Origin of the sequence: Streptomyces achromogenes subsp. achromogenes (assembly GCF_000720835.1) — a bacterium.
GTDB classification, from domain to species: domain Bacteria; phylum Actinomycetota; class Actinomycetes; order Streptomycetales; family Streptomycetaceae; genus Streptomyces; species Streptomyces achromogenes.
This window is the reverse complement of the sequence record NZ_JODT01000018.1, coordinates 1-115,343: the sequence shown is the minus strand read 5'-3', so window position 1 is coordinate 115,343 and position 115,343 is coordinate 1. Positions and strand designations below refer to the sequence as shown.

Annotated in this window: 88 protein-coding genes (1 of these 88 running past the window's edge); 51 read left to right on the top strand and 37 right to left on the bottom strand. The window is 73.0% G+C overall.

Annotation, left to right across the window (positions count from 1 at the left end):
* Window positions 1-548, top strand: partial view of an RNA polymerase sigma factor gene (locus tag IH25_RS0119690; RefSeq protein WP_209445339.1) — the 3' portion only. It extends 91 nt beyond the left edge of the window; 548 of the gene's 639 nt are visible here — the last part of the coding sequence; the start codon falls outside the window, past its left edge; it ends in the stop codon at window positions 546-548.
* A gap of 14 nt (window positions 549-562) precedes the next feature.
* Window positions 563-1,015, top strand: a complete 453-nt coding sequence (locus tag IH25_RS0119685) for a hypothetical protein (protein ID WP_245172834.1) — start codon at window positions 563-565, stop codon at window positions 1,013-1,015.
* A 55-nt stretch (window positions 1,016-1,070) separates the two neighbouring features.
* On the opposite strand, the gene IH25_RS0119680 is transcribed toward IH25_RS0119685, so the two are convergent.
* The 6 genes from IH25_RS0119680 to IH25_RS0119655 all read right to left on the bottom strand — a co-directional run bounded on the left by IH25_RS0119680 (window position 1,071) and on the right by IH25_RS0119655 (window position 9,446).
* On the bottom strand, window positions 1,071-1,850 hold the full coding sequence (locus IH25_RS0119680; protein WP_245172833.1) for an N-formylglutamate amidohydrolase: 780 nt from the start codon (window positions 1,848-1,850) through the stop codon (window positions 1,071-1,073).
* 170 nt (window positions 1,851-2,020) lie between these two features.
* The gene (locus IH25_RS0119675; RefSeq protein WP_030611795.1) at window positions 2,021-4,240 is read right to left on the bottom strand and encodes an NADP-dependent isocitrate dehydrogenase; all 2,220 of its coding nucleotides are present in this window, start codon (window positions 4,238-4,240) and stop codon (window positions 2,021-2,023) included.
* Window positions 4,241-4,277: 37 nt separating this feature from the next.
* Window positions 4,278-4,709 (bottom strand): DUF4186 domain-containing protein, encoded by a 432-nt coding sequence (locus IH25_RS0119670; RefSeq protein ID WP_030611791.1) that lies wholly within the window; start codon window positions 4,707-4,709, stop codon window positions 4,278-4,280.
* An 872-nt stretch (window positions 4,710-5,581) separates the two neighbouring features.
* Window positions 5,582-6,673 carry a mechanosensitive ion channel family protein gene (locus tag IH25_RS0119665; RefSeq protein WP_030611789.1) on the bottom strand — a complete coding sequence of 364 codons (1,092 nt, stop codon included), beginning with the start codon at window positions 6,671-6,673 and terminating at the stop codon, window positions 5,582-5,584.
* Between the two features lie 188 nt (window positions 6,674-6,861).
* Window positions 6,862-8,397: an amino acid permease gene (locus tag IH25_RS0119660; RefSeq protein WP_051754046.1), complete on the bottom strand. Its 1,536-nt coding sequence runs from the start codon at window positions 8,395-8,397 to the stop codon at window positions 6,862-6,864.
* A 62-nt stretch (window positions 8,398-8,459) separates the two neighbouring features.
* The gene (locus IH25_RS0119655; RefSeq protein ID WP_030611786.1) at window positions 8,460-9,446 is read right to left on the bottom strand and encodes a hypothetical protein; all 987 of its coding nucleotides are present in this window, start codon (window positions 9,444-9,446) and stop codon (window positions 8,460-8,462) included.
* Window positions 9,447-9,739: 293 nt separating this feature from the next.
* Between IH25_RS0119655 and IH25_RS0119650 the strand changes: the two genes are divergently transcribed.
* The 14 genes from IH25_RS0119650 to IH25_RS0119580 all read left to right on the top strand — a co-directional run bounded on the left by IH25_RS0119650 (window position 9,740) and on the right by IH25_RS0119580 (window position 27,719).
* On the top strand, window positions 9,740-11,170 hold the full coding sequence (locus tag IH25_RS0119650) for an FGGY family carbohydrate kinase (protein WP_030611784.1): 1,431 nt from the start codon (window positions 9,740-9,742) through the stop codon (window positions 11,168-11,170).
* Complete coding sequence (locus IH25_RS0119645; protein ID WP_030611782.1) at window positions 11,167-12,570, top strand: FAD-dependent oxidoreductase; 1,404 nt, start codon at window positions 11,167-11,169, stop codon at window positions 12,568-12,570. Before IH25_RS0119650 ends, IH25_RS0119645 begins: the two co-directional genes overlap by 4 nt.
* A complete protein-coding gene (locus IH25_RS0119640) occupies window positions 12,567-13,793 on the top strand; it encodes an NAD(P)/FAD-dependent oxidoreductase (protein ID WP_030611781.1) in 1,227 nt (408 codons plus the stop codon). The genes IH25_RS0119645 and IH25_RS0119640 overlap by 4 nt, the downstream gene beginning before the upstream one ends.
* 91 nt (window positions 13,794-13,884) lie before the next feature.
* Window positions 13,885-15,777 carry an ABC transporter ATP-binding protein gene (locus IH25_RS0119635; RefSeq protein ID WP_030611780.1) on the top strand — a complete coding sequence of 631 codons (1,893 nt, stop codon included), beginning with the start codon at window positions 13,885-13,887 and terminating at the stop codon, window positions 15,775-15,777.
* Window positions 15,778-15,886: 109 nt separating this feature from the next.
* A complete protein-coding gene (locus tag IH25_RS0119630) occupies window positions 15,887-16,417 on the top strand; it encodes a 2Fe-2S iron-sulfur cluster-binding protein (RefSeq protein ID WP_030611778.1) in 531 nt (176 codons plus the stop codon).
* Window positions 16,414-17,409: an FAD binding domain-containing protein gene (locus IH25_RS0119625; RefSeq protein ID WP_030611775.1), complete on the top strand. Its 996-nt coding sequence runs from the start codon at window positions 16,414-16,416 to the stop codon at window positions 17,407-17,409. The genes IH25_RS0119630 and IH25_RS0119625 overlap by 4 nt, the downstream gene beginning before the upstream one ends.
* Window positions 17,410-17,429: 20 nt before the next feature.
* Window positions 17,430-19,547 carry a xanthine dehydrogenase family protein molybdopterin-binding subunit gene (locus tag IH25_RS0119620; protein ID WP_030611772.1) on the top strand — a complete coding sequence of 706 codons (2,118 nt, stop codon included), beginning with the start codon at window positions 17,430-17,432 and terminating at the stop codon, window positions 19,545-19,547.
* A gap of 2 nt (window positions 19,548-19,549) precedes the next feature.
* Entirely contained in the window at window positions 19,550-21,916 is a 2,367-nt protein-coding gene (locus IH25_RS0119615; protein WP_107058421.1) for a glycoside hydrolase family 65 protein, read from the top strand.
* 183 nt (window positions 21,917-22,099) lie between these two features.
* Window positions 22,100-23,071 carry a GNAT family N-acetyltransferase gene (locus tag IH25_RS0119610; RefSeq protein ID WP_030611766.1) on the top strand — a complete coding sequence of 324 codons (972 nt, stop codon included), beginning with the start codon at window positions 22,100-22,102 and terminating at the stop codon, window positions 23,069-23,071.
* A complete protein-coding gene (locus tag IH25_RS0119605) occupies window positions 23,068-24,378 on the top strand; it encodes an ABC transporter substrate-binding protein (RefSeq protein WP_030611763.1) in 1,311 nt (436 codons plus the stop codon). The genes IH25_RS0119610 and IH25_RS0119605 overlap by 4 nt, the downstream gene beginning before the upstream one ends.
* Window positions 24,372-25,331: a carbohydrate ABC transporter permease gene (locus IH25_RS0119600; RefSeq protein ID WP_030611761.1), complete on the top strand. Its 960-nt coding sequence runs from the start codon at window positions 24,372-24,374 to the stop codon at window positions 25,329-25,331. The genes IH25_RS0119605 and IH25_RS0119600 overlap by 7 nt, the downstream gene beginning before the upstream one ends.
* Window positions 25,328-26,194: a carbohydrate ABC transporter permease gene (locus IH25_RS0119595; RefSeq protein ID WP_030611758.1), complete on the top strand. Its 867-nt coding sequence runs from the start codon at window positions 25,328-25,330 to the stop codon at window positions 26,192-26,194. The genes IH25_RS0119600 and IH25_RS0119595 overlap by 4 nt, the downstream gene beginning before the upstream one ends.
* A gap of 116 nt (window positions 26,195-26,310) precedes the next feature.
* The gene (locus IH25_RS0119585; RefSeq protein WP_030611753.1) at window positions 26,311-27,120 is read left to right on the top strand and encodes a LytR/AlgR family response regulator transcription factor; all 810 of its coding nucleotides are present in this window, start codon (window positions 26,311-26,313) and stop codon (window positions 27,118-27,120) included.
* Window positions 27,121-27,164: 44 nt separating this feature from the next.
* Window positions 27,165-27,719, top strand: a complete 555-nt coding sequence (locus tag IH25_RS0119580; RefSeq protein WP_051754045.1) for an SRPBCC domain-containing protein — start codon at window positions 27,165-27,167, stop codon at window positions 27,717-27,719.
* Between the two features lie 13 nt (window positions 27,720-27,732).
* On the opposite strand, the gene IH25_RS0119575 is transcribed toward IH25_RS0119580, so the two are convergent.
* The 6 genes from IH25_RS0119575 to IH25_RS0119550 all read right to left on the bottom strand — a co-directional run bounded on the left by IH25_RS0119575 (window position 27,733) and on the right by IH25_RS0119550 (window position 33,241).
* A complete protein-coding gene (locus IH25_RS0119575; RefSeq protein ID WP_030611747.1) occupies window positions 27,733-28,929 on the bottom strand; it encodes a cytochrome P450 in 1,197 nt (398 codons plus the stop codon).
* 33 nt (window positions 28,930-28,962) lie between these two features.
* On the bottom strand, window positions 28,963-30,336 hold the full coding sequence (locus IH25_RS0119570) for an NAD(P)/FAD-dependent oxidoreductase (protein WP_030611744.1): 1,374 nt from the start codon (window positions 30,334-30,336) through the stop codon (window positions 28,963-28,965).
* The gene (locus IH25_RS0119565) at window positions 30,326-30,535 is read right to left on the bottom strand and encodes a ferredoxin (RefSeq protein ID WP_030611740.1); all 210 of its coding nucleotides are present in this window, start codon (window positions 30,533-30,535) and stop codon (window positions 30,326-30,328) included. The genes IH25_RS0119570 and IH25_RS0119565 overlap by 11 nt, the downstream gene beginning before the upstream one ends.
* Window positions 30,536-30,630: 95 nt before the next feature.
* Window positions 30,631-31,677 carry an amidohydrolase family protein gene (locus IH25_RS0119560; protein WP_030611737.1) on the bottom strand — a complete coding sequence of 349 codons (1,047 nt, stop codon included), beginning with the start codon at window positions 31,675-31,677 and terminating at the stop codon, window positions 30,631-30,633.
* A 361-nt stretch (window positions 31,678-32,038) separates the two neighbouring features.
* Window positions 32,039-32,671 (bottom strand): TetR/AcrR family transcriptional regulator, encoded by a 633-nt coding sequence (locus tag IH25_RS0119555; protein WP_030611735.1) that lies wholly within the window; start codon window positions 32,669-32,671, stop codon window positions 32,039-32,041.
* A gap of 144 nt (window positions 32,672-32,815) precedes the next feature.
* On the bottom strand, window positions 32,816-33,241 hold the full coding sequence (locus IH25_RS0119550; RefSeq protein WP_030611732.1) for a cold-shock protein: 426 nt from the start codon (window positions 33,239-33,241) through the stop codon (window positions 32,816-32,818).
* Between the two features lie 121 nt (window positions 33,242-33,362).
* Between IH25_RS0119550 and IH25_RS0119545 the strand changes: the two genes are divergently transcribed.
* A complete protein-coding gene (locus IH25_RS0119545) occupies window positions 33,363-33,818 on the top strand; it encodes a hypothetical protein (protein WP_030611730.1) in 456 nt (151 codons plus the stop codon).
* 49 nt (window positions 33,819-33,867) lie between these two features.
* Here the strand turns inward: IH25_RS0119545 and IH25_RS0119540 are convergent, their stop codons facing one another.
* Together IH25_RS0119540 and IH25_RS0119535 are read right to left on the bottom strand one after the other, a co-directional pair.
* Window positions 33,868-37,245: a sialidase family protein gene (locus tag IH25_RS0119540; RefSeq protein WP_030611728.1), complete on the bottom strand. Its 3,378-nt coding sequence runs from the start codon at window positions 37,243-37,245 to the stop codon at window positions 33,868-33,870.
* 184 nt (window positions 37,246-37,429) lie between these two features.
* Complete coding sequence (locus tag IH25_RS0119535) at window positions 37,430-39,403, bottom strand: tachylectin-related carbohydrate-binding protein (protein WP_051754044.1); 1,974 nt, start codon at window positions 39,401-39,403, stop codon at window positions 37,430-37,432.
* A 325-nt stretch (window positions 39,404-39,728) separates the two neighbouring features.
* On the opposite strand from IH25_RS0119535, the gene IH25_RS0119530 reads away from it, so the two are divergent.
* The 4 genes from IH25_RS0119530 (at window position 39,729) to IH25_RS0119515 (ending at window position 53,469) form a co-directional block, all read left to right on the top strand.
* Window positions 39,729-49,415 carry a polymorphic toxin-type HINT domain-containing protein gene (locus tag IH25_RS0119530; protein ID WP_051754043.1) on the top strand — a complete coding sequence of 3,229 codons (9,687 nt, stop codon included), beginning with the start codon at window positions 39,729-39,731 and terminating at the stop codon, window positions 49,413-49,415.
* A gap of 66 nt (window positions 49,416-49,481) precedes the next feature.
* The gene (locus IH25_RS0119525; protein ID WP_157846992.1) at window positions 49,482-50,039 is read left to right on the top strand and encodes a hypothetical protein; all 558 of its coding nucleotides are present in this window, start codon (window positions 49,482-49,484) and stop codon (window positions 50,037-50,039) included.
* Between the two features lie 403 nt (window positions 50,040-50,442).
* Window positions 50,443-51,063, top strand: a complete 621-nt coding sequence (locus tag IH25_RS0119520) for a hypothetical protein (protein WP_030611718.1) — start codon at window positions 50,443-50,445, stop codon at window positions 51,061-51,063.
* A gap of 204 nt (window positions 51,064-51,267) precedes the next feature.
* Window positions 51,268-53,469, top strand: coding sequence for an endonuclease (locus IH25_RS0119515; protein ID WP_030611715.1), 2,202 nt, complete (start codon window positions 51,268-51,270; stop codon window positions 53,467-53,469).
* A gap of 6 nt (window positions 53,470-53,475) precedes the next feature.
* On the opposite strand, the gene IH25_RS0119510 is transcribed toward IH25_RS0119515, so the two are convergent.
* The 5 genes from IH25_RS0119510 to IH25_RS0119490 all read right to left on the bottom strand — a co-directional run bounded on the left by IH25_RS0119510 (window position 53,476) and on the right by IH25_RS0119490 (window position 58,406).
* The gene (locus tag IH25_RS0119510) at window positions 53,476-53,718 is read right to left on the bottom strand and encodes a hypothetical protein (RefSeq protein WP_030611712.1); all 243 of its coding nucleotides are present in this window, start codon (window positions 53,716-53,718) and stop codon (window positions 53,476-53,478) included.
* Complete coding sequence (locus tag IH25_RS0119505; RefSeq protein ID WP_078844324.1) at window positions 53,715-55,034, bottom strand: S8 family serine peptidase; 1,320 nt, start codon at window positions 55,032-55,034, stop codon at window positions 53,715-53,717. Before IH25_RS0119505 ends, IH25_RS0119510 begins: the two co-directional genes overlap by 4 nt.
* Window positions 55,035-55,451: 417 nt before the next feature.
* A complete protein-coding gene (locus tag IH25_RS0119500) occupies window positions 55,452-57,464 on the bottom strand; it encodes an ABC transporter ATP-binding protein (protein WP_030611706.1) in 2,013 nt (670 codons plus the stop codon).
* Window positions 57,465-57,533: 69 nt separating this feature from the next.
* The gene (locus tag IH25_RS0119495) at window positions 57,534-57,803 is read right to left on the bottom strand and encodes a hypothetical protein (protein WP_030611703.1); all 270 of its coding nucleotides are present in this window, start codon (window positions 57,801-57,803) and stop codon (window positions 57,534-57,536) included.
* A gap of 99 nt (window positions 57,804-57,902) precedes the next feature.
* Complete coding sequence (locus IH25_RS0119490; RefSeq protein ID WP_030611701.1) at window positions 57,903-58,406, bottom strand: hypothetical protein; 504 nt, start codon at window positions 58,404-58,406, stop codon at window positions 57,903-57,905.
* A gap of 437 nt (window positions 58,407-58,843) precedes the next feature.
* Here IH25_RS0119490 and IH25_RS42835 point away from each other — a divergent pair, with 437 nt between their 5' ends.
* Window positions 58,844-59,551, top strand: a complete 708-nt coding sequence (locus IH25_RS42835) for a CBM20 domain-containing protein (RefSeq protein WP_078844323.1) — start codon at window positions 58,844-58,846, stop codon at window positions 59,549-59,551.
* A 132-nt stretch (window positions 59,552-59,683) separates the two neighbouring features.
* Here IH25_RS42835 and IH25_RS0119480 read toward each other — a convergent pair whose 3' ends face one another.
* Window positions 59,684-60,130, bottom strand: a complete 447-nt coding sequence (locus IH25_RS0119480; RefSeq protein ID WP_030611695.1) for a hypothetical protein — start codon at window positions 60,128-60,130, stop codon at window positions 59,684-59,686.
* 373 nt (window positions 60,131-60,503) lie between these two features.
* Here IH25_RS0119480 and IH25_RS39560 point away from each other — a divergent pair, with 373 nt between their 5' ends.
* The 3 genes from IH25_RS39560 to IH25_RS0119465 all read left to right on the top strand — a co-directional run bounded on the left by IH25_RS39560 (window position 60,504) and on the right by IH25_RS0119465 (window position 65,050).
* Window positions 60,504-60,677 (top strand): CsbD family protein, encoded by a 174-nt coding sequence (locus IH25_RS39560; RefSeq protein WP_078844322.1) that lies wholly within the window; start codon window positions 60,504-60,506, stop codon window positions 60,675-60,677.
* A 976-nt stretch (window positions 60,678-61,653) separates the two neighbouring features.
* Window positions 61,654-62,232 (top strand): VanZ family protein, encoded by a 579-nt coding sequence (locus IH25_RS0119470; protein WP_107058420.1) that lies wholly within the window; start codon window positions 61,654-61,656, stop codon window positions 62,230-62,232.
* Between the two features lie 481 nt (window positions 62,233-62,713).
* Window positions 62,714-65,050, top strand: coding sequence for a glycoside hydrolase family 9 protein (locus tag IH25_RS0119465; protein ID WP_245172832.1), 2,337 nt, complete (start codon window positions 62,714-62,716; stop codon window positions 65,048-65,050).
* Window positions 65,051-65,111: 61 nt separating this feature from the next.
* Here IH25_RS0119465 and IH25_RS0119460 read toward each other — a convergent pair whose 3' ends face one another.
* The gene (locus tag IH25_RS0119460) at window positions 65,112-65,735 is read right to left on the bottom strand and encodes a cytochrome P450 (protein WP_280842508.1); all 624 of its coding nucleotides are present in this window, start codon (window positions 65,733-65,735) and stop codon (window positions 65,112-65,114) included.
* 282 nt (window positions 65,736-66,017) lie between these two features.
* On the opposite strand from IH25_RS0119460, the gene IH25_RS0119455 reads away from it, so the two are divergent.
* Window positions 66,018-66,623, top strand: a complete 606-nt coding sequence (locus IH25_RS0119455; protein WP_030611683.1) for a lytic polysaccharide monooxygenase auxiliary activity family 9 protein — start codon at window positions 66,018-66,020, stop codon at window positions 66,621-66,623.
* 495 nt (window positions 66,624-67,118) lie between these two features.
* Window positions 67,119-67,538: an aspartate 1-decarboxylase gene (gene panD / locus IH25_RS0119450; RefSeq protein ID WP_030611681.1), complete on the top strand. Its 420-nt coding sequence runs from the start codon at window positions 67,119-67,121 to the stop codon at window positions 67,536-67,538.
* Window positions 67,539-67,703: 165 nt separating this feature from the next.
* On the opposite strand, the gene IH25_RS0119445 is transcribed toward panD, so the two are convergent.
* Window positions 67,704-68,639, bottom strand: coding sequence for a LysR family transcriptional regulator (locus tag IH25_RS0119445; protein ID WP_030611677.1), 936 nt, complete (start codon window positions 68,637-68,639; stop codon window positions 67,704-67,706).
* A gap of 109 nt (window positions 68,640-68,748) precedes the next feature.
* Between IH25_RS0119445 and IH25_RS0119440 the strand changes: the two genes are divergently transcribed.
* Window positions 68,749-69,372, top strand: a complete 624-nt coding sequence (locus IH25_RS0119440; RefSeq protein WP_030611674.1) for a LysE family translocator — start codon at window positions 68,749-68,751, stop codon at window positions 69,370-69,372.
* A 49-nt stretch (window positions 69,373-69,421) separates the two neighbouring features.
* Window positions 69,422-70,213, top strand: coding sequence for an alpha/beta fold hydrolase (locus tag IH25_RS0119435; protein WP_030611671.1), 792 nt, complete (start codon window positions 69,422-69,424; stop codon window positions 70,211-70,213).
* A gap of 575 nt (window positions 70,214-70,788) precedes the next feature.
* Here IH25_RS0119435 and gndA read toward each other — a convergent pair.
* Window positions 70,789-72,228, bottom strand: a complete 1,440-nt coding sequence (gndA, locus tag IH25_RS0119430; protein WP_030611668.1) for an NADP-dependent phosphogluconate dehydrogenase — start codon at window positions 72,226-72,228, stop codon at window positions 70,789-70,791.
* A 272-nt stretch (window positions 72,229-72,500) separates the two neighbouring features.
* Here gndA and IH25_RS0119425 point away from each other — a divergent pair, with 272 nt between their 5' ends.
* Entirely contained in the window at window positions 72,501-73,718 is a 1,218-nt protein-coding gene (locus tag IH25_RS0119425; protein ID WP_030611665.1) for a transglycosylase family protein, read from the top strand.
* Here the strand turns inward: IH25_RS0119425 and IH25_RS42340 are convergent.
* Window positions 73,688-74,956 carry a DMT family transporter gene (locus IH25_RS42340; RefSeq protein WP_245172831.1) on the bottom strand — a complete coding sequence of 423 codons (1,269 nt, stop codon included), beginning with the start codon at window positions 74,954-74,956 and terminating at the stop codon, window positions 73,688-73,690. The genes IH25_RS0119425 and IH25_RS42340 overlap by 31 nt on opposite strands.
* A gap of 241 nt (window positions 74,957-75,197) precedes the next feature.
* Between IH25_RS42340 and IH25_RS0119410 the strand changes: the two genes are divergently transcribed.
* The 4 genes from IH25_RS0119410 (at window position 75,198) to IH25_RS0119395 (ending at window position 81,715) form a co-directional block, all read left to right on the top strand.
* A complete protein-coding gene (locus tag IH25_RS0119410; RefSeq protein WP_030611660.1) occupies window positions 75,198-75,923 on the top strand; it encodes a (2Fe-2S)-binding protein in 726 nt (241 codons plus the stop codon).
* A gap of 153 nt (window positions 75,924-76,076) precedes the next feature.
* Window positions 76,077-78,398, top strand: a complete 2,322-nt coding sequence (locus tag IH25_RS0119405; protein WP_030611658.1) for a GH92 family glycosyl hydrolase — start codon at window positions 76,077-76,079, stop codon at window positions 78,396-78,398.
* 120 nt (window positions 78,399-78,518) lie between these two features.
* Window positions 78,519-79,871, top strand: coding sequence for a wax ester/triacylglycerol synthase family O-acyltransferase (locus tag IH25_RS0119400; RefSeq protein ID WP_030611654.1), 1,353 nt, complete (start codon window positions 78,519-78,521; stop codon window positions 79,869-79,871).
* 350 nt (window positions 79,872-80,221) lie between these two features.
* Entirely contained in the window at window positions 80,222-81,715 is a 1,494-nt protein-coding gene (locus IH25_RS0119395; RefSeq protein ID WP_030611651.1) for an SDR family NAD(P)-dependent oxidoreductase, read from the top strand.
* Between the two features lie 124 nt (window positions 81,716-81,839).
* Here the strand turns inward: IH25_RS0119395 and IH25_RS0119390 are convergent, their stop codons facing one another.
* Window positions 81,840-82,235, bottom strand: a complete 396-nt coding sequence (locus IH25_RS0119390) for a hypothetical protein (protein ID WP_030611647.1) — start codon at window positions 82,233-82,235, stop codon at window positions 81,840-81,842.
* 495 nt (window positions 82,236-82,730) lie between these two features.
* Between IH25_RS0119390 and IH25_RS40730 the strand changes: the two genes are divergently transcribed.
* Together IH25_RS40730 and IH25_RS0119380 are read left to right on the top strand one after the other, a co-directional pair.
* A complete protein-coding gene (locus IH25_RS40730) occupies window positions 82,731-82,904 on the top strand; it encodes a hypothetical protein (RefSeq protein WP_106980714.1) in 174 nt (57 codons plus the stop codon).
* Window positions 82,905-82,962: 58 nt separating this feature from the next.
* Window positions 82,963-83,448 (top strand): GNAT family N-acetyltransferase, encoded by a 486-nt coding sequence (locus IH25_RS0119380; RefSeq protein WP_030611644.1) that lies wholly within the window; start codon window positions 82,963-82,965, stop codon window positions 83,446-83,448.
* A gap of 9 nt (window positions 83,449-83,457) precedes the next feature.
* On the opposite strand, the gene IH25_RS0119375 is transcribed toward IH25_RS0119380, so the two are convergent.
* Both IH25_RS0119375 and IH25_RS0119370 read right to left on the bottom strand, forming a co-directional pair.
* Window positions 83,458-84,798 carry an amidase gene (locus tag IH25_RS0119375; protein ID WP_030611641.1) on the bottom strand — a complete coding sequence of 447 codons (1,341 nt, stop codon included), beginning with the start codon at window positions 84,796-84,798 and terminating at the stop codon, window positions 83,458-83,460.
* A gap of 123 nt (window positions 84,799-84,921) precedes the next feature.
* Window positions 84,922-85,977, bottom strand: coding sequence for a LacI family DNA-binding transcriptional regulator (locus IH25_RS0119370; protein WP_394298439.1), 1,056 nt, complete (start codon window positions 85,975-85,977; stop codon window positions 84,922-84,924).
* A gap of 254 nt (window positions 85,978-86,231) precedes the next feature.
* Here IH25_RS0119370 and IH25_RS0119365 point away from each other — a divergent pair, with 254 nt between their 5' ends.
* The 6 genes from IH25_RS0119365 to IH25_RS0119340 are packed head-to-tail and all read left to right on the top strand — an operon-like array spanning window position 86,232 to window position 95,867.
* Window positions 86,232-87,518, top strand: coding sequence for an ABC transporter substrate-binding protein (locus IH25_RS0119365; protein WP_030611635.1), 1,287 nt, complete (start codon window positions 86,232-86,234; stop codon window positions 87,516-87,518).
* 6 nt (window positions 87,519-87,524) lie between these two features.
* Complete coding sequence (locus IH25_RS0119360) at window positions 87,525-88,412, top strand: carbohydrate ABC transporter permease (RefSeq protein ID WP_030611633.1); 888 nt, start codon at window positions 87,525-87,527, stop codon at window positions 88,410-88,412.
* Window positions 88,409-89,311, top strand: a complete 903-nt coding sequence (locus tag IH25_RS0119355) for a carbohydrate ABC transporter permease (protein WP_030611631.1) — start codon at window positions 88,409-88,411, stop codon at window positions 89,309-89,311. The genes IH25_RS0119360 and IH25_RS0119355 overlap by 4 nt, the downstream gene beginning before the upstream one ends.
* 24 nt (window positions 89,312-89,335) lie before the next feature.
* Window positions 89,336-90,592, top strand: a complete 1,257-nt coding sequence (locus IH25_RS0119350; RefSeq protein ID WP_030611628.1) for a glycoside hydrolase 5 family protein — start codon at window positions 89,336-89,338, stop codon at window positions 90,590-90,592.
* A complete protein-coding gene (locus tag IH25_RS0119345; RefSeq protein WP_030611625.1) occupies window positions 90,589-92,817 on the top strand; it encodes an endo-beta-N-acetylglucosaminidase in 2,229 nt (742 codons plus the stop codon). Before IH25_RS0119350 ends, IH25_RS0119345 begins: the two co-directional genes overlap by 4 nt.
* 29 nt (window positions 92,818-92,846) lie before the next feature.
* Entirely contained in the window at window positions 92,847-95,867 is a 3,021-nt protein-coding gene (locus tag IH25_RS0119340; RefSeq protein ID WP_030611621.1) for an alpha-mannosidase, read from the top strand.
* A gap of 46 nt (window positions 95,868-95,913) precedes the next feature.
* Here IH25_RS0119340 and IH25_RS0119335 read toward each other — a convergent pair whose 3' ends face one another.
* The gene (locus tag IH25_RS0119335; RefSeq protein WP_030611618.1) at window positions 95,914-96,615 is read right to left on the bottom strand and encodes a FadR/GntR family transcriptional regulator; all 702 of its coding nucleotides are present in this window, start codon (window positions 96,613-96,615) and stop codon (window positions 95,914-95,916) included.
* Window positions 96,616-96,871: 256 nt separating this feature from the next.
* Between IH25_RS0119335 and IH25_RS0119330 the strand changes: the two genes are divergently transcribed.
* Genes IH25_RS0119330 through IH25_RS0119320 form a run of 3 tightly spaced genes read left to right on the top strand, consistent with a single transcriptional unit; the run spans window position 96,872 to window position 99,932 of the window.
* Window positions 96,872-98,212 carry an L-fuconate dehydratase gene (locus IH25_RS0119330; protein WP_030611615.1) on the top strand — a complete coding sequence of 447 codons (1,341 nt, stop codon included), beginning with the start codon at window positions 96,872-96,874 and terminating at the stop codon, window positions 98,210-98,212.
* Window positions 98,209-98,967 carry an SDR family NAD(P)-dependent oxidoreductase gene (locus IH25_RS0119325; RefSeq protein WP_030611613.1) on the top strand — a complete coding sequence of 253 codons (759 nt, stop codon included), beginning with the start codon at window positions 98,209-98,211 and terminating at the stop codon, window positions 98,965-98,967. The genes IH25_RS0119330 and IH25_RS0119325 overlap by 4 nt, the downstream gene beginning before the upstream one ends.
* Entirely contained in the window at window positions 98,964-99,932 is a 969-nt protein-coding gene (locus IH25_RS0119320) for an aldo/keto reductase (RefSeq protein ID WP_030611610.1), read from the top strand. The genes IH25_RS0119325 and IH25_RS0119320 overlap by 4 nt, the downstream gene beginning before the upstream one ends.
* A gap of 25 nt (window positions 99,933-99,957) precedes the next feature.
* Here IH25_RS0119320 and IH25_RS0119315 read toward each other — a convergent pair whose 3' ends face one another.
* Window positions 99,958-101,361 carry a lipase maturation factor family protein gene (locus IH25_RS0119315; protein ID WP_030611607.1) on the bottom strand — a complete coding sequence of 468 codons (1,404 nt, stop codon included), beginning with the start codon at window positions 101,359-101,361 and terminating at the stop codon, window positions 99,958-99,960.
* Window positions 101,362-101,494: 133 nt separating this feature from the next.
* Between IH25_RS0119315 and IH25_RS0119310 the strand changes: the two genes are divergently transcribed.
* From IH25_RS0119310 to IH25_RS0119300, 3 genes are all read left to right on the top strand, one after another.
* Window positions 101,495-102,481, top strand: coding sequence for a DUF6777 domain-containing protein (locus IH25_RS0119310; protein WP_157846990.1), 987 nt, complete (start codon window positions 101,495-101,497; stop codon window positions 102,479-102,481).
* Window positions 102,482-102,552: 71 nt separating this feature from the next.
* Window positions 102,553-104,640 carry a SpoIIE family protein phosphatase gene (locus IH25_RS0119305; RefSeq protein ID WP_030611601.1) on the top strand — a complete coding sequence of 696 codons (2,088 nt, stop codon included), beginning with the start codon at window positions 102,553-102,555 and terminating at the stop codon, window positions 104,638-104,640.
* 55 nt (window positions 104,641-104,695) lie between these two features.
* Window positions 104,696-105,559 carry an Fpg/Nei family DNA glycosylase gene (locus tag IH25_RS0119300; protein ID WP_030611598.1) on the top strand — a complete coding sequence of 288 codons (864 nt, stop codon included), beginning with the start codon at window positions 104,696-104,698 and terminating at the stop codon, window positions 105,557-105,559.
* Window positions 105,560-105,577: 18 nt separating this feature from the next.
* Here IH25_RS0119300 and IH25_RS0119295 read toward each other — a convergent pair whose 3' ends face one another.
* The 3 genes from IH25_RS0119295 to IH25_RS0119285 all read right to left on the bottom strand — a co-directional run bounded on the left by IH25_RS0119295 (window position 105,578) and on the right by IH25_RS0119285 (window position 107,598).
* The gene (locus tag IH25_RS0119295) at window positions 105,578-106,246 is read right to left on the bottom strand and encodes a zf-HC2 domain-containing protein (RefSeq protein WP_030611595.1); all 669 of its coding nucleotides are present in this window, start codon (window positions 106,244-106,246) and stop codon (window positions 105,578-105,580) included.
* A gap of 144 nt (window positions 106,247-106,390) precedes the next feature.
* Window positions 106,391-106,906, bottom strand: a complete 516-nt coding sequence (locus IH25_RS0119290) for a hypothetical protein (RefSeq protein ID WP_030611592.1) — start codon at window positions 106,904-106,906, stop codon at window positions 106,391-106,393.
* Between the two features lie 143 nt (window positions 106,907-107,049).
* Complete coding sequence (locus tag IH25_RS0119285) at window positions 107,050-107,598, bottom strand: sigma-70 family RNA polymerase sigma factor (protein ID WP_030611590.1); 549 nt, start codon at window positions 107,596-107,598, stop codon at window positions 107,050-107,052.
* Between the two features lie 214 nt (window positions 107,599-107,812).
* On the opposite strand from IH25_RS0119285, the gene IH25_RS0119280 reads away from it, so the two are divergent.
* Window positions 107,813-108,967: a CapA family protein gene (locus tag IH25_RS0119280; protein WP_030611587.1), complete on the top strand. Its 1,155-nt coding sequence runs from the start codon at window positions 107,813-107,815 to the stop codon at window positions 108,965-108,967.
* Here IH25_RS0119280 and IH25_RS0119275 read toward each other — a convergent pair whose 3' ends face one another.
* Both IH25_RS0119275 and IH25_RS0119270 read right to left on the bottom strand, forming a co-directional pair.
* Complete coding sequence (locus tag IH25_RS0119275; RefSeq protein ID WP_030611584.1) at window positions 108,968-110,392, bottom strand: amino acid permease; 1,425 nt, start codon at window positions 110,390-110,392, stop codon at window positions 108,968-108,970.
* Window positions 110,393-110,577: 185 nt separating this feature from the next.
* The gene (locus IH25_RS0119270) at window positions 110,578-111,048 is read right to left on the bottom strand and encodes a universal stress protein (protein WP_030611581.1); all 471 of its coding nucleotides are present in this window, start codon (window positions 111,046-111,048) and stop codon (window positions 110,578-110,580) included.
* A 174-nt stretch (window positions 111,049-111,222) separates the two neighbouring features.
* Here IH25_RS0119270 and IH25_RS0119265 point away from each other — a divergent pair, with 174 nt between their 5' ends.
* Window positions 111,223-112,071, top strand: coding sequence for a polysaccharide deacetylase family protein (locus tag IH25_RS0119265; protein WP_030611579.1), 849 nt, complete (start codon window positions 111,223-111,225; stop codon window positions 112,069-112,071).
* A gap of 12 nt (window positions 112,072-112,083) precedes the next feature.
* On the opposite strand, the gene IH25_RS0119260 is transcribed toward IH25_RS0119265, so the two are convergent.
* On the bottom strand, window positions 112,084-112,755 hold the full coding sequence (locus IH25_RS0119260) for a class F sortase (protein ID WP_030611577.1): 672 nt from the start codon (window positions 112,753-112,755) through the stop codon (window positions 112,084-112,086).
* A gap of 330 nt (window positions 112,756-113,085) precedes the next feature.
* On the opposite strand from IH25_RS0119260, the gene IH25_RS42980 reads away from it, so the two are divergent.
* Window positions 113,086-114,021 carry a hypothetical protein gene (locus IH25_RS42980; RefSeq protein WP_030611574.1) on the top strand — a complete coding sequence of 312 codons (936 nt, stop codon included), beginning with the start codon at window positions 113,086-113,088 and terminating at the stop codon, window positions 114,019-114,021.
* A 134-nt stretch (window positions 114,022-114,155) separates the two neighbouring features.
* On the opposite strand, the gene IH25_RS0119250 is transcribed toward IH25_RS42980, so the two are convergent.
* Both IH25_RS0119250 and IH25_RS42830 read right to left on the bottom strand, forming a co-directional pair.
* Entirely contained in the window at window positions 114,156-114,920 is a 765-nt protein-coding gene (locus IH25_RS0119250; RefSeq protein WP_078844320.1) for a bestrophin-like domain, read from the bottom strand.
* Between the two features lie 31 nt (window positions 114,921-114,951).
* On the bottom strand, window positions 114,952-115,080 hold the full coding sequence (locus IH25_RS42830) for a hypothetical protein (protein WP_280842507.1): 129 nt from the start codon (window positions 115,078-115,080) through the stop codon (window positions 114,952-114,954).
* Window positions 115,081-115,343 lie beyond the last annotated feature (263 nt).

Here is a 115,343-nt window from a genome sequence, read left to right as displayed (position 1 = left end):
TCCGGTCCGCCGTCGACGGGGACGCCGCGGCCTGGAAGGCGCTGGTGGAAGGGCTGAGCCCGCTGGTGTGGTCGGTGGTGCGCGCGCACCGGCTCTCGGAGGCCGACGGGCACGAGGTCTTCCAGACCGTGTGGTTCCGCTTCGCCCAGCACCTCGGCCGGATCCGGGAGCCCGACAAGGCCGGTGCCTGGCTGGCCAGTACGGCCCGGCACGAGTGCCTGAAGGTGCTCAAGGGCCTGTCCCGGCTGACCCTGACCGACGATCCGCGGGTGCTGGACCGGGCCAGCGAGGAGCGGACGCCGGAGGAGACGCTGATCGACTCGGAGGAGGCGGCGGACCGCGCCGAACGGGTCCGCCGGCTGTGGCAGGAACTGGACGCACTGGGCGAGCGCTGCCGGCAGCTGCTGCGCGTGCTGATGGCCTCGCCGCCGCCCAGTTACGGGGAGATCTCGGCCGCGCTCGGCATCGCGGTCGGCAGCATCGGCCCGCTGCGCCAGCGCTGTCTGCGCCGGCTGCGGGCCCGGATGGACGCGCGGGGTGCGCTGTGAACGGGGACGAGGAGATGCCCGGGGGACCGGACGCGCTCGCGGACGGGCTGCTGGAGGAGGAACTGCGGCAGGCCGCCGCCGTGCTGGACCCGGTCCCGGCCGACCTGCTCCAGTCGGCCCTGGACGCGTTCGCGCTGCACGACCTGGACGCCCGGCTCGCCGAGCTGACCTTCGACTCGCTCGTGGACGCCCTGCCGGTCCGGGGCGCCGCGGACCCGCCGCGCATGCTCACCTTCCGCGCGGGCGAGGTGACCGTGGACGTGGAGGTCACCGGGGACGGGCTGATCGGCCAGCTGATGCCGCCGCAGTCGGCGCGGATCGAACTCCTCGGCGGCCCGGGGCACGCCCGCCCGCTCACCGCCGACCCCCTCGGCCGGTTCACCGGCGGCCCCCCGCCCACCGGCCCGTTCGCCCTCCGGCTGCGCACCGGCGCGGAGGTGATCGTGACGGAGTGGCTGCGGGCCTGACACGGCGGCGGCGCGGGCCGGGGCCTTACGGCCGGGGCCCGTGCCACGCCGACGGCTACACCAGGTCGATCAGCTTCGCCAGGGCGGTCGCCAGGCGGTCCAGCCCGGGTCCGGCCGGGCCGCCCGGCTCCGTCATATAGGTGTCCCGGCGGATCTCCACCATCAGCGCGCCGACCCGGGCGTCCGTGCCGTAGAAGTCCAGCGGTACGTACGTTCCGGCGAACGGGCTGTCCAGTCCCGTCTCGCCGCAGCCGGCGAACGCCTCGCGGGCGGCCTCGGTCAGGGCGGGCGGGGTGTGGAAGGCGTCCGTGCCCAGGCACACCGGCGGGCGCGGACCGGTGCCGTGCAGCTCGTAGGGGAGCGGCTCGGTGGGGTACGAGTGCACGTCGATGATCACGGCCCGCCCGGTCGCGGCCAGCCGGCCGGCCACCGCCTCGGTCATGGCCCGCGCGTACGGCCGGAAGTACCGGGCCAGCAGCGGCTCGGGGTCGGTGTCCGCGGGCCGCAGGCCGGCGGAGTGCGTGGTCCGCGTGTACACGGCGCCCATCCCGACGGCCGCCATCTCCTCCCGCTCGTCCGGGAACCGCTCCGGGTCCACCACCAGCCTCGACAGCCGGTTGACGAACCGCCAGGGCCGGAGCCCGGCCAGCGCGGCGGCCCGCTCGGCGAGCTCGGCGGTGTGCGCGTCCGTGATGTGGTCCAGCTCCCGCTCCAGAGCGCCGTCGTCCAGCACGATCCCGGCGCGCACCTCGTCCGGTATCGCCCGCGAGGAGTGCGGCACGTGCAGCAGCACCGGGGAGTCCGGGGCGCCGGGCAGGAGGGCGAAGGAGGTCACGGGCTGCTCCAGGAGGGGTCGGGGGCATCGTCCGTGATCACGGTGCCACACGGCACTGACAACGGACCGCGCCCGCGCATGACCGCGCCCCGGCGGGACCGTTCCCGCGCATGACCGCGCCCCGGGCGGGCGGTGCCGTCCGGGGCGCGGTTCTCAGGGCGTCGCGGGCGTCAGCTCAGGGACGCCAGGACCTCGTTCCAGGTGGCCGACGGGCGCATGACCGCGTCCGCCTTGGCCTTGTCGACCTGGTAGTAGCCGCCGATCTCGGCCGGCCGGCCCTGGACGGCGTTCAGCTCGTCCACGATCTTCCGCTCGTTCGCGGCCAGGGTCTCGGCGAGCGGCGCGAACGCCTTCGCGAGGCCGGCGTCGTCGGTCTGCTTCGCCAGCTCCTGCGCCCAGTACAGGGACAGGTAGAAGTGGCTGCCGCGGTTGTCGATGCCGCCCACCCGGCGGGTCGGGGACTTGTCCTCGTTCAGGAAGGTCGCCGTGGCGCGGTCCAGGGTGTCGGCGAGGACCTTGGCGCGGGTGTTGCCGGTGGCCTCCGCGTACTGCTCGAAGGACGGCACCAGCGCGAAGAACTCGCCGAGCGAGTCCCAGCGCAGGTAGTTCTCCTTGACCAGCTGCTGGACGTGCTTGGGCGCGGAGCCGCCGGCGCCGGTCTCGAACAGGCCGCCGCCCGCCATCAGCGGGACGACCGACAGCATCTTGGCGCTGGTGCCCAGCTCCAGGATGGGGAAGAGGTCGGTCAGGTAGTCACGCAGCACGTTGCCGGTGACGGAGATGGTGTTCTCGCCGCGGCGGATGCGCTCCACCGACAGCTTGGTGGCCTCCACCGGCGACAGGATCCGGATGTCCAGGCCCTCGGTGTCGTGCTCCGGCAGGTACTGCTGGACCTTGGCGATCAGGTTGGCGTCGTGCGCGCGGGTCTCGTCCAGCCAGAACACCGCCGGGTCGCCGGTGGCGCGGGCGCGGGTGACGGCCAGCTTGACCCAGTCGCGGATCGGGGCGTCCTTGGTCTGGCAGGCGCGGAAGATGTCGCCCTGCGCGACCGGCTGCTCGATCAGGACGTTGCCGGCCTGGTCGACCAGGCGGACGGTGCCCGCGGCCGGGATCTCGAAGGTCTTGTCGTGGGAGCCGTACTCCTCGGCCTTCTGCGCCATCAGGCCGACGTTCGGCACCGAGCCCATGGTGGACGGGTCGTAGGCGCCGTTGGCCCGGCAGTCGTCGATGACGGCCTGGTAGACACCGGCGTAGGAGGAGTCCGGGATGACGGCGAGGGCGTCGTGCTCCTGGCCGTCGGCGCCCCACATGTGGCCGGAGGTGCGGATCATCGCCGGCATGGAGGCGTCGATGATGACGTCCGAGGGCACGTGCAGGTTGGTGATGCCCTTGTCGGAGTCGACCATGGCCAGGGCCGGGCCCTCGGCGATCTCGGCGTCGAAGGAGGCCTTGATCTCGGCGCCCTCGGGCAGGTTCTCCAGGCCCTTGAGGATGCCGCCGAGGCCGTCGTTCGGGGTGAGGCCGGCCGCCTTGAGGGTCTCGCCGTACTTCGCGAAGGTCTTCGGGAAGAACGCGCGCACCACGTGACCGAAGATGATCGGGTCGGAGACCTTCATCATCGTGGCCTTCAGGTGCACGGAGAACAGGACGCCGTCCTGCTTGGCGCGGGCGACCTGCGCGGCGAGGAACTCGTTCAGCTCGGCGACGCGCATGACGGAGGCGTCGACGACCTCGCCCTCCAGGACCGGTACGGAGTCCTTCAGGACGGTGGTGGTGCCGTCCTCGGCGGCCAGCTCGATGCGCAGCGTGCCGGCCTCGGAGATCACCACGGACTTCTCGGTGGAGCGGAAGTCGTTCTCGCCCATGGTCGCGACGTTGGTCTTGGACTCGGAGGTCCAGGCGCCCATGCGGTGCGGGTGGGTCTTGGCGTAGTTCTTCACCGAGGCCGGGGCGCGGCGGTCGGAGTTGCCCTCGCGCAGCACCGGGTTGACGGCGGAGCCCTTGACCTTGTCGTAGCGGGCGCGGATCTCGCGCTCCTCGTCGGTCTTCGGGTCGTCCGGGTAGTCCGGCAGCGCGTAGCCCTTGCCCTGGAGCTCGGCGACGGCGGCCTTCAGCTGCGGGATGGACGCCGAGATGTTCGGCAGCTTGATGATGTTGGCCGCCGGGGTCTTGGCCAGCTCGCCCAGCTCGGTCAGCGCGTCCGGGATGCGCTGGTCCTCGTTCAGGTACTCCGGGAAGACGGCGATGATGCGCCCGGCCAGCGAGATGTCGCGGGTCTCCACGGGCACACCGGCCTGCGAGGCGTACGCCTGGATCACCGGCAGGAACGAATGCGTCGCCAGGGCCGGGGCCTCGTCTGTGTAGGTGTAGATGATGGTCGAGTCAGTCACCGGGTGCTCCGCTCCACGTCTGCAACATTGCTCGACATCAAGATATCTCGTGATCGCCGTCCGCTCGACAGGGGTCCGGGCCGGGAAATCCGCGGCCCGCCGTCTCGCGCTCGATCCAGCGGCAGATGACGTCCACTACGTACACATGTTCGGTTCGGGTCAGCTCGCGCCCCTTGGGGATGCCGTGCCAGCGCTCCAGACAGGTCCGGCAGCAGGTGGCGGTCGCGTGCTGGGCCACGAACACCGGATGGCCGCGGTACGGGGTCTGTCGGCCGTCCTTGTCCGGCCGGGCCGGCGCCAGCCGCCGGGCGATCAGGTCGTAGGCGTGCCACCGCAGGGTCGCCGGCCCCTTCAGCCGGGCGGTCGCCAGCTCCCGCCCGCGCAGCCGGAACCGGGCCCGGAACGGCTGCCGCGCGAGCGCGTCCAGCCGCCGGTCGAGCCCACGGGGGTCGAAAGCGGGAGATACCACGCCTTCCGAGCATACGACCCCTACGCCCTCCGGCCCCGAGGTCCTGCCCCGGTCGGCGGCGCTCAGCCCCGGCCCCGGCGGCCTTCGGCCCGGCCTTTCGGCGGCCTTCCGTCCTGGCCTCAGCGGCCTGCCACCCGGCTCCGGGACCCCAGCCGGCACCCTGCGCCCTGCGGCCCCGGCCCGTTACGTCCCTCCGCCCGGCCCCTGCGTCTCTCCGCCACGCCCCGTGGCTCTCCGCCCGGCCCCTGCGTCTCTCCGCCCAGGTCCCGTGGCTCTCGGTGCGGCCCCTGCGGTTTTCCGCCCGAGCCCCGCGTCTCTCCGCGCGGCCCCTGCGGTACTCCGCCCGAGCCCCGCGGCTCTCCGCCCAGGCCCCTGCGGTTCTCCGCCCAGGCCCCGCGGCTCTCCGCCCGACCCCTGTGGCTCTCCGCCCAGGCCCCGCGGCTCTCCGCCCGACCCCTGTGGCTCTCCGCCCAGGCCCCGCGGCTCTCCGCCCGACCCCTGCGGCTCTCCGCCCAGGCCCCGCGGCTCTCGGCGCGGCCCCTGCGGTTCTCCGCCCGAGCCCCGCGTCTCTCCGCCTGGCTCCCGCGGTTCTCCGCCCGGGCCCCGTGGCTTTCCGCCTGGCTCCTGCGGCTTTCCGTCCGGGCCTCGTGGTTCTCCGCCTGGCTCCTGCGGCTTTCCGCCCGGGCCCCGTGGTTCTCCGCCTGGCTCCTGCGGTTCTCCGCCCGGGCCCCGTGTCTCTCCGCCCAGCCTCTGCGGCTCTCCGGCCCCGTGGTTCTCCGCCCGGCTCCTGCGGCGACCCGCCCGAGCCCCGTGTCCCTCCGTCCCGCCCCGACAGGGCTCCCCCCCCGAGCCCCTACACCCCCGCCGTCCCCCTACTCAGCCCCAGTGACCCCCGACACCGCGTCCTCGCCGCTGCGCTGCTGGGGGATGGTCACCGAGCCCTGTTGGAGGGCCACCGTGCGGGTGGGGGCCGGGATGTGGATGCCCTCGGCGCGGTAGCGGCGGTGCAGGCGCTTGATGAACTCGTGCTTGATCCGGTACTGGTCGCTGAACTCGCCCACGCCGAGGATCACCGTGAAGCCGATCCGCGAGTCGCCGAAGGTGTGGAAGCGGATCGCGGGCTCGTGGTCGGGGACGGCGCCCGTGACGTCCCGCATCACCTCCGTGACCACCTCGGCCGTCACCCGCTCCACGTGCTCCAGGTCGGAGTCGTAGCCCACCCCGACCTGCACCAGCACGGTCAGCTCCTGCTCGGGCCGGGTGTAGTTGGTCATGTTGGCCTTGGCGAGCTGGCCGTTGGGGATGACCACCAGGTTGTTGGAGAGCTGGCGGACCGTCGTCTGACGCCAGTTGATGTCGACGACGTAGCCCTCCTCGCCGCTGCTCAGCCGGATGTAGTCGCCCGGCTGCACGGTCTTGGAGGCGAGGATGTGGATGCCCGCGAAGAGGTTGGCGAGCGTGTCCTGGAGGGCCAGCGCGACGGCCAGACCGCCCACGCCCAGGGCGGTGAGCAGCGGAGCTATGGAGATGCCCAGCGTCTGCAGGACGACCAGGAAGCCGATGGCCAGCACCAGCACCCGGGTGATGTTGACGAAGATGGTCGCCGAGCCCGCCACCCCCGAGCGGGACTGGGTGACCGAGCGGACCAGGCCGGCGACGACCCGGGCCGCGGAGAAGGTCACCACGGCGATCACCCAGACCTGGAGCACCTCGTTGATGTGGTGCTGGACGGCTCCGGTCAGCGGCAGTACGGCCGTCGCCGCCGCCGCGCCGCCCGCGATGGCCGCCCAGGGCACGACCGAGCGCAGCGCGTCCACGATGACGTCGTCCCCGCTCCAGCGGGTCCGCTTGGCGTGCTTGGCGAGCCAGCGCAGCAGGGTGCGCGACATGAAGGCGAGCGTCAGGCCCGCCGCCAGGGCGATGCCGGCGAGGACGAGGTCGTCCAGGGTCAGCGCGCGGTTCACCGGTCACCTCCGGGGCGCTCGGCGGCTGCGGGAGGCCGGTTGTGAAGTCTCGTCACGTTGTCACCTGCTCGATGTCCGGGATGTGCGACCGCGCCGGCCGGCGGAACTCCGGGCTCCGGCGCGCTCGTTCATCCTGCCGCATTCCGCACCCGGGTTCGTACCGGGAGTGGCGCCCGCCCCACCGCCGCTCAGACGATGCCCTCCGCGAAATCCGCCTGGTCACGGCCGCTGCCGTAGGCGGCCGAGGGCGTGCCGTACGAACGGCGGGCGACGAACCACCAGACGGTGGCGAGGACCAGCACCACCGCGAGGGCGACGGAGGCGTAGTTCATCGTGCCCACCGTGACCGGTGACGCCTGCGGCAGGCAGAACAGGACGGTCACGCACGCCACCCACCCGACCGCGATCCACCCCACCGGCCTGCTCCAGCGGCCCAGCTGCCACGGCCCCGGCCGGAAGCGGTCGCCCGCGCGCAGCCGCAGCAGGACGGGGATGGCGTAGGCCGGGGTGATGCCGATGACGTTGATGGCGGTCACCGCGTTGTACGCCGTCGCCGAGTACAGCGACGGCAGCGCGAGCACGCAGGCCACGCTCACGGACAGCCACACGGCGGCGACCGGGGTCTGGGTGCGTCCGCTCACCTTGCGCCACAGGTGCGAGCCGGGCAGCGCCCCGTCCCGGCTGAACGCGAACACCATCCGGCTGGCCGCGGCGACCTCGGCGTTCCCGCAGAACAGCTGGGCGACGATCACGACCAGCAGCAGGGCGCTCGCGCCGTCGGTGCCGAGGCCGTCCAGCATGATCTGCGCGGGCGGCACACCGGTGTCGGTGGTGCGCGTGGCGTCGTAGTCCTGGATGGCGAAGGTCAGTCCGGCCAGCAGCACGAAGCCCGCGAGCCAGGACACCCAGATGGCGCGGACGATGCCCCGGGAGGCGGCCACCGAGGCGTGCGAGGTCTCCTCCGACAGATGGGCGGAGGCGTCGTACCCGGAGAAGGTGTACTGGGCGAGCAGCAGACCGATCGCCGCCACGTACACGTGGTTGTCCCAGCCGGTACCGTTGACGAACTCGGTGAACACGAAGGACGCCGGCCGGTGGTGGTCCGGGACGATCACCAGCGCGCCCACGATCAGCGCCACGCCCCCCAGGTGCCACCACACGCTGACCGAGTTCAGCAGGCTGACCAGACGCACGCCGAACAGGTTCAGCACCGCGTGCAGCAGCAGGATGACGCAGAAGACCAGCATGGTCGTGCCGGGCGTCGGCACGAAGCCCCACTGGAGGTTGGCGAACGCCCCGGCGAACAGGGCCGCGCCGTAGTCGATGCCGGCGATCGCGCCGAGCAGGCCCAGCAGGTTCAGCCAGCCGGTGTACCAGCCCCAGCGCCGGCCGCCGAGCCGGTCGGCCATGTAGTACAGGGCGCCGGAGGTCGGATAGGCGCTGGTCACCTCGGCGAGCGCGAGGCCGACGCACAGCACGAACAGGCCCACGCCCGCCCAGCCCCACAGCATCACGGCCGGGCCGCCGGTGTTCAGGCCGAAGCCGTACAGGGTCATGCAGCCGGACAGGATCGAGATCACCGAGAAGCTGATCGCGAAGTTGCCGAAGCCGCCCATCCGACGGGCCAGCACCGGCCGGTAGCCGAGTTCGCGCAGGCGCTGCTCCTCGTCCTGCTGCGGCAGTCCCGGGGAGGGCACGGGCGAGGGATCGGGGGTGGGTGACACGCGGGGGACCTCCGGATCGTGGTTGCCGAACGGTGCCGAACTGACGTGTTGCTACCCGGCGTTCAGGGACCGGAGCCCTCCGCGGCGGCCCGGCAGCGGTCCCGGGCCTGCGTGAAGACCTCCCCCGCGCGCTCCCGGTCCGGGGTGCGGTACATCCAGGGCGGCGGTGTGAAGTAGGGGCCGATCGCCTCGAACACCCGGGCCGCCTCACGGAATTGGAGGGAACCCCACAGCGCGTGGGCCAGGTGGTTGAGGTCCGGCAGCGCGCGTTCCCCGGGCCGCGTCCGGTCGAACCAGGACTCCAGCGCCCGCCGCGCCTCCCGTGCCGCCTCCTCCACCACCCAGTGCAGGTCCAGCGCCGCGTCCGGCCCGCTGTCCCGGCGGTAACGCTCCACCCGTACGTACAGCGGCAGCAGGTGCAGCGCCGAGCCCGGCGGTGCCTGGCCCGCCGCCCACTGCGCGTACCCGGACGCCTCCGTGAGCCGCCCCGGCCCGCCGCGCACGTACAGGAACTGCAGCATCCGGTGGTGGGCCTCGCGGTTGAACGGGTCGCGCCGGTCCGCCTCGGCCAGCAGCCCCCACGGGCCCGGCGGCAGCACCGGCTCCGGCGGGGCGGCCCGGTGCTCCTCCCAGCGCTGCTCCGGATCGAGCTGGGCCAGCGCCAGCAGACACACCCAGGGCACCGGGTCCCGGGGCGCGGCCACGGTGGCCGTCTGGGCCGCGTCCCACGCCTCGATCCACAACTCGTGGGTGCGCCGGTGCCTCTCCCGCCGGGCCCGCAGCGCCCGCTCCACGCCGACCCGGGCGAGCATCACCGTCGCGTGGGCGCTGCCCGGCTCCTCGGCGAGCCAGGCCCGCACCACGTCGGTGCCGGCCGCGGCCGTCGCCAGGACCTGGGTGCGCTGGGTCCAGCGCGGCCACTCGGCGGTCTCCGCCAGCAGGGTGCGCATGGCCATCCAGCGGCCGGTGCGCAGCTCCTGGAGCGCGGCCCGCAGCGCGTGGTCGGGGCCGGCCGGATCGTAGGAGGGGCGGGCTCCGTCCCTGGCCATCAGCCGCCCCCCGGCCGCGGGCGCACCTGACGTAGCAACGGCCCTCCCCTGGGCGGTGAAGAAGTGGTCTCGCGTGGTCGGCGGTCACTATAGAGGTGACCCTTCTCCCTATCCATTGTTGCCAAGTCAACCACCTGTTCAGGGCAGTTGGCGTACCCGCGGGTAAGCGGCCGGCGCCCCGTCCGGCCGCCGGGGAGGACGGGCCGGCGACCCGGCCCGAAGTGCTTGACGCCGGGCCCGCCGCGACGGCAGGCTGGCGCGGTGATCTTCAGTGCCGGAGCGGGGGACGCGCGATGACGGGACCGGTGCTCGCCGTCGACCAGGGCACGTCCGGCACCAAGGCGCTCGTCGTCTGCCCCGAACGCGGCGTCCTCGGCACCGGCTTCGCCGAGGTGCGCCCCCGCCACCTGCCCGGCGGCCGGGTCGAGGCGGACCCGGGCGAGCTGTACGACTCGGTGGTCGAGGCCGGCCGGCGCGCGCTCGCCCGGGCCGGCGAGGACGTCGTCGCCCTCGGCCTCGCCAACCAGGGCGAGACCGTCCTCGCCTGGGACCCGGCCACCGGCCGCCCGCTCACCGACGCCCTGGTCTGGCAGGACCGGCGCGCCGCCACCGTCTGCGCCGAACTCGACGGCCACGCCGAGGAGGTGCGGCAGCTGACCGGGCTGCCCCTCGATCCGTACTTCGCCGCGCCCAAGATGGCCTGGATCCGCCGCCACCTCACCCGCGACGGCGTCGTCACCACCTCCGACGCCTGGCTGGTGCACCGCCTCACCGGCGCCTTCGCCACCGACGCCGCCACCGCCGGCCGCACCCAGCTGCTCGACCTGGACCGCACCGAATGGTCCCCGCGCGCCCTGGACCTGTTCGGCCTGGCCGGGGAACCCCTGCCCGAGATCACCGACAACGCCCACCCGGTCGGCACCACCACCGCGTTCGGCCCCGAGATCCCGCTCACCGGCTTGATCGTGGACCAGCAGGCCGCCCTGCTCGCCCAGCGGATCACCGGCCCCGGCACCGCCAAGTGCACCTACGGCACCGGCGCGTTCCTCCTCGCGCACACCGGCGACCGGCCCCGGCGCGGCACGTCCGGCCTGGTCTCCTGCGTGGCCTGGCGGCTCGCCGGCGCAACCGGCTACTGCCTGGACGGCCAGGTCTACACAGCCGCCTCCGCCGTCCAATGGCTCACCGGCCTCGGCGTCATCTCCTCCGCCGCCGACCTCGACCCCGTCGGCGGCGGCGTCCCCGACAGCGGCGGGGTCACCTTCGTCCCCGCCCTCGCCGGACTCGCCGCCCCCTGGTGGCGCGGCGACCTGCGCGGCTCGCTCACCGGCCTCGGCCTCGACACCACCGCCGGGCACCTGGTGCGCGCCCTGTGCGAGGGCATCGCCGCCCAGGTCGCCGAGCTGGCCGAGGCCGCCGCCGGCGAACTGGGCGCCCCGCTGGACACGCTCCGCGTCGACGGCGGCCTCACCCGCTCCGCGCTGCTCATGCAGACCCAGGCCGACCTGCTGCAACGCCCGGTCGAGGTGTCCGCGCTGCCCGACGCCACCGCGCTCGGCGCCGCCGCCCTCGCCCGCCTCGGCGCGGACCCCGGGCTGCGCCTCCAGGACGCCCTGCCCGACGGGAAACCCGCCACCGTGTACGAGCCCCGCATCCCGGCCGGCCAGGCCGCCGAACGCCGCGCCCGGTTCCGCGCCGCCGTCGCCGCCCTCCTCGCCCCATGACCGTCACCGCGACCGGGCCGCTCCCGCGGACGCCGTACGACGTGGCGATCGTCGGCGCCGGCGTGGTCGGCTGCGCCATCGCCCGCGAACTCGCCCGCCACCCCCGGCTGCGCGTCGCCCTCGTCGAGGCCCAGGACGACGTCGGCCAGGGCACCTCCAAGGCCAACACCGCCATCCTGCACACCGGTTTCGACGCCACCCCGGGCACCCTGGAGGCCCGGCTGGTCCGCGAGGGCCACACCCTGCTCGGCGCCTACGCCGCCCGGACCGGCATCCCCGTCGAACGGGTCGGCGCCCTGCTGGTCGCCTGGGACGCCGAACAGCTCGCTGCCCTGCCCCGGCTGGCCCGCAAGGCCGAGGACAACGGCTGCCACGACACCGCCCTGCTCGGCCCCGAGGAGCTGTACACCCGCGAACCGCACCTCGGCCCCGGCGCGCTCGGTGCCCTGCACGTCCCCGGCGAGAGCGTCATCTGCCCCTGGACGACCACCCTGGCCTACGCCACCCAGGCGGTCCGCGTCGGCACCGACCTGCACCTGAACACGGCCGTGCGCGCCGTGGACCGGGACGGCGGACACCGGCTGACCACCAGCCGCGGCACCCTGTACGCCCGCCACCTGGTCAACGCGGCCGGACTGCACGCCGACACCCTGGACCGCGCCCTCGGCCACGACGACTTCACCGTCACCCCGCGCCGCGGCCAGCTCCTGGTCTACGACAAGTTCGCCCGCCCCCTGGTGCGGCACATCCTGCTGCCCGTGCCGACCGCCCTCGGCAAGGGCGTCCTGGTCGCGCCCACCGTCTACGGCAACGTCCTGCTCGGCCCCACCGCAGAGGACCTGGCCGACAAGCACGCCACCGAATCCACCGCCGAGGGCCTTGCCTCCCTGCGGGAGAAGGGCCGGCGTATCCTGCCCGCCCTGGTGGAGGAGGAGGTCACCGCCGTCTACGCCGGGCTGCGCGCGGCCACCGGGCACGAGGACTACCGCATCACCGCCCACCCCGGGCAGGCGTACGTCACCGTCGGCGGCATCCGCTCCACCGGCCTGACCGCCTCGATGGCCATCGCCGCCCACGTCACCGGCCTGCTGGCCGGCACCGGCCTCGACCTCGGACCGGTACGCGAGGTCGAGCCGGTGACCCTGCCGAACCTCGGCGAGGCCTTCCCCCGCCCCTACCAGCGGGCCGACCTGATCGCCGCCGACCCCGAGTACGGCACCCTGGTCTGCCACTGCGAGCGGGTCTCCCGGGGCGAGATCCGCGACGCCCTCGCCAGTACGATCCCGCCGCGCGGCCTGGAGGGCCTGCGCCGCCGCACCCGCGCCCGGGCCGGCCGCTGCCAGGGCTTCTACTGCGGAGCGGCGGTCCGTGAGCTGTTCGAACGGGGGACGCGGTCATGACCGCCGTGCGGCAGGTGGACGTCCTCGTCGTCGGCGCCGGCCCCGCCGGACTCGCCGCCGCCGCACGGCTGGCCGCCGCCGGCGCCGGACGGGTGGAGGTGCTGGAGCGCGAACCCGAACCCGGCGGGGTGCCCCGGCACAGCGCCCACGGCGGCTTCGGCACCCTGACCCGCCCGCTCACCGGCCCCCGCTACGCCCGGCTGCTCATCGAGGCCGCCGAACGGGCCGGCGCCACCCTGCGCACCGGGGTGACGGCACTGGACTGGGCGCCCGGGGGACCGGTGCTCACCACCGTCGGCCCCGGCGGCCCGGAGACCGTCGGGGCCCGGGCGGTCGTCCTCGCCACCGGCGCCCGCGAACGCCCCCGTACCGCCCGCCTGGTGCCCGGCACCCGCGCCGCCGGCGTCTACACCACCGGCGAACTCCAGCGGGCTGTCCACCTGTTCGGACAGCACATCGGCACCCGCGCGGTCGTCGTCGGCGCCGAGGACGTCTCCTACGCGGCGGCCGGCACCCTGCGCGCGGCCGGCACCGAGGTCGTCGCCCTGGTCACGGAGGACCCGCGGGCCCGGGCCGCCCGCGCCCGCGCCCAGGCGGCCCGGCTGCGCCACGGCATCCCCCTGCTGACCTCGGCCACGGTCGCCGCACTGCTCGGCCACGGACGGCTCTCCGGCGTCCGCATCCGCCACCGGGACGGCCGCACGGCGGTCCTGCCCTGCGACACCGTGGTGTTCACCGGCGACTTCGTACCCGACCACGAACTGGCCCGGCGCGGCGGCCTCGCCCTCGACCTCGGCACCCGCGGCCCCGCGACCGACGGCACCTGGCACACCTCGCGCCCCGGTGTCTTCGCCGCCGGCGACCTGCTGCACGCCGTGGAGCCCGCCCGCACCGCGGTCCTGGAGGGCGCCCGGGCGGCCCGCGCGGTCCTGGACCACCTGGCGGGCGCCCCCTGGCCGGACCCCGGGGTACCCGTCCTGGTGTCCGCGCCGCTGCGCTGGATCACCCCGAACCGCGTCACCCCCGGGGCCCGCCCCGACCACCACCTCCTGCGCCCCGCCGCCCTGCCGCCCCGCCCGGTCCTGTACGTCCACCAGGACGGCCGCCTCCTTTACCGCCGGCGCCTCGCCACCGCCCCGTCCCACCGCACCCTGCGTCTGCCCGCCCACTGGCACGACCGCGTCGACCCCGGCGGCGGACCGGTGAAGGTGAGCACCGGCTGAGCACGGCGCGCCGGGCCCCGTACGCCTCGGGTGAAAACCCGCCGACCTTGACCTCAACGAAGCTTGAGGTCCTACCGTCGTCGGCATGAGCATGGAGACCACCGCCTGGACGCAGCTGCACAGCGTGATGAACGCGCAGTCCCAGCGTCGCCCGTTCGCCCGCGCCACCTTGCGCCGGATCGCCGCCTTCGCCCGCCCGCACCGCGCCGGCATCGTCCGGTTCGTGCTGATCGGGGTGGTGACCGCGCTGCTCGCCGTCGCCACCCCCGTGCTCGCCGGACGCGTCGTCGACGCGATCGTGGCGGGGCACGACTCCGCCGGAGTGATCCGGCTCTCCCTGCTCATCGCGCTCGTCGCGCTCGCCGAGGCGGGACTCGGCATCCTCGGCCGGCGCCTGTCGGCGACGCTCGGGGAGGGACTCATCCTCGACCTCAGAACGGCTGTCTTCGATCATGTGCAGCGCATGCCCGTCGCGTTCTTCACCCGCACCCGCACGGGAGCGCTGGTCAGCCGGCTCAACAACGACGTGATCGGCGCCCAGCGCGCCTTCGCCAACACCCTGTCCGGCGTCGTCAGCAACCTCGTCACCCTGCTGCTCACACTCGCCGTCATGCTCACCCTGTCCTGGCAGATCACCCTGCTCGCGCTGGTGCTGCTGCCGGTGTTCGTACTGCCCGCCCGCCGCATGGGCAGCCGGATGGCCCGGATGCAGCGGGAGGCGGCGGCCCTGAACGCGGCCATGGGCACCCGGATGACCGAGCGGTTCTCCGCCCCCGGCGCCACCCTGGTCAAGCTGTTCGGCCGCCCCGAGGAGGAGTCCGCGGAGTTCGCCGCCCGCGCCGCCCGGGTCCGGGACATCGGCGTCCGCACCGCCACCGCCCAGTCCGTCTTCATCACCTCCCTCACCCTGGTCTCCGCCCTCGCCCTGGCCCTCGTCTACGGCCTCGGCGGCTGGTTCGCCCTGCACGGCACCCTGGAGCCCGGCGCGGTCGTCTCCCTCGCCCTGCTGCTGACCCGGCTGTACGCCCCGCTGACCGCGCTCGCCGGGGCCCGAGTCGAGGTGATGAGCGCGCTCGTCAGCTTCGAGCGGGTCTTCGAGGTGCTGGACCTCAGGCCCCTCATCGAGGAGAAGCCGGACGCCCGCGAGGTCCCCGAGGGCCCGGTCGCCGTCGAGTTCGACGACGTCCGCTTCGCCTACCCGGCCGCCGACCAGGTCTCCCTCGCCTCCCTGGAGGAGGTCGCCGCGCTCGACACCCGCGGCGGCACCGAGGTACTGCACGGCATCTCCTTCCGCGCCGAACCCGGCCAGACCGTCGCCCTCGTCGGCTCCTCCGGCGCCGGCAAGTCCACCATCGCCCAGCTCCTGCCGCGCCTGTACGACGTCGACGCGGGCGCCGTCCGCATCGGCGGGACCGACGTCCGCGACCTCACCTCCGCCTCCCTGCGCGCCACCCTCGGCATGGTCACCCAGGACGGCCACCTCTTCCACGACACCGTCCGCGCCAACCTGCTCCTCGCCCGCCCCGACGCCGCCGACGACGAGCTGTGGGACGCCCTCGGCCGGGCCCGGCTCGCCGACGTCGTACGCTCCCTGCCCGACGGCCTGGACACGGTCGTCGGCGAACGCGGCTACCGGCTCTCCGGCGGCGAACGCCAGCGCATGACCATCGCCCGGCTGCTGCTGGCCCGCCAGCGCGTGGTCATCCTGGACGAGGCCACCGCCCACCTGGACAACACCTCCGAGGCGGCCGTCCAGGAGGCGCTCGCCGAGGCACTCCAGGGCCGCACCGCCGTCGTCATCGCCCACCGCCTGTCCACCGTCCGCGCCGCCGACCAGATCCTCGTCGTGGAATCCGGCCGGATCGTGGAACGCGGCACCCACGACGAGCTGCTGGCGGCCGGCGGACGCTACGCCGAACTGCACCGCACCCAGTTCGCGACCCACGGCGAACCGGCGGCGGCGATGGCACCGCCGGCCGGCTGAGCGACACCGGGCCGTCCGCCGGACGGGTGCCGGGACGTGTGAGGCGGGGGTGACTGGATACGCGGGGGGAACGGCAGCATCGTCCGCGTCCGGAAGGTCATCCCCGCCCATGACCAGCGCACCCCACCACTCCGAGGTCACCCTCCGGGTCAACGGCAAACCCCACACCCTGCGCGTCGACCACCGGCGCGTCCTGCTGGACCTGCTTCGTGAGGACCTGGACCTCACCGGCTCCAAGAAGGGCTGCGACCACGGCCAGTGCGGCGCCTGCACCGTGCTGGTCGACGGGCGCCGCGTCAACAGCTGTCTGCTGCTCGCGGTCGCCCTCGACGGCAGCGAGATCACCACCGTCGAGGGCCTCGGCGGCGACGGCGAGGAACCGCACCCGCTCCAGCGGGCCTTCCTCGCCCGCGACGCCTTCCAGTGCGGCTACTGCACCCCCGGCCAGCTCTGCTCCGCCGTGGGCCTCCTCGCTGAGGCCCAGGCCGGCCACCCCTCCCACGTCACCGACCCCGCCGCCCCCTCCGGCCGGCCCGTCCCGCTGGACCGCGCCGAGATCCGCGAGCGGATGAGCGGCAACCTCTGCCGCTGCGGCGCCTACCCCCGCATCGTCGAGGCGATCGAGGACGTGATCGAGTGAACGGCTTCGGATACCTGCGCCCCGCCACCCTCCAGGAAGCCGCCGAGGCCTGCGCCGCCCACCCCGGCGCCCGCTACCTGGCCGGCGGCACCAACCTGGTCGACCTGGTCAAACTCGGCGTGGAACAACCCACCCTCCTCATCGACGTGGGCCGGCTGCCGCTGGACACCGTCGAGGAGCTGCCCGACGGCTCGCTGCGCGTCGGCGCCACCGTCCGCAACAGCGACCTCGCCGCCGACCCGCGTGTGCGCGACCGCTGGCCCGCCCTGTCCCAGGCCCTCCTCGCGGGCGCCTCCGCCCAGCTGCGCAACGCCGCCACCACCGGCGGCAACCTCCTCCAGCGCACCCGCTGCCCCTACTTCCAGGACCTGGACAAACCCTGCAACAAACGGGAACCGGGCAGCGGCTGCGGCGCCCGCGACGGCGTCCACCGCGACCACGCCGTCCTCGGCCACTCCGCGCAGTGCATCGCCACCCACCCCTCCGACATGGCCGTCGCCCTCGCCGCCCTCGACGCCCAGGTGGAGCTGTACGGCCCCGAGGGCACCCGGCGGCTGCCGGTGGCCGACTTCCACCGGCTGCCCGGCGAACACCCCGAACGGGACACCTGGATCCGCCCCGGCGAACTGATCACCGCCGTGCTGCTGCCGGCCGCCACCGCCGGCGTGCCCTCCGCCTACCGCAAGGCCCGGGACCGGGCGTCGTACGCCTTCGCCCTCGCCTCCGTCGCCGTCGCCCTGCGCGTCACGGACGGGATCGTCGACCAGGTGGGCGTCGCCTTCGGCGGGCTCGCCCACCGCCCCTGGCGGGCCCGGCACACCGAACTGGCCCTGCTCGGCGCCCCCGCCGGGCCGGACGCCTTCGAAGGAGCGGTCGCCCTCGAACTCGCGCACGCCGAGCCCCTGCGGGACAACGCCTACAAGGTGTCCCTCGCCCGCAACCTCGCCCTCGACGTCCTGAACCGCCTCGCCCCGGCCACCGCGACGGCCTGAGCCGACACAGGAGGACCCCCATGACCGGTACGACCGGGACGGCCGGCACCGCCCTGGGCGCGCCCGCCGAGCGCCGCGAAGGACGCCAGAAGGTCACCGGCACCGCCCGCTACGCCGCCGAGTACACCCTGCCCGGCCGCGCGCACGCCTGGCCCGTACCCGCCGCGATCGCCCACGGCCGGGTCACCGCCGTGGACACCTCCGAGGCCCTCGCCCTGCCCGGCGTCCTCGCCGTCCTCACCCCCGGCGACGCCCCCCGGCTCGCCGAGCCCGAGGACCACACGCTCGCCCTGCTGCAGAACCCGAAGGTGCCGCACCGCGGCTGGTGCGTGGCCCTGGCGGTCGCCGACACCCTGGAGACGGCCCGCGCCGCCGCCCGCGCGGTCCGCGTCCACTACGCCCCCGAACCCCATGACGTCACCCTCGTCACCGGTCACCCGGACGCCTACGAACCCGAGGAGGTCGGCGGCGGCTACCCCGGCCGGCTCGAACAGGGCGACCCCGCGGCCGCCTACGCCGCCGCCGAGGTCCGCCTCGACGTCACCTACCGGGTGCCGCCGCTGCACAACCACCCCATGGAGCCGCACGCCAGCACCGCCCACTGGGACGGGGACCGGCTCACCGTGTACACCTCCAGCCAGGGCGGCAGCACCGTGCGGTCCGTGCTCGCCCAACTGTTCGAGCTGCCAGAGGACCACGTCACCGCCGTCACCGAACACGTCGGCGGCGGCTTCGGCTCCAAGGGCACCCCGCGCCCCGACGTCGTCCTCGCCGCCCTGGCCGCCCGCCACACCGGCCGCCCCGTCACCGTCGCCTACCCCCGCCGGTACCTGCCCACCACCGTCGGCCACCGCGCCCCCACCGTGCAGCGGCTGCGGCTCGGCGCCCACCCCGACGGCCGGCTCACCGCCCTGCTGCACGAGGTGACCACCCAGACCTCCCGGGTGCGCGAGTTCGTGGAGCAGGCCGCGGTGCCCTCCCGCGTCATGTACGCCACCCCGGCCCTGCTCAGCACCCACCGGGTGAGCGCGCTCGACGTCCCCAGCCCGTCCTGGATGCGCGCCCCCGGCGAGGCCCCCGGCATGTACGCCCTGGAGTCGGCCATGGACGAACTCGCCGACGCCGTCGGCATCGACCCGGTGGAGCTGCGCGTACGCAACGAACCCGACCGGGAGCCGGGCAGCGGCAAGCCGTTCAGCAGCCGCGGCCTCGTCGCGTGCCTGCGCGAGGGCGCCCGCCGCTTCGGCTGGGCCGAGCGCGACCCGCGCCCCGGAGTACGCCGCGACGGCCCGTGGCTGACCGGCACCGGAATGGCCGCGGCCACCTACCCGGCCGCCGCCCAGCCGTCCGCCGCGGCGGCCCGCGCGCTGCCCGACGGCACCTTCACCATCCGGATCAACGCCACCGACATCGGCACCGGCGCCCGTACCGTCCTCGCCCAGATCGCCGCCGACCGCCTCGGCGCGCCCCTGGAGCGGGTCCGCGTCGAGATCGGCCACAGCGACCTGCCGCCCGCCCCGCTGGCCGGCGGCTCCATGGGCACCGCCTCCTGGGGCTGGCCGGTCCACGACGCCTGCGCCGAACTGGCCTCCCGGCTGGCCGCGCACCCCGGTCCGCTGCCCGCCGAGGGCATCGAGACCCGCGCGGACACCACCGGCAAGGCCGACGCCGACAGCCCCTACGCCAAGCACGCGTTCGGCGCCCACTTCGCCGAGGTCGCCGTCGACACCGTCACCGGCGAGCTCCGGGTCCGCCGGCTGCTCGGCGTCTACGCCGCCGGCCGCATCCTCAACGCCCGCACCGCGCGCTCCCAGTTCACCGGCGGCATGGTCATGGGCCTCGGCATGGCCCTGACCGAACACAGCACCCTGGACCCGGCGTTCGGCGACTTCCCCGAGGCCGACCTCGCCTCCTACCACGTGCCCGTGCACGCCGACGTCCCCGACATCGAGGCCCACTGGATCGAGGAGGACGACCCCCACCTCAACCCCATGGGCAGCAAGGGCATCGGCGAGATCGGCATCGTCGGCACCGCCGCCGCCCTCGGCAACGCCGTCCACCACGCCACCGGCCTCCGCTTCCGCGAACTCCCCCTCACCCCCGACCGGATCCTGGCCGGCCTGCTGTCCGAGGGGTGACGGTGACCGGGCCCGCCTGGGAGTACGACGGCTACCGGCCCGGCGAGGAACGCCTGCGGGAATCCCTGTGCACCCTCGGCAACGGCTACTTCGCCACCCGCGGCGCGCTGCCCGAGTGCACCGCCGACGACATCCACTACCCCGGCACCTACGCGGCCGGCTGCTACAACCGGCTCACCTCCGAGGTCGCCGGGCGCCGGGTCGAGAACGAGGACATGGTCAACCTCCCCAACTGGCTGCCGCTGCGCTTCCGCCCGGCCGGCGGCGACTGGCTCACCCCGGACACCACCGCCGTCACCGAGCACCACCAGGTCCTCCACCTCGACCCCGGGGTCCTGGAGCGCCGCACCCGCTACCCGCTCGGCCCCGGCACCGGCCTGCTCGTCCGGCAGCTCCGCCTGGTCCACCTGGCCGACCCCCATCTCGCCGCGCTGCGCACCGAGTTCACCGCCGAGGGCGGACCCCTCGACCTGGACGTGGAGGCCGCGCTCGACGGGCGCGTCACCAACTCCGGCGTCGCCCGCTACCGGGAGCTGGACGGCCGGCACCTCACCCGGGTCGAAGCCGGTGCCGCCGCCCCCGGCACGGTGTGGCTGCGCTGCCACACCCGCACCTCCGACATCGGCTTCGGCCTGGCCGCCCGGCTCACCGCCGAGGCGCCGGTCCGCCACGCCGCCGAGGACCGCCGCGCCGTCCAACGGCTGAGGCTGCGCCTTCCGCCCGGCCGGACCGCCACCGTCGACAAGACCGTCGCCCTGCACACCTCCCGCGACCCGGCCATCAGCGACCCGCTGTGCGCGGCCCTCGACCGCACCGCCGGCGCGCCCCCGTTCGAGACCCTGCTGGAGGCCCACCGCACCGTCTGGGAGCAGCTGTGGCGGCGCACCGAGCTCGACGTGCCCGGCGAGGCGGGCAGCATCCTGCGCCTGCACCTGTTCCACGTGCTGCAGACCCTCTCCCCGCACACCGCCGACCTGGACGTGGGCGTGCCCGCCCGGGGACTGCACGGCGAGGCCTACCGGGGCCATGTCTTCTGGGACGAACTCTTCGTCCTGCCCTATCTGAACCTGCACCTGCCCGAGGTCTCCCGGGCCCTGCTGCGCTACCGCCACCGCCGGCTGGACGCCGCCTGCCACGCCGCCGCCGCGCTCGGTCGGCGCGGCGCGCTCTACCCCTGGCAGAGCGGCAGCGACGGCCGCGAGGAGACCCAGCAACTGCACCTCAACCCGCGTTCCGGCCGCTGGCTGCCGGACCACTCCCGGCTCCAGCACCACGTCGGCTCCGCCGTGGCGTACAACATCTGGCAATACTGCGAGGCGACCGGCGACACGGACTTCCGGCACGGCGAGGGCGCCGAGATGCTGCTCCAGATCGCCCGCTTCTGGGCGGACTCGGCCGTCTGGGACGACCACCTCGGCCGCTACCGCATCCGGGGCGTGGTCGGCCCCGACGAGTACCACGACGCTTACCCCGGCGCCGCCCGCCCCGGCCTGGACGACAACGCCTACACCAACGTCACCGCCGCCTGGGTGCTCGGCCGCGCCCTGGAACTGCTGGCCGGCCTGCCCGAACCGCGCCGCCGCGAACTGACCGAGTACTCCGGCCTGGCCGAGGACGAGCCCGCCCGCTGGGAGCAGGTCTCCCGCCGGCTGCACATCCCCTTCCACGACGGTGTGATCAGCCAGTTCGACGGCTACGCCGACCTGGCCGAACTGGACTGGGAGGGCTACCGCAAGCGGTACGACGACATCCGGCGCCTGGACCGGATCCTGGAGGCCGAGGGCGACACCGTCAACCGCTACAAGGCGTCCAAGCAGGCCGACGTCCTCATGCTCGGCTACCTGTTCTCGCCCGGTGAACTGCGGGGCCTGTTCCAGCGGCTGGGGCACCGGCTGGACGAGCACACCTGGACCGCGACCGTCGACCACTATCTGCACCGCACCAGCCACGGTTCCACCCTCAGCGGCCTGGTCCACGGCTGGATCCTGGCCCGCGCCCGCCGCGCCGGCGCCTGGCGGTTCGTGCAGGAGGCGCTGCGCGGCGACATCGCCGACCTCCAGGGCGGCACCACCGGCGAGGGCGTCCACCTCGGCGCGATGGCCGGCACCCTCGATCTCGTCCAGCGCGGACTGACCGGCCTGGAGACCCGCGGCGGCCTGTGCCTGGACCCCGTCCCGCTGCCCGAACTGTCCTCCTACGGCTTCTCCCTGCGCTACCACGGCCACTGGGGCGTACGGCTGCGGCTGCGCAGCGGCCTGCTGGAGATCGCCGTACCGGCCTCCGACCGCTCACCCATCGACATCCGGCTGCACGACCGGGTGGTGCCCGTCGGCCCGGGGGAGACGGCCCGGCTGGTGCTGCCGGACTGAGCAGCCCCGGGCGCGTCCGGCTCGACATTCCCGGACGGAGCAGTAGATTTCCGGCAACCGTTTCGAGCGGCCGCCCGCAGCCGCGGGCACGGAACGAGCCGGACGGGGCACAGGGATGAGCCGGACGGGGGCACAAGGATGAGCCAGACGGGGCACAAGCATGAGCCAGGCGAGGGCGCAGGGATGAGCCGGCACGACGGGGCAGTGCTCCGCGCCTTCCGCCCGGGTGACGGACCGGGAGTGGTGGAGGCCTGGCGCCGCAGCGCGCCGGCCGACCCCCTCACCCCCGGCCGGTTCCGCTCCCTGGTCCTGCTCGACGCCAACTTCGACCCGGACGGGCTCCGGGTCGCCGTGACCGGCGGCCGGATCGTCGGCGCCGCCTACGCGGTGCGCCGGCTGATCCCGCAGGCCGGTACCGACCTGGAGCCCGAACAGGGCTGGATCCCGTTCTTCTTCGTCGACCCCGCCGCCCGCGGACGCGGCCTCGGCCGACGGCTGCTGACCGACGCCCTCGACTGGCTGCACGGCCACGGCCGCACCCGGGTGGACTTCGCGTCGTACACCCCGAACTACCTCCTGCCCGGCCTGGACACCGGCACCTACCCGGAAGCGGCCGGGCTCCTCGCCTCGCTGGGGTTCCGCACGCTGTACGAGGCGGCGGCGATGGACCGCGGCCTGGTCGGCTACCGCCTCCCGGACGACATCGCCCGCCGCCGGGACGACCTGACCGCACGCGGCTACCGGTTCACCACCCCGGCCGACGACGACCTGGTGGACCTGATCGCGCTCGCCGGGACCCACTTCCACGCCGACTGGGCCCGCGCGATCCGCGAGTGCTGCGCGGCCGGCACCCCACTGGACCGGATCGTCGTCGCCCGCGAGCCCTCGGGCCGGCTGGCCGGCTGGGCGATGCACGGGGCGTACGAGGCGGCCACCGAGCGGTTCGGGCCCTTCGGGGTGCGCGCGGAACTGCGCGGCACCGGCCTCGGCAAGGTCCTCCTCCACCTGGTCCTGGAGCGGATGCGGGCGCACGGCGCGCACGGCGCCTGGTTCCTGTGGACCGGCGAGGACTCCCCGGCGGGCCACCTGTACCGCGCGGCCGGCTTCACCACGACGCGGGTGTTCCGCGTCCTGCGCCGCGAGGCCGCCCGGTGACGCCGAGCCGCCGTCACTTCGCGCTCGCCCTGCCCTCGGCACTGCTCGCCGCCGGCTGCGCCGCCCCGCACCGGGGCACCGGCCGGCCCGGCGACCCCATCGTCCTCACCCTGCTCTCCCACTACGCGAGCGGCACCCTCCACCAGGCCCTCAAGGGCCCGGTCGACGAGTGGAACGCCACCCACGACCGGGTCAAGGTCCGCACGAAGGCCGTCGAGTTCACCGACCTGCTGACCACGTTCATGGTCCGCCAGGCCGCGGGCCAGGGCGCCGACATCCTCCACCCGTACTGCCTGTGGAACGGCCAGCTGGTGCGCGCCGGAGTGCTGCGGCCCGCGCCGCCCGAGCACGCCGAGCGGATCCGGCGCGACTACGGCGCGGCCGCCGTCGGCGCGGTGACGGTGGACGGCACGGTCTACGGCTATCCCACCGAGGCCCAGACGTACGCCCTCTACTACAACCGGCGGCTGCTGCGCGAGGCCGGCATCGCCGGACCGCCGGCCACCTGGCCGGAGCTGGAGGACGCCGCCTACCGCACCACCCGCCGCGACCGGTACGGCAACCCCCTCGTCCAGGGGTTCGGGCTGTCGGCGAACGACGACGCCACCACCGTCGGCCAGACCCTCGCCCTGCTGCACGCCGCCGGCGGACGCTTCGTCACCCCCGACGGCAGGTCCACCGCCATCGACGCGCCGGCCGGCCGCGCCGTGCTCGCCCTCGAACACCGGCTCGTCACCCGCGGGGCGAGCGCCCCGGCCGTCAACGTCTACCAGGCCTTCCCGTCCGGGCGGGTGGCCATGGTGGTCGGCGCGGGCTGGTGGACCGGGAGCCTGAGGCCCCTGATGGGCGGCGACTACCGGGACGTCGGCGTCGCCCCCGTGCCCGTACCCGCGCCGGGCGCCCGGCCCGCCACCCTCGCCACCGGCTTCATGCTGGGCGTCAACACGGCCAGCCGGCACCCGCGCGAGGCCTGGGAGTTCCTGCGCTGGCTCAACGCCGACCGGGTGACCGCGCGGAACGGCACCGCCGCCACCCGGATGAGCATGCTCCAGGTGTCCGCCGGCTCGCTCACCGCCCGCGCCGACGACATGCGCGCGCTCCTCGGCACGGGCGCCGACCCGAACCTGCGCCCGTTCCTGGACGCGCTGGACTACGCCGTGCCGGAGCCGAACGGTCCGGGCGCGGCCCGGGCCAAGACGCTGCTGCGCAAGAACATCGAGGCGCTGTGGACCGGCCGGAGTTCGGTCGAGGAGGCGCTGCGCACCACCCGCCGCCAGGTCGACCAGGAGGTGTCCCGGCCATGGTGAACGTCCTGACCCCGCGGTCGCCCGAGCGGGCACCGGACCCGCTGCCCGGCGCGCCCGCCGGTCACGGCCGCCGCCGGGGCCGGCACCGCGAGACGGTCGTCGCCTACCTCTTCCTGGCCCCGGCGCTGCTGTTCTTCGCGGTCTTCCTGCTCCTGCCGCTCGGCTTCGCGCTGCTGCTGTCGGTCTCCCGCTGGACCGGCTTCGACCTCGGCGCCATCGAACCGGTGGGCCCGGACAACTTCGCCGCCCTCCTCGCCGACGGGTCGACGTTCCTGGTGCCGGTCCTCACCAACACGCTGCTGTTCGCGCTCGGCACCGTGGCGCTGGCCCTCACCGGCTCGGTGGTCGTCGCCACCTGCGTGGACCGGCTGCGGTTCCAGGGGCTGTGGCGCACCCTGTACTTCCTGCCGATCGTCACGACCGTCGTCGCCGTCGGCAACGTCTGGAAGTACATGTACGAGCCGGGCGGCCTGGCCAACGGCGTCCTCAACGCCCTCGGGCTCGGCTCGGTGGCGTTCCTCCAGGACCCGGACACCGCGCTGCCCTCGGTCGTCGTCGTCCAGGCCTGGGCCTCGCTCGGCTCGGCGATCCTCGTGCTGACCGCCGGGCTGAAGTCCATCCCCGCCTCCTACCACGAGGCCGCCGCACTCGACGGCGCCGGGCCCGGCACCGTCTTCCGGCGGATCACCCTGCCGCTGCTGCGGCCCTCCCTGCTGTTCGTGTGCGTCACCCAGTTCCTCACCGGCCTGCAGTCCTTCGCGCTGATCACCGTGATGACCCGGGGCGGCCCGGGCGACGCCACCAACGTGGCCGCGCTGGAGATGTACCGGCTGGCCTTCGACCACGGCGACTGGGGCACGGCGAGCGCCGCCGCGTTCGTGCTGTTCGCCGTGGTCCTCGTGGTCACCCTGGCCCAGCTGCGGGTCTTCCGCCGAGCGGGGGAGGACGCGTGAGGCGCCGCTTCCCGTGGCTGTCGTACCTGGTCGTGGTGGCCGGCGCCCTGCTCACGGTGGTGCCGTTCCTGGACATGGTGATGACGTCCTTCAAGGGGCCGGGCGAGGCGGGCACGCTGCCGTACCGGTTCCTGCCGAAGGCGTTCGCGCTGTCCAACTACCGGGCGGCCATCGAGCAGTTGGACCTTCCGACGCTGTTCCGCAACAGCGTCGTCGTCACCACCGTGATCACCGTGTCGGTGCTGCTCACCTCGTCTCTCGCGGGCTACGCGCTGGCCAGACTCCGCTTCCCCGGACGGGACCTGGTCTTCCGGCTGGTGCTGTCGACCATGATGTTCCCGCCGTTCCTCTTCCTCATCCCGCGCTTTCTGATCCTGGTGCACTGGCCGCTGGCGGGCGGCAACGACCTGCTCGGGCGGGGCGGCGCCGGCCTGACCGTCAGCATCGTGGCCCTCGCCGTGCCGTTCCTGGTCAACGGCTTCGGGATCTTCCTGACCCGCCAGTTCATGCTGTCCCTGCCCGACGAGGTCCTGGAGGCCGCCCGCATCGACGGGGCCGGCGAGTTCACCGTGTGGTGGCGGATCGTGGTGCCGCAGACCAAACCCGTCCTGGTCACCCTCGGGCTGCTGACCTTCGTCGACGCCTGGAACGAGTACATCTGGGCGCTGCTCGTCTCCACCGCCAACCCGGACCTGATGACCCTGCCGGTCGGCGTCCAGCTGCTGCGGGACCACGTCGACCCGGCCCGCACGATGCCCGTGGTCATGGCGGGCCTCGTCCTGAGCGTCCTGCCGGTGCTCGTGCTGTTCCTGCTGCTGCAGAAGCACTACATCCGGGGCGTCATGCTCAGCGGCCTCAAATAACGATTCGCGCCCCCCGGGCATCACGGCCCGGACACACCGCCGTCCGCGATCTCGACGGCGGTGACCGGCTGGACCACCATGGGGGAGCGGTCGAGGGCGGGAGGAGCTGTGCGCACATGGGGGTGAGCGACGCGCCCTTGCGCGTCCTGGCCGTGGACGACGAACGACCCGCGCTGGACGAACTGCTGTACCTGCTGGGCGAGGACCCCCGGGTCGGCACGGCCGTGCCCGCGCGGGAGGCCACGGAGGCGCTGCGCCGGCTGAACGACGCCCTCACCCGGGACCCGGACGGCCCGGAGGGCTTCGACGTCGTCTTCCTCGACATCGGCATGCCCGGCCTCAGCGGCCTCGAACTGGCGCGTACCCTCGGCGGGTTCACCGCGCCACCGCTGATCGTCTTCGTCACCGCCTACGAGGACTTCGCCGTGCGCGCCTTCGACCTCAAAGCGGTGGACTACCTGCTCAAACCGCTGCGCAAGGAGCGCTTCGCCGAGGCCGTACGCCGCGTCGCCGAACTGGTCCGGGCCGGCCAGGGCCCCCGCCCGGCCGGGCCCCCGGCGCCCGCGCCCGCCGCGCCCGGCACCGGCGGCCACGTGCCCGTGGAACTCGGCGGGGTGACCCGGTTCGTGCCCCTGGCCGACATCACCCATGTCGAGGCGCAGGGCGACTACGCGCGGCTGCACACCGGCGAGGGCAGCCACCTGGTGCGGATCCCGCTGTCCACCCTGGAGGAACAGTGGCGCGCGCACGGCTTCGTACGGATCCACCGCAGCCGGCTGGTCGCCCTCGGCCGGATCGAGGAACTCCGGGTGGAGGGCGGCAACCTGACGGTCCGCATCGGTGACCGGACGCTCGCCGTGAGCCGCCGCAACGCCCGCGACCTGCGCGAGATGCTCACCGGCCGCGCGACGGGCCGGGCCCGCTGAGCGCGGCCCCTCAACCACCCTGGGGGGGTGTTAAGTTGGGCGCCATGGACGCAGGCAACCTCGCCCGGGCGGAGACGGACGGCCCCCCGGCGCTCCCCGCGCGGCACGGCACGTTCGCCGTCGACAAGGACTTCACGGTGCCCCGCGCCGAGGTCTTCCGGGGCTTCGCCGAACCCTCCCTGCGCAGCCGCTGGTTCCGGCTCCCCGGTCCCTCCGGCACCGCCGGGCACGACCTGGACTTCCGGGTCGGCGGCGGCGAGAGTGCCAGTAACGTCTTCGTCTCCGGTGACACCGAGGAACGCCTCGCCTACCGCTCCCGCTTCCTGGACATCGTCCCGGACACCCGCATCGTGTACGTCTACGAGGCCGAGGTCGACGGCGTCCGCCGCTGGATCTCCCTCGTCACCGTCGAACTCTCCGACGAGGTGGCCGGTTCCCGTCTGACCTGGACCGAGCAGTACACCTGGCTCGTGCCCACCGGCGACGGCGAGCAGGACGCCGCCCATCTGCGCGGCGGCACCCGCCTGCTGCTCAACGGCCTGTCCACGGTGGTGGATCCGGACCGCTACGCCGGTCTCGTGCGCCATCCCGGGTCGTAGGCGCCGCGCCGGCTCACAGCCGGACGCGCAGATGGCGGGGACCGCGCAGCATGGCGTTCCGCCGGTACGGCGGGTCCTCGGCCAGCTCCGCGCGCTCCAGCCGGGGCAGCAGCGCGCCCAGCGCGGTCTGCGCCTCGATACGGGCGAGCGGCGCGCCGTAGCACAGGTGGATGCCGCTGCCGAAACCCAGGTGCTCGTTGTCCGGGCGGTCCGGCACGAACCGGTCCGGCTCGGGGAAACGCCGCGGGTCGCGGTTGCCGGAGGCCAGCGCCAGCATCACGGAGGTGCCCGCGGGGATCGTGGTGCCGGCCACCTCGATGTCCACCAGGGGCACCCGTTCGCGCAGGTGGACCGGTGGCTCGTAGCGCAGCAACTCCTCCACCGCTAGCGGCAGCAGGCCGGGCTCCCGGCGCAGCCGCCTAAGGTGCTCCGGCCCGCGCAGCAGGGTCAGCACCCCGTTGGTGATCAGGTTCACCGTGGTCTCGTGCCCGGCGATGAGCAACAGCGCGGACGTCACCGCGAGTTCCTGCGGACTGAGCCGCAGCGACGGATCGGGCTCGTTGACGAACGCCGAGAGCAGGTCGTCCGTCGGCCGGCCGCGCCGCCGCTCGGCGAGGTCCAGCAGATACTCCCGCAGCTCGGCCCCCGCCCGGTCGCCGGCCCGCTCCACCTCGGTGGTGTCCTCGCCCGGCCGGATGTCGGCGGTCGCCACCAGGGCGTCGGACCAGGCGCGGAACCGCGGCTCGTCCTCGCGCGGCACGCCGAGCAGCCGGCAGATCACGATGACGGGCAGCGGGTAGGCGAAGTCGTCCACGATGTCGACCGGCCGGTCCGCCGGGAGGTCCGCCAGCAACTCCTCGGTGATCCGGGCGATCTCCCCGCGCATGGCGTCGACCCGGTGCGGGCTGTGCGGCGGGCCGAACGGCCGCATGGCCAGGGTGCGCAGCCGGTGGTGCTCGGGGTCGTCCAGCCGCAGGAACGACGCGTCCCGTGTTCCCTCGTACGGCGTCGGCGCGGTCCGGGACCGCTCGTCGGCGCTCATCCGGGGGTCGTGCAGCAGCGCGGCGATCTCGTGGTAGCCGCCGGCCAGGAAGGTGCCGTCCTCCTGCCGTACCACCGGCCCCGCCGCACGCAGCTGCGCGTACAGCGGATAGGGGTCGGGGCGGCTGGCGTAGTCGGTGATCCGGGCCAGCAGGGTGCCGGGGTCCATGGCGGCTCCTCGTGGTCGGGCGGGACGCGGGGGTCAGCCGGGCGGCCGCACCACCATCAGCCGGCGGTCGGGCAGATGACCGGTGAGCGCCACGACGGGTTCGTGGGACAGCTCCCCGGGGTCCGGCACGTCCGAGGGCACCGGGATGTCCGCCGTCAGCGCGCGGTCCGCCGCGCCGGGCGGGGGCGGGAACGGGGCGGCGGTCTCGATCAGATGCCGGTAGTAGTCGACCGACTTGGCCATGTCCACGGTGACCGCGGCGGTGACCCGCCCCCGGTAGCCGTAGACCATCGCCAGCCGGCCCGCCTCCAGCGAGCCCTGCGCGATGACGACGTGGTCGGAGTAGGTCGGCACGCCCACCGACTTGATGTTCCGCCCGAACTGGGTGGACCAGAACACCGGCAGGGACAGGTGCGGGCGGCGCAGCGGTCCGGGGCTGACCATGTTGTGGGCCGCCACCTCCGCCTGCGCGACCGCGTTCCCCCAGTGTTCCAGGGAGAGCATCTGGTAGCCGAACAGCGGGTGCGGGAACCGGGAGACGTCCCCGGCCACGAAGACGTCGTCGGTGACGATGCCGTAGCGGGTGAAGGCGCGGCAGCCCGCGTCGCAGGCGATCCCGCGCGGGCCCGCCGCCAGCCCCGATTCCGCCAGCCACTCCACATTGCGCACCGCGCCCAGCGCCACCACGCACACATCCGCCTGGACGCGGCTCCCGTCGGACAGGTCCGCCCCGGTGAACCGGCCGGCGCCGTCGCCGAGCAGCGCGGTGACCGTCACCCCGCAGCGCAGGTCCACCCCGTGCCCGCGGTGCATCAGGGCCGCGAGCCGCGACAGCGTCCCGCCGAACGCGCCCACCAGGGGAGCGGGGCCGCGTTCGGCGACCGTCACCTCCAGCCCGCGCTCGCGGCACGCCGAGGCGATCTCCGAGCCGGTGAAACCGGCGCCGATCACCAGCACCCGCTCCGGACCGGCGGCCAGCCGTGCCGCCAGCCCCGCCGCGTCCTCGCGGGTGCGCAGGGTGAACACCCCGTCCAGGGCCGCCTGCGCGGGGTCGGGCCAGGGCCGGGCCCGGGTGCCGGTGGCGATCAGCAGCCGGTCGTACGGCAGCGCGTCCCCGTCGGCCAGCAGGACGCGCCGGGCCAGCGGGTCCAGCCCGGTGGCGGCCACCCCGAGACGCCACTCGGCGTCCGGGTCCCGGCGCACCGGCAGCCCCGTGCTGTCCGCCGGGACGTCGCCGAGCAGCACCTGCTTGGACAGCGGCGGCCGGTCGTAGGGCGGGTGGGGCTCGTCCCCGACCACGGTCAGCGAGCCGGTGAAGCCCTCGTCGCGGAGCGTCTCCGCCGCCCGCAGCCCGGCGAGCGAGGCACCGACGACGACGATACGGCCGTCCCGCGGATCACCCGTCACCGGCGGTCACCTCCTCGCCGACCAGGATCGCCTGCACCGGGCAGGCGGCCGCGGCCTGGCGGACGCGTTCCAGCCGGTCATCGGGCACCGCCGGGGTGTAGAGCAGTCCTTCCTCCCCGTGCAACCGGAAGACTTCCGGGGCGAGGAACACACACTGTGCGTAGCCCTGGCAGCGTGTGAGATCCACCACGATCCGCATGGCCGTCGCTCTTCCCGCTCGGCTGACCGCTGACCGTCCCATCATGGGCGGCGCGGCGGCCGCCCGCCACGCGAGCCAGGTGGCGCGAGCGGTCCTCAGTCGGCGCCGGGCTGGACCAGCTTGAAGGCCAGCCGGGCGCCGGCCCGGTGCACCGACCGGCGCAGGCGCGCGGTCAGGGGCCGGGTGGGGGCCGCGGGCGGCCTGGCGGCCAGCCGGGGGAAGAGCGCCTCGGCGTTGGTGCGGCTGACGGCGGTCAGGGTGTCCGGGTCCACGTGGGTGTCCAGGCCGGCGGTGAAGTACTGCCCGGCGGCGGTGGGCGCGAACGGCCAGTCGCTGCCGAACAGGACGTGCCCGGGCCGGGCGAAGCCCAGCAGGGTGGGCAGGGCCGCCGGACTGGAGGAGAGCGCGGTGTCGAAGTAGAAGGACCGGAAGTCCTCCAGCACGTCCAGCGGGCAGCGCCCGGTGTCGTTGGCGATGGTGACGGCCATGCGGTGGGAGGCGTACGGCACGAAGCCGCCGCCGTGGCTCAGCACGAACCGGATGTTCGGGTGGTCGCGCACGATGTCGCCCCGCACCAGGAGGTAGGCGGCGCGGGTGGTGTCGAGCAGGAAGTCGGCGGCGAACGGCGGGATGTCCTTGATCGCGGGCGCCGGCAGCTCGGCCGGGTGGACGAACACCACCGCGCCGTGCTCGTCCAGGCACCGCCACAGCGCGTCCTGGCCGGGCGCGCCGAGGTAGACGCCCTGGGTGTTGGCGAGCAGGGTGACCCCGTCCGCCCCCAGCGAGAGCAGGGCCCGGCGGGCCTCGTTCACGGCGGCCTCGGCGTCCGGCATGGGCAGCGTGGCGAACCAGCCGAAGCGGCCGGGGTGGTCGGCGGCCAGGGCGGCGGAGAAGTCGTTGAGCCGCCGGGCCAGGCCGGCGGCCTCGGCCGGGTCGGTGAGGAAGCCGGTGCCGGGCGTCGAGACGGACACCATCGCCGTGGCGGTGCCCAGCAGGTCCATCGACTCCAGGGCCGCACCGGGGTTCCAGTCGGGCAGGGCGCGGCCACCCGCCTCGGCGATGCCCGCCTGGGCGAGCAGGGCACCGTAGAAGGGCGGTGTGACGTGCTGGTGGACGTCGATCCGGCGAAGTGCGGCGGGCATGCGGTGACCTGCTGACTCTCTCTCGGGGATGGATTTCCGGACGGCGCGGGCGGGCGGCGGTTGTCCGCCGGACGTCACCGGCACCGGGCCGAGACGGCCGGGGCGCGCCTCGACGGGCCCGGCCGGCGACGGCGGCGGGCGCGGCGGTCGAGACTCCGGGTGATGTCCGCGGACCGGGGTCCGGGGCGCTGCCGTAACCGGTGCGGACGCCCGGCCGGCGCCGTGGCGCGGGGCCGGACCACCTGTCCGCCCCGGAGCCGGGAGCGCCCGGGGCGCGCCCGCCGGAACCGGCCGGCGCACGCGGGTTTGCCGGCCCCGCTCGGTCGCGGGGCGGACCCGTCGCGTCGCCGGCCGGCCGGGGTCATCGCTCGCTCTCCGCGGCCATGCGCACGCCCGCCTCGTACACCAGCCGGGCGTGGAACTGGAACATCTCCACCAGATCGACGCTGTCGCCGTTGAACTCCCGCTGGACGAACAGCCCGTCGGCCCCGGCGATGGCATAGGTGGTCAGGACGCGCACCGCGTCCTCGTCGAGCTGCGGCAGCACGAACCGGACGACTTCCTCGATCCGCTGCCGCGCGATGTGGCGGACCTGGAAGAACACCGTCCGGCTCCGGGGCTCCTCGGGCCGCCGCTCCAGGGCGAGCATGAGGCCGAGACGCAGGAAGTCCGGCTCGTTCACCAGGGACTTGGCCACGTTCGCCGCCATGATCATGGCCCGGTCCAGGGGAGTGCCGGCCTCCTCGCCGGGCAGCTCGACGGCCGCGAGCCAGGTCTCGAAGCTGCGCTCGATGACCGCGGCGATCAGATCGTCCTTGTCCCTGAAGTGCCAGTAGATCGAACTGGCCGGCAAGCCGCACCGGGAGCTGACCGCCGCGATCGACGTGCCGTCGTACCCGCGTTCCCCCGCGATGGCCACCGCCGCGTCGAGAATCCGCTGCCGCGACTCCACGCCGTTGGCGCGCTTCTTGCCACTCGTCCGCGGCCCGGTCATGCAGAAGACCCTTCCGTCGCCCCGCTCTTGACCCTGTCGGGCGCCGATCTTACCGTAATGCCTGCTCCAATTGGAGCAGGCATTACAGCAAGTCGCGGAACCGCCGGACGGCCTTCGCGCGCGAGGGTCGCGCCGGTGCCGGAATCAGTCCTCGACCCAGCCGTGGCTCTCGCTGAACTTCACCAGGGCGGCGCGGATGCCGAGGATCTGCTCCGCGGTCAGCAGCGGGCTCGCGTTCAGCAGCAGCTCCGTCACCTCGCGCCGGTACTCCGCGGCGCTGAGCACGTCGCACATCGGCTGCCCGGACTCGTCCAGCGACACCGGCCGCGCCGCCGCGCCCGGCCGCCTCGGCACGCCGGGCTCGACGCCCTCGGCGAGCCGGATGTTCGACGCCTTCGGCCCCCGCTCGCCGTTCTCCACGTCGAACTCCACGACCAGGCCCGTGCGCACGTACTCCTCGGGGATCAACAGATCGTTCACGTGCAGGAAGACATCCTCTCCGCCGCCTTCCGGCGCGACGAACCCGTAACCGCGCGAACTGTCGAAACGGACGACACGACCCGCGACCATGCGGAACCCCCAACTCCTCGAAACCACACACCCTCCGGGACCTGTCCCCGGAAACCGTGTACGGATCGTAGCCGCGCACCGCCGCCGCCCGGCGGCCCTCCTCTCGGGCATGATCGAGGTCATGGAGCACGCACACCTGCCGACCACCGAGGCCGCGGTCACCGCGATACGCGCGCTGGCCGAGGAGTTCCGCCTGTCGGTGTCGGTCACCGACGACATCGGGGCCGACCGCACCTCGCGTCGTACCTCGGCCCCGCTCTTCACCGTGACCGACCCCGACGGCTCGCTGCCGCACGAGGCGTTCGTGGAACTGGCGGGCCCGCCGTCGGTGAGCGTCCGGCTCTTCCCCGAGGACGACGCGAAGATCACCGTCGAGGGCGTGGAGTTCCACGACGTCCCCCGCGACTCGGTCCCCGCCTTCCTCCGCTCCGTCTACGGCGGACTGGCCTTCACCAGGGGCCGGCGCTTCCCGCCCGGCCAGTGGCTCGTCGTCCCCCTGCCCGGCGACGAGACGTACAAGGAACTGATCCCCCTGTCGTTCCTGACGCCCTGGCTCGCCCGGAGCGCCCGTCGCTGACGCTCCGGGAAGACTTGGCTGCCGAAGGAGTCCCAGCGGCAGGGAGGGCTCACATCCGGGCGTACGGCTGGGAGGACAGGGTCTCGAAGGGGAGGCGGACGGTGGTGGCCGTTCCGGTGTCGGCGTTGGCCGTGCGCAGGGCGGTCAGCTCCTGCGCCGTCAGCGCGCGCCGCACCAGGCGGAACTCGTCCAGGGAGCCCTTGAACCGGTCGTAGCCGTCCGGACTGGCCCCCAGATGAAGGCCCAGCACGGCGAAGCCGTCGTCGTACGTCACCGAGCCGGCCGGGGCCGCCGCCTCGCCGGATGGTCCGCCGTCCACCGACAGGCTCAGCTTCCCGCCCGTGCGCTGGAGCACCACGTGGTGCCAGGCGCCGTCGCCGAAGGCGTAGGCCGCGCTCGGATCGGTGGCGTACACGAGGGTGGTGGCCGTCTCCGTCTGCAACAGGGCGGTGAGCCGGTCCTGGCCCGGCTGGGCCCGCAGCCACAGCTGCCGTTCCGCCCCGCCGATGCCGTACGCCCAGAAGAGGACCTGGTTGGCGCTGGACTGACCGGCCGTGTAGCGCATCCAGGTGGCCACGGTGAAGTCACGGGAGCCGAGGGCCTCGTCGGCGCCGTACGGCAGCTCGACGGAGTCGTCCGTGCCGTCCAGGGCCAGCCCGGCGCCGAACCGGCCGCCGCCCGCCGAGGACACGGGCCGGGCCCCGCCGCGTACGAAGGCGTGGTTGCAGCGCGCCGAGGAGTCCGGGGTCGCCGGGCCCGCGGCCGGCCGGGCCACCAGGTGGGCCTCGGTGTTGCCGTTCTCCATGGACCACGACACCGCGGGCCGGTCGGCGGGGTAGCCGCCCGTGGAGCCGACGGCGGACTGCGCGGCCCTCGTCAGCTCGTCGGTCGTCAACGCCCGCTTGTACAGCCGGACTTCGTCCAGGGAGCCGGTGAACGGGATGAGGTTGCCCGGCTTGGAGCCGACCCGCAGCCCCTCCGGAGTCGCCGTCGAGGTGAGGGCACCGGACAGCCCGGTCGCCTCGGCGGCCGTCGTGCCGTCCACGCTCAGCCGCAGCGTGCCACCGCTCCGGCCGACCGCGAGCAGGTGCCAGGCGCCGTCCCCGAAGGCGGCCGACGGGCCGGGGTCGGTCAGCGCCACCTGCGTCGCCCCCGCGGGGGTCTCGGCCCACGCGAGCAGCCGCCGCTGGGACGGCTGCGCGCGCACCCACAGCGAGGGTTCGCCGGAGACCGAGCCGTAGGCCCACAGCAGCGCGGCGTTCGCGTCGGTCTCGGTCAGGGTGTGCCGGAACCACAGGGTGTAGGTGAAGTCGCCGGAGCCCACGTCGAGGGCCGGCAGATAGGGCACCTCGACGCCGGGCCGGGACGCCGAGACGGAGATCGCGCCTTTGCCGACCCGGCCGGCCACCTCACCGGGCGGCCCGCCGAGGAGGGTGCCGTCGGCGCAGTGCCCCGAGACGTCGTCCTCGATCCCGACCGAGGTCAGCGCCGGCACCTCGGCCGTGTCGATCACCTGGAACGGAAGGCGCACCCCGAGCCGGTCCTCCGCGTCAGGGGCCGAGTTCGCGGTGCGCAACGCCGCGAGCTGGGCATCGGTCAGCGCGCCGCGGTACATCCGGAACTCGTCCAGGCCGCCGCCGAAGGGGTCACCGGCCGTGCTGTCGGGCTTGGCCCCGAGCCGGATCCCGTCGACCCCGTCGGCGCGGCCGGCGCTCACCGGCCCGGCCACCCCGGTGGCCTGCGCCGAGGACGTGCCGTCCACCGCGAGCGTGATCCGGCCGCCGTCGCGCACCAGTGTCAGATGGTGCCAGGCGTCGTCGCCGAAGGCGCCCGCCGGACCGGGACCGGTCAGGGCGACCGAGGCGGTGCCGCCGGTGCCCTGCACCCACGCGTACAGCCGGTTCAGCCCGGGCTGGGCGCGCACCCACACCTGCGGTTTCGTCGCGCCGTACCCGTAGGCCCACATCAGCACCCGCTGCTGGGTCTCGCCGGGCTGCGCCTTGTACTTGAAGAACACCGAGTAGGTGAAGTCGCCGTCGCCCGGGTCGATTCCCGGCGCGTACGGCACGTCGGCGTACTCACCCGGGCCGTCGAGCGCCAGACCCTGCTCCCAGCGGCCCGCACCGAGCGCCGACCCCCCGGCGAGGTAGGCGTCGTCGGCGTCCGGGGTGGTGTCGGGGGTGGTGCGGCCCGCGGCCGGGGACGGCTGCGGGTGGACCGCGCCGGTGAAGGTGCCCGGCACGCCGGCCGCCGCGGGGGTGAAGCGGTTGAAGTAGATGTTGGCCGCCGAGAAGCCGTCACCGCCCTCGTAGACCAGGCCGATCTCGCCGTCGGTCAGCTCGGCGAGGTCCGAGTAGCCGGCCCGCTTGGCGTTGACCTGCGCGGCGTCGTGCCAGGTGGTGCCGCGGTCCGTGGAGTAGCGGATCCGCATGTTCTGCCGGTCCGTCGGGTGCGAGGGTGCCGAGAGGACGAGCGTGTCCCCGGGCGTGGCCTGGTACGTCTGCTCCAGTGCCAGGACCGACGCCTGCGCCTCGGGTGTGGTCAGCGAGGGCACGACCTGCTGCACGGGTACGCTCGCGCCCGCGTCGGTGCTGACGGCGTGGGTACGGTGCCCGGACGACGTGCCGTTGTTGTTGCGGGCGTTGATGTACACCTGGCCGCCCTCCAGTTCGGCGACGGTGGGCTCGCCCGGCGCGATCCCGGGCCCGGAGGAGTCGGGCGTGGTGCTCGCGAACCACTGCTCGCCGTCGTCGCTGTAGAGCACCCCGACGTACTCGGCGTCCCGGCCGGAGCGGGGCAGGGACTCGTACGCCCCCACCACCAGCCGGCCCGCCTTGTCGCCGTGTTTGAGCTGGATGCCGTGCGAGGGGCCGGTGCCGAACCACCCGTCCTGCGGGTTCACCAGTCGCGGCAGCGGCTTCGGGGCGCCGAAGGTCAGCCCGTCGTCCGTGCTGCGCTGGACGTACGGCAGCCGTTTGCCGCCCGGCTCGGCCGGTTCCGCCGTGGAGAGCAGGTAGACGGCGCCGGTGCGCAGGTCGGCGACGGGAGAGGGGTTGCCGCGCGTGTAGGGCGTCTCCGGGTCGGTGTCGCCGCCGGTGAGCGCCACGCGGACGGGGCCCCAGGTGCGGCCGCCGTTGGTGGAGCGGCGCACGACGATGTCGATGGCGCCCCGGTCGGCGCAGGAGGGTGAGCGCCGGGCCTCCGCGAAGGCGAGCAGCGTGCCCGTCTTCGTGCGGACGATCGTGGGGATGCGGAAGCATCCGTATCCGGCGGTCCCGGAGCGGAAGAGTATCTGTTCGGTGCCGATGAGGCCGTCGGACGACGGCTGTGTACCGCCGGCGGCGGCGGGCGGCGCGACGGCCCCGAGGAGGAGCAGCAGCAGGGGTATGAGCAGGCTTATGCGTGGGCGTATGCGTGCGCAGGACACGGCGGCGCGGACCTTTCTGGAGCGGTGCGGGCCCGCGGTGGGCCCCCGACCGTGGGCAGACCGCCGCCCGGTCCGCCCCGTGCCCGTGCCGCGGGGACGGAAGAAGAGCGGGGCGGAGCGGGCGGCTGCGGAGGAGGGGCGGCCGTCGGCCGCCGAGGCCTTCGCTACGGCTTCTGCGGTGTGATCACCCGGCCGGCGGGGCGGGCAGCTCGTGGCCCCGGAAGTCCGGCGCGTCGGCGGCGGCGCGCATCGCGCTGAGCGAAGCGGTCTGGCCGACCTCGTAGATGCGGGTCTGGTTGTCGGCGGTGCGGAAGGTGAAGCCCCAGGTCACACCGTTGGGGTTGGTGTAGGTGAAGGCGGTCGGCTCGGTGGCCGCGGCGTCGCCCTGATACGTCCTCGGCTTCCAGGTGCGCCACTCGGCGCTGCCCTGAGTGGTCTCACCGGTGTTGTAGACGAGGTTGTCGGTGCCCCGGACGACGATCTCGGTGAGACCGGTCAGCGGGGAGAGCACCGCGCTGGGGGAGCCCTGCGCGGTGACGCCGGCGACGGTGTCCCACGTGCCGTAGGCGCCGCCTTCGGCGGACTGGCCCGCGGTGATCACGTTGCCGCCGGTGTCGGTGGCGAAGAGACGGATGCGGTAGCCGGGGTAGACGACGACGGACGGCGCGCCCGTGACCGCCGGGCTGCCGACGGAGGTCCACGCGGAGAGGGTGCCGTCCTCCTTGAAGAGGGCGGTGCTCAGCGTTCCGGAGCCGTTCTTCGCGAAGAGCTGGATGCCGTCGCGCACGGTGACGGCGCGCAGGGAACCGGTGAAGCCGGTGCCGCTGAGCCGCATCCAGCCCATGAAGTCGACGTTGGCGCGCTGCTGGACGCGGTACCAGGGCGTGCCGCTCGCGTCGAGGGCGAACTCGGTCAGCAGCCCGCTCGGCGTCTTGCCGGTGACGGGGTGCTGGGCCATGGCGCCGCCCAGATCGATCCAGTCGCTCCAGTCGGCGGCACCCTTGGCGGTCTGGTTGCGCTGCCAGACCCTGCCGGAGGTGTTGTGGGCGGTGACGACGACACGGCCGTCGGTGTGGGAGGAGAGCGACGGGGTGCCGGAGAAGGCCTCCTGGCCGGAGATCACCGTCCACTGGGCGCCGTTGATGTCGCCCGGGTCGGTGCGGCCGTGCACCAGACGGCCGACGTTGTCGGTGTAGGCCAGCTCCAGTTTGCCGTCGGGGCCCTGCATGACGGCGTTGGGGGTGTACGACTCCAGTGGCACCGAAGTCGCCGCGGGCGTGTGGTTGTTGAGGATCCGGCAGGCGTCCGGGGCGCCCGCGACATTGGTGTAGTCGTCCCAGCCGGCCGTGCCGACGGTGGTCTTGTAGACGGGGAAGTCGCGGATGTTCTCGTCGAACCGGTAGTAGTGGGCCTGGCCGGCGGCGTTGACGCCGAGCAGGGTGTCCCCGCCGATCGACGTGATGCCCTTGGTGTACAGGTTCCAGTCCGCGAGGCTCTCCACGACGTGGCGTTCGATCCAGCGCTGGCTGGCGAAGTCGTAGCGGGAGCGGTAGAGCTTGCCGTCGGTGGCCGAACGCCCGTAGAGCACGCCGGCGTCCGCCGCGACGATCAGGTTGTAGCGGTCCCAGCCCTGGTCGAGGATCTTGCCGCTGCCGGCGACCCAGCTGCCGTCCGCCACGTCGTACCTGTACGCGCGCAGCGCACCGGCGTTGTCGAGCACCCAGATCCAGCCGGCGCGGTCGATGGTGACCTGGTTGCGGTCCTCGGCCTTGGTCAGCCAGCCGAAGCTGTCGCTGATCTTCTTGTGGTGGATGTCCCAGGTGGCGGTGGAGCTGATCCGGTGGCTGAGGTAGAGCCCGTCGGACTTGATCCCGTAGAACTGCGCCGACGGCCCGGCCAGCACGCGGCCGTAGCCGGACCAGCCGGTGTCGATCTGCGCGGGGCTGTTCAGGCTGCCGCCCGAGAGCGGTGTCGGCATGTCGTAGCGGAGCAGCTTGCCCGCGGAGTCGAGCGCGTAGGCGGGGCCCGTGGTGGTGCAGGACGCGGACTCGGCGGCGTGCGCGGTACCGGGCGCGGCGACGAGAAGCGGCATCGTGGCGGCGATCGCGGCCGCCAGGACGGTCCAGCGTGTTCTTCGGGGCGATGAGTCGAGAGTCATGCCGACGGACATTAGGCAGCTTTTGGTGAACGCTGCGGTGGCGAAAAGATGAACAGAATGATCTTGGAGTTTTCGATTCCATGAACATGAAGATTTGGTGGGGAAGTTCGGGGAATTTACCCCTTCTTGGGTAACTCGCGTCACGGGTGGCCGTATTCGTCCAGGCCAGAGTGGTCACGGAAAGATCACGCCCAGATGAATGGTCTGGGCAACGGGTCGACAAAGAGGTCGGCGGACCGTCAGGCTCCCCTCAATTCTTTGTATTTCCCGTGGGGGGACTGTGCCGGTGTATCGAATACGCGCGCGCAAATTCCTGCCGACCAGGATGCTGCGCACTCGGTGGGGCAGAGCCGTCGCGCTCGCCCTGGTGGCGGTCATGGCGGTGGGAGCGCTCGCCGTCGCCGACGGGGGGCTCCTGCTCTTCCCCGCGGACCCGGCCCCGGCCAAGGGTCCCGCCCAGCGGTGGGGCAGCGCCGAGGGGCTCGGTCACCTCGTGCGCGGCAGGCGCAACGACGACGCGCCGCGGTCCCTGCGGGCCAAGTACCCGCTGAAGGCCCCGCCCGCCGCCCGGCCCGTGGTACGGAAGAACAAGGCCGAGGTGACCACACCGCCGCCCGCGCGGGTGAAGGGCTTCGCCCGCGGGACGAGCAAGGAGATCGTCGAGCGGCGGGACGCCCACAGCCGGACGTACGCCAACAGCGACGGCACCCGCACCACCGAGATCTCCACCAGCCCCCTCAACTACCGTGACGCGCACGGCGCCTGGCGAGGCATCGACAGTTCCCTCACGGAGGACGGGAACGGCGGCTGGTCCAACACCGCCGACTCGGTGGCCGTCCGCTTCGCGGGCCGGGCCGACGCCGACGTGCTGGCCTCCGTCACGCTGCCGTCCGGTGAGTCCTTCGGGTACGGGCTGAGCGGCGCCGCACCCGTGACGGGACACGCGGACGGCACCCGCGCCGCCTACGCGCAGGTGCTCCCCGGGACCGACCTCTGGCTGGACGCACAGGCCGGCGGGGCCAAGGAGACCCTCGTCCTGAAGTCCGCCACCGCCCCGAACAGCTTCGTCTTCCCGCTCCACCTGAACGGCCTGACCGCGAAAGCCCACGGCGAATCGATTCTGCTGACCGACGCCGAGGGCCGTACCCGCGCCGTGATCCCGGCCGGCTTCATGGAGGACGCCGCCCGCTCCGTCTCCCACGCCGTCTCCTACGAACTCGTCCAGGGGCCGGACGGCGGCCAGGCGCTGAAGGTCACCGCCGACCGGGAGTGGCTCGCCGACCCGGCCCGCGCCTACCCCGTCCGCATCGACCCCTCCGTCGACACCACGTCCGCCTCCACCGCCATGACGGCCGGCGGCTCCGGCACCGACGCCAAGGAACTCCAGGTCGGCAAGGGACCGAACGGCGCCACCGCCGCCTACCTCGGCTTCCCCGGACTCGACGAGGAGCTCAGGTACCACCAGATCTTCGGTGTGCAGCTCCAGGTCGTGAACTACGACTCGGCCTCCTGCAAGCCGCGTTCCGTCTCCGTCCACCCCGTGACCGAGTCCTGGACCGCGGGCACCGGCACCTCCTACCCCGGCCCCGCGGTCGGCGGTGCCCTCGCGTCGAAGTCCTTCGCCTACGGCCACATCGGCTTCGGCCAGTCGGCGTCCGCCTGCCCCACCGCCGGTGAGCTGTTCGACCTCGGCAAGGGCGGCCGGGACCTGGTGCAGCGCTGGGTCAACGGCACGCAGCCCAACTACGGCCTGTCCCTGCGCGCCTCGGCCACCGACCCGCTGGCGTTCAAGAAGTTCACCGGCCCCGGCACGGCCAACCCGCCCAAGCTGTACGTCACGCACTCCCCGTACAACGCGTCCTACAGCTTCCCCAAGCCCGTCCCCGACCCGCCGGTGCTGCAGAACCAGGCCGGCCAGGTCAAGGTGGCCGTCACCAACAAGGGCGCCGAGACCTGGACGCCCGCCACCTACTACCTCGCCTACCGCGCCTACGACAAGAAGGGCAAGCTGGTCACGCAGCAGCGTGCGGGCACCCTCACCGGCAACGTGGCCCACGGCGCCAGGACGACGGTCGACGCCACCATCAAGGCGCTCCCGCCGGGCGTCTACATGCTCGACTTCACGATGGTGCGCCAGGGCGGCAAGGTCTTCACCGACGAGCAGGTGCCGCCGGGCCGGCTGACCATCCAGGTCTTCGACATCGCGCCGGTGGTCAAGGAGCAGTTCCCGCCCAACGGGTACCAGGCCCAGACGCTGACCCCGCAGCTGTGGGCGGCCGGCGTCGACATCGACGCGCCCCCGGGGTCCTCGCTCCAGTACAAGTTCGAGATCTGCGAGGCGGACAAGGACGGCAAACCGGCCGCCTGCACGACCTCCGCCTACCAGACCGGATCCGCCTACCCGGTGCCCTCCGGCCGGCTGAAGTGGGGCAAGACCTATCTGTGGCGCGGCTTCGTCAAGGACGCGTCCAACGAGGTCCCCACCCAGCAGGTGGCCCTGGTCGCCACCGTTCCGCAGCCCGAGATCACCTCGCGGCTCTCCGGGGCGCAGGGCAAGGAGTACGACCCGAACGTCGGCAACTACACCGCGAGCGCCACCGACGCCTCCCTCGCCGGCGTCGGCCCCGACCTCACCCTCATCCGCACGTACAACAGCCTCGACCCGCGGCGCGACCTCGCCTTCGGCGCCGGCTGGACCACCCGCTTCGACATGCGGCTCACCCCGGACGACGACGGCAGCGGCAATGTCGTCATCCGCTACCCCGACGGCCAGGACGTCCGCTTCGGCAAGAACGCGGACGGGACCTACGCCCCGCCGCCCGGGCGTTTCGCCAAGCTGACCTTCGACTCCACGGCGGGCACCTACAAGCTCCAGGACAAGTCCGGGACGACATACGACTTCAGCACGAGCGGTCTGCTCGCCCGGACCACCGACGCCTACTCCAACTCGGTCACCTACACCTACAGCGCCGGCAAGCTCGCGACCGCGACGAACAACCGCACCTCGCGCTCGCTGACCTTCACCTGGACCGGCGCGCACGTCACCAGTGTCCAGACGACCCCGGTCGACGGCGCCCCGCTCACCTGGACGTACAGCTACACCGGCGACCTGCTGGAGAAGGTCTGCGACCCGCTGAACGGCTGCACCCAGTACACCTACGGCACCGGCAGCCACTACGCCACCACCGTGCTCGACTCCCGCCCCGAGTCCTACTGGCGGCTGGGCGAGGAGGAGGGCGCCGCGGCGAACAGCGCCAACGAGGCCAACCTCGGCAAGGACCGCGGCACCTACCAGAACGTCACCCTGAAGGCCGCCGGCGCGATCAGCGGCGACCCCGGCACCGCCGCGTCCTTCAACGGCACCACCTCACGCGTCGACCTGCCCGCCGGGACGCTGAAGAAGAGCCGTGACGCGGCGGTGGAGATGTGGTTCAAGACCATCGCCGGCGGCGCCGGGGGACCGCTCCTCGGCTACCAGGACAAGGCCTGGGGCACCACGCCCGGCACCGGCGTCCCCCTGCTGTACGTCGGCACCGACGGCAAGCTCCGCGGCCAGTTCTGGACCGGCACGGCAGCGCCGGTCACCGACATCACCAAGAACGTCAACGACGGCCAGTGGCACCACGCGGTGCTGTCGCTGTCCGGCTCCACCCAGAGCCTCTACCTGGACGGCAAGCTCTCCGGCACCCTCACCGGCAAGCAGCCGCTGCAGAACAACCTCACCTACAACCAGATCGGCGCCGCCCACGCCACCACCCCCGCCTCCTGGCCGGGCTGGGGCACCACCGCCGCCAAGTCCTTCGCGGGCACCCTCGACGACGTCGCCGTCTACCACCACCCGCTGGGCACGGCGGCCGTCACCGCCCACTACCGCGAGGGCGGCCGCACCGCCGACGTCCTGACGAAGACGACGCTGCCGAGCGGCCGGACCGCCTCCGAGGTCCAGTACGACACCGCCCGCGACCGCGTCCAGGAGTACACCGACCGCAACGGCGGCACCTGGCGGATCGGGACGCCCGCGGTCTTCGGCAACGACAAGGACCTGCGCCGCACCGTCGAGGTGCGCGACCCGATGGACGCCCCGTACTTCTACGAGTACGACGGGCTGTCCTCGCGGCTGCTGCGCTACGGCGAGCCGATGGCGCTGGGCGCCCGCGAGCCCGTCACCGACGCCCCGTCCCCGTCCCCGTCCGACCCCGGCCAGGTCTGCACCCAGCCCGACCCGGGCGACCCGGCCTTCTGCACGACCCCGCCCGGCCGGAGCGGCGACGGACCGGACTTCATCCGCTACCCCGTCGACGGCGTCGCCATCCGCTCCTTCACCTACGACGACAACGGCTTCCAGACCGGGGTCACCAGCGAGAACGGTGACAAGGTCACCCTCGGCTACGACGACCGGGGCAACGTCACCAGCCGGACGACCTGCCGTGCGGCCGGCGACTGCCAGACCTCCTACACCACCTACCCGACGACGACCGGCGACTTCGACCTGCGCGCCGACCAGCCGGCCGAGACCCGCGACGGCCGCTCCACCGGCCCCACCGACAACCGCTACCTCACCAAGTACACGTACAACACCAGCGGAGCGCTGCTCACCCAGACGGCACCCGACGGCGGCACGGCCAGGAACACGTACACGACCGGCGCCGAGCCGGCCATAGGCGGCGGCAACACGCCCACCGGCCTGCCGCTCACCACCGCCGACCCGCGCGGGAAGGTCACCCGCTACCAGTACTACAAGAACGGCGACCTGGCCTGGGTGACCGAGCCGTCCGGCCGCGTCACCAAGTACACCTACGACGCGCTGGGCCGCAAGCTCACCGAGACCGTCGTCACGGACGCCCAGCCGGCCGGCACCACGTCCGCCTTCACCTACGACAAGCTCTCCCGGGTCCGCACGCTGACCGACCCGCCGGCGACCAACGCCGTCACCTCGGGCAGGCACCAGCAGCGGACCACCACGGACTACGACGCCGACGGCAACGTGGTGCGCACCGAGATCAGCGACCTGCTGGGCGGCGACGCCACCCGGGTGATGACCTTCGGCCTGGACGACCACGGCCGTCCGGAGCTCGTCACCGACGCGGAGGGCAACGAGACCGCGTACACCTACGACGTCTTCGGCAACAAGACCTCGATGGTGGACGCGAACGGCAACCACTTCGACTACCTCTACACCGCGCGGAACATGCTGGCCGAGGCCCGGCTGCGGGACTGGGACGACGACGGGGGCGACGACGGCTATACGGTCCTGCAGTCGTACGCCTACGACATGGGCGGCCGGCTCGCCCGGCACACGGACTCGATGGGCCGCTCGCTGGTCTACCAGTACTACGGCGACGACCTGGTCAAGTCGGTCACGCTCAAGGACTTCCACAACCCGGACGGCACCAAGCGCGACATCCTCGTGGAGTCCGACACCTACGACGGCGCCGGCAACGTGCTGACCGAGACCACGGCGAACGGCACGCTCGTCACCGCGTACACCTACGACCTGGTCGGCCGGGTGAAGTCCGAGGTCACCGACCCCGACGGGCTGGCCCGCCGCACGACGTACACCTACGACCCGGCCGGCAACGTGCTGACGACCGCCTCCAGCGGCTCCCCGTCCAACGTGCCCTGGCCGGTGAGCGTCAGCGGCGACTCGGTGCGCTACGAGTACGACGACGCGGGCAACGTCCTGCACGAGACCGTCGAGAACGGCACCGACTCGCGCACCACCGACTACACCTACGACCAGCGCGGACTCACCACCTCCCAGACGGACCCGGCGGGCAACAAGACCGAGTACGGCTACGACGAGATCGGCCGGCCGGTCTCCGTCACCGCCCCCGCCGTCCAGACCGAGTCCGGCGGCGCCGCGCCCACCACCAGCCGGCCCACCACCTTCACCGGCTACGACACCTTCGGCGCGGTCACCGAGTCGGTCGACGCGCTCGGCAACCTCAACCGCACCGCCTACGACCGGCTGGGCCGCCCGGTCACCGAGACCGCGCCCGCCTACACCGCGCCGGGCTCCACCGAGACCGTCGCCCCGACCGTCACCCACACCTACGACGCGCTCGGCAACGTCGTCGAGAGCACCGACCCGCTGGGCCGCGTGACCAGGTTCCGCTACGACCGCCAGAACCGGCTCACCGTGAAGGACGTCCCCGTCGGCACGGGCGACGACCGCGGCCAGTGGACATACACCTACACCCGCACCGGCGAGATCCTGTCGGTCACGGACCCCGGCGGCGCCCGCGCCGAGACGACCTACGACGACCTGGACCGCCCGGTCACCACCACGCAGATCGAGCGCAGGCCCCGGCCCGGCGCCTTCACCACCCGCAACGAGTACGACGACGCGGGCAACGTGGTGAAGCAGACCTCGCCGAGCGGCGCCGAGAGCCGGTTCACCTACGACCGCCTCGGCCAGCTGACCCGGATGGAGGAGCCCGGCGGCGTCGTCACCCGGCTCGGCTACGACGCCCAGGGCCGCGAGGTCCGCCGCACGGACGGCATGGGCCGCACATCGGCGAAGATCTACGACCAGCTCGGGCAGCTCGTCCAGGACCAGGACCTGGACCCGGCGGGCAACCTGCTGCGCAAGGCCGGCTACGGCTACGACAAGGCGGGCAACCTGGTCACGTCGACCAACCCGCTGAACCGCGCGACGACGTACACCTACGACGCCCTCAACCGGCTGACCAGCCAGACCGAGCCGGTCTCCGACACCAAGTCCCTCACCACGTCCTTCGGCTACGACGCGCTCGGCAACCGCACCCGCTACACGGACGGCCGCGGCAACTCCACGCTCTACACGTTCAATTCGCTCGGCCTCGCCGAGTCGGTGATCGAACCGGCCACCGACCGCGACCCGGCCCCGCAGGCCCGCACCTGGACCACCGCCTACGACGCCGCCGGCGAGCCGGTGAAGGTCACCGCGCCGGGCGGCGTGGTTCGCGAGCGCGCCTACGACAAGGCGGGGCAGCTCATCGGCGAGACCGGCACGGGCGCCGGAGCGGGCACCGCCGAAAGGCACTTCCAGTACGACGCGGCGGGCCGGCTCACCAAGGCCTCCTCCCCGAAGGGCGACAACACCTACGAGTACGACGACCGGGGCGCGCTGCTGAAGGCGACCGGCCCGCTCGGCGACGCCACGTACGAGTACGACGGCGACGGCCGGCTCACCAGCCGCACCGACGCGGCCGGAACCGCGCTGTTCGGCTACGCCGGCCGGCAGCTGACCTCGGCGACCGACCCGCTCACCGGTGTGCGCCAGACCTACACCTACGACGGCGCCGGCGCGCTGAAGAAGGTCGACTACGGCGCGGGCCAGTCCCGCGGCCTCACCTACGACGACCTGGGCCGCCTCGACACCGACACGCTCAAGAACAGCGCCGGCCAGACGATGGCGTCGACCGACTACGGCTATGACGACGACGACCGGCTGACGTCCAAGACCACGGCCGGCACCGCGAAGGCCGGGACCAACACCTACGGCTACGACCAGGCCGGCCGCCTCACCTCCTGGACGGCCGACGGCAAGACGACGGAGTACGGCTGGGACGACAGCGGCAACCGCGTGAGGAACGGCGCCAAGACCGCCACCTTCGACGAGCGCAACCGACTGCTGTCCGACGGCGACTACACCTACGCCTACACGCCCCGCGGCACCCTCGCGTCGCGCACCAGCTCCGGTTTGAAGGAGGACTTCACCTTCGACGCCTTCGACCGGCTGGTGAAGGCGGGCGAGTCCGGCACGCAGTACACCTACGACTCGCTGGACCGGATCGCGTCCCGCGACGGCGCGGACTTCTCCTACGCGGGCCTCGCACCCGACCCGGTCAAGGACCAGACCGCCACGTACGGCCGCGGCGCGGCGGACGAACTCCTCTCGGTCGCCGAGGGCGGCGGCCCGGCCCGGCTGACGCTGGAGGACAAGCACGGCGACGTCGTCGGCAGCATGTCCGCCGCAAACGGCGCGGCCACCGCCCTGGACGAGTCCACGGCCTTCGACCCGTTCGGCCAGGTGCTCGGCACGACCGGCACGACCGGTACGGCCGGCAACCTGGGGTATCAGGGCGACTGGACCGACCCGGACACCGACCAGGTCAACATGCAGTCCCGCTGGTACGACCCGGGCACCGGCACCTTCGACTCCCGGGACTCCTACCTCTACGACTCCGGCGCCTCCATCCTGGCCAACCGCTACACCTACGGCGCCGGCGCCCCGCTGGACTACACCGACCCGGACGGCCACTGGCCGAGCTGCGGCTGGTGCAGCAAGGCCGTGAACTGGACGGGCAAGAAGCTCCGCCAGGGCGCCGGCTGGACGGCCAAGAAGTTCCGGCAGGGCGCGAGCTGGACGGCCAAGACCGCCAAGTCCCTCTGGCACGGCGTGCAGTGGGCGTGGAACAACCCGGGCGCGGCGCTCAAACTGGCCCTGAAGTACGTGGGCAAGGGCGCCAGTTGGGTGTACCGCAAGTCGGGGCTGAAGACGGTCGTCGACGCCACGGTCAACGCGGTGAAGTGGGTCGGCCAGAAGACCGGCGTCACCCAGTGGGCCCGTGAGAAGGCGCGACAGGCCATCAGGGCCGCGTACCAGGCCAAGGTCTACGTCACCCAGAAGGCCAGACAGGCGGCCTCCTTCGCGGCCCGGCACAACCCGATCCCGGCGATCGTCGCGGCCACCAAGCCGCTGATCGCCGTCGGCAAGGCGATCGTCACGGCCGACCCGAACCTGCCGGCGATCGTCGTCGGCGCGGCCGTCCAGGTCGTCGCCGACGCCGCCAAGGCCGCGGACGCCATCCGCGACGAGGTCGTCAAGCAGGTCGGCAGCGTCGTGGAGACCGTCTCGGAGGCGGTCGACTGGGGCGAGGTCTGGGACGACGTCAAGACGGTCGGCAACTTCGTCGGCGACGTCACCGGCTTCAACGACATCAAGGACTGTGTCACCACAGGCGACATGGAGTCCTGCGCCTGGGCGGCGGCGACCGTGGGCGGCATCGTCCTCGGCGGCGCCGGCGCGGCGGCGGTCCGGGCGGCGAAGGCCGGACGGATGACGGCGAAGGCGGCGAAGTACGCGGACCAGATCGCGAAGGCGGCGGGTAAGGGCAAGAAGGTCCTCGACGAGGCCGAGTCGATCGGGGAATGCGTCTCCACCGCCCGGGACGTGGCCTCTCTCGCCAGCGGCAACAGCTTCGTCCCCGGTACGGACGTCGTCATGGCCGACGGCAGCCGCAAACCGATCGAGGAGGTGAAGGAGGGCGACGAGGTCCTCGCCACCGACCCGACGACCGGAAAGACCTCCAAGGAGAAGGTCACGGCCACGATCGAGGGCAAGGGCGCGAAGAACCTCGTCAAGGTCACGATCGACACGGACGGCGACCGGGGCCGGGCGACGGACACCATCACGGCCACCGAGGGCCACCCCTTCTGGGTCCCGGACCTGAAGAAGTGGCTGAAGGCCGGAGAACTGCGCCCCGGCGCATGGCTCCGCACCGGCTCCGGCACCCAGGTCAAGATCGAAGCGGTCACCGCCTGGACCCAGCAGGCAGCGGTCTACAACCTGACGGTCGACCGGGCCCACACGTACTACGTGCTGGCGGGGGCCACGCCGGTTCTCGTCCACAACTGCAACACGAGCGGCGTCTACAGATCAGGAGGGCTTTCCGAGTCGGAGCTCGAAGGGGTGGCGATTCAGACCCGCGACACCTTCGCGAAGAGAATGAGTGGATTGTCCCAGAAGCAGCGGCCCACCGTCGTCACGGCTGGCTACAATGTCAGAACCGGAGAATACGCGGCCGGTGCCTCTTCGACAGCGGGGTGCGCGGAACTCTGCGTGGTCAACGCGCTGGGTGGAAACGCCGCCGACATTCGGTTCACGTCGGCAGTCATGACCCGGAAGAACGCGTTGCTTCGGCAACAGCCGGTCTGCTTGTTCTGTGAGGCGAGATTCGGTCGCGATGCGTTCCCGAGTTCGGAGACAACATTCACGTCGGATGTACTGAGACTGAATGACGACTGACGGCTGACGAAGAGGGGCGGGCAGGTATGATCACCTGTCCGCCCCTACGCGCACACGGAGGAACTCTTGCCTGCTGGCGACGTGCTGACCGCGGAACTGGAGAAATACGACTGGTCTGCTCTCCGTTCGTTCGTCGGGGGAGCGGCGAGCCTCCCCGCGTCGATCAGATCGCTGGTCTCGGCCAAGTCGGAGGAAGAGGCGGAAATCGCGGAGCGGGGGATCGAGAACATCGCCCTCATCCAGGGTCGTCTCTCGGAGTGCGTCACGCCATTGACTTCGTGCCTCGTCGTCGGCCTTGACGTCGCCGAGGGGAGGGGGCGGGACCGTATCTTCGATCTGCTCGCCACTATTGCGGGCGGCTACGACGATCACGTGGACATCGACTTCGTGGGGCCGGTATCGGTGCGGGATTGCGTGCGGCGCATGGCGGACAAAATCGACTTGTATGCGGAGGAATTGAAGGAGAGCGGGAATGCGAGCTGCGTGGACATCCTCCTCATGTGCGGGGTTTATGACGAAACCGTCAGGGGTTTTGTCTCCGATGCATTCCACGCCGCCCTTGAGCTGAGGTCTTGTTCAGGGATCAAGGACCTGATCGAGGTCTCCCTGGAAGATCTCGGCTGATGTGACCTTCCGGCCTGGGGTTGGTCGCGGGTACGGCCATGGTGGAGCGGCCGATCCGGAGGCGGGGCATGACCGAAAACGGGAACGACTGACGGCGGGCCAGGTCGCAGGCCGGCCCGCCGGATCACCGCCGACCGCGGCCGCCGCTGCCGACAGGCGTGGGACGACCCGATCACCTATGGTGGGAGGCGGTGAGCCGAGGGAGGCTCGCCCGATCGGGGCCACTTGGCGCGCAGTCCCGAAGTCACCCCGCCCCGTGGGGCCGTGAGTACACCGGCCACGTCACCCTTCCCCGGCGTATCCCGCCGACCGCTCCTGTTCCGACCGGCACCCGGCCGGAACCGATCGCGCCGTCCCGGACGGGTCGCCGGAGCGCGTGGGCGCCTCGACAAACGGAGGGACCATGGCAGCAATCCGCCTGACACTGAAGGCCGCGTTGTGCACGGCCGTCGCCTTGCTGGTGGCCGCCGTCTGGACACAACCGGCGAACGCGTGGACCTGGGCCAGAGCGGTCACCGTGTACAACGGGTCCGGCCTGTGCGTCCGCGGGGACGCGGGCATCGACCACAAGCGGCCCGGCGCGATGTCCGGCAACCTCGCGTACTCCCACACCTACGCGCTCACCCAAGGGTGCGGCACCGGACTGTCCAGGCCCGACGGCTGGGCCGCCACGCGGGCCACCGTCTACCACTGGAACGGCTCCGCGTGGACGGTGTGCCGCACCAGCGACTGGAAGTTCGGCGCCACGGGCCAGACGGGTGGCGAGTTCCCCGGGCCCTGGGGGCCTGAGCTGGTGTTCGACTGGGGCGGGTGGCAGTCGTGCGGTCAGGGCTACTACGGCACGCTCGCCGCGGCCTACGTCTGGGACGGCTCCGCATGGCGCGGCGGCGGCGTCTGGTCGGGCTACGAGTACGCCTCGCCCACCAGCTTCCACGGCGCCCGGCAGAAGGCGCCCCGGCTCGCACCGTCCCAGCACACCGCGCCGCCCTCCGTCCACCCGAAGACGCGGACGCACGCGCACTGACACCAGGAGCACAACCGCGTCCCCACGTGTCCGGCGGATCCGCGAGGAACCGCCGGACACCTGCTGTCGCGCGGCCCGGAGCCGTGCACGAAACGCAGCTGGTTGACCAGGTGACTTTTGAACCGGTGACCATCCGTACAGGAAGAAATCACCGGTGACCGGTGGACACAATGGAGGAGGGGAGCGGAGCGAGGGAGACCTTCGATGATCACCGTGGAACACGTTCCTCAAGCGGAAACGGATTACCTGGCGCAGCTGAGAGAAGCCGCGCAACGCTTCGGCGACCGGAGCCCGCAGCGAGAGGACACTCTCCAGACCCTCGAGAGCCGGGGCGTGCTGTACGCCGACGACCCCGGTCGGGTCGTGAAACGGCTGGCGCGGCTGAACGCCGACTGGTCCCTCGCCAAGGCGATCGAACAGACACCGACGCGGCCCGCCACGACGACCGGCAGTACGCTGTCGCTGTCACCGGACGCCTTCGGCGCCGATCTCCTCGGCCTGGAACGCCTCATGGGGCGCAACAACCTCACCGGAGTGGCCTTCCTCGAGGGAGGGTACCGGGCCGCCCGGTCGATCGGCCGGGTCTGCGTCCGCACACCGGAGGGCGGACATTACGGCACCGGTTTCATGGTGTCCCCTTCCCTCCTCCTCACCAACAACCACGTACTGCGGAGCCTGGAGGAAGCCGGTCACGCCGTCGTCCAGTTCGATTACCAGGCAGGCGTGGACGGTCGCCCGCTGATTCCGGTGACCTTCCGCATCGATCCCCACGGTTTCTTCGCCACCGACCGTGAACTGGATTTCACCGTCGTCGCGGTGGCCGAGTCCAACGAGGAGGGCGCGCGGCTCACCGACTTCGACTGGCTGCCGCTGGACGGAGCGCAGGGAAAGGCCATCCTCGGGGAATTCGTCAACATCATCCAGCACCCCAACGGCGAGCCCAAGCAACTCGCCCTGCGCGAGAACCAGATCGTCGACCTGCTCGACTCGTTCGTCCACTACGTGACCGACACCGCGCCGGGTTCCTCCGGGTCCCCCGTCTTCAACGACCAGTGGGAAGTCGTCGCGCTGCACCACTCGGCCGTGCCGGAGACCGATCCCGACGGCCAGCCCCTGGCCACCGACGGAACACCCTGGCGGCCGGGGATGGGCGAACACCGCCTGGCGTGGAAGGCCAACGAAGGAGTGCGGGTCAGCCGCGTGCTGCAAGCGCTGAGCCGGCTCACGCTGACCGGGAACGCGGCCCGGCTGCGCGACGAGCTGTTCCAGCCACCGGACCGGCCGCGCCCCGAGAGCGCACCGCCGACGGCGGCGAAGCCGGGTCCGGACGGATCCGTGCCGGACGGCTCCGCACCGCTCGCCTCCGGTCCCGCCGTCGGCATCACCGTGCCCCTGAGGATCACCGTAGGCGTCGACACGCGGGCACCCGGACAGCGCGGCCCCGGCCGGTCCGCCGTTCCGCGGGTGACCGCGCTGACCGCCGACGGCGCCGGCCCCGCCCGGCCGGGACAGGTGGCGGCAAGCTCCGCCGTCACCGACGCCGTCGCCCAGGACCTGGACGCGGCCCTGCTCAACCTCCGGCTCGGGGAGGCGCGCGCCTACTACGTCCGCGACGACGACCGCGCCGCACGGGACGCGTACTACGCGCACGTCGACGCCGACTCGTACGGCGAGCCATTGCGGCAGGCGCTGACCGCGCTGCTGGAGGAGACCCACGGGCCCCGGCCCTCGTACAAACCGGCGCGCATGCTCTACCCGTGGGTCGACCTCCACCCCGACCGCCTCCTGCGCAGCGTCTACTCGGGGAAGACCTTCACGGCGGAGGAACTCATACGCGCCGACGCCGCCGCCGAGGCGTCCCGGCTCCGGGGCATGCAGGAGTTCCTGCTGCGGGCGAGCGCGGCCAGCGCGGACGCACTGGCCGCCGAACTGGACGAGCTGGAGGCTTCGCTGCCGTTCAACTGCGAGCACGTGGTCCCGCAGTCCTGGTTCGCCAAGCGGGAACCCATGCGGGGTGATCTGCACCATCTGTTCGCGTGCGAACCGGCGTGCAACAGCTTCCGCGGCAACTACCCCTACATGGACTTCCCCGGCTTCGACGAGGCCGTACGGGACGACTGCGGCATGCGCGAGAAGAGCGGCTTCGAACCGGAGCACAGCAAGGGAGCCGTCGCCAGGGCCACCCTGTACTTCCTGTTGCGGTACCCCGGACTCGTCGGGGACAGGGCGAGGGAGTTCCCCGAGGAGCGGCTGCCCATCCTCCTGGACTGGCACGAGAACGAACCCGTGACCGAGTACGAGTTGCACCGCAACGCGGCCATCGCCGGGATACAGGGCAACCGCAACCCCCTGATAGACCACCCCGAGTGGGCCCGGAGCATCGACTTCTCCGGCGTCTGGCCCTGATGGCCGTCACCGGTCCGGCGACTCGGGCGGTGGCAGGCGGATGGTGCGGGCCCGTTCCACGGCCTCCACGCCTTCCACCGCCCGCAGCAGCGGGATCCGGTCCTCGGCGATGGTGCCGGCGGCCGTGCCGAGGAGCGGCTGCTCACTCGTCACGGTGAGGCCGACGGCCCGTGCCGCACCGATGGTCTCGGTGAACCGGCCCGGGTCGTCGACCGACAGGATGACATCCACCCGCGGGGATTCGGTCACGGAGCCTGCCCCAGCCCGGCACCGACGCTCGCGGGGGCCTGCGCGAGCCGGTACGCGCCGGACAGGAGGCGCTTCTTCAGTTCGGTCGCCGTGGCGTCCGGTGCCGCCTCGCCCAGCAGCGCGACGATGCCCGCGATGTGCGGGGTGGCCATGCTGGTCCCGCTGATCGTGTTGTAGAGCTGGGGCATCGGCCAGGCGGAGCGCACCTCCACCCCGGGCGCCGCGATGTTGACCTCGGCACCGAGGAGACCCTGGCCCCGGCAGGAGAACGGCGCCACGTCCAGCGCCCTGCCCACCGCCGCGACGGCCAGGACCGAGGGGCAGTTGGCCGGGTGGTTGACCGGCCCGCCGTCGTTGCCCGCCGCCGCGACGATCAGCGTGCCCGCGGTGACGACCCGCTTGGCGAGGCTCTCGAAGACCGGTGAGAACAGCTGGCCGGGGCTGACCGGGGCGCCGAGTGACATGGAGATCACCTTCGCCCCCTGGGAGAGCGCCCACGCGATCCCCGCGAGGATCTGCCCGTCACTCCCGCTGCCCTGATTGCTGAGCACCTTGCCCGCCAGGATCTCCGCCCCGGGGGCGATGCCGTAGCGCGGCTGGTGCTGCGGCTCGGCCGGCCCCGCGGCCGTGCCGCAGCAGTGGGTGCCGTGCCCGTTGCCGTCCTGCACCGACTGCCCCGGCACGAAGGAGGCGGTTCCGGCGATGCGCGCGGAGAGGTCGGGGTGTTCGGTGTCCACTCCGGTGTCGAGCACCGCGACCCTGACGCCCTGCCCCGTCAGATGGGTGTGGTTGGCCCGTACCGCCTGCAGGCCCCATGTGTGAGCGGTCTCGTCCCAGGCGGGGCCCAGCGAGACGGCCATCGCCGCCGTGGTGTGCCGCTTCAGGACGTCCTCGTCGCTGCGGTACGTGGGGTAGTACCCCTTCACCTCCCGTGAGCGATCCGTGATCGTCGAGATGTAGACCAGGCGCTCGGGCTCCGCTGCGATGACCGACGGTTCCTCCTGAGCGGCCGTCATCAGCGCCTCGCGCTGATCCGGTGCCACGTCGATGACGGCGACGCCCAGCTCCGGGAAGAGCGCGCTCATGTCCGGCGCATCGAAGACGCGCACGGCGTTCTCCGCCTCGGCACCGCGCACCGATTCCGCGGCCGCGATGCCGGCCTGGGAGCGCAGCGCCTGCATGCCGCGCTCCTCTTCCTGACAGTCGAGAAGGACGAGGTACTTCCCCGTGTAGGCGTTCTCACGCTTGAGGACGCTCTGGTCGTAGAGTCCGAACTGCCCGTCGCCCGCACGGCGGTCGAATGATTCGTTCGTCATGGTGTCTCCGCTCCGACTCCCCCCGTGCATACGGTGACCGCCCCCGCCGCACGCCCGAGACACCTTCGGCGAGCGGATACCGCGCGTCCGGCCGTATGGTGAGTCGGCGCGTCCGAGCCTGCTGTACCGCCTTTTCTTCCACCCTCGTGCCGACCACGGCCGTACGCAACTCGTCGGGAGCGCTTCCCCGCCCACGGCCGTGCCACGCGAGAGCGGACCGGCGGCCCGGCCGCCGGTCCGCGGTTTCTCCGACTGCCGGGCGGGCGGTTCGCGGCCCACCGACGGTGACCGACCGGACACCCGGCGACCGTCCCGCCGAGCGCGAGCGCCGCGGCGCCGGCCGCGCAACGAGCCCCCGCCCGCTCGGTCCGACGTCGACGCCCGGTGCCGGCACGCGTCGCGCCCGCCGCGAGCGGGTCAGGCGGGATCCGTGACGGTGGGGGAGGTGGCATCCGTGACGGTGGGGGAGGTGGGTCGGGGGATGGTGCCCGTGGGGGCGTACTGGGCGGCTTGCGCGTCGAACATCGCGGCGTAGCGCCCCCGCGCGGCCATGAGTTCGTCGTGGCTGCCCTGCTCGACGAGCCGCCCGTGGTGCAGGACGTAGATGCGGTCGGCGTGCCGGACGCCGGACATCCGGTGGGTGACCAGGACGACGGCCCGGTTCGGGGCGGCGAGCCGGCGGATGCGGTCGAAGGCCGTGATCTCCGCCTCCGGGTCGAGGGCGGAGGTGGGCTCGTCCACGATGAGCACGCCGTCGGCATCGGAGGTGGAGCTGCGCCAGTGGGTCCGGGCGAGGCCGATCTTCTGCCACTCGCCGCCGGACAGCTCGCTCGCGCCGCGGAACATCCGGGCCAGAAGGCTGCGCAGGCCGTCGGGAAGCTTCGCGATGACCGGTCCGGCACCCGCGTAGTCGACGGACGGCCGCAGCTCCTCGGGACCGGCTTCCCGGGCGGGCCGGCCGATCCGGATGTTCAACGCCGCGGTCACGGGCCAGCGTTGGAAGTCCTGGGTGAGCAGCGCGACCCGGTCGAAGACCTCCGAGCGGTCCAGGGAGGCGAGACCGGCCTCGCCCCACAGCACCGTCCCGGTCTGAGGCAGCAACAGGCCCGACAGCACCTTCATCAGCGTGCTCTTGCCGGAGCCGTTCTCGCCGACCACGGCGGTGACCGAGCCCATGGGCAGGGTGAGTGACACCTCGTCCAGGGCGGGGGCCTCCCGGTCCGGGTAGCGGTAGCTCACTTTGTCCAGGACGACCTGCCGTACCCGTGCCGGGACGGGATCACCCCCGGCGGGAATGGTGCGCCGTGCCGCCTCCTCCAGGAACCGGGCGTGGTCGCGGACGTAGAGGGACTCCTCGTGCAACTGGTTCACGTTCATCACCAGCGCGCCCAGGCTCGCCGAGCCGGACCGGACGGCGATGACGGCGGTCCCGGCCACCGCCAGACTCATGTGCCCGTTCATGATCAGCAGGAACATGGCTCCGTACGTCGCCGCCATGGCGAGGCCGGACAGCGCGGCGGCCACCCACTCGGTGACGGCCTTGCCGGCGGCCAGCCGTTCCTGCTCCGCCTCGGCGCTCTCCGCCATCCGCTCGTAGCGGCTGAGCAGGAACGGCCCGACGGCGTGGATGCGCACCTCCTGTGCCGCGGTGCGCTCGGTGAGCAGGTTGCCGATGAGGCGGCTGGCCCGCACGTGCTCGACCCAGCTCATGACCGACACATACCGTTCCTGCGCCACCCGCATCGCGCCCCAGCCGCGCGGCGCCGCGATCAGGATCAGCATCGGCAGCAGCGCGGGGTGGAGGAGGGTGAGCACACCGGCCGTGGAGATCAGGGAGATGGTCCCGTTCAAGGCGGCCACGCAGGCGCTGATCATGCGATGGGCGGATGCGGCGCCGTACTGGGCGACATCGATCAGCCGCCGGAATTCCGGGTCCTCGATGGCCTCCAGCTCCACGGACGCGGCGGCGGCCAGGTACTGGGTCGTGGCGATCCGCTCCACCAGCGGCTCCAGCCGGCCCGCCCGTGAGGTGGACCAGCCGGCCAGGCCCGAGTTGACCACGGCGGCTCCGGCGGCGGCGAACAGTCCGGGCAGGACCGCGTGCAGCCGCTGGTCGGGGGTGCCCGAACCGAGCAGGGCGTGCATCACGGCGTTCACCGCGAGCAGCCCGACCGCCGCGGCGACCCCCTGGCCGACCTCGCTGACGGCGACCGTGAGCAGCGCGCGGCGGTCCGCCTGCCACGCCATCCGCAAGGTCGCCCCGACCAGCCTCGGCATGGAGCGCAGAGCCGACATCATCGTCAGGTCGAGCCAGGCGTGCTCATGCTCCGACCAGCCCGAGTCGTAGCGCAGCGGACCGCCGAAGAGCTCCTGCTCGGCGTCGGAGACCTTCGGCTCGGCCATCCGCACGCGCCCGAAGAACCGCTTCACAGCGCGCCTCCTCGCCCGCCGGGCCGGCGCGGCGCCCGCAGAACCCGGGTGCGCGGCCACCGCGCCAGGTCATGGGGAGTCGTCTGTGCTGGTGTCCTGGCCGAAGTCAACGTGGTCCCCCTCGACGGTGATGTGGCTGCTCCTGCGACTCAACGAGCCGGTGGCCATTTCGAACACACGTGTTTCGGTCGTGTTGGCAACCCTGGAATGCGGCGCGAGCCGAAGCGTGCCGGTCGCATCGACCTGTGCGGCCCTTGGGGCAAGGCCCGGAGCGACGATGGCCGAAACGCCGAGCGTGCCGCTGTCGCCGCGCCGTGGCTCGCACTCCGCGACCTGCACTCCGCAGCCCGCACTCCGTGGCCTGCATTCCGTGGCCGGCTGGAGCGCTCCGCTGTGACCGTGGGCGGATGGGCCGGCCCGGCCGACGATCACCCGCGGCTACTTGATCAAGGCGTTCGCCACCACCACGATCAGCCCCAGCAGCGCGTCGCCCAGTCCGACGAGGACGGCCACCGGCCAGCTGCGTGCCGACCAGCGGGCGGTGACGAGACCGAGACCGAACAGGATGACGATGTTGAGGACGAACGCCGCGTACTCGACACCCTTCGCGGGCCACCACCCCCAGCGCGCGCCCGCGAGGAGGAAGGCCGTGGGGAGCACGGCCGCGACGAGCGGCCACTCGTTGCGCAGCGCGAGCAGGGCGTCCCACCGGCGGTGCGGGGTGCGCTCGGCGATGTAGTGGGCGTAGCCGTGGGCGAGGGCGGAGGCGCACGCGGTCACGAGCACCCACGCGGCGTCGTAGCCGCGGACATCGGCGGAGGTGTGGCCGTACTGGGTGAGCGCCGCGACCATCGAGCTGGCGAGGACGGCGCCGTACACCCCGCCGAAGAGAACGATCTCCCGCGTGTCCTGGTGCCGAGACGACCGCCGGGGTTCAGCCATGTCCTCACGATCACTCGGGCGCAGTGCCCGCGCCACTCCGCACACCCGGCGAAGCGTCCTCCGTCTCCGAGCCGATTCCCTCCGCATGAAAACTTTTGCGTCATCTTGCGCAAGGGATGGGTGACGGCCGTGGGGCCGGTCCGGAGCCGGTAAGCGACCTGCGGACGTCAGCACGAAGACACCTTTCAGGGCCTCCGCAGCCGGTCGGCCAGTTGAAGAGTCCAACCCCTGACCGCTGTCCATCTGTTCAATCTTTGAACGAAGAGTCTGGAGTCGTACGGGCTCTGCGGCCGAAACGCATGCTCGGTTGAACGCATGAGACACGAACGGTCACCAAATGACTTCAACTCGTGTTGAGATGTGCGCGGACGGCAGGCACGGACCTGCCTCCTCCCGCAGCGGCGTCCACGGCCGCTTCCCACCACACAAGGGGTGACATGTCCTCGATACGTCATCGGGTCCCGTCCGCCTGGCGTTCGCTCCTCATGCTCGGCGTGCTCCTCGCCGGCCTGCTCGTGGTCACGGCCCCCCGTGCCCGGGCGACCACGGCACAGGACGTCTCCGTCTCCTTCGGCGTGCAGGCCACCACCGAAGGAGAGACGCTCCTGGTGTCCGGCAGCGCACCACAGCTGGGTGCCTGGGACCCGGCCAGGGCCGTTCCCCTGGGCACCACGGCGAGCGCCTACCCACACTGGTCGACCACCCTCCAGCTGCCCGCCGGCCTCACGGTGCAGTACAAGTACATCAAGCGTTCCCCCACCGGCATCGTGACCTGGGAAAGCATTCCCAACCGCACCCTGACCGTCTCCCCGAACACGCCGGGCAACGACGACCGTTGGAACGTCGCCCCCGTGCCGGCCGACTTCCACGCCACCGCCACCACCACCTGGGGCCAGAACCTCTACGTCTCCGGCAACGTCGCCGACCTCGGCGCCTGGGACCCCGCCAAGGCCCTCCCCCTGACCACCGCCTCCGCCACGTACCCGGAGTGGACCGGCACCCACCAGCTGCCGCCCGGCACCACCGTGCAGTACAAATACCTGAAGAAGAACCCCGACGGCACCGTCACCTGGGAGAACGGCGACAACCGCACCGTCTTCGTCACGTCCACCGGCACCGTGACGCTGAACGACGTCTGGCGCTGACATCCCGGTAGTTGCGGGTGGCCAGCGGGCTCAGGCAGCGAGGTCGGCCGGAAATCGCGGTTGCGAGGGCGCCGGGGTGGGCCGCGGCCACCGGCGCGAAGGGCGACTTCGTCGTCTTCGCGGATATTCCCGTCAGGAGATGGCCTGTCGAAGTACAGAGACCCCGGGAATCGAGCCGAAGCCGAGGCGCACGGTCATCCGTTCACCTCTGAGGAAAATGTCGCCGCCGGGCACGAACTCGCGGCCCAGGTCTGCCGGGAACTGCACCGCGCCGGTATCCCCGCGTACGTCATGCGTCCCGAAGCAACGACACAGCCCGGTGCCGGGGTGGAAGTGGACGACAGTCAGGATGGTTATGTCGGCGGCCTCTATGTCCGCTGGAGCGCACCAGTTCTGGCGGAGGCCGGAATAAAGGCAGTGACGGAACGACGGGACCCGGCGGCGCCGGAATGGAAACATCATGCCGAGGTCGTACTCCTCATGCAGACGGCGTTGATCGGGATCCTGCGATTGGCGGGCTTCTCCGCCGTACCGGCCGAGGATGTGGACGACATCGCCAAGGGCGATGTCTACATCCATGCCGGTCCGCCAACGTCTTCCTGAACACCTTGTCGGCGGGTAGGGCCCCAACTCCCTCTACGCCATCGCGTACCACTGCCGTCGGCGTGGCCGACTACTCGCTGGGTGACGTGGTCGCGGCCCGTTTCTTCCAACGCGCCGAGCATCCCGTCGATGCGCGGCCAACAGAGCGCCTTCAGCGCACGCGGAATGCGCGCCGACGCGTGGACGGGGCATACGCGCGCCCCGCACGGTTTCCCCGCGCCGGCAGTCGCGGCACCACAGCGGCACCTCGCCCGTCACTCGTCGCGGATTCGCGATTCCGGGTTTGCCCGCGTCGTACGGGGTCATCCGCCAGCGAGTACGACTTGTCGAACAGAGGAGGGCTGACGCTATGTCCGCCAGTGAGAAGGCACGGGCCAAGGCCGAGCAGGCTGTCGGCAAGATCGCGCAGGCGGCCGGCCGGGCTACCGGAAACACCAAGCTGGTCGCCAAGGGCGACGCCGCCGAGGCCATGGGCAAGGCCCGCGAGAACAAGGAGTCGCTCAAGGAAACCGGTCACCACTGACCGGCTCCCCGCACTGTGTCGGCAGACCGTACACCAGGTCTGCCGACACGCGGTGCGCTCGTCCCGCGAAGACGGTGAACGCCGCTTGGCGGCCCGTCCGGTGACTGCGGCGGTCGGGCGAAGACCCTGGCCGGCTGCACGGGCCCGCCGGACACGGCGCGCCGGTCCAACGGTTTCCCCCGGACCACCGAGGACTGTTCCGTCACCGTGGCCGCGACGGGCGGTCGCTCGCGGACGGTCACGCCGCAGGCGTGCCCACGGCCTCCTTACCGCGATCAGCCAGGGGCCGTCCGCGTACTGGAAGACGCGGAGCGACACCCACCAGTTCCACCGTGCCGCGTGTCCCTCACGGAATCGGGGCATCCGGAGGACAGGAAGGCGGACAGGAAGGAGGACTGCCCGATGCCCGCTTCCCGTCCGCCCGCGCCCCGTCGGGCGAAGGCGGTGCCCACTCTGCCTGGCACCGGCGCGTGTGCGGCAGTTCGCCGGGCACGGACTGGCGGTACCGTCGCGCGTGAGCCGCGCGTTCGCTCGGAACCAGCGCTCGACAACTCCACCGCAGACACGAGCTGTTACAAGGCGACCGCGGGCGCCTTCGGCGGTCGTCGTCGGCCTGGACGAAGACACCGCGTACCCGCCGGACACCCTGCACGGCACCCGCACCCCGCACGTCGACGCGTCCGCCGCCCTCCTCCCGTGCGAGAAGGTCCGTGTCTTCTACGGGTCATGCCTCGCCGGCACGCCGCTCGTCTCACGGACAACCGCATCACCCCCGCAAGGCCGTTGACGACTGGAGGACCGCATGGCCCGCATCGCCTTGTTCCCGCGCGCAGCCTCTTCCGGCGGCGCGCCCCGAACGAGCCCCCTTGCCCGGTTCGGCCTTCGGGGCCGGACCAGGGCGGCGGCACAGCCCCCCGAGGGCGCCGAGAAAACCTCGATGACGAAGGCGACCGGGAGCACCCGGCTGTTCGCGAGGATGCGGGCGTGGCAGAGGGGTGGCTCTGCCCGGAGCGCGAGGGCGGGCAGGGAGGTTGACGCCCGTACGGCCACCAGGGCGAGGGCTGCCGAGGAAACGACGGCCCGCCGCTCCCGCCGTCGGCACCTGTTCCCCTTGCCGGTACGGATCCTGGCGATGCTCTGCGCCTTCGTCTTCATGGTGGCCTTCGCCGCCGTACTGGCCAAGATCACCCTGGAGCCGTCCCCGGCCTCGGTCTCCCTGACGCACAGCAACCTGCATCCCGGTCGCTCCCTCAAGGCCTATCTGGACCAGCCTGAGCTGCGGGACACCGTCAAGCAGATCGGCGGCAACCTCCTGCTGGGCGTGCCGTTCGGGGTACTGCTGCCGGTGCTCGCCCCGGGGGCCCGGGGGTTCTGGCGGGTGCTGCTGCTGACCGCGACGGTGATGCTGCTGGTCGAGATGGTTCAGGGCTTTCTGGTCACCGGGCGGGTCTTCGACGTGGACGACGTCATCCTCAACACGACCGGCGCGTTGGCCGGTTACCTGGTGTTGGGCCGCAGGCTCGGACGGGTGCACGATCGCCGTAAAGACGCGTGACGCGCACGGGGGCTGACACGCTCGGGCCGCAGGACTCGGGGTCGTAAGACCGAACTCGCGGGCAACGCCGTCGGTCCACGAACACAGCCGGGCTGCGCCCACGCACCCCGCCACCCGGCACGACGCGCCTGCCCTCGAAACCGGCCCGGGTGCCGGGCAACGGCCGGTCGAGTCGTCCTCCGCCCCGCCAAGGCTCACGGCCCGGCCGACGCGGCGTCCGGGCGAACTGTGCGCGGAATATTGACACTTGCCGTACGCGCTGGCTTCATGAACCAGTGAATGGGAGCGCTCCCACTCGCTCCTGTCTCCACACCTCGAACCACCGCACCGCGGCACGACACGAACCCCCCTCCCCACCGTACGGAAGGAACGTCCGTTGCGCCCGCTCTCCTTCCTCACCTCCCGAAGACCCCCCGCTCCTCAGGCAGCGGTTCCCGAGATCCGCCCCGCAGCCTCGACCGGTGTCCGCCGCTCCCGGCTGGTGAGTGCGTGGGGAGCCGCGGTCGCCGTCATCGCCGGCCTGCTGCTGCCGTCGGCCGCCTCCAGCCCCTCCGCCGCCGCGCCGCCCGCCTTCAACTACGGCGAAGCCCTCCAGAAGTCGCTCTGGTTCTACGACGCGCAGCGGTCGGGGAAGCTCCCGGACGACAACCGCGTCTCCTGGCGCGGCGACTCCGCCCTCGACGACGGCAAGGACGCCGGTCTCGACCTGACCGGCGGGTGGTACGACGCCGGGGACCACGTCAAGTTCGGCCTGCCCATGGCCTTTTCCACCACCCTGCTCGCCTGGGGCGGTATCGAGCAGAAGTCCGCCTACGCCGCCTCCGGCCAGCTCCAGTACCTCAAGGACAACCTGCGCTTCGTCAACGACTACTTCATCAAGGCCCACCCGTCCGCGAACGTGCTGTACGGCCAGGTCGGCAACGGCGCCGACGACCACAAGTGGTGGGGGCCTGCCGAAGTCATGCCGATGGCACGGCCCGCGTACAAGATCGACGCTTCATGCCCGGGCTCCGACCTGGCGGGCCAGACCGCCGCGGCCATGGCGTCGTCCTCCATGGTGTTCGCGGACAGCGACCCGGCGTACGCGGGCAAACTGCTCACCCATGCCAAGCAGTTGTACGCCTTCGCCGACGCCTACCGCGGCAAGTACAGCGACTGCATCACCGACGCGCAGGCGTACTACAACTCCTGGAGCGGCTACAACGACGAACTGGTCTGGGGCGCCGTCTGGCTGTACAAGGCCACCGGTGACGCCGCGTACCTGGCGAAGGCCGAATCGGCTTACGACAAGCTGTCGACCGAGCCCCAGACGACCACCCGCTCCTACCGCTGGACGCTCTCCTGGGACGACACCTCCTACGGCTCGTACGTGCTCCTCGCTCAGCTCACCGGCAAGCAGCGGTACGTCGATGACGCCAACCGGTGGCTGGACTGGTGGACGGTCGGTGTCAACGGGACCAAGGTGCGCTACTCGCCCGGCGGGCAGGCGGTGCTCGACAGCTGGGGATCACTGCGGTACGCCGCCAACACCGCGTTCGCCGCGCTGTCGTACGCCGACTGGCTGACCGGCGACCCGGTGCGCAAGGCCCGCTACCACGACTTCGCGGTCCGGCAGATCAACTACGCGCTCGGCGACAACCCGCGCAAGTCCAGTTACGTGGTCGGCTTCGGCGCGAACCCGCCGACGAAGCCGCACCACCGGACCAGTCACGGCTCATGGACCGACCAGCTCACCAACCCGGTGGACAACCGGCACGTCCTGTACGGCGCGCTGGTCGGCGGACCGAGCGCGGCGGACGACGCGTACACCGACGACCGGTCCAACTACGTGAACAACGAGGTGGCCACCGACTACAACGCGGCCTTCACGGGTGCCCTCGCCCGCTTGTACGCCGAGTACGGCGGCAGCCCGCTCGCCGGCTTCCCCCAGGCCGAGAAACCGGACGGGCCCGAGATCTCGGTCCAGGCGTCCGTGAACGCCTCGGGTCCCGGCTTCACCGAGATCAAGGCGTACCTGGTCAACAAGTCGGCGTGGCCCGCACGCGCGTTGAGGCACGCTTCCCTGCGCTACTACTTCACCCTCGACGCAGGGGTGACGCCCGACCAGATCAGCACCACCACCAATTACAACCAGTGCGGCAAGGTGTCCGGTCCGACGCACCTCAAGGACGACGTCTACTTCATCACCGTGGACTGCTCCAACGCGGTGATCGCTCCGGCGGGCCAGTCGGCGTACCGGAAGGAGGTGCAGTTCCGGGTGATCTCGGCCGGGGCGTGGAACCCCGCGGACGACTGGTCCTACCAGGGGATCCCGACGACGCCGGGCAGTACGCCGGTGGACGCGCCGCACATCGTGCTGGCGGAGGGCTCGGACACCCAGTGGGGGGCGGAGCCCGACGGCACCTCACCGACACCTACTCCTACTCCAACGCCCACGCCCACACCGACACCTACTCCCACCCCCACCCCCACCCCCACACCTACTCCCACGCCCACGTCTCCCTCGGCCCAGTGCGCCGTGACCTACACCGTCACCAGCACCTGGAACGGGGGCTTCACCGCCGATGTCGGTGTGCGGAACACCGGCACGACGGCGGTCGACGGCTGGCGGCTCGGGTTCTCTTTCAAGGGCGCCGAAAAGGTGACGAGCGCGTGGAACGCCACCGTCTCGCAGACCGGAACCGGCGTCACCGCCGCGAACGCCGCGCACAACGCCACGATCCCGCCGGGCTCCAGCGTGAGCTTCGGATTCCAGGGCACGGGCACCCCCGCCGGGACGCCCGCGGCCTTCACCCTGAACGGGAAGGACTGCGGCTGACCGGTGGTTTGAGGAAACGTGGCTGAGACCGGGGCCGTGCCGGGCGGCCGGGACGGACGTCTCAGCCACGCGCGCGGGGAAGCGCGAGCATGGGCAGCGGGCCGGTGCCGAGGGTCGTCTCCGGGCGGGGGCGGACCTCGGCACCCGGAACGGGACGCAGCCGCCAGCGCGCGCACAGTGTGCTGAGCGCGAGCAGCGCCTCGACGGTGCCGAAGTGTTCGCCGATGCACTTGCGGTTGCCGGCGCCGAAGGGGATGAACGCCCCGCGGGGCACCAAGCGGGCGCGGTCCGGGCTCCATCGGTCGGGATCGAAGGTCCCGGGCTCGGGGAACAGGCGGGGGTCGCGGTGCAGGGCGTAGGGGCTGTAGAGGACATCGGCCCCGCGCGGAAGGGACCGCCCGGCGAGTTCCGTCTCGGACGTGGTCGTCCTGGTGAACATCCAGCCCGGCGGGTACAGCCGCAGGACTTCGGTGAACACCCGGCCGGTGTACTCCAGCCGGGCAAGATCCGTGACCTCGGGGGAACGGCGGCCCGAGAGGACCCGGTCGGTCTCCGCGTGCAGCCGCGCCTCCACTTCGGGGTGGGTGGCGACGAGGTGGACGGCCCAGGCGAGGGCGTGGCCGGTGGGTTCGGTTCCGGCGACCAGCAGCGTCATCACCTGGTCGCACAGCTCCCTGTCGCTCAGCGAGCCGTCGGCGCCGTCGCCGACGGTCCGTACTACCGGCGCACACGGCGGCCACGGCGCACGGCGCCGGTACGTCGTCCAGGTGCTCCAGCGCGTTCACACTGCTCACCACCCCTGTGATCAACTCTGTTCGTTTCATTGACATTTCACTCAGACGTCCTACCGTTGGGAGCGCTCCCATGACAGCTTGCAACTGGAAGGAGTTCCCCCCACATGCGCAACCAGAGTCCGTTAACCGGGCGCTCGCGGTCGTCCCTCCGTCGGCCTCTCCAGGCGCTCGCCATGCTGTTCGCCGTGGTTGTCGGCGCGCTGACCTGGTCGGCCCCCGCTCAGGCCCACGGCACGATCGTCGACCCCGCCTCCCGCGCGTACCAGTGCTGGAAGACGTGGGGCAGCAACCACACGAACCCGGCCATGCAGACCCAGGACCCCATGTGCTGGCAGGCCTTCCAGGCCAACCCCGACACCATGTGGAACTGGATGAGCGCGCTCCGCGACGGCCTCGGTGGCCAGTTCCAGGCGAAGACCCCCGATGGGACGCTCTGCAGCAACAACCTCTCGAGGAACGCCAGCCTGGACAAGCCCGGGCCGTGGAAGGCCACCACCGTCGGCAACAACTTCTCGGTCCACCTGTACGACCAGGCATCCCACGGTGCCGACTACTTCAAGGTCTACGTGAGCAAGCAGGGCTTCAACCCGACGACCCAGACCCTGGGCTGGGGCAACCTCGACTTCATCACGCAGACCGGCCGCTTCGCCCCGGCGCAGGACATCACGTTCCCCGTCCAGACCTCCGGCTACAGCGGACACCACATCCTGTTCGTGATCTGGCAGGCCTCGCACCTCGACCAGGCCTACATGTGGTGCAGTGACGTGAACTTCGGCTGAGCCGAGGAGCGCAGCACCCGGCACCGGCCTCCGCCGGCCGGGCTCCGTCGGGGCAGGGCACCTTTTTGGGGGCCCTGCCCCGACGGCTGTTCCAGGCGCCTCGGACGTCCGGGCCGACGGGTGGAGCCCTACGTCGGCCCGACGCTCCCCCCAACACCGTCGAGCGGCGGGTCTCGCGCGGCAACGAGCCCCCGGCCGTCAAACTCACCCCGCGGGGCAGCGGTGCTCGAACCCCGTCACCCCATAACACGCTCCAGTGACGGTGATCACGGCCACCCTTCGGCGGTGCTGCGTAGGCTTGGGCCGTCGTAGTGGCCGGGATACGGGAGAGCGGACGCAGCTGCCTGGCGAAAGGTCAGGAAGTCGGCACGTGGTCAGCGTGAGTCCTGGAAAACCTGGGGGGAAGCCGCCTGGACATGCGACTCTTGTAGGGTGTCGAAACAGCCCTTGACCTGCAAAATCGCGGGCAGGGAGCCGAGTAGCAGGAGTGCATCGATGCTTCGTACCATGTTCAAGTCCAAGATCCACCGTGCCACCGTCACCCAGGCCGACCTGCACTACGTGGGATCGGTGACCATCGACGCCGATCTCCTCGACGCAGCCGACCTGCTGCCCGGGGAACTGGTGCACATCGTCGACATCACCAACGGCGCCCGGCTGGAGACGTACGTCATCGAGGGGGAGCGCGGTTCCGGGGTCGTCGGGATCAACGGGGCGGCGGCCCATCTCGTCCACCCCGGGGACCTGGTGATCATCATCAGCTACGCCCAGGTCACCGACGCGGAGGCCCGTGAGCTGCGGCCCCGGGTCGTGCATGTCGACGCCGGCAACCGGATCGTGTCCCTCGGCGCCGACCCGTCCGAGCCCGTGCCCGGTTCGGACCAGCAGCGTAGCCCGCAGGCCGTAGGGGCCTGACCGGCCGACCGGCCACCGGTGGACCAGGGGCGTGCGGGGTCCTGAACGGCACCGCGCGCCTTGGTCCCCCTCCACACGCTCGTGGAGCGGGCCGCCATCCGCTGCATGGCCTCGGCGGGTGCGCTTCCGTGGGAGGCCGTCGGGCAGGCATCGCGGTGAGACCCGTCAGGGCCGGACGGCCCAGGCGGCGGTGATGTCGCGGGCGACGTCACGCAGGAGGTCGACGAGCAGGTCCGCGAGGGGTGTGAGGCCGACGTCGGCTTTGGTCACGGCGTAGAGCTGGCGGTAGGGCCTGGGGCGGGCCAGTTCGCGGTGGGTGGTGCCGGGCGCATGGGTCAGGGCCAGGCGGGAGACCAGGGCCACCGCGATGCCCGTGCCGACGAGGGCCTGGGCGACGTCGTAGGACTCGGTCTCGAACCGCACGGTGGGAGTGAAGCCGGCCTCGCGGGCCGCGTCGTGGAACTGTTCGCGGGCGGCATGGCCGGCCAGGATGGAAACCCACGATTCGTCGCGCAGCTGCTCCAGGTGAAGTTCGGTGTCCGCGGGCTGCCCGGTGGCCAGCGGGTGGTCATCGGGGAGCACCACGACCATCGGGTCCAGCAGGAGCTGGTGAGCCCGTAAGTTCGGGGGCGGCGTGAGCGGCGTGCCCCATGAGGCGACGATGGCCACGTCCAGGTGCCCCGCGCCGATCTCGTCCGCTCCGCGCCCGGACACCACGTCCACGACCGAGACGTCGGCGTCCGGATGGCGGTGGCGCAGTGCCGTCAGCGCCGGTGGCAGCAGGTGCAGGGCGGCCGCCTGGAACGTGCCGATCCGCAACCGCAGCGAGAGCCGGCCGAGCAGCGCGGCCAGTTCCGCCTCGGCCCGGTCGGCAGTCTCCTCCACAGTCCGGCCGTGCGAGGCCAGCAGCGCACCGGCCGTGGTGAGCGTGGCCCCGCGGGGACCCCGGACGACCAGCGGCACCTGCCAGTCCCGTTCGGCCTTGACCACCTGCTGGGTGACCGCGGCGGGCGTGAGGCGGAGTGCGCGAGCCGCCGCCGTCAGGGAGCCGTGCCGCTCGATCAAGGCGAGAAGCCGCAGCTGTCCCGGATCCACCACCATTCACCGATCTTAACGCTGCACCCTTCTCTTTTAACTTCTCTTAGGGGCGCGGGAGCGAAAGCCTGGGGGTGCACTCATCGGCCGCGATCCCCGGAAGGGGTTCTTTCCCATGCCCACGCATGTGCCCGCCTTCCTCGTCACCACCCTGCTGCTGGCGATGCTGCCAGGCGCGAGCCAGGCCCTGATGATCCGGCAGGTCCTGGAAGGCGGCCGACGTACGCTCCGAGGCACGCTCGCGGGCAACGCCAGCGGGTTCCTGCTGTGGTCCACGGCCGCCGCGGCCGGGCTCTCCGCCGTCCTGCTGGCCAGCCCCATCGCGTACGCCGTGCTCCGGATCGCGGGCGGCGTCGTGCTGATGATCCTCGGGGTGAAGACGCTGCGGACCGCGCTCACCACCGTCTCCGCCCGCCCGCCCCGCGAGGGCGGGGGCCGCCCCGGCTTCGTGGGCGGTTACCTCACCGGACTGAGTACCAACCTCGGCAACCCCAAGGCGGGCGTGTTCGCCGTCTCGGTGCTGCCCCAGTTCGTGACCGAGAACGGCCCGGTGTTCCTGTCGACCGTCGCCCTGGGAGCCCTGTGGGCGCTCGTCAGCGCCTCCTGGTACGCGCTGCTCACCTGGGCCGTCGGCCGGGGGCGTGCCCTGGTGTCGAAGCCGGCCGTCCTGCGCGGACTCAGCGTGACCACCGGCGCCGTCCTGCTGGGGCTGGGCGCGGCGGTGGCAGCGGGTGTCTGAGGGACGGACACGAGTACTCCGCCCGGCCGCACGGAAGTCGAGGAAGCCGATGACGACGTACGCCACGACACCGGACGGAACCCGCATCGCCTACCAGCTCCGGGGCCAGGGGCCGCCGCTGGTCCTGCTGGCGGGCCGGGCCAACAACCACCACTGGTGGGACACGGTGCGCGCCGACTTCCATCCCGCCCGCAGCACCCTCACGCTCGACTACCGCGGTACCGGCGACAGCGACAAGCCCGACACCCCCTACAGCACGGAGCTGTTCGCCCGGGACGTCATCGCCGTACTCGACGAACTCGGCATCGACCGGGCCGACGTCTACGGCACGTCCATGGGCGGACGGGTGGCCCAGCACCTCGCGGCGCGCCACCCCCACCGGGTGGGCGCCCTGGTCCTGGGCTGCACCTCAGCCGGCGGCCCGTACAGCGTCGAACGCGGCGACGACGTCCGCCGAGCCCTGACGCACCCTCGGCCCGGAGCCGCGCGACAGGCTCTACTGGAGCTGATGTACACCCCTGGATGGCTGGCCTCCCACCCGGTCCCGCACCACACCCTCGGAGACCCCGGCATGCCCGCCCACGCCCGGCGCCACCACCGTACGGCCGGCGACCGGCATGACGCCTGGGACATCCTGCCGGACATCAGCGCACCCACCCTGGTCGTCCACGGAAGCGACGATCTGCTCAATCCCACCGCCAACGCGCCCCTGCTCGCCGGCCGCATCCCCGGTGCCCGACTGCACCTGATCCCCCACGCCCGGCACGCCTACTTCGAGGAGTGCCGCGCCCACGCGAGCCCCCTCGTCCTGGACTTCCTCACCACCGCGCACGAACCGTGACGGGAACGCGGCCGGTGCTCGGCCACCGAGTGCGTCGAAGGTCGCTCCGAGCCGTGACCGAGCGCACGGGGCCGGATCCGTGCGCCGCGGCCGTCGGGTGAGTGGCCGCGCGGGCATCGGGTAGGCGGGGGAGTAGTCCAGAGGCGACGTCCCGTGACAGCCCGGAGGACACGATGACCAACCCGCATCCCGACCCGGTCCCGCCCGGCCCGGCACCGGAGCCGGCCCCGCCTGCCCCGGGCCCGACCCCGACCCCGCCGGACCCGTACCCCACGCCGGTCCCGCCGCCCGAGCCGGTCCCGCAGCCGACCCCGCCCCCGCCGGGCCCCGGTCCCACACCGCCTCCGGCACCGCCCCACCCGGGCCCGCCGGAGCCGCCCCCGTCCCCCGTCCCGCCGGGCCCGGAACCGGTGCCGAACCCCGAACCGGGCCCGCCCCTCACCTGAGCACCGCCGGGCGGGAGACAGGGAATGCGCTCGCCCGGCCATGGCGCGCCATGGCGCACCCGGAGCCGCGAACCGGCGGTGCCCCGTGCCCCCGGCAGCCTCCCGGGGGCACGGACGGAACCCGTCCGCCTACGCAGTGACCTCGTCGCGGTCCCCGCCCCACAGCGTGTGGAACGCCCCGTCGCGGTCCACCCTGCGGTAGGTGTGCGCGCCGAAGAAGTCCCGCTGGCCCTGGGTCAGCGCCGCGGGCAGCCGCGGGGCGCGCAGGCCGTCGTAGTACGCCAGGGCCGCCGCGAAACCGGGCGTTGCCACACCCTGCCGTACCGCCGCGATCTGCACCTCCCGCCAGTCGTCCTGCGCGTCCGCGATCTCGCGGGCGAACGTCTCGTCCGAGAGCAGGCTCGGCAGGTCGGGCCGGGCGTCGTAGGCCGCGCGGATGCGGTCCAGGAACGCCGCGCGGATGATGCAGCCGCCCCGCCAGATGGAGGCCACCGCGCCGAGGTCGATGTCCCAGCCGTACTCCTCGCTGCCCGCCGCGATCTCGTGGAAGCCCTGGGTGTACGACACGATCTTGGAGGCGTACAGCGCCTGTTCCACCCGGTCGGCGAAGGCGGCGGCCTCCGACTCGCTCAGCGCGGAGGGCTTCGGTCCGGCCAGGTCCCGCGAGGCGGCCCGCAGCGCCGCGTGACCGGACAGGGACCGGGCGAACACGGCCTCGGCGATGCCCGACACCGGAATGCCCAGGTCCAGCGCGATCTGCACGGTCCAGCGGCCGGTGCCCTTCTGCTCGGCCTGGTCCACCACCACGTCCACGAACGGCTTGCCGGTGGCCGCGTCCACGTGGGACAGCACCTCGGCGGTGATCTCGATCAGGTAGGAGTCCAGCCGGCCGGTGTTCCAGGTACGGAAGATGTCCGCGATCTGCGCGGGGGAGTACCCGGCGACATCGCGCAGCAGCTGGTACGCCTCCCCGATCAGCTGCATGTCGGCGTACTCGATGCCGTTGTGGACCATCTTCACGAAGTGTCCGGCACCGTCGGGGCCCACATGCGTCACACACGGCGCGCCGTCGGCGGCCTTCGCCGAGATCTTCTCCAGCATCGGGCCCAGCGACTGGTACGACTCCACCGACCCGCCCGGCATGATGCTCGGTCCGTGCAGCGCGCCCTCCTCGCCGCCGGAGATGCCCGCGCCGACGAAGTGGATGCCCCGCTCGCGCAGCTCCCGCTCCCGGCGGCGGGTGTCCGCGAAGTGTGCGTTGCCCCCGTCGATGATCATGTCACCGGGCTCGAGCAGCGGGGCGAACTCCTGGATCACCGCGTCCGTCGGCTCACCCGCCTTGACCATGACGACCAGGCGGCGCGGGCGCTCCAGCGCCGCCACGAATTCCTCGGCGGTCTCGGCCGCGACGAAGTCGCCCTCCTGGCCGAACTCCTCCACCAGTGCCTTCGTACGCGACACCGTTCGGTTGTGCACGGCGACCGTGTAGCCGTTGCGCGCGAAGTTCCGTGCGAGGTTGCGGCCCATCACCGCGAGGCCCGTGACACCGATCTGCGCTGAAGTGCTCATACCGCCTGCTCCCTGGTTGCCTCATGACTACGGCTCCGTCAGTACGGAGCCCTGCTTATCCTGACGTGCTGCAACGGCGAACGCGTTTGCGACCCGCCACATTCCGATACGCGTCGCGAGTGCCCCCGCCTCGGCGACCGGTCGCCGCTCGGTCAACAGCGGTGTGTTCCCGGCCACTTGGCCCCGGTGGCAGGCCGATTCCCGTCCTTGTCATGGCCAGTTCGCGGCCCTTACGTTTGCCCCTCCTGACGCATGCCGAGGGGAATTCGGACATGGCCGCACGCGGCCGGCACCGCCGGTACCAGCCGAACAGGATCAACCGCGCCTCGCTCACCGTCACGGCGAGCGGCGCCGGCCTCGCCATCCCGCTGGTCGCCGCCGGCACCGCGCACGCCGCCGACGCGGCCACCTGGAACAAGGTGGCCGCCTGCGAGTCCAGCGGCAACTGGAGCGTCAACACCGGCAACGGCTACTACGGCGGGTTGCAGTTCACCCGGTCCACCTGGGAGGCGTACGGCGGCACCCGCTACGCGCCACGCGCCGACCTGGCCACCCGGTACGAGCAGATCGCCGTCGCCGAGAAGGTGCTGGACGGACAGGGTCCCGGTGCCTGGCCGGCGTGCGCACCCCGTGCCGGACTGACCCGCGCCGAACCGACCCGGGGCGGCGGCACGGACGCCGCGCACACCGACTCCGCGGCCACCCGGTCGGCCCACACCGACTCCGCGGCCGTCCGCCCGGCGCGGACCGGCGTGCACCCGGCCTCCTCCGTCAGGGACGTCCGGCCGCAGACCACCCCGCAGTCCCGCGCTGGCCGGGCCGAGATGTACACCGTGGTGCGCGGTGACACCCTCTCCGGCATCGCCGGCGAGCAGCGCGTGCCGGGCGGCTGGCGGGGGCTGTACGAGGGCAACCGTGCCACGATCGGCTCCGATCCCGACCTGATCCTGCCGGGCCAGCGGCTCAGCCTGAACGGCACCCGGACCAGGAGCACACCCCCCAAAACTCCGGAACCGCCCAAGTCCCGGAAGCACAAAGCCCCTTCGGAGCATCCCGGTACCCATCACACGCCGCCTCCGACCCACCACGCGCGCGTCGCCCCGGTGACCGCGTCCGTCGGCACCGGCTATCACGTGGCCGGCTCACACTGGTCGAAGGGTTACCACACCGGCGTCGACTTCCTCGTGCCGACCGGCACTTCCGTGCGGGCGGTGGCGGCCGGCCGGGTGGTGGCCGCGGGCTGGGGCGGTTCGTACGGCTACCAGGTCGTGCTGCGGCACGCCGACGGCCGCTACACCCAGTACGCCCATCTGTCCGCCATCTCCGTGCGGGCCGGCCAGGACGTCACCGCGGGCCGGCGCATCGGCCGCTCCGGCTCCACGGGCAACGTCACGGGTCCGCACCTGCACTTCGAGGTGCGGACGGGACCCGATTTCGGGTCGGACGTCGACCCGCTCGCCTACCTCCGGGCCGGGGGCGTGGCCATCTGACGCGGGCAGGCCGCAGGCAACGGAACCGGCACCGGCACCGGCAGCGGGACCGGCACGGGGAAGCGCACGGACAACGGGACGTACGGCACCGAAGCCACGTCCTCGGGCGGCGGCCCGGCACCCCCGGCCTCCGTACCGGTTTCGCCGTCTGTCCTGCCTTCTGTCTCTGTCCTGTTCCCGGTTTCCGTTCCGCTCCCGGCCAGCTCCGCCCCGGTGTCCGCCGCCCCGCGCTGCCGTGGCACGAGGGCCGGCCCCGCGGTGTCCCGCAGCGCGTGTACGGCAGACGGTCCGGCCGGGGTCACCGGGGTCACCGGGGGAACAGCCGGGGTGGGGGCGGCCGGGGCAGTCGGGGAAGCCGGCGCCGGCTTCACCGGGGCGTCGGCCGGGCCCGTACCGAAGGACTCCTGGGCCTGCGCGTGCTCCAGCCGTTCCGTCGTCAGCATGATCAGGCCGCCCGCCGCCACCACCCCGCAGCCCAGGGCGAGCACGGTGCCCGCGGTGCCGTGGCGGAAGGACTCACCGAACATCAGGACGCCGACCGCGGCGGCCAGCACCGGATTGACCACGGTCAGGGTGGCCAGCGGAGCGGCGAGGCCGCCGTGCCGGTAGGACAGCTGGGACAGCAGGACACCGGCGACCGAGAACGCGCCGATCACCCCGAGCGAGGGCAGCGCGCCCAGGCTGATGCCGTGCGTCCAGTCCACGGCCACGGTCTTGGTGAACACCGACGACATGCCGAAGGCGACGCCGGAGGCGGTGGCGAGCAGCACGCTGCGCACCGCCGGATGCCGGTGCACGGCCAGCCCGGCGAAGGCCAGCGCCGCCACCGCCGCGCCGGCGGCCGGCGCGACGGCCAGCCGCTGCGCGGCGGTGAGGGAGTGCGTGGCGGAGGAGCCGACCAGGGACAGCAGACCGGCGAGACCGGCCGTGGCCATGAGCGCGCCGCGCCAGGCGGTCGCCCCGGCCCGGCGGCCGACGCACAACGCCGCCATGGGCAGGGCGAAGACGATGGTCAGCGCGCCGAGCGGCTGCACCAGGCTGAGCGGCCCGTAGGCCAGCGCCACGACGTGCAGCGCACCGCCGAGGCCGTTGAGCGCGAGCGCACCCCACCAGCCCGGCCGGCGCACCGGTGCGCTGCCGGCGGAGGACACCGCCACCTGCTCCTGCATGATCGCTCCGCCCGCGTAGGCGAGGGCGGAGACGACCGACAGGAGCACGGACAACGCCAAGGCGCTCATCGGCGTCTCCTCTGGGGGCGGTGGCTGTCCTCGGCCCGTATGCGATCGGCTTCCATGACCGACACTCTGCCTTTTCGTGATCTTCCCGTCGTCGTCCCTGAGCGCAATGCCGCCTACTGCTTTTGCAGTACACCGGCGTGCCGCTCATCCCTTGGCGGTCTGACACCGGTCTCACACCGGTCTGACAACGGACGGGCACCCGCCGCTACGCCCCGGCGGCGCGCCTGGTAGGAGTGCTGTCGTGCATCTCGACCGCGATCTCGCCGCACTGCGCCCGCTCGGCGGCTTCTTCGTGCTGCGCACCCTCCCCGCTCCGCCCGGCACCGCGGATCCTCGGGGGCTGCCGCTCCTCGCGGACGGTTACGCGCGGGTGCCGCCGCCCGGCCGGGACCCGGTCGCCGCGCGGATCGCCGTGGTGGGGGAGCGGCTGCGGACCGCCGAGCCCCGGGTGGCCGCCTCCCTCGCCCAGCAGGGGCTGGCCGCCCGGCTGTGGTCGGCGGCCCTGGGCTGTGCCGCGCTGTACGGCCGGCTGCCCGACCTGGACGCGGGCCTGCTGCGCTGGGACGTGGGCGCCACCGCCCCCGACGACCTGTGGCTCACCGAGGTGCGCGCCCTGCCCGGGGACGCGGCCACGCTGGCCACCACCGTGCTGCACGGCCATCTGGAGCCCCTGGCGGCGGTGCTGCGGGCCCGCTACGGCGTCGCGGCCGGCCTGCTGTGGGGCAACGCGGGCTCCGCGCTGGCCGCGACCGCCCGGGAACTGGGCCGCTGGGCCCGCGCCCACGACCGTGCCGACGTGGCGGCCCGCACCCGTGCCCTCACCGGCGAACTGTTCGCCCATCCGCTGCTCGGCGCCACCGGAGTGCGCACCGGCACGTCCTTCCGGCGCCGCAGCTGCTGCCTGTACTACCGGGTGCCCGGCGGCGGACTCTGCGGCGACTGCTGCCACACCCGCCCACCGGGCTGACCGCCCTGACGGACCCCCGCACCCGGCAGTCAGCCTCGACGACAGCCCCCTCGGCGCGACGCGTTCCACACCAACAACCCGGAATGCCCGGGTTCGCGCCCCGCGGCCTTCAGGATGCAGGCAACGATGTCCAACCCGCGGAGGTCATCCGACATGAGAGGGACCCGGCGCACGCGCTGGTGCATGGCCGGGGTGATGGCAGCCTCGGCGCTGATCGCCACCCCCGCCGCACGGGCCGGGGAGCCGGCCGACGGCCGCCTCACCGAGCTGGTCAACCCGTTCATCGGCAGCCGGAACGAGGGCAACACCTTCCCCGGCGCGGCCGTGCCCTTCGGCATGGTGCAACTGTCCCCGGACACCGGACACAGCACCGGCTACGACTACACGCACAACCGTGTCCGCGGCTTCTCCCTGGTCCATCTCTCGGGCGTCGGCTGCCGCATCGGCGGCGACCTCCCCGTGCTGCCCACGACCGGCGACATCACCCAAACGGATTACGCGCGGTACGCGGCGGCCTTCTCCCACGACGACGAGGCGGCGAGCCCCGGCTACTACCGGGTCGGCCTCGCCTCCGGCATCCGCGCCGAGCTGACCGCCACCGCCCGCACCGGCGTCCAGCGCTACACCTTCCCGGCCACCGGGAAGGCCAACGTCCTGCTGAACGCGGCCCAGGCGCTGCACAAACCGGTGAGCAGCGCGGTGGAGATCCTGGACGACCGCACCGTGCGCACCGAGATCACCGGCCACGGCTTCTGCCGGGACACCGGCCCCTACACCGTCCACACGATCACCCGCTTCAGCCGGCCCTTCACCGCCTACGGCACCTGGGACGGCCGCACCGTCACCCCCGGCGCCCGCACCGGAGCCGGCGGCGCCTACGTCCGCTTCGACACCACCGGCGACCGCGTGGTCGAGGCGACCACCGCGCTGTCGTACGTGGACGCGCACGGCGCCGCGGCCAACCTGCGCGCCGAGGGCGGCCGCTCCTTCGACGCCGTACGCGACCGGGCCCGCGAGGAGTGGGAGCGCCGGCTGGGCACCGTCCGGGTGCGGGGCGGCACGCCCGCGCTGCGCCGGACCTTCTACTCCTCGCTCTACCGGTCGTACCTCGCGCCCAACATCGGCGGCGACGCCGACGGCCGCTACTTCGGCTGGGACCGCCGCGCCCACCGCGCCCGGGGGTTCACCTACTACCAGAACTGGTCGCTGTGGGACACCTACCGAACCCAGGCCCAGCTGCTCGCCCTGCTCGCGCCGCGCGAGGCCCGGGACATGGCCCGGTCGGTGGTCGCGGTCGCCGAGGACGGCGGCTGGCTGCCCAAGTGGGGCTACGGCCCGGTCGAGACCAACATCATGACCGGTGACCCCGTCACCCCCTTCCTGACCACCGCCTACCACTCCGGCCTGCTGAAGGGCTTCGAGGAGCGGGCCTACCGGGCGCTGCGCCGGAACGCCGACGGCGTGCCGCCCGCCGCCTACCCGGGCGTCGGCCGGGAGGCCAACGCCGAGTACATCGCGCGCGGTTTCGCGCCCTACGTCGCGGGCCGCCCGTACGCCAAGATGGGCGACTCCGACTACCACTACGGCGCCTCGGTCACCCTGGAGTACGCGCTCGCCGACGCGATGCTGGCCCAGATGGCCCGCGGGCTCGGGCACCACGAGGACGCCGCCCGCTACGCCGCCCGTTCGCGCAACTACCGGAACGTCTTCGACCCCGCCACCGGCTTCTTCCGCGCCCGGGACGCCTCCGGTGCCTTCGCCGGCCCGCCCGACCCGGCCCGCGGCACCGGCTTCCACGAGGGCACGGCCTGGCAGTACCAGTGGCTCGTCCCGCAGGACGTGCCCGGTCTGGTCGGGCTGATCGGCGGCAGGAGCGCGGCCGACGCCCGGCTCGACGCCTTCTTCGCCTACGACCGGCTGCTCGCCGACCCGGAGCGGACCGCGCGCGAGGTGTGGGTGCACGGCGACCCGTACGCCTACTACAACGCCGCCGTCTACAACCCGATGAACGAGCCGGACCTCATCGCGCCGTACACCTACCTCTCCACCGGCCGGCCCTGGAAGACCACGGACGTGGTGCACGCGGCGCTGACCCTGTTCACCGACAGCCCCGAGGGCCTCACCGGCAACGACGACCTGGGCACCATGTCCGCCTGGCACGTGCTGTCGGCCATCGGGCTCTTCCCGGTCCAGCCCGGCTACGGCACCTGGGGCCTGACCACCCCCGTGTTCGACCGGGTCGACCTGTCCCTGGACCGCCGCTACTGGCCGAGCGGCCGGCTGACCGTGACGGCGCCCGGCACCTCGGCCGCCGACCGCTACGTCCAGGCCGTACGCGCCGACGGCACCCCGCACGGCCGGACCTATCTGACGACCGGCGCCCTGCGCTCCCTGCGCTCCCTCGCCTTCACGGTCGGCCCGCGCCCGTCGGCGTGGGGCACCGCACCCGAAGCGGCGCCGCCCGTCCTGCGGTGACCTCTGATGCCTCACGACTTAATCCGACCTTAACTGAACGTAATGTGGTCGTACTTGACCGTAATCGCCCGCCGGGGATTGACTGCTGATCCACCCGTCGCCGACGCGTGAGGCAAGCCCGTGACTTCCGACCTGCTCGCCCCCCTGGACCTGGCCTTCTGGAACATGGAGTCCGGCCGGCACCCGATGCACCTCGGCGCGCTCGGGATCTTCGGCGCGCACTCGCCGACCGCCGGGGCGCACGCCGCCGACCTGCTCGCCGCCCGCGCCGCCGCCGTCCCCGGCCTGCGCCTGCGCATCCGCGACCGGTGGCAGCCGCTCGCCTTCGGCGGCGCCGCCCGCGAGACCGACCCGCACTTCGACCCCCTCGACCACGTCCGGCTGCACGCCCCCGCCGACGACTTCCACGCGGCCGCCGGCCGGCTGATGGAACGCCCGCTGGAGCGCGGCCGGCCTCCGTGGGAGGCGCATGTGCTGCCCGGCGCCGACGGGGTCTCCTTCGCGGTGCTCTTCAAGTTCCACCACGCCCTCGCCGACGGGCTGCGCGCCCTGAAGCTCGCCGCCGGCGTCCTCGACCCCGTGGACCTGCCCGAGCGCGCGCCCCGCGTCATCGAGCCGCCGCGCGACCCGCTGCCCGACGTGCGCCGGCTGCCCGCGCGGGTCCCCGGGCTGGTCCGGGGGGTGCTCACCGACATGGGCCGGGCGCTGGACATCGGCACCTCGCTGGCCCGGTCCACCCTCGGCATGCGCCCGTGCGCCGCACTCATCGCCGCGCCCAGCGGCACCCGCCGCGTCGCCGGGGCCGTCCTCGACATCGACGAGGTGCACCGGGTGCGCAAGAGCGCCGGCGGCACGGTCAACGACGTCCTCATCGCCGTCGTGGCCGGGGCCCTGCGCCGCTGGCTGGACGAGCGCGGCGACGGCAGCGAGGGGGTGGCGCCCCGTGCCCTGATCCCGGTCTCCCGGCGCCGGCCGCACGCCGCCCAGCCACAGGGCAACCGGCTCTCCGGCTATCTGATACGGCTCCCGGTGCACGAGAGCGACCCGCTCGGCCGGCTGCACACCGTGCGCACCGCGATGGTCCGCAACAAGGACGCGGGGCCCGACCGGGGCGCCGGCGCGGTGGCCCTGCTCGCCGACCACGTCCCGGCCCTCGGCCACCGGCTCGGCGGGCCACTGGTCGGCCAGGCGGCCCGGCTGTGGTTCGACATCCTGGTCACCAGCGTGCCGCTGCCCGGCCTCGGGCTCCGGCTCGGCGGCCAGGAGCTGACCGAGGTGTACCCGCTGGCCCCGCTCGCCCCCGGCCAGGCGCTGGCGGTCGCGATCTCCACGTACCGCGGGCGCGTGCACTACGGGCTGGTCGCCGACGCGCGGGCCGTACCGGACCTGGACCGGCTGGCGCGGGCGGTCACCGCGGAGATGACGACACTGCTGACGGCCTGCGACCACCGGGAACCGGTCCGGGACCGGTGACGACCGCTCCGAGGCCCCGCGACGACCGGTCCGGGACCCGTGAGGGCTGGACCGGGTCCGGTGACGACCGGTCCGTGACCGGCGGCCCGCCCGGCGGGAGCGGGCCGACGGTCACGGCCGCCTCGGGGCGCCGTCCGCGCGGCTCGGAAGGCGCGTCGCCGGGCGGGGAACCGGGCATCCGGCCGGCTCCCGGTGCCCCGCCCGTACCCGGTACGGTGGCCGTGCCGGCCCTGGCCCGCGGGTGCGGAACCACGGCGGTTTGGCCCACCGGCCCGGCGCTCCGTAAAATTCGCTGTTCGAAGCGGGCGCGAGTCGGAGCGCCGCTCGGTGACCAGGGGAACGGCAGCGCGATGACGGTGACAGAGGACGGTTCGGCGTCCATGGACGAAATGGTCTACGGGCCCGGTATCGACCCCGAGCGGCTCGCCGTCTGCCTGAGCGTGCTGGAGGAACTCGACCGGCTCGACGTCGACCACCCCGACGCGATCAAGGTGCGCCGGGCCACCTCGCACATCTACCGCGTGGTCAAGCAGCGCCGCCGCCAGGAGCGCCGGGCCGCCAAGACCGCCCACGACCGCGCCGTGACCGAGGCCACCGCCACCGGCTCGGCCGAGCGCATCGACGACGAGACCGAGGGCATCCTGCCGTCCTCCAAGGTCGAGCCGGGCCGGATCGCGGGGATACTCCAGCGCCCGCGCTCCTGCTACACCTGCAAGCAGCGGTACGTGGAAGTCGACTACTTCTACCACCAGCTCTGTCCGGACTGCGCCGACCTCAACCGCGACAAGCGGGACGCCCGCGCCGACCTCACCGGCAAGCGCGCCCTGCTCACCGGCGGCCGGGCCAAGATCGGCATGTACATCGCGCTGCGGCTGCTGCGCGACGGCGCGCACACGACCGTCACCACCCGGTTCCCGAAGGACGCCATCCGCCGTTTCAAGGCCATGGAGGACTCGGCGGACTGGCTGCACCGGCTGGAGGTCGTCGGCATCGACCTGCGCGACCCGGCCCAGGCCGTCGCGCTGGCCGACCGGGTCGCCGAGGCCGGCCCGCTGGACATCCTGATCAACAACGCCACGCAGACCGTACGCCGCCTGCCCTCCGCCTACGCCGCCCTGGTCGACGGCGAGAGCGCCCCGCTGCCCGCCGGTGAGCTGCCCGCCCACCACGTCATCGGCGCCTTCAACTCCGGCGCGGTGGACGGCCTGGCCGCGCTGCCCGTCGGCACCAGCGGGCTGGACGCCCAGAAGGTGGCCGACCTCGCCCTCGTCGCGGGCAACGCCAGTGTCGCCCGGCACCTCGACGGCACCGCCATCGACGCGGGCGGTCTGCTCCCCGACGTCGTGGACACCAACACCTGGGTGCAGACCATCGACCAGATCTCCCCGGTGGAACTGCTGGAAACCCAGCTGTGCAACTACACCGCGCCGTTCATCCTGATCAGCAAGCTCCGCCCGGCCATGGCCGAGGCCGCGCGGAAGGCGTCGAGCGGACGGGCGTACATCGTGAACGTCTCGGCCATGGAAGGCGTCTTCAGCCGTGGTTACAAGGGTGCGGGCCACCCGAACACCAACGCCGCCAAGGCCGCGATGAACATGGTGACGCGGACCAGCGCCCAGGAGATGTTCGAGTCCGACCGGATCCTGATGACCTCGGTCGACACCGGCTGGATCACCGACGAGCGCCCCCACTACGACAAGCTGCGCCTCGCCGAGGCCGGCTTCCACGCCCCGCTCGACCTGGTCGACGGTGCCGCCCGCGTCTACGACCCGGTCGTGCGCGGCGAGGCGGGCGAGGACCTGTACGGCGTCTTCCTGAAGGACTACGCGCCCGGCAAGTGGTAAGCGGCGGGCGGGCGTTGGCCGGGCACACCCCGGCCCTCCGCGCCTGAGCGCCCGTGTCCCGGCAGGTACCGTGTCCCGGCAGGCACCGTGACTCGGCCGGCGCCGTACCCCGGCCGGCCGTGTCTCAGTCGAGCGCGCCGAGCCGGGACCGGTGGGCCGCCACCAGCTCCAGCACGGTGCGCCAGTCCTCCAGCACGCCCGCGTCGAACGCGGCCGTGCGGCCCTCCTCCTCGGCCTGGCACAGCCGCCGCACATCGTCGTCTGCCGGGTCCGCGTCCGCGCGGACCAGCCGGGACACCCGCTCCCCGAGCAGGGAACGCACCGCCTGTGCCGCGCCGTCCGCCCCGGCCGCCTCGTCGCCCGGGCACAGCACCGGCCCGATGCCCCGTACCAGGCCCGCCACCTGGAGCTCCTTGTCGACGGGGCGGCCGCGGCGCAGCAGCGCGGCGGTGCGCAGCGCGTGCCGGTGCCGGCAGGCGTACAGCAGGTCCATCAGCTCCTCGACGCTGCGCAGCTCCATGCGTCAGTCCTTCCGCGAGACAGCCGTTGCCGCGTCAGCAGACCATGGCCGGTTTGCCGCCCGGCCAACGGCGCCTGAACTGCGCCGGGTCGGTCAACCTTTCCCCAACTTATTTCGAAGAGGCGTTCGTTCATATCCGCCGTACGGGTGATTCCGGACGTCGTACGAGTGAGCATCTTGTGGGAAAAGGCCCCATATTGGGGGCTATTGGGAGGCCGCGCGAAGCACAGTGGTTACAGCTTGTTTGCATTCCCTATCGAGCGGATGTCCGCTCATTTGGTTAATCTGGGAGTCGACGGACAACAGTACGGGGTCTCACCCACACCCACCGTCCGTCCTGGGGCACGCCGGTCCACAACCGCCTGCTCCGGCAGCGGAAACCGGCGCCACCGCGTCCGTGATCGGCCTTCGCATCAGACCCGAGCGGGCGTCCGGCGCCGTGGCGCGGACTGTCCGGTATGCCCCGAGGGTGACCCGACACATAAGGAGTGCGCGGTGACACCGGAGAAGACGAATCGCGAACAGGGCCCCGAGGAACGCGCGGAGCGCAGGCGCCGCCGGCCCGGAGAACTCGGCAGCCTCGAGGTGTGGGCCCGCTCCGCCCCGATCCGCCTCGCCGGTTACGAGGACGACCTGGCCGAGCCGCACATCCTGCCCAGCGTGGACTGACCCCTGCGCCCCGGCCCGCCGCCATCGCCGTCCGCGTGGGCGTGACAGACTCGCGCCCATGCTGATCAGAGACGCCACGGCCGGGGACTGGCCGCGGATCTGGCCTTTCTGGCACCGGATCGTCGCCGCCGCCGAGACCTACGCCTGGGACCCCCACACCACCGAGAAAGCGGCCCGCGAGCTGTGGATGAGCCCGGCCAAGCGGGTCTACGTCGCCGAGGACGACAGCGCAGCCGTGGTCGGGTCGGCCTACCTCACGCCCAACTACGGCGGACCCGCCGCCCGTGTCGCCAACGCCGGCTTCATGGTCGACCCCGACCACACCGGCCGCGGCACCGGCCGGGCCCTCGCCATCCACGTGCTGGCCGAGGCCCGGGCACACGGCTACCGCGCGATGGTCTTCAACGCCGTCGTCGAGACCAACCCCGCCGTCGCCCTGTGGACCTCCCTCGGCTTCACGATCCTCGGCACGGTCCCGCAGGCGTTCGAGCACCCGCGGCACGGCAGCGTGGGGCTGCACATCATGTACCGGGCGCTGGACTAGGCCCCGTCGTCACCCTCCCGCCGTCCGTCGCCAGGGGAGCGTCTCCGCCAACTCCTCGGCCACGCCCAGCAGAAGGGACTCCGTGCCCGGCCGGCCCACCAGCTGTACGGCACAGGGGGCGCCCGAGGGCAGGGTGCCCACCGGTACGGACATCGCCGGCCAGCCGGTCAGGTTCCACGGTGGAGTGAACGGCGAAGAGGCGGAGTTGGCGAGGACGTTGCGCAGCCAGCCGCGCTCGTGCCACGGCCCGGCCTGCGGGGAACGGCGGGCCAGGGCCGGGGTGAGCAGCACGTCGTGCTCGGTGAAGAACGGCGTCAGCCGGGCGCGCAACCGGTCCCGGGCGGCCCCGCCGCGGACCGCGCGGGTGAAGCGGCGGCCCACGGCCGCGTGCACCCGGGTCCGCCGGGCCAGCCGGGCCGGATCCAGGCCCTCCGCGTCCACCGCCGTCCCGGCCGTCCAGTGCTGGAGCGCGGTCACCCCGAGGGAGAGCGGATACGGCGGTTCCGCCCGCCGCACCCGGTGCCCGGACCGGGCCAGCGCCCCGGCCGCCTGCCGCACCGCGTTCGTATACGGCCGACTCACCGGCACCCCGGCGAGCGGACTGCGCAGCGCGACGGCGATCCGCAACGGGCTTCGCTCCTCCCGTCGTACGAACTCCGCGTCGGCGAGGACGCCCAGCATCAGCCGCAGATCCTCCACCGTCGTGGCCAGCGGCCCGTTCTCCGCCATGCCGAACCAGTCCCCGTGCCCGATCCCGGCCGGCACCACCGCGTGCCCCGGCTTCAGCGTGACCAGCCCGCAGTTCGCGGCCGGGATGCGCAACGAGCCCATCCCGTCGTTGCCCAGCGCCAGCGGCACCAGCCCGGCGGCCACCGCCGCCGCGCTGCCGCCGGAGGAGCCGCCCGCCGTGCGGGACGGATCCCAGGGATTGCGGGCGATGCCGTACGGGCCCTCCGTGGTGCCGAAGACACACAGCTCGGGCACGTTCGTCAGGCCGACCACCACCGCACCCGCCGCGCGCAGCCGGGCCACCGTCACATGGTCCTCGGCGGCCGGGGTGTCCGCAGTGGCGGCGGAGCCGTTGCGGCACGACTCGCCGCGCACCGCCAGGTTGTCCTTGACCGCCACCGGCACGCCCGCGAGCGGCAGACCGGTCAGCTCCGCCCGGGCGGCCACCTCGTCGGCCTCGGCGAGCGCCGCCCGCGCCCGGACCTTCCGGAACGCCCCGATCCGCCCGTCCGACCGCTCGATCCGCGCGAGGTGTTCGGCCACCACCTCCCGGGGTGTGGCCCGCTTCTCGCGGACGGCGGCGGCGATCTCGGCGGCACTCCGGCCGGCCCAGCTGCTCACGGACGCTCCTCGGATGGTCGTCGGCTGCGCGCCCCATCGGTTACCCGTCGGTATACGGGCGCGTAGAGAGAACTCTGCACCGCCGGGTCCGGTACGTCGAGAGGCCATCGGCCGGTCAACGGGTCACGCGCCCGGGCCCGTACCGTCGTTCGCGGCACCAGAACGTGGCCGGTCCGTCCGTGCCGGGCCCGTGCTGTCCCGCTCGATCAGCCGGGGGACCGGTACCCGGACCGTCCGCGCCGGACCGCCGTCCAGCAGGGCCAGCAGCTCCCGGGCCGCCGTCTTGCCGAACTCCACGCTGTCCCGGGACAGCGCCGACAGCCACGGCGTGACCATGCGGCACAGGGCCGAGTCCTCCCAGGCCACCACCGACAGATCGGCCGGCACCGAGAAGCCCAGCTCGGCCGCGGCGGCAAGGCCGGCGACGGCCATCACATCGGTGTCGTACACCAGGGCCGTCGGGGCAGCGGGGCCGCGCAGGACCCGGCGGGTGACGGCGGCGGCCTCGGCGTCGGAGTAGTCGGTCGTCACCGACTCCACCTCGGCGAGCCCCCGCCGCGCCGCCTCGGCGCGCAGCGTGCGGATGCGGCGCTGGGTGTGCGCGAGGCCCGGCAGGCCGGCGATGTGGACGATCCGGCGATGCCCCAGGGCGGTCAACTCGCCGACCACCGAGGCCATCGCGCCCGCGTCGTCCGCCCAGACCGTGGACAGCCCCGGGTGCCGCTCGTCCGGGGCGCCGCCGATCACCACGGCGGGCAGGGAGAGTTCGTCCAGCAGACCGGGACGCGGATCGTCGGCGCGCGGATCGACCACCAGGACGCCGTCCACCCGGTGCTCCGCCCACCAGCGCCGGTACACCGCGCACTCGTCGGCCACGTCCTCCACCACCTGGAACAGCAGACCCAAGTGCCGCTCGGCCAGCACCCCTTGGATCCCGGAGACGAGCTGGAGGAAGAAGGAGTCGACGCCCAGCGTGGCCGCGGGGCGGGCCAGCACGAAGCCGACCGTGGCCGCGCCCTCCCCGGACAGCGCGCGGGCCGCCGTACTCGGCCGCCAGCCCAGCTGCTCGGCGACCCGGCGCACCCGGGCCCGGGTGGCCTCCGAGACGCCGGGCCGGTCGTTAAGCGCGAAGGACACGGCGCTCTCGGACACCCCGGCACGCCGGGCGATGTCCTTCATCGTGGGCCGGCGGGCGGGGGATCGTCTGGTCGGCACGTTTCCTCCCCTTCGGCAGGGAACTGCTAAAGCGCTTGAGTGTCAAGACCCTAAAGCGCATTAGTCAACTCCCGCAAGTTCCAGGCCAGTAGACGCCGACCTGCACCTGTGCCGGACGGAATGCCTTTCCGGTGACGCATCCATTGACTTTCCCGGAACGCCCTGTGCAAGGTCTTTCGCGCCACCCACAGCCCCGACACCGCAAGGGAGCCGTGTCCGTGCCCATCTCCCGCAGAGCCCTCACCGCCGTCGCCGTCGCCCTCGTCCTGCCGCTGAGCGCCTGCGGCTCGGGCGGCGGTGACGGCGGCACGAGCGACGCCTCCGGCAAGGTGGAGGGCGACATCACCTTCCAGACCTGGAACCTGCGCGCCAACTTCAAGGACTACTTCGAGGACCTGATCGCGGCCTTCGAGGAGAAGTACCCGGACACCCACGTCACATGGGTCGACCAGCCCGCCGAGGGATACGCCGACAAGATCAGCGCGGACGCCGGCGGCGGCACCCTGCCCGACGTCGTCAACGTCTCCCCGGACCTCGTCGCCCCGCTCGCCCGGGCGGGCCTCGCACTCGACCTCGACAAGGCCGCCGCCCGCTACCGGAAGGAATACCTGCCCGGCGCCTGGGCCGGACATCAAGTCCCCGGCACGACCGGCACCTACGCCTTCCCCTGGTACCTCAACACCGGCCCGCTCTTCTACAACAAGGCCCTCTTCGAAAAGGTCGGACTCGACCCCGAGAAGCCCCCGAGGACATACGACGAACTCTTCGCCGACGCCCTGGAAATGGCCGAGAAGAGTGGCGGCGAGGTCGCCACCCTCGCCAACGTGCCCACCATCGAGGACTTCGGCCGCTACGGCGTCCCGCTCATGAACGAACAGGGCACCGCATTCACCTTCAACGACCCCAAGGGTGTCGAACTGCTCACCAAGTACAAGCAGTTGTACGACGCCAAGGCCCTCGACCCGCAGGCCCTGACCGCCACCGGCGAATCGGCCGGCAAGAAGTTCCTCACCGGCGCCGTCGCCATGAACCCCGGCAGCGCCCTGGACCTCGGCAACTTCAAGAAGAACGCCCCCGGCCTGTACAGGAACATCGGCATCACCGACCAGATCACCAGCACCGGGCACGTCAACATGTACGTGATGGGCCTGATGGTCAACTCCCGCACCCGGCACACCCCGGCCGCCGTCGCCTTCGCCCACTTCGTCACCGACGCCAGGAACCAGATGGTCTTCGCCAAGCGGGTTGCCATCTTCCCGAGCACCGCCGGCTCCCTCGACGACCCCTACTTCACCCAGGAGGACGGCACCGACGAGACCCGGGTACGTGTCGCCGCCGCCAAGTCATTGAAAAACGCGGTCAATTACACGCCCGTACTGTTCAGCGAGCAGATGAAGACCGCGCTGCGCAACGAGGTCGCCAAGGCGCTCCAGGGCAAAAAGAGCCCCAAGGAAGCCCTCGACAACGCTGTCACCGCCGCCGACCGGCTGCTCCGGCAGGGCTGACCCGCCATGGCCGCCCCCCTCCGCGTACGCCGGCAACTGCCCACCAGCCCCTGGCTGTTCGCCGCACCGGGACTGCTGATCGCCGGCGCCTTCGTGCTCTACCCCTTCGTCTCCACCCTGGTGAACTCCTTCACCGACCGCCGCACCCTGCTCCCCGGCCGCTTCGTCGGGCTCGCCAACTTCCGCGAACTGCTCCACGACGACATGTTCTGGACCGGCCTGCGCAACAGCGTCCTCTACGTCCTCGTCGTCGTCCCCGCCCTCGTCGTCCTGCCACTGCTGCTCGCCCTGCTGGTGCGCCGGAACATCCCCGGCATCACCTTCTTCCGCTCCGCCTTCTACACCCCCGTCGTCGCCTCGATCGTCGTGGTGGGCCTGATCTGGGTGTGGCTGCTGGACGAACGCGGCCTGATCAACTCGGTGCTGGAGACGGTGGGCATCGGCCGGATCGGGTTCCTCAGCGACCAGTGGCTGCTCCTGCTCAGCGCCATGGCGGTCACCGTGTGGAAGGGCCTCGGCTACTACATGGTCATCTACCTGGCCGCGCTGGCGAACGTGCCACGCGAGCTGCACGAGGCCGCCGCCGTCGACGGGGCCGGACCGGTGCGCCGCTTCCTGTCCGTCACCGTGCCCGCCGTACGGTCCACCATGGTGCTGGTCGCCGCGCTCTCCTCGGTCGCCGCCTTCAAGGTGTTCTCCGAGGTGTACCTGATGGCGGGCCCGAGCGGCGGCCCGGCCGGCGAGGACACCACCCTGGTCATGCTCGTCCAGCGCACCGGCACCGGCCTGACCGGCCGGGTCGGTTACGCCTCCGCCCTCTCCGTCGTCGTGTTCGCCGTCACCGTCGCCCTGATGCTGCTCGTCCTGCGCGCCGACCGGAGGGAGGAAACGTGAGCGTCCTGGAGAAGGCCCGATCCGAGCGGCCCGCCACCACGGCCCGGGAACCCCGCCTCACCGACGACGGCCGCCGCGTCCGGCCCCGCGAACTGCTCTGGCGCTACCTGCTGCTCCTCGCCGTCCTCGCCCTGACCACCGGCCCGTTCCTCTGGCAGCTGGCCACCTCCCTCAAGGGCCCCACCGAGGACATCTACAGCTCCCCGCCCCGCCTCCTGCCCGCCCACCCCACCCTGCACAACTACGCCCGGGTCGCCGACACCATCCCGGTCTGGGACTACGCCCTGAACTCCCTGAAGGTCGCCGCCGCGAACGTCGTGACCAACTGCGTCGGTTCGGCCCTCGCCGGCTACGCGCTGGCCCGGCTGCGCTACCGCGGCCGGCGCGTGACCACCCTCGTCTTCGTGCTGGCGATGCTCGTACCCGTCGAGGGCATCGTCATCGCCCAGTTCACCACCATGCGCGAACTCGGCCTGAACAACACGCTCATCGGCGTGGTCCTGCCCGGCGCCGTCGGCGCGATGAACGTCCTGCTGATGCGGGGCGCCTTCCGCGCCCTGCCCTACGAGATCGAGGAGGCCGCCTACGTCGACGGCGCCAACGTCTGGCAGCGGTTCCTGCGGGTAGCCCTGCCCTCCGTCAAAGGCACCCTCGCCGTCGTGGCGATCTTCGCCTTCATGGGCGCCTGGGACGACTTCCTGTGGCCGCTGATCGTGCTCAGCGACCCCTCCAAGTTCACCCTGACCATCGGCCTCAACTATCTGCACGGCACCTTCGCCAACGACGAACGCCTGGTCGCCGCCGGCACGGTCATCGCCGTGGCGCCGCTCATCGCCCTGTTCGCCTGCCTCCAGCGGTACTTCTTCCGAGGCGTCGGCGAGGGCGCCGTCAAGGGCTGACGCCCCCGAGCACAAGGACACCGCATGCCCCCCGCCGTGCGCTTCGGCGTCAACTACACGCCCAGCCAAGGGTGGTTCCACCACTGGCTCGACTTCGACCTCGACTCCGTCCGCGCCGACCTCGACGCGATCGCCGCGCTCGGCCTGGACCACATCCGCGTCTTCCCGCTGTGGCCGTACTTCCAGCCCAACCGCACCCTGATCCGCCCCCGCGCCGTCGAGCAGCTCGTGGCCCTCGCCGACGCCGCCGCCGAACGCGGCCTCGACACCGCCGTGGACGGACTCCAAGGGCACCTGTCCAGCTTCGACTTCCTGCCCGCCTGGACCCGTACCTGGCACCGCCGCAACCTCTTCACCGACCCGGACGTCACCGCCGGGCAGGCCGCCTACCTGCGCACCCTCGCCGCCGCCCTCGCCGGCCGGCCGCACTTCCTCGGCATGACCGTCGGCAACGAGGTCAACCAGTTCGCCGCCGGCCCCCACCCCGACCCCGACCCGGTGACCGCCGACGAGGCCGGCCGCTGGCTCACCCGGATGCTGGACGCCTGCGCCGAGGGCGCCCCCGGCCGCCTCCATCTGCACGCCTCCTACGACGCCGCCTGGTACCAGGACGACCAGCCCTTCACCCCCGCCCACTCCGCCCGGCTCGGCGCCGTCACCGCCGTGCACTCCTGGGTGTTCAACGGCACCGCCCAGCGCCACGGCCGCACCTCGGTGCCCGTCGAGCACCACGCTGCCTACCTGGTCGAACTCGGCAAGGCCTGGGCGGACGACCCGCACCGGCCGGTGTGGCTCCAGGAGGTCGGCGCCCCCGCGCCGCTGGTGCCCGCCGAGCACGCCGCCGCCTTCGCCGAGGCCACCATCGGCAACGTCCTGGACTGCCCCGACCTGTGGGGCGTCACCTGGTGGTGCTCCCACGACGTGTCGCGCACGCTCGCCGACTTCCCCGAACTCGAATACTCCCTGGGCCTGTTCACCGGCGAACGACGGCCGAAGGACATCGCCCGCGTGCTGGCCGAAGCGGCCCGCGGCACCCACCGCACCCCGGCCGCGCGCCGTACGGCCCTCGTCGTCCCCGCCGCGCCGGACCGCCGCTCCCGCTGCGCGCCCGGCGGCGACGTCTTCGACGCCTACTTCCGGCTCGTCGCCGACGGCGCCCGCCCGACCACCGTGCTCGACACCCGCGCCGACGACCGGGACCACCTCGCCGCGCGCGGCATCACCGACGTCGTCACGTCCGGCCAGGTACTTCCCGCCGCCCAAGGAGGCACCCGCTCGTGAACCCCACCAGACGCACCGTCCTGCTCGCCGCCGGTGCCGCGACCCTGACCACCGCGGGGCCCACCACACGGCTCACCGCAGGGCCCGCCGCGGCGGCCCCGCGCGCCACCGCCGCCACCCCGCCGTACGCCGCCTACTGGTACCCGGACTCGCTGCCCGCCGGCAGCCCCGGCCCCGGCATCACCTGGCGCAGCCTGAAGAGCTGGCGCGCCGCCGACGACCCCGACCTCGCCTTCAACGCCGCGTCCGTGCCCCTCGCCGCGCGCTTCACCCCGGCCCCGGCGAACCCCACCGCCCGTGCGGGGCAGGCCCGCGTCCAGGCGCTGGTCTCCTTCGGCCCGACGTCGGCCAACCCCTCCCAGGGCTCGGCCACCGCCGACTACTACGCGCTCGCCCACTGGGCGTACCTCGACGAGCTGGTGTTCTGGGGCGGCTCGGCCGGCGAGGGCCTGATCCTCGCCCCGAACGCCCCGGTCGTCGACGCGGCCCACCGGCACGGCGTCCCGGTCCTCGGCAACGTCTTCCTGCCACCGGCGGCCTACGGCGGACAGCTCCAGTGGACCCGGGACCTGGTGCAGCGGGACGCCACCGGCCACTACCCGCTCGCCGCGCAACTGGTCGCGGTGGCGGCGGCGTACGGCTTCGACGGCTGGTTCCTCAACGCCGAGACGGGCGGCGGGAACACGGCGCTGGGCACGGCCGTGCTGGGTTTCGTCAAGGAGCTGAAGGCGCTGGCGGCGGCCAAGGGACAGCGGGTGACCTGGTACGACGCGCTGACCGTGAACGGCACGGTCAACTGGCAGGGCGCGCTGACCAGCCAGAACCAGGCGTTCTTCCAGGCCGCCGACGCCATGTTCGTGGACTTCCGGTGGAGCGCGGCCTCGCTGGCGTCGTCCGGTACGAAGGCGGACCGGCTGGGGCGCAGCCGCTACGAACTGTGGGCCGGCGTCGACGTCGAGTCGAACGGGTCCGGCACGTACGTCGACTGGGACGCGATCGTGCCGGCCGGGAAGCCGCACGTCACCTCGGTCGGGTTCTACCGGCCCGAGTGGACCCGCAACCAGCTGCCCGCCGACCGCCGCGCCCCCGGGGACTTCCACGCGGCCGACGACCGGTTCTGGACCGGTCGTTCCATGGACCCGTCGCGGCCTGATCCGGGGGATTCGTGGCGGGCGCCGGCGGTGTCCGTGGCGGACCGGTCGACGGTGACCTCCGTGCCGTTCGCGACCGTGTTCAACACGGGCCACGGGCTGCGGTGGTACGAGGCGGGGGCCGTCGTCTCGGACAGCCCCTGGAACCATCTCGGCCTCCAGGACCGGCTGCCGTCACGGCGGTGGGTGGTCCGGACGACGGGGGCGCGGCCGACGGTCGCCTTCGACTTCGCCGACGCCTGGCGGGGCGGGAACAGCGTGCTGGTGGCGGGTGAACTCGATCAACCAGTGGTGCTGGATCTGTATGCGACCCGACTGCCTCTCGCTGTGAACACGGTTGTCGACCTGACCTTCCGGAGCGAATCTGGGGGTGTGAACGTCGAACTGGCGGTGGCAACGGCGCCACCGAGCGGACCGGGGGAGACGCCGCCGTACAGGTATCTGGCTGTGAACTCGGTCAACACGCGGGCTGTCGGGCAGACGGCGGTCGGTGGGACGGGTGTGGACTCCGGACAGGCGAAGGCTCGTGTGAACTCGGCTCACCAACCGGCCTCCCTGACCTCGCGCGCCGACGACACCGATGTGAACGCGGTCAACAGTTGGCAGGCCGTCACCATCCCGCGTGCCGAGCACACCGGTGTGAACCCAGTCAACAGCTGGCAAACCGTCACCATCCCGCTCACCGGCCTCTCCGGCACCGCGCACGCCCTCGGTATCCGGCTCACCGCCACCGGCGGCGCGACCCCGGTGCGCTGGCGGCTCGGCGGCCTTGCCGTCCGCCCCGACGGCACCCCGCCCGCCCCCGCAGCCCCCTCCGCCGCCCGCGTCACCGCGGCCGACGGCGGCGACCTCCGGCTCGCCTGGAACCCCGCCCCCGGCCCCGTCCGCCACTACACCCTCCACCGCCTCCTGCCCGACGGCACCCGCCGCTTCCTCGGCGCCACCGGCCAGCGCGCCTGGTTCGTCGCCGGTCTGCGGCCCGAGCAGGGCGAGCCGGCCGCACGGTTCGAAGTGCGCGCCGTGGGGGAGCTCTACAACGCCTCGGCCCCCGTCACCGTCACCCACCCCTGGTAATCACCCGGAACCCGCAGGGAGCACCCCGCATGCATGACGACCGCACGCTGGTGGAAGCCCGCCTCAGGCGCGTGCTCGACGAACGTATCCGCCCTGCCGTGTACCCCGAGTCCGTGCCGCTCCGGGTCGCGGTGTGGCACGCGCCCGGCGAGCCGGTGCCGGTCGCCGAGGGGCTGGCCGCGGAGCCCGAGCCGATCGCGGTGGGCGACCGCTGGGGTGCTCCCTGGGGCACCAGCTGGTTCCGGGTGACCGGGACCGTGCCCGAGGCGTGGGCCGGCCGGACCGTCGAGGCCCTGCTCGACCTGGGCTTCGACGAGAACATGCCCGGCTTCCAGTGCGAGGGCCTGGTCTACCGGCCCGACGGCTCCCCCGTGAAGGGCCTCAACCCGCGCAACCAGTGGGTGCGGATCGGCGCGCCCGTCGCGGGCGGCGAAGAGGTGCGCCTGCACATCGAGGCCGCCTCCAACCCGGTCATTCTCGACTACCACCCCTTCCGGCCCACCTGGCTCGGCGACAAGGACACCGCCGGCACCGAACCGCAGTACACCCTCGCCCGCATGGACCTCGCCGTGTTCGACGAGACCGTGTGGCAGCTGGTCATGGACCTGGAGGTGCTCGGAGAGCTGATGGCCGAGCTGCCCGTGGACTCCCCGCGCCGCTGGGACATCCTGCGCGCGGTCGAACGGGCCCTGGACACCGTCGACCTCCAGGACGTGAACGCCACCGCGGGCCGGGCCCGGGAGCGGCTCACCGGTGTGCTGTCGGCCCCCGCCGTCCCCTCCGCGCACCGGATCGGCGCCGTCGGGCACGCCCACATCGACTCCGCCTGGCTGTGGCCGCTGCGCGAGACCGTGCGCAAGGTGGCCCGGACGGTGTCCAACATGACCGCGCTGCTGGAGGACGAGCCGGACTTCGTCTTCGCCATGTCCCAGGCCCAGCAGTGGGCGTGGGTGAAGGAGCACCGCCCCGAGGTGTGGGCGCGGGTGAAGAAGGCGGTCGCGGAGGGGCGGTTCGTGCCGGCCGGCGGGATGTGGGTGGAGTCGGACACCAACATGCCCGGCTCGGAGGCGATGGCCCGGCAGTTCACACACGGCAAGCGGTTCTTCCTCGACGAGTTCGGCATCGAGAACGAGGAGGCGTGGCTGCCGGACACCTTCGGGTTCGCCGCGGGGCTGCCGCAGATCATCAGGGCGGCCGGCTCCAAGTGGCTGCTGACCCAGAAGATCTCGTGGTCGCAGACCAACAAGTTCCCGCACCACACCTTCCACTGGGAGGGCATCGACGGCACCCGGATCTTCACCCACTTCCCGCCGGCCGACACCTACAACTGCTCGATGAAGGGCAGCGAGATCGCCCACGCGGTGCGCAACTTCCGGGACAAGGGCAGGGCCCGGCACTCCCTCGCCCCCACCGGCTGGGGCGACGGAGGCGGCGGCACCACCCGGGAGATGGTCGCCAAGGCGGCCCGGCTGCGCGACCTGGAGGGCTCGGCGACCGTCCGCTGGCAGACGCCCCGCGCCTTCTTCGAGCAGGCCGAGGCCGAGTACCCCGAACCCCCGGTCTGGGTGGGGGAGTTGTACCTCGAACTGCACCGCGCCACCCTGACCAGCCAGGCCCGGACCAAGCAGGGCAACCGGCGCGCCGAACACCTGCTGCGCGAGGCCGAACTCTGGGCGGCCACCGCGGCCGTGCGCACCGGTTTCCCCTACCCGTACGAGGAGTTGGACCGCATCTGGAAGACGGTCCTGCTGCACCAGTTCCACGACATCCTGCCCGGCTCGTCCATCGCCTGGGTGCACCGGGAGGCCCGGGCCACGTACGAGCGGCTGACCACGGAACTGACCGCGGTCGTCGACGCGGCCCAGCGCGCCCTGGCGGGGGAGGGGACGATCCCGCTGCTGTTCAACTCCGCCCCGCACGGCCGCCACGGCGTCCCGGCGGGCGCCGCCGCCACCCAGGAGGCGCCCGGCACCAGCACGCTCACGCCCCGCGACGACGGCGGGTTCGGGCTGGACAACGGCCTGCTGCGGATCACCGTGGACGCCCGGGGCCTGGTCGTCTCCGCCTACGATCACGGCGCCGGCCGCGAGACGATCGCCCCCGGCACCGCCGCCAACCTGCTCCAACTCCACCCGGACTTCCCGAACATGTGGGACGCCTGGGACGTCGACTCCTTCTACCGCAACACCGTCACCGACCTCACCGGCGCCGAGTCGGTCACGGCCGGAGAGGACGGCGCCTCGGTGCGGATCGTCCGGTCCTTCGGCTCCTCCCGGGTCACCCAGCTGCTGTCCCTGCCGCCGGGGGAGCGCCGGCTGGTCATCGACACCGAGGTGGACTGGCACGAGACGGAGAAGTTCCTGAAGCTGGCCTTCCCGCTCGACCTGCACGCCGAACGGTACGCGTCCGAGACCCAGTTCGGGCACGCCTTCCGCCCCACCCACACCAACACGTCCTGGGAGGCGGCCAAGTTCGAGGCGTGCAGCCACCGCTTCGTGCACCTGGAGGAGCCCGGCTGGGGCGTGGCGGTCGTCAACGACTCGACGTACGGCCACGACGTGACCCGCACGGTCCGCGCGGACGGCGACCGCGGGACGACCACGACGGTCCGGGTGTCCCTGCTGCGCGCCCCGCGCTTTCCCGACCCGGAGACCGACCAGGGCGTCCACCGCTTCCGGCACGCCCTGGTCGTCGGCGCCTCGGTCGGTGACGCGGTCCGCGAGGGCTGGCGGATCAACCTGCCGGAGCGGCACACGACCGGCGCCCGCGCGGTGGCCCCGCTGGTCGGGGTGGACGACGACGCGGTGGTGGTGACGGCGGTGAAACTCGCCGACGACGGCAGCGGGGACGTGGTCGTCCGCTTCCACGAGGCCCACGGCGGCCGGGCCCGGGCGACCCTGACGACCGGCTTCCCCTACACCGACGTGACCGTCACCGACCTGCTGGAACGCCCGCTGCCGGACACGGAGCCTCCCGCCCGCGAGGACGAGCGGATCACCGTACACCTGCGTCCGTTCGAACTCGTCACGCTCAGGTTCAGCCGGCCCTGACCGGCGGGGCGCCGCGCGCCGCCGGAAACGGGGGGCGGGCCGGGCACTAACCCCCGACCCGCCCCCGCAGCCACTCCTCCACCCCGCCCACATGGGCCGCCGCCGCGGCTCGGGCGGCCTCCGGGTCGCGGGCCGCGAGGGCGCGGTGGATGGCGGCGTGTTCGCGGCGGGTGCGGGCGATGGCGTCCGGTTCCTGGTGGCCGCGCCGGACGCGGGCGCGGAAGGTGCGCGAGGACAGGCCGTCCAGGATGGCGGCCATCGTCGCGTTGCCCGCGGCGGACGCGATCTCGCGGTGGAAGGCGAGGTCGTGGGCGAGGACCTCCTCCGGGTCGTCGGTGGCGTTCATGGCCGCCAAGTGGGCTTCCACGGCCGCCAATTGCTCCTCGGTGATGCGCGCGGCGGCCAGCGCGGTCGCCGCCGACTCCAGGATTCGGCGCACCTGAAGCAGCTCCACCAGGCGTGGCCCCCGGGACAGGTCCGCGACGACTCCGAAGGACTCCAGCAGGTCGCCGGCCTCCAGCGTGCCGACGTAGATGCCCGAGCCGTGCCGCGCGTCCAGCACACCCATGACCGTCAGCGCGCGGATCGCCTCGCGCGTCGAGCTGCGGGACATGCCCAGCTGCACGGCGAGGTCCCGTTCGGTGGGCAGCCGCTGGCCCGGTTCCAGCCGGCCCTCGGCGATCATCGCCTTGATCTCCTCGACGGCGCGCTGGGTCACCGTGCCCTTGCGCGGGGCCGCATCGTCCACGCCACTCCTCCAGTCACCGGGTGCGGGCAGTCTAGCCAGACGGGTGGTCCGACCACTTCGAGCGAACAGTGGCGATATTCCGTGCAGAAGACTGTCGTAGCGGCTGAGTGGTCTGATAAGTATGCGACGTTCCCCCGCGACCCGCGGTCCGGGACTCCCGGCCCACGACCCCGACCCCCGCGCCCGCCCCCCACCCTGCCGGCCGCGCTCCGTCACCGCCCGGACCGAAAGGCCCCCCGTGCCCCCCAAGCCCCTCATGCCCCCGACACCCGCCCGCATCACCGCGGTCGACACCTACGACATCCGGTTCCCCACCTCGCGCGGACTCGACGGCTCCGACGCGATGAACCCGGACCCCGACTACTCGGCCGCCTACCTCGTGCTGCGCACCGACGCCGAGGACGGACCGGAGGGGCACGGCTTCGCGTTCACCATCGGACGCGGCAACGAGGTCCAGGTCGCCGCGATCCACGCGCTGCGCCACCACGTGGTCGGCCGGTCCGTGGAGGAGCTGTGCGCCGACCCGGGCACGCTGTACCGGGATCTGACCGGCGACAGCCAACTGCGCTGGCTCGGCCCCGAGAAGGGCGTGTCGCACATGGCGATCGGCGCCGTGGTCAACGCCGTCTGGGACCTTGCCGCCAAGCGCGCCGGCAAGCCCCTGTGGCGGCTGCTCGCCGAGGCCGAGCCCGAGTGGCTGGTGCACCAGATCGACTTCCGCTATCTGACGGACGCGCTCACCCCCGAGGAGGCGCTGACGCTGCTGCGCCGGGGCAGGGACGGCGCCGGCCGGCGCACGGCCCGCCTGCTGGAGGCCGGCTACCCCGCCTACACCACCTCGCCCGGCTGGCTCGGCTACGACGACGACAAGCTCGCCCGGCTCGCCCGCCAAGCGGTGGCCGACGGCTTCCGGCAGATCAAGCTGAAGGTCGGCGCCGACCTCGCGGACGACGTGCGCCGCTGCCGGGTGGCCCGCGCGGCCGTAGGACCGGACATCCGCCTGGCCCTCGACGCCAACCAGCGCTGGAACGTGGACGAGGCGATCTCCTGGACCAAGGCGCTCGCCGGGTTCGACCCGTACTGGATCGAGGAGCCCACCAGCCCCGACGACATCCTCGGCCACGCGGCGATCCGCCGGGCCGTGGCACCGGTGAAGGTCGCCACCGGCGAACACGCGCACAACCGGGTCATGTTCAAACAACTCCTCCAGGCCGGCGCGCTCGACATCGTGCAGCTCGACGCGGCCCGCGTCGGCGGCGTCAACGAGAACCTCGCCATCCTGCTGCTGGCCGCCAAGTACGGTGTGCCGGTCTGCCCGCACGCCGGCGGGGTCGGCCTGTGCGAACTCGTCCAGCACCTGGCGATGTTCGACTACGCGGCCGTCTCCGGCAGCACCGAGGACCGGGTCGTCGAATACGTCGACCACCTGCACGAGCACTTCACCGACCCGGTGGTGATCCGCGCGGGCCACTACACGGCACCCACCGCGCCCGGCTTCTCCGCGGCCCTGCGCCCGGAAGCCCTCGCGCGCTACACCTTCCCCGGCGGCACCTACTGGTCCGCCGGTCCCGACGGCCGGAAGGGACAGTCGGCATGAACGACTTCACGGGCCTCAAAGCCCTGGTGACCGGGGGCGCGTCCGGCATCGGCCGGGCCACCGCCGGCCTCCTCGCCGAGCGCGGCGCCCAGGTCGCCGTACTCGACCTGGACCCCTCCCAGGTGCCCGAACCGTTGCGCGCATGGCGCGCCGACGTCACCGACGACGCCTCGGTACGCGCCGCCGTACAGGAGGCGGCCGGCGCGCTGGGCGGCCTGGACATCCTGGTCAACAACGCGGGCATCGGCGCGCAGGGTACCGTGGAGGACAACACCGACGCCGAGTGGCGGCACGTCTTCGACGTCAACGTCCTCGGCATGGTCCGCACCGCCCGCGCCTGCCTGCCGCACCTGCGCCGCTCCGCCCACGCCGCGATCGTCAACACCTGCTCCATCGCGGCCACCGCGGGCCTGCCGCAGCGCGCCCTGTACAGCGCGACCAAGGGCGCCGTGTACTCCCTGACCCTCGCCATGGCCGCCGACCACGTCCACGAGGGCATCCGCGTCACCTGCGTCAACCCCGGTACGGCGGACACCCCGTGGATCGGCCGGCTGCTGGACGCGGCCCCCGACCCGGCCGCCGAACGCGCCGCGCTGGAGGCCCGCCAGCCCACCGGACGGCTCGTCTCCGCCGCCGAAGTGGCCGCCGCTATCGCCTACTTGGCCAGTCCCCTGGCCGGTGCCACCACCGGAACCGCGCTCGCCGTCGACGGCGGTATGCAGGGCCTTCGACCACGGCCGGCGGCGCACCGGTGACCGCGCTCGGCCGCACCGAGGTCCAGGTCACCCCGCTCGGCTTCGGCGCCGCCGCCCTCGGCAACCTCTACGCCCCGGTCGGCGACGAGCAGGCGCACGCGGCGGTCCGGGCCGCCTGGGAGCGCGGCATCCGCTACTTCGACACCGCCCCGCACTACGGCCTCGGCCTGTCCGAACGACGCCTGGGCGCGGCCCTGCGCGCCCACGACCGCGCGAGCTACACCCTCTCCACCAAGGTCGGCCGCCGCCTGGAGCCGGCCGACGGCACCGGCGACGACCGCGCCCACGGCTACGCCGTCCCCGCGACCCACCGGCGCGTCTGGGACTTCAGCGCCGACGGCGTCCGCCGCACCCTGGAGGCGAGCCTGGACCGCCTCGGCCTCGACCGGGTCGACGTCGTCTACCTGCACGACCCCGACGACCACGCCGAACAGGCCTTCCGTGAGGGCTACCCGGCCCTGGAACGGCTGCGCGCGGAGGGCGTGGTGGGCGCGATCGGCGCCGGCATGAACCAGACCGCGATGCTCACCCGGTTCGTCCGCGACACCGACGTGGACGTGGTGCTGTGTGCCGGCCGGTACACCCTGCTCGACCAGAGCGCGGCCGAGACGCTGCTGCCCGAGGCGCTGCGGCGCGGGGTGTCGGTGGTCGTCGGCGGAGCCTTCAACTCCGGCCTGCTGGCCGCACCGGCGCCCGGTGCGACGTACGACTACACCCGCGCCCCACGCCGGTTGGTGGACCGCGCCCTGCGGCTGAAGGCGGCGGCCGAGCGGCACGGCACCACCCTGCGCGCCGCCGCCCTGGCCTTCTGCGCCGCGCACCCGGCCGTGGCGAGCGTCCTGGTAGGCGCCCGCTCGGCGGCCGAAGTGCACGACTGTGCCGAGCAGTTCACCACGCCGGTGCCGGACGCCTTCTGGCGGGAGCTGCGTGCCGACGGCCTGTTGGCGGGGGAGGAGCCGCCGTGATCGTTGCCCACGCCCCGGGAGGCGGCTACGCCAGCCGCGTCGGCGGCAGATACTCCCGCACATACGTCCGCTCCCAGCAGGCCCCCGTCTCCCGCAGCTCCCGCCAGCCGGTGTACCGGTAGCGGAACAGCCGGGCCCGGACATAGCGGGGCGGGGTGTCCGCCGGGAACGGGGAGCGGCGCAGCAGCCCGAGGGTGTCCCGGTCGTTCTCCAGCAGGCGTTCCACCAGGCCGCCGAACCACTCACCGGCGTACGCGGGCGACAGCGCGGCGAACCACATCAGCCAGTCCAGGCGCAGATGGTAGGGGGCGAACTGGCGCGGCCAGCGCCGGGGATCACCGGGCTTGCCCTTGAAGTCGTACTCCCGCCACTCCGAGTCCGGGCGCGGCCGCTCGTCCAGCGTGCCCTCGACCACCACCTCGTAGCGGATCCGGCTGACGCTGCCGAACGCGCCGTAGGTGTTCACCAGGTGCAGCGGGTCGAACGAGCGGTTCATCACCTGGCGGCGGGAGATCATGTTCAGCACGGGGCGGTGGCTGAGGAAGACCAGCAGCGCGCCGACCGCGAGCACCAGCACCTCGTACCACAGCGGCGCCGCGGGCACCGACGGTGGTGTCGCCGGCAGCCGCAGCGCGGACACGGCGAGCACGATGGTGATCCAGTTCAGCCAGGAGAAGTTCCCCGAGAGCACCAGCCACAGCTGGGTGACGATCATCAGGGCGGCGGCGGCCGTGGCGACGGGCTGCGGGGTGAACAGCAGGAAGGGCACGACCAGCTGGGTGACGTGGTTGGCGGCCACCTCCACCCGGTGCAGCGGCCTGGGCAGATGGTGGAAGAACCAGCTCAGCGGGCCCGGCATCGGCTGGGTCTCGTGGTGGTAGTCCAGACAGGTCAGCTTCCGCCAGCAGGCGTCGCCGCGCAGCTTGATCAGCCCCGCGCCGAACTCCACCCGGAACAGGATCCAGCGCAGCAGGAACAGCACGACGACCGGCGGCGCCACCTCGTCGTTGCCGAGGAACGCGGCCAGGAAACCGGTCTCCAGCAGCAGCGACTCCCAGCCGAACGCGTACCACGTCTGGCCGACGTTGACGATCGACAGGTACAGCGCCCACGGCACCAGCCACAGCACGATCCCCGCCCACAGCGGCAGCGCCGAGTCCGCCCCGGCCAGCAGCGCCGCCGACACCGCGCAGCCCGCCCAGGCGCACCCCGCGAAGAAGCGGTCGGAGTAGTGCAGCTGGAACAGGCTGGGGGCGCGCCGGAAGGGCACCCGGGCCGTGAAGCGGGGGACGGGCAGCATGCCGCGCTCGCCCAGCAGGGCCCGGAACTGCAGGGCCGCCGTCAGGAACGCGACCAGGTACACGGCGGCCAGAGCCCGCTGGAGGACCAGCCGGCTCAGCCAGTAGTCGGGTGCGGTGAACCAGTCCACGGCTGTGCGCGCCCTTCCGTACGGCCCCGCCGTCGCCACTCCCGGCGCGGCCCTCCCCGAGTTGCCAGCCAAACCTGAGCAATGCCAACAATAGGGCGTAATCACCCATAGTGATGTGGAGTGTGCGGTGCGGATGCCCACCCGAACCATGGTCACGGCCTGTGTGCTCTCGGTGGCGCTGCTCGTCGCCGGCTGCGCGGGGGCCGGCGTGAAGCAGACCCGGGTGGGCGATCTCGTCTTCCTGCAGGGCGCCGGGGAGCGGGGGCCGGGGCCCTTCACCGACTCCGCGGCGACCGGTCCCGCCGCCTCCGAGTCCCCCCGGATCGCCACCACGAGCTCCGCCGGGGAGCTGGCGGCGCCCCTGCGCGCGGCCCGCACCGTGTCCGGGGCGACCCCCGGTCTGTACCGGGGCACCCCGCGCGTCGCCCGCTGCGATGTGGAGCGGCACATCCGCTACCTGGCGGCGGAACCGGCCAGGGCCGACGCCTTCGCCGGTGTCGTCGGGGTCCGGCGGGCCGAGCTGCCCGCCTATCTGCGCGGCCTGACCCCGGTCGTGCTCGGCGCCGACACCCGTGTCACCAACCACGCCTACCAAGGCCGCCGGGCGGACGACTACCAGGCCGTGCTCCAGGCGGGCACCGCCGTCCTCGTGGACGACCGGGGCCTGCCGCGCGTGCGCTGCGCCTGCGGCAACCCGCTCGCACCGCCCGCGCCGACCCGCGGCGGGGCCAGCGCGCGGGGCACACCGTGGCCCGGGTACCGGCCGAACAGGGTGATCGTGGTCAGCCCGGCGCCCCGGGCCGTCACCAGCCTCACCCTCGTCGACGCCGGGCACCGCACCTGGACCGAACGCCGGGTCGGCCACGACGTCCGCCGGGACCGCGTCGTCTCCCCACCCGCCCGGACCACCACCGGCCCGTCCGTCACCACAAGCCCCTCCTCGACCAGCAGCCCCTCCTCGATCACGAACCCTTCCCCGACCACCCGGGCGACCCCGTCCCCGACAGCCCCGACCACCCCGGCGGACAGGGCACCGAGCCGCACGAGCCGCACGGCGCCGTCCTCCCGCGTCCCCGGAGCGCCCGGAACCCCGGTCCTCCCCGCGGCCGGCGGCGCCTGAGCGTGGACCCGTCCCGTCCGCGGCCCGGCCGGCGAGTCGAAGAATCGGCCGGATCCTGGCAAGGTGGCCCCATGGCCGATCGGGGTGCGAGCGCCCTGTCACTCCCCAAGGACCGGCCCGTCCGCCCGGACCCGGTCCTCGCGCTCAACGGCATGGGCAGCTTCGACTGGGACCTGGACGCCGGTCTGTTCCACCTGGACGCCCAGGCCTTCGAGGTGCTCGACCTGCCGCCCGAGGAGTACGACGGGCGCCTGGAGACCCTGAACGCCCTCCGGGTGCCCCCGCCGGAGGCCGCCCGGCTCGACGCGACCGTCGCCCGGGCGATCAAGGACGGCAGCGACCACTACAGCGCGTACTTCCGTATCCGCTGCCGCGACGGCACCATGCGCTGGACGCACACCCGGGGCCGTCTGCGCCGCGACGACTCCGGCCGCCCGCACCGCGTCGTCGGCATCCTCCGCGACGCCACCGAGGAACTCGCCGACAGCACGGCACGCAGCCTCCGGTCCGCCCAGGACGAGGCGTTCCGCCAGCAGACCGGCGTCGTCCAGGTCATCTCCGCCGCGCTCGCCCACGCCCGCAGCGTCCAGGACGTCATCGACGTGCTCAAGGACACCCACGGCGTCCGCCACCTGGGCGCGACCAGCCTGGTGATGGGCCTGGTGGAAGCCGGCCGGATCCGGCTGGTGGCCGAGGGCCCCGCGGGCAGCTTCGTCCCCGGCACCCTGGTCACCCGGATCGACGAGCCGTACCCGATGAGCGAGGTCGTACGCACCCTCAGCCCCCGGTTCATCGAGTCACCGGAGGAGTTCGCCGCGCACTACCCCATCCTGTGGCCGCACCTCACCGGCCTGCGCATCACCTCGGCCGCCTACCTCCCGCTGATCGCCCAGGCCCGCCCGATCGGCGCGATGGGCCTGCTCTACGACGACCGGCGCGGCTTCTCCGCCGAGGAACGCGCCGTGCTCGTCGCGCTCGGCAGCAGCATCGCGCAGAGCCTGATGCGGGCCATGCTCTTCGAGCAGGAGAAAGACCTCGCCCAGGGCCTCCAGCAGGCCATGCTGCCCCGTTCCATCCCCAGCGTGCGCGGCGCCGACGTCGCCGTGCGCTACCGCTCGGCCGCCCTGGGCCGGGACATCGGCGGCGACTGGTACGACCTGATCCCGCTGCCCGGGGACACCCCCTCGGGGGCGGGCCGGGTCGGCGCGGTCATCGGGGACGTCCAGGGCCACGACACGCACGCCGCGGCCGTCATGGGCCAGCTGCGGATCGTGCTGCGCGCCTACGCCACCGAGGGCCACGCCCCGGCCACCGTGATGGCCCGGGCCTCGGTCTTCCTGCACGAACTCGACACCGACCGGTTCGCCACCTGCCTGTACGCCGAGACCGACCTGACCACCGGGGTCGTCCAGATGGTCCGGGCCGGGCACATCGACCCGCTGCTGCGCCAAGGCGACGGCCGCTGCGCCCGCGTCACCGTCGAGGGCGGGCTGCCGCTCGGCCTGTCCGCCGAGTTCGGGCAGCTGGAGTACCCCGTCGCCACCCTGGAGCTGGACCCCGGCAGCACGCTGCTGCTGTGCACCGACGGACTGGTGGAGCTGCCCGGCACCGATCTGGACGACGGCATGTCCGGCCTCGCTCGGCTCGTGTGCGAGGGGCCCGCCGAGGTGGAGGCCCTCGCCGACCGGCTGATCCAGGCGGCCGAGGAGCGCGGCGGCGAGGACGACGTGGCGCTGCTCCTGCTGCGCCGCCGCGCCCCGGGGGCCGCCCGGCCCGGCCGCCGGCTCCGGCAGCACGTGGCGGTCGGCGATCCGGAGGCCCTCGCCCAGGCCCGGCACCTGATCCGCGCCGCGGTCCGGGCCTGGGGCGCCCGCGCACCGGCCGACGAGATCGAGCTGGTGGCCGACGAGCTGATCACCAACGCCCTGCTGCACACCGGGGGCTCCGCGATCGTCACCGTGCGGGTGCTGGAGGGCTCCGAGCGCCGGCTGCGCATCGAGGTCGAGGATTGCTCCAGCGCGCTGCCGCGGCGCCGCGACGCGGGCGAGAGCGGTGTGTTCGGCCGCGGTCTGCTCCTGGTGGAGCGGCTCGCCGACGCCTGGGGCGTCCAGGCGCGGGGCTCCGGCAAGGCCGTGTGGTGCGAGTTCCGGCTGTCGTAGGGACCGCGCCCGGCGGCCGCATGGCGTTGTCGGCGCCGGATGGCACCCTGGACGTATGCCCGAACTGCCCGAGGTGGAAGCGCTGAGGGACTTCCTGACCGAGCACCTGGCCGGCCGCCGGGTGGCGCGGCTGCTGCCGGTCGCCGTCAGCGTGCTGAAGACGTACGACCCTCCGCCCGGCGCCGTCGAGGGCGCCGGGGTGACGGCCGTGCGCCGGCACGGCAAGTTCCTGGACATCGAGACGGACGGCGGACTCCACCTGGTCGTCCATCTGGCCCGGGCGGGCTGGCTCCAGTGGCGGGACCGGCTGCCGGACGGCCCGCCGCGGCCCGGCAAGGGCCCGCTGGCACTGCGCGTGGCGCTGGAGACCGGCGAGGGCTTCGACCTGACCGAGGCCGGCACCCAGAAACGCCTCGCCGTGTACGTCGTGCGTGACCCCGCCGAGGTGCCGGGCATCGCCCGCCTCGGCCCCGACCCGCTCGCCGGGGACTTCACCGAGGACCGCTTCGCCGCCCTGCTCCGGGGCGAACGGCGGCAGCTGAAGGGCGCCCTGCGCGACCAGTCGCTGATCGCGGGCGTCGGCAACGCCTACAGCGACGAGATCCTGCACGCCGCGCGGATGTCCCCGTTCAAGCGCGCGGCCTCCCTCACCCCCGAGGAGACCCACCGGCTCTACGCGGCGCTGCGCGGCACGCTCGGCGAGGCGGTCGAGCGGGCCCGGGGGGTGGCGGCGGGCCGGCTGAAGGCGGAGAAGAAGGGCGGTCTGCGCGTCCACGGCCGCACCGGTGAACCCTGCCCGGTGTGCGGCGACACCATCCGTGAGGTCTCCTTCAGCGACTCCTCGCTCCAGTACTGCCCGACCTGCCAGACGGGCGGCAAGCCGCTGGCCGACCGCAGGCTGTCCCGGCTGCTGAAGTGAGCCCGGCGGCGCGTCCCGTCACCGCGCCCGGACCGTGACCAGTACCTCTCCCCGCGCCGTGCGGACCTCGTAACGGGCGATCCGATCCGGATGGAGCGCCGTGGCCGCCAGCGCGGTGACCGGCCGGCCGCCCGCGCCCGGGGCGGTCCAGCCGGCGACGACCTGTTCGGTGCCGTCCCGGCCGACCGCGACCAGCCGGCACGTGCGCGGCGGCCCGGCACCGTCCCCCACCTCCACGCGCAGCTCGCCGCCCCACTCCGCGTCCGCCGCGGTGACCCGCGCCCACACCCCCGTACGCGGATCGGCGGCCGAGGCGACCCGGGTGAGCCGTGCGTCCGACGGCTCCGGATGCCCGGCGAACGCCACGAGCCCGGGACCGGCCACGGCCAGCACCACCGAGGCGGCCAGCCCGTACCCGAGCCGCCGGCGGCGCACCCGGCGCAGGTGCGCCAGCTCGCCGAGCAGCCGGTCCAGCAGCCGGGAACCGGGCCGGGCCAAGGGGGGCACGAACGGCGGAGTGGCCCGGCGGTACAGCATCAGCTGCCGGGTGGTGGGCCCGAAACCGCTCACGTGGGCCGCGCACCGGGGGCACTCCATGAGGTGGTCCTCGAAGCGGAAGGCCTCCGCCTCGTCCAGCACGCCGAGCGCGTACGCGCCGGCGTCGCGGTGCCGTTCCAGGGACCTCATGCAAAATCCTCGTGCCGGTGGGTGCGGGCGGGGTTGCTCCGTGCCCCCACCCGTACGCGGCGGACCGCCGGATCGCTCAAGGGACACACAATCGTGACCGGGGCAGGCGGAGCGGCCCGGAGCCCGACGGGGCCGGCGGCGGGTTCAGAAGAGGTGGATGGCGAGGTGCCCCAGCGGCAGCCCCAGCCGCCAGGCCGGGGTCCACACCTTCGGCCCGTCGTCCTCCCCGACCACCGGCCCGCCGCCCGGCACCGCGTCCAGGTCCGGTGCGAGCAGCTCGGTCTCCTCCAGCCAGCGCCAGGCGTCGGCGGCCAGCGCCAGATCCGGGCAGGGAGCGCCGGAGCCGGCCGCCCGCTCGGTCCGCTCGGCCATGCGCGCCCGCACCCAGTCCCGCCACGGCTGGTCGTAGGCGGTCAGCGCCAGCCAGTTCTCCAGCTGGGAGATCACCCGGATGCCGGACAGTTCGCCGTCGGTGTCGGACAGGAAGACGGTCAGCGCCAGCGCGTCCCGGCCGGCCCGGAACTCGAAGGACGTCGGCGGCATCAGATCGCCGGTGCGCAACAGCTCGTCGGCGATGTACTCGGCGTACAACCAGGCCATCGGGACGGCCAGTTCACCGCCGCCGGTGCCGTCGGTGCTCTCGTGACCTCTGTGCGGCATCCCTTCCTGCCCTTCCTCCGGTGCGTGCGCGTCGCCCGACCCTCCGGGCCCGGACCCCCGTCCGGAACGCGGATGAGGACAGCCCATGCCCGAACGGGGGCCGCGGCAAGGCGCTTTACCGAGGTTTGACCAGCCTTCCGGTTTCACCGCAGGTCGGCCGCGTAACCCGGGAGGACCCGGCGCAGGGCGCGCAGCGCGTAGTACGCGCGGGACTTCACGGTACCCGGTGGTACTCCCAGGGTCTCGGCCGCTTCCGCCACACTGGCCCCACGGAAATACACGAGTACGAGCACGTCACGGTGGGCGGGAGTGAGTGTCTTCACAGCCTCCCGGACATCGAGCATCGCCGCGGCCCGCTCGGCGTGATCGGCGGTCACCCGCGCGTTCTCGGGGATCTCGTCGCCGGTCTCGGGCGGCCGGGCCCGCCGCGCCCGGCGGGCGTCGATCGCCAGGCGCCGGGCCACGGTCAGCAGCCAGGGCCGTACCGAGTCGAAGCCGTCGGCGTGCAGCGCCTCGGGATGCTGCCAGGCGCGCACCAGGGTCTCCTGGACGAGGTCCTCGGCGCGCTGGCGGTCTCCGTCGCACAGCCTGAGCAGCAGGGCGAACAGCGGACCGCCGTGCTCGCGCTGGAGCGCGGCCAGCTCGTGCTCGGCGGTCGTCGTCCCGTGGGTGAGTGAGGTTCCGGCCGTCATGGCCGTATGGCAGCGCAGGCCGCGCCCGGCGGACAGGGGGCGGCCGGGGTCGTGCGACGGACGGTCGATCGCGTCGGTGAACGGTCGTCCGGCGGCGCCCCGGGACACCGGACGGGCTAACGACGCCACCGGGCTGTTTATCCGACGCATCAGCTTCATACCCATATGCCCGTCACGGCTTCGTCTGTCCATACGACGACTCTGGGGTGAGTTGATGATCGGACGCACCAAGCAGGTGGCGCTGGTCCTGACCGCCGTTCTCGCGGCCGGGGCGGCCTGCCGGAACCAGTACCGGGAGCCCGGCACACCGGGACACGCGGCACCCCCGGCGCCCGCCACGGCCGGCCCCTTCACCCTCGTGGCCTCCGGGGACATCCTGCCGCACGCCACCGTCGTCGAACGGGCCGCCTACGACGCCGGCGGCGACGGCCACGACTTCCGCCCCATGCTCTCCGCCGTCCAACCGGTCGTCTCCGGCGCCGACCTGGCACTGTGTCACCTCGCCACCGGCTACGGCCCCGGGGGCGCCCTTGCCGGCGGGCCCCCGCTCACCGCCCCGCCGCAGCTCGCCGAGGACCTCGCCGCCACCGGCTACGACGGCTGCTCCACCGCCTCCGCCCACGCCCTGGACGACGGCGCCACCGGCGTCGGGCACACCCTGGACGCCATGGACCGGGCCGGACTGCGGCACACCGGGACCGCCCGCAGCGAGACCGAGGCCCGCTCGGTCGTGCTCCACCGGGCCGGCGGCGCCCGCGTCGCCCACCTGTCGTACACCTCCGCCACCGGCACCCCGCCGCCGGACGACCGGCCCTGGGCGGTCAACCTGATCGACGCCGACCGGATCATCGCCGACGCCCGCGCCGCCCGGCGGGGCGGCGCCGACGTGGTCGTGGTCTCCCTGGACTGGGGCACCGAGGGCCAGGACGCACCCGACCGGCTCCAGCTCACCCTCGCCGGCCGCCTCACCGCCTCGGCCACGGACGGCCGCCCGGACATCGACCTGATCCTCGGCACCTCCGCCCACGTCCCCCAGGCGTACGAGAAGGTCAACGGGACCTGGGTGGTCTACGGACTGGGCGACCAGGTCGCCGGGCCGCTCACCGACCAGCGAGGCGCCCGGGACCCGCGGGGCAACGAGTCCACGCTCGGCCGCTTCACCTTCGCCCCGCCCGACCGGCCGGGCGGACCCTGGCGGGTGGTGCGGGCCGAGTTCGTCCCCCAGTGGTACGACCTCGACGCCGGCCGGGTGGTCGATCTGGGCCGGGCCATCGCCCAGGGCGCCGAGCTGGAGGGGGTCCGCGACCGGATCCGGGACGTGGTCCTCAGCCGCGGGGCGGACCAGGACGGCCTGGTCATGGCCGGGTGATCAGTCGCCGGCAGCCCTGGTGGCCAGCACCGAACGCCGGTAGGAGTAGCCGAAGTAGATGACACAGCCGATCGCGAACCAGATCGCGAACCGCAGCCAGGTCTGCCATTGCAGGAACGTGATCAGCCAGACGGAGAAGAGCACTCCCAGCGCGGGCACGACCGGCATCCCCGGTGTGCGGAAGGTGCGCGGCAGCTCCGGCTGCCGGTAGCGCAGCACGATCACCGCCGCGCACACCACCACGAACGCCAGCAGGATGCCGATGTTGGTCAGTTCGGCCGCCTCGGCGATCGGGACGAAGCCGGCGATGGCCGCGGACGCCACCCCGACGATCCAGGTCACCCGGGTCGGCACGTGCCGCGTCGGGTGGGTCTTGGCGAACCACGTGGGCAGCAGGCCGTCCCGGGACATCGAGTACCACACCCGGGTGACTCCCAGCATGAACGTGAACATCACGGTGAGGATGCCGATGATCGCCCCGACCGCGATCACGTCCGCCAGCGCGCCGAGGCCCACCGACTTGAACGCCGTGGAGAAGCCGCTCTCCTTGTCGATCTCCTTGTAGTTCTGCATGCCCGTCAGCACCAGACAGGCCGCCACGTACAGCACCATCGAGATGACCAGCGAGTAGATGATCGCCTTCGGCATGTGCCGCTGGGCGTCCTTGGACTCCTCGGCCGCCGTCGACATCGCGTCGTAGCCGAACACCGCGAAGAACACCGTGGCCGCGCCCGTGAACGCCCCGCCGATCCCGTACGGGAAGAACGGGTGGTAGTTCCCGGTGTCGATGTGGAACACGCCCACCCCGATCACCAGCAGCACCACCAGCACCTTCAGGGCGACCACGAACGTCTCGAACCGGGCCGCGCTGCGGATGCCCAGGTTCAGCAGCCAGGCGATGAGCAGACACAGCACGGCGGCGAACAGGTCGACCCGGTGCCCGCCGCCGGTGCCGGGCGCGCCCAGCATCCACGGCGGCAGATGGGCGCCCATCTCCTGGACCAGGAAGCCGAAGTAGCCGGAGATCCCGATGGCCACCACGGACACGATCGCCGTGTACTCCAGCAGCAGGTCCCAGCCGATGAACCAGCCCGCGAACTCGCCGAGCACCGCGTACCCGTAGGTGTAGGCCGACCCCGCCTTCGGGATCATCCCGGCGAACTCGGCGTACGACAGCGCCGCGCAGGCGCTCGCCACACCGGCGATGAGGAAGGACACCAGCACCGCGGGCCCGGCCGTGCCGTTGGCCACCGTGCCGGCCAGCGTGAACACGCCCGCGCCGATGATCCCGCCCACCCCGATCGCGGTGAGCTGCCACAGCCCCAGCGACCTCTCCAGGCGGGTGCCCTCGCCGACCTCCGTCTCCTCGATGTGCTCGATGGGTTTGCGGCGGAGAATCCCCTGGCCCGCGCGGAGCCTGCCCATGCGTCTCACCCCTTCGCCGACGGCAACGGCTGACGGCGGATCATGATGTCTCAGCACCGCCGCCCAGGGAAGACGCCACGCACGGCCCGGGGCGCCGTCCGGGTGCCGGCCCGGTGCGGGCCCGCGCGCCGGCCGGGTTGGCCCCGCACGCCCCCGCCGCCACCGGTTGGAGCGCCGCCGGGGGCCTACGGCACGACCGTCACCGGCCAGCGGCCCGCCTTCACCAGGCGGACCGCCACCGAACCGATGATCCGGTGGCCGGCCTGCTCCGAGGCGCCCACCACCACCGCGTCCGCCTTCAGTTCGTCCGCCGCCTTCACCAGCCCGCCGTAGGGGTCGCCGCGGAAGGTGTGGAACTCCCAGCGCACCTCGAATATCCCCTTGACCCGCTCGGCCGCCTCCCGGATCTGCGTGATCAGGTCCTCGGCGATCTCGTCGGTCGTGTCGGCCACCGGCGCCCCGAGCGCCGCGCCCGCCGCGAGGACCGGCTGCACGTACACCACGGCCAGCAGCGCGTGCTGCCGCCGGGCCAGACCTGAGGCGTACGCGGCGGCGCGCAACGAGGAGTCCGAGCCGTCCACGCCGACGACGATGACCTTCGGGCCGTCCGTACCCCGCTCGAACGTGTACGCGGGCTGTTCGTGCTGTTCCGTCACGCCCCGAGGCTAGCGGAATCCGCAGTTCCCCCGCAGGGCCGGGGCCCGCCGCCGTGGAGGCGTGGGCGGGAGGTTGCTGCGGAAGCGTCCGTCCGCTCCGCTGTCCGGGTGCATTACCGCGCCGCACCGACGGCGTTGCGGTGCGGCGGAGTCCGGCCGGGCGACTGATGGGTCATGCAGAAGGATCAGTTGTTCACGCGGCGCCGGATGCTCCTCGCCGGTGTCGCCGCGCTCGGTTCGGCGGGCACCGCGGGAGCCGTCCTGGCGAGCGACGGCGAGGAGACCGTCCGGGCCGCCGTGGCCCCCGCCCCCGCCCCCGCACCCGGCCCCCAGGCCCGTCCGGCCCTGGGACCCTCCGCCTTCCGGCTCCAGCCGCTCACCGGATACGGGCCACCGCGCACCCCGCCCCGCAAGCTCAAGGTGCGCGACGAACCCATCCTGCGGATCTCCGGAAGCGGCCGGCGCATGGTGCTGACCTTCGACGACGGCCCCCACCCGGACTACACCCCGCACATCCTCGACACCCTCGCCCGGCACCGGGTCCGGGCGATGTTCTTCGTCTGCGGGGAGTGCGTCGTGGAGCACCGGGAACTGCTGGCCCGGATGGCCGAGGAGGGCCATGTGGTCGGCAACCACACCTGGACCCACCCGCTGCTGACGAGCCTCGGCCGCAAGGAGATCCGCTCCGAGATGGAGCGCACCAGCGACATCATCGAGGACACCTACGGCGACCGCCCCCAGTGGTTCCGCGCGCCCTACGGCGCCTGGAACCGGGCCGCCTTCCAGCTCGGCGCCGAGCTGGGCATGGAGCCCATGGCCTGGACCGTGGACACCACCGACTGGATGGAGCCCGGCACCGACACCATCGTCGACCAGGTGGAGAGCGGCGCCGCCCCCGGCGTCGTGGTGCTCTCGCACGACGCCGGGGGCGACCGTTCGCAGACCGTCCGCGCGATCCGCGAATGGCTGCCCTATCTGCTCGACTCCGGCTACCACCTCACCGTGCCACGCCGGCGGGTGTGAGGCGGCCCCGGTTCACACGACCGCGGCCAGGCGGGCGAAGACGACGACGTTGCCCTCGTAGCCGTTCTGCTTCGAGAAACCGCCCCCGCAGGTGATGACCCGCAGTTCCGGGGTGCCCTTGGAGCCGTAGACCCGGTCGCCGGGGAAGTCGTTCTTCGCGAAGACCTCCACGCCGTAGACCTCGAACACGGCGGTCTTCCCGTCCTGGCGCGAGACCTCGACCTGGTTGCCCTTGCGCAGCGCCCCGAGGCCGTAGAACACGGCGGGGCCCTGCTTGTTGTCGACATGGCCGACGATGACCGCGGTGCCCTTCTCCCCGGGGGACACCGCGCCGGTGAACCAGCCGGCCTGGCCGGGGTTCTCCGGCGGCGGCGCGGCGACCCAGCCGTCCGGGTCCAGCCCCACCTGCACGACGGGCGCGTCCACCCGGATCGCCGGGATCCGCACCCGTCGTACGGGGGAGAACGGCAGCGCGGCGGGCGCGGGCGCGAGGGTGCCGAGGGTGGCGTGGGCGTCCGGGGCCGCCGCCGAGGCGGGCTGCGGCGGCCCGACGTCGAACTCCCCGGAGCCGTTGCGGATGAGGGCCAGCCCGGTCAGCAGCACCAGCGCTATCACGCCCCACGGGGCGCGCCTCTTCCGCCGCTCCTCCTCTTCGGCAAGCAAGGCCAGCTTGGACGCAGACATTCGCCATCCCCTCTCGACGCGGTCGCGCCACGTCCATCGCGCATGGGAAAACGCTAAGTCCCGCGCGGGCGGCGGGCGACGGGGCGATCGGCGAACGGGTGGCCGGCCGCACGCCCGGTGAGCCATCCGAGTTGCCGTTCCCAGGAATTTTCTGACGGTCCGTGACCTGCGGCAATATCCGATTGTGTGGTGATACGCCGGTGTGTCGGCTCACCAGGACGGACCATTCTCGACATGCGGGCGTGTTCCGCGCGCCCGAGGGTCGTCCCGGGAGGTGCTTCTCGCCGATCCACCGGGGACGGGCCCCGGTGCCCTCCCGCGGAGGATCACATGCGCAACCAACGTGCCCTGGCGGCGGCGTGCACCACGGTCGCCGTCCTCGGGCTCGCCGTCCCCGTGGCCGTCGCGGACGGCATGGGCAACGGGGGCGGGCCGAGCGGCACCGACACCACGGTCATCGTCCCCGGCACCGGCAACATCGGCACCTTCAGCGGTAACGGCGTCTTCCCCGGAAACGGCAACGTCAATGGCAATGGCAACGGCAATGGCAACGGCCACTTCAACGGGAACGGGAACGGGAACTTCAACGGCAACGGCAACGGCAACGGGAACTTCAACGGCAACGGGAACGGAAACGGCCGCGGCGGCGAGGGCAACGGGCGTGGGGGCGAGGGCAACGGCCGTGGCGGTGAGGGCAACGGGCGCGGCGGTGAGGGCAACGGCCGCGGCGGTGAGGGCAACGGCCGCGGGGGAGAGGGGAACGGGCGTGGCGGGGAAGGCGGGGGCAACGGCCGCGGGGGCGAAGGCTTCGGCGACCGGGGAGGCGACTTCGGGCACGGGAACGGCGGCGAGGGCCGTGACGACGGCTTCGGCAACGCGCACGACATCTTCGTCACGCCCGACGTGCTCCCGGCCGGGGGACGCCTCACCATCATCGTGAACGGCTGCCGGGGCGGCACCGCGAGCTCCGACGCCTTCGGCACCATCCGGCTGGAATCGTTCCGCGACGACACCGCGCGGGGCGTCGCCTTCGTCGACCGCGACGCCCGCCGCGGCCGGTACAGCGTCACCGTCCGCTGCGACGGCCGCACCCTGACCCGCAGGGACGCCTTCACCGTGCTCGGCGGTGTCAACGGCGGCCTCGGCGGCAGCCGGACCAGCGGTGCCACGCCCACCGACATGGCCATCGGCGGTGGTCTGGTGGCCACGGCCCTGGTCGGCGGGGGCGCCTTCTGGCTGCGCCGCCGGCACGCGAAAGGGGCCTGAGCCCACGGTGCGCCACGCAGGTCACCGGGCCGGCGCGACCGTCCTGGCGCCGGTTGCCCCCATGACGACAGGCCTCCGCCCCCGCTTCCCCGCGCGACGCGGAAGCGGGGGCGGAGGCCTGTCGCGGCCGGAAGTCAGCCGCCGGCGCCCGGGAACATGGTGAGGAACGGCTCCGCGGTCACCGCGATGCCCCGGCTGTACGGCGCGTCGAAGTCCCAGATGAGGAACAGCATGAAGGCGATGGTCGCGGAGAACAGCCCGGCCAGGGCCAACTCCCGTCCGGTACGCCGGATCTGCAGCGCGAACACCATGCCGATGGTGATCAGCCCGCCGGTGATCAGGCCCCACCACACGACCGGCGGCATGGTGGGTCCGGTGGAGTCGGCGCGCGCGTTGCGTGCCTGGTCGGCGGCGGCCATCTGGTCCAGCAGCGGCTGGTAGGCCTGCGCCTCGAAGTCGTTGCCCGGCCGGTAGTCGGTGACATCCGCCCGGACCCGGCCCAGCAGCCGCGTGCCGCGCTCGGTGACCTGCTGCTCGTCCGCCATCCGCCGCCACTCGGTGTGGACGACGTACCCGACGTAGGCGTCCACGTCCGCGCGGACCCGGTCCCGGACCTCCGGCGGATACACCCGTACCCGCTCCGAGATCTCGTGCAGCGCCTGCGCCTCCGCCTGCACATGGTCCTGCGCGGCGCTGCGGGCCTCCCACACGCCCGCGATGGCCAGGCCCAGCACGATGGCGTAGATGACACCGATCCACATCGTCATGTACTCGATCACATCGGGGGTCTCGCTGGGGTCCTCGTCCTCGGAGGCCGTCCGCTGCCGCACCAGTGTGATGACGACCACCACGGCACAGGCGCCCGCCATCGCAAGGACGAGAACAAGCCAATCCGACAACTGGTGCCTCCAGGAGTGAGGGGCCGGCGCGTCAGCGCGGGCGCAGGGCGGCGACGGCCACGATCGCCGGGATGGTGATGAGCAGGACGTAGGTGACGGGAGTGGTGTGCCGGCGTGCCGGACGGTGGACGGCGTGCGGGTGGTACACCGGGTAACTCACGGGTGTCGCGGAGGGCCGCGGGGTGGGCGTGGGCGTGGGCTTGGGCTTCGGCGGGGGTTCGGGGGGCGGTGCGGGCGCCGGGGCGCTGATGACGGGGGTGGGCGTGGGCCGGGGTGCCGGGGGCGCCGGGGCGGGCCGGGCGGGCGGCCGCGGTGTGGGTGTCGGAGTGGGTCTGGGGGTGGGCGTCGGCTCGGGTGGCGGCGGGGTCGGTGTCGGCTCCGGGGTCGGCGTGGGCTTCGGCGGGGGAGTGGGGGTGCTGTCTC

What these genes read in the sequence shown, in the direction of transcription:
- IH25_RS0119350 (WP_030611628.1), top strand. Translation starts at nt 89,336, where the DNA reads ATGCCCCCCGCCGTGCGCTTCGGCGTCAACTACACGCCCAGCCAAGGG.
- IH25_RS0119380 (WP_030611644.1), top strand. Translation starts at nt 82,963, where the DNA reads ATGCTGATCAGAGACGCCACGGCCGGGGACTGGCCGCGGATCTGGCCT.
- IH25_RS39560 (WP_078844322.1), top strand. Translation starts at nt 60,504, where the DNA reads ATGTCCGCCAGTGAGAAGGCACGGGCCAAGGCCGAGCAGGCTGTCGGC.
- IH25_RS0119635 (WP_030611780.1), top strand. Translation starts at nt 13,885, where the DNA reads ATGGAGACCACCGCCTGGACGCAGCTGCACAGCGTGATGAACGCGCAG.
- IH25_RS0119425 (WP_030611665.1), top strand. Translation starts at nt 72,501, where the DNA reads ATGGCCGCACGCGGCCGGCACCGCCGGTACCAGCCGAACAGGATCAAC.
- IH25_RS0119515 (WP_030611715.1), top strand. Translation starts at nt 51,268, where the DNA reads ATGATCACCGTGGAACACGTTCCTCAAGCGGAAACGGATTACCTGGCG.
- IH25_RS0119620 (WP_030611772.1), top strand. Translation starts at nt 17,430, where the DNA reads ATGACCGGTACGACCGGGACGGCCGGCACCGCCCTGGGCGCGCCCGCC.
- IH25_RS0119330 (WP_030611615.1), top strand. Translation starts at nt 96,872, where the DNA reads ATGCCCCCGACACCCGCCCGCATCACCGCGGTCGACACCTACGACATC.
- IH25_RS42340 (WP_245172831.1), bottom strand. Translation starts at nt 74,956, where the DNA reads ATGAGCGCCTTGGCGTTGTCCGTGCTCCTGTCGGTCGTCTCCGCCCTC.
- IH25_RS0119405 (WP_030611658.1), top strand. Translation starts at nt 76,077, where the DNA reads ATGAGAGGGACCCGGCGCACGCGCTGGTGCATGGCCGGGGTGATGGCA.
- IH25_RS0119480 (WP_030611695.1), bottom strand. Translation starts at nt 60,130, where the DNA reads ATGGATGTAGACATCGCCCTTGGCGATGTCGTCCACATCCTCGGCCGG.
- IH25_RS0119340 (WP_030611621.1), top strand. Translation starts at nt 92,847, where the DNA reads ATGCATGACGACCGCACGCTGGTGGAAGCCCGCCTCAGGCGCGTGCTC.
- IH25_RS0119275 (WP_030611584.1), bottom strand. Translation starts at nt 110,392, where the DNA reads ATGGGCAGGCTCCGCGCGGGCCAGGGGATTCTCCGCCGCAAACCCATC.
- IH25_RS0119650 (WP_030611784.1), top strand. Translation starts at nt 9,740, where the DNA reads ATGACGGGACCGGTGCTCGCCGTCGACCAGGGCACGTCCGGCACCAAG.
- IH25_RS42980 (WP_030611574.1), top strand. Translation starts at nt 113,086, where the DNA reads ATGCGCAACCAACGTGCCCTGGCGGCGGCGTGCACCACGGTCGCCGTC.
- IH25_RS0119390 (WP_030611647.1), bottom strand. Translation starts at nt 82,235, where the DNA reads ATGGAGCTGCGCAGCGTCGAGGAGCTGATGGACCTGCTGTACGCCTGC.
- IH25_RS0119640 (WP_030611781.1), top strand. Translation starts at nt 12,567, where the DNA reads ATGACCGCCGTGCGGCAGGTGGACGTCCTCGTCGTCGGCGCCGGCCCC.
- IH25_RS0119550 (WP_030611732.1), bottom strand. Translation starts at nt 33,241, where the DNA reads ATGGTCGCGGGTCGTGTCGTCCGTTTCGACAGTTCGCGCGGTTACGGG.
- IH25_RS0119295 (WP_030611595.1), bottom strand. Translation starts at nt 106,246, where the DNA reads ATGAGGTCCCTGGAACGGCACCGCGACGCCGGCGCGTACGCGCTCGGC.
- panD (WP_030611681.1), top strand. Translation starts at nt 67,119, where the DNA reads ATGCTTCGTACCATGTTCAAGTCCAAGATCCACCGTGCCACCGTCACC.
- IH25_RS0119370 (WP_394298439.1), bottom strand. Translation starts at nt 85,977, where the DNA reads ATGAAGGACATCGCCCGGCGTGCCGGGGTGTCCGAGAGCGCCGTGTCC.
- IH25_RS0119470 (WP_107058420.1), top strand. Translation starts at nt 61,654, where the DNA reads ATGCGGGCGTGGCAGAGGGGTGGCTCTGCCCGGAGCGCGAGGGCGGGC.
- IH25_RS0119310 (WP_157846990.1), top strand. Translation starts at nt 101,495, where the DNA reads ATGCCCACCCGAACCATGGTCACGGCCTGTGTGCTCTCGGTGGCGCTG.
- IH25_RS0119300 (WP_030611598.1), top strand. Translation starts at nt 104,696, where the DNA reads ATGCCCGAACTGCCCGAGGTGGAAGCGCTGAGGGACTTCCTGACCGAG.
- gndA (WP_030611668.1), bottom strand. Translation starts at nt 72,228, where the DNA reads ATGAGCACTTCAGCGCAGATCGGTGTCACGGGCCTCGCGGTGATGGGC.
- IH25_RS0119585 (WP_030611753.1), top strand. Translation starts at nt 26,311, where the DNA reads ATGGGGGTGAGCGACGCGCCCTTGCGCGTCCTGGCCGTGGACGACGAA.
- IH25_RS0119600 (WP_030611761.1), top strand. Translation starts at nt 24,372, where the DNA reads ATGGTGAACGTCCTGACCCCGCGGTCGCCCGAGCGGGCACCGGACCCG.
- IH25_RS0119395 (WP_030611651.1), top strand. Translation starts at nt 80,222, where the DNA reads ATGACGGTGACAGAGGACGGTTCGGCGTCCATGGACGAAATGGTCTAC.
- IH25_RS42835 (WP_078844323.1), top strand. Translation starts at nt 58,844, where the DNA reads ATGTCCTCGATACGTCATCGGGTCCCGTCCGCCTGGCGTTCGCTCCTC.
- IH25_RS0119530 (WP_051754043.1), top strand. Translation starts at nt 39,729, where the DNA reads ATGCTGCGCACTCGGTGGGGCAGAGCCGTCGCGCTCGCCCTGGTGGCG.
- IH25_RS0119455 (WP_030611683.1), top strand. Translation starts at nt 66,018, where the DNA reads ATGCTGTTCGCCGTGGTTGTCGGCGCGCTGACCTGGTCGGCCCCCGCT.
- IH25_RS0119580 (WP_051754045.1), top strand. Translation starts at nt 27,165, where the DNA reads ATGGACGCAGGCAACCTCGCCCGGGCGGAGACGGACGGCCCCCCGGCG.
- IH25_RS0119325 (WP_030611613.1), top strand. Translation starts at nt 98,209, where the DNA reads ATGAACGACTTCACGGGCCTCAAAGCCCTGGTGACCGGGGGCGCGTCC.
- IH25_RS0119520 (WP_030611718.1), top strand. Translation starts at nt 50,443, where the DNA reads ATGGCAGCAATCCGCCTGACACTGAAGGCCGCGTTGTGCACGGCCGTC.
- IH25_RS0119575 (WP_030611747.1), bottom strand. Translation starts at nt 28,929, where the DNA reads ATGGACCCCGGCACCCTGCTGGCCCGGATCACCGACTACGCCAGCCGC.
- IH25_RS0119560 (WP_030611737.1), bottom strand. Translation starts at nt 31,677, where the DNA reads ATGCCCGCCGCACTTCGCCGGATCGACGTCCACCAGCACGTCACACCG.
- IH25_RS0119285 (WP_030611590.1), bottom strand. Translation starts at nt 107,598, where the DNA reads ATGACGGCCGGAACCTCACTCACCCACGGGACGACGACCGCCGAGCAC.
- IH25_RS0119565 (WP_030611740.1), bottom strand. Translation starts at nt 30,535, where the DNA reads ATGCGGATCGTGGTGGATCTCACACGCTGCCAGGGCTACGCACAGTGT.
- IH25_RS0119555 (WP_030611735.1), bottom strand. Translation starts at nt 32,671, where the DNA reads ATGACCGGGCCGCGGACGAGTGGCAAGAAGCGCGCCAACGGCGTGGAG.
- IH25_RS0119445 (WP_030611677.1), bottom strand. Translation starts at nt 68,639, where the DNA reads ATGGTGGTGGATCCGGGACAGCTGCGGCTTCTCGCCTTGATCGAGCGG.
- IH25_RS0119440 (WP_030611674.1), top strand. Translation starts at nt 68,749, where the DNA reads ATGCCCACGCATGTGCCCGCCTTCCTCGTCACCACCCTGCTGCTGGCG.
- IH25_RS0119610 (WP_030611766.1), top strand. Translation starts at nt 22,100, where the DNA reads ATGAGCCGGCACGACGGGGCAGTGCTCCGCGCCTTCCGCCCGGGTGAC.
- IH25_RS0119685 (WP_245172834.1), top strand. Translation starts at nt 563, where the DNA reads ATGCCCGGGGGACCGGACGCGCTCGCGGACGGGCTGCTGGAGGAGGAA.
- IH25_RS0119505 (WP_078844324.1), bottom strand. Translation starts at nt 55,034, where the DNA reads ATGACGAACGAATCATTCGACCGCCGTGCGGGCGACGGGCAGTTCGGA.
- IH25_RS0119435 (WP_030611671.1), top strand. Translation starts at nt 69,422, where the DNA reads ATGACGACGTACGCCACGACACCGGACGGAACCCGCATCGCCTACCAG.
- IH25_RS0119630 (WP_030611778.1), top strand. Translation starts at nt 15,887, where the DNA reads ATGACCAGCGCACCCCACCACTCCGAGGTCACCCTCCGGGTCAACGGC.
- IH25_RS0119360 (WP_030611633.1), top strand. Translation starts at nt 87,525, where the DNA reads ATGGCCGCCCCCCTCCGCGTACGCCGGCAACTGCCCACCAGCCCCTGG.
- IH25_RS0119655 (WP_030611786.1), bottom strand. Translation starts at nt 9,446, where the DNA reads ATGGCCAGGGACGGAGCCCGCCCCTCCTACGATCCGGCCGGCCCCGAC.
- IH25_RS0119305 (WP_030611601.1), top strand. Translation starts at nt 102,553, where the DNA reads ATGGCCGATCGGGGTGCGAGCGCCCTGTCACTCCCCAAGGACCGGCCC.
- IH25_RS0119290 (WP_030611592.1), bottom strand. Translation starts at nt 106,906, where the DNA reads ATGCCGCACAGAGGTCACGAGAGCACCGACGGCACCGGCGGCGGTGAA.
- IH25_RS0119535 (WP_051754044.1), bottom strand. Translation starts at nt 39,403, where the DNA reads ATGACTCTCGACTCATCGCCCCGAAGAACACGCTGGACCGTCCTGGCG.
- IH25_RS0119265 (WP_030611579.1), top strand. Translation starts at nt 111,223, where the DNA reads ATGCAGAAGGATCAGTTGTTCACGCGGCGCCGGATGCTCCTCGCCGGT.
- IH25_RS0119645 (WP_030611782.1), top strand. Translation starts at nt 11,167, where the DNA reads ATGACCGTCACCGCGACCGGGCCGCTCCCGCGGACGCCGTACGACGTG.
- IH25_RS0119260 (WP_030611577.1), bottom strand. Translation starts at nt 112,755, where the DNA reads ATGTCTGCGTCCAAGCTGGCCTTGCTTGCCGAAGAGGAGGAGCGGCGG.
- IH25_RS0119280 (WP_030611587.1), top strand. Translation starts at nt 107,813, where the DNA reads ATGATCGGACGCACCAAGCAGGTGGCGCTGGTCCTGACCGCCGTTCTC.
- IH25_RS0119490 (WP_030611701.1), bottom strand. Translation starts at nt 58,406, where the DNA reads ATGGCTGAACCCCGGCGGTCGTCTCGGCACCAGGACACGCGGGAGATC.
- IH25_RS0119545 (WP_030611730.1), top strand. Translation starts at nt 33,363, where the DNA reads ATGGAGCACGCACACCTGCCGACCACCGAGGCCGCGGTCACCGCGATA.